The following is a 115,343-nucleotide window of genomic DNA, read 5'->3' as shown; positions in this document are numbered from 1 at the left end:
TTTTGGAGGAAGTTTAGTCATAACAGTTTTACTTGTACTTACGTCAGTTGAGTTATTTTTGGTATAAACAACGCCGTGAAATTATCACGGCGTTATCAAATGTTATTCATGATGAGGTTAATTCACAAGCTCGTTGAGTAAATCTTGGTGGGTATAGAACTCTGATTCCGCCGACTCTGTCAGGTAAGGTTCTACCATTGAGATCAGGCGTAATACACCAGAGCGAATCAGTTCGCTTTCGCTGTATTTATCATCTAACAATGTTTGATAATTAAGCCAGTTAAGGCTAACCAGTAGTAGGTTATCGGCTAACAATGGCAGGCTGTTGTTATCACACTTTAGTTTCCCTAAAATGATTAGCTGATCAAGCATGTCATTGCTCAGCTGGCGCAGCTTTAAGATCAACGTACGAATCTTTCGCTTAATTTGTGGGTTATGACCGTTTAGGTTATCAAGATTTCTGAACAGAAAGCGATAGTGGGTAAACAACGCCATTACTGTGTGCATAAAAGGCCAGTAGTCATCAAAATCTTTAACCTGGTTAGGGTAATTATTACTAATAGTGGTTAACGAGTTCTGCAGCTCGGTAATCAGAGTGGTAATGATCTCGTCTTTGCCTCGGAAATGGTAATATAGGTTTCCAGGGCTGATACCCATCTCTGAGGCAATAATCAGCGTACTGGTTTGCGCGATCCCTTCGCGGTTAAAAAGGTCTAGACTGACTGACAGAATCCGATCACGGGTTTTCATTATCCTTCCTTGTCTGACTGTTGCGGTGAAAGAAAAGTGTTTTTGCACTTAGTACCAAAGCCACATTGTGCGCTGGTAGCTAAGGTTCTGGTCTGTTTAATCTGTTCAATTCAGACAACACAGATCACTTCTGTTTTATTCAGCGAGCAGTTGCGGTAAGGCTTCGCGTAAAAAATCGTATTCCGCTTGCATTTGCTGCCTGATATCATCGCTTATAAATGATACTAGGGCGCTGCCAATAAATGGTAGTGATGAACTAATGGTGACAGCCACTTTGTTCTGAGTGGCTGGTCCGCTAGCCGGTTCACTGAATACCATCTGGCCACTGATCGCTGCGGGAACACCGACAATATCTACTTTCATCTCACACAAAATATTCCCGTCTTCCTGCCAGTACCATTTTTCACTTTGCTTTATGGTGTTATCGCTACCTAGAATGCTTTTTAGCATCCCTGGTACATTCGCAGGCATATCGCGCTGAGTTTCAACTAGGAAGCCATCGTCGGTTTCTTCAAGCCTGTTTATACGCACACTTTTTGCACCCAGGCTCAGGTACTTCTCAGTGATGAGTTCTTCTTCACTAAAAAAACGCAAAATGGTATCGAGATCTTCTAGGTAATCATGAATGACAGAAACTTGCATAATGTATCCTTACATGAGTTTTTCGCAAATGACACTTGGAAGTGCAATTTGATTATTAATAATATAGCTTCTACCGACAAAAAATGGTTAATGACTGCTTTGTAACAGCCCCAAAATACTGGTCGGACGACACTTCCACAGTGTGCATCTGGTAGCACAAAAGCTCAAAGTCGTTTTGATGAAAATTAGGAGTGGATCAATATTCCTCGTTGGAATTTTACGGTTTAGAGTAATTGCTCACAAAAAGTCCGGTTATGCTTGCAAGATATGGCGGTGCTGGTGTCAGGTTTGAGGTAAAGGATAGAAAAATCACATATGATTGCATTAATTGATTTTTTGCTTTCATGAAATTCAAAAGGATTGTTTTTTTGTGACGAGTGAATAAAGGGTTACTTGTTGTTTTGCTATCAATATAGATTTAAGCGATAAGGCTGGCATACAACAGGCCAGCGAGCAGGAGTGTGTTCTTTGGGACTCTAGGTTTGTTGACGGCAACAGATAAGCGTATGATCATTAAGTCACTTTTCAAGTGCTTATTCGGCAACCGCCTTGGTGTTCATAAGTTCTTGAAAGGAAGGATCAGATGCTTCCTTTTAGTGTGTGTTCAGCCGCCATCCCCTTAACATCCAGCACCAGATTTTCTAGACCGCTATAAACTTGGAAGCGATGGCCCTTAGCTCGCGCAATCATTGTGATACCAAGTTTTTTCGCTAAGTCGTAGCCCATTTGTGTGGCGCCTGAGCGGGATAATAAAACAGGGATCCCCATCTGCGCGACTTTAATCACCATTTCAGAGGTTAAACGCCCGGTGGTATAAAAGATTTTGTCAGCACCGGTTTCGCCCTTCATCCACATTTCACCGGCCAGGGTATCGACGGCATTGTGACGGCCGACATCTTCGACAAACGACAGAATATTGGTGTCTTTACATACCGCACAACCATGCACGGCACCAGCCGCTTTGTAGGTTTGGTTGTGATGGGTTAAAGACGCCAATAACCCATAGAGCTTAGACTGGTAAATAGTAGGTTGGGGCAGCGTAACGCCTTCTAACTTTTTCATTACGTCACCGAACATGGTACCTTGGCCACAGCCGGAGGTAACCGTTTTCTTACTCAGCTTCCTTTGCACATCATCGGTATTTTCGCCGGTGATCACTGCGGCCGAGTTGGTTTCCCAATCAATAATCAATGATTCAATGGCTTCGATATCTTCGATAAACCCTTGATTTTTTAAGTAGCCAAGAACCAGCGGTGAAGGGCGTTCACCCAGTGTCATCAGTGTCACCACTTCAATCCAGTTTAAATAGACAGTTAAAGGGTGCTCGCACGCAATTTCTTTGGCCATCATGTCACCGTATTCATCCATCACATCAACGGTGATTGTCTGATTAACAGATGAGTTTGTTTTTATGATTCTTGGCAATTTGGACATCAGAGATTCCCTGCGGGTATTTTATAATGTTAATTCAAGTCCCACATCCAGGGGGATGCTGGACTGTTTTTTAACTGAGTTGTCAAATTCTATGTTATTGGAAGAATTTCACCATAAAAAAACAGAACCGTCAGTATAATAAACAGAATTTGATTGCGATGTGCTGCCTTTTGATATCTAACGCACTATAACTTTATATATGTAATTCAAAATAAGAAACAATCCGCAAATTTTTATAAAACATCATTAACAATAAACCGTTCAGTAAGCAAAAGAGTCAGTTAAACAGTTCCGCTGAAAGGGGGGGAGTGACAATGGAACATGCTATTATGTCGATTGGTTTTTAACGCAAGTCTAAGACTATTGTCTAAGACCAAGGCGCTTAAAACCGGATAAAAACAGTGGTATAAATAGATGATAAAGATCACACGAGGACAGCACATATGCTTTTTCCCTACCGAAGTATTGTCATTTTAACGGGTGCGGGTATCTCTGCTGAATCTGGCATTCGAACGTTTCGTGATCAGGACGGATTGTGGGAAAGTCATCATATTGAAGATGTTGCGACGCCTGAAGGCTATCGTCGTGATCCTGCTCTGGTGCAGAATTTCTATAACCAACGTCGTCACCAACTAGAAAGTGGCACTGTTTCCCCTAATGCTGCACATTTTGCTCTGGCAAAGCTTGCCAAAGAGTTCAATGGAAAAGTGACTATCGTTACCCAGAATATCGATAACCTGCATGAAGTGGCAGGAAGCCAAAATGTTATTCACATGCATGGAGAGTTGCTGAAGGCACAGTGCAGCCAAACAGGCCAAAGTGTAGAGTGGGGAGGAGATCTTATGTTAGATGACCATTGCCACTGCTGCCAGATGCCCGCTCCGTTACGCCCAAATGTCGTCTGGTTTGGTGAAATGCCAATTGGAATGGGACGTATTCATGAAGCGTTATTGGATGCGGATCTGTTTATCTCTATCGGTACATCCGGTGCTGTTTATCCTGCTGCAGGTTTTGTCCATGAAGCGGCGATGCATGGTGCCCATACTATTGAATTAAATCTTGAGCCAAGCGAAGTCGAAAATGAGTTTGCTGAGAAGCGCTATGGCCCGGCATCGAAATTGGTACCTGAGTTTATAGATGAGATTTTAGGAATATCAGGTGCAGCGTGATCTAACCGAGGTTAAAGAGTTTATAAAAGGAGGCTCGACTTGAAACCTCCTTTTTTATAACGTCAAATCTTTATTATTGACCCGCTTTTAGCTTCTGGAAGTACTCTTCATAAATGGTGTTTGCAGTGCCAACACTGTCTTGCCATTCACCCGCATCTAATACTTCTTGTGACGGGAAAACATTCTTATCATTTACAAAGTCTGCCGGCAGCAGTTTCTTTGCACCGGCGACTGGCGTCGGATAACCAATTTCTACGGCTACTTTTGCTGCATTGTCCGGACGCAGCAGGAAGTCGATCATTTTATGAGCAGCGTCTGTATTCTTGGCCTTCGCTGGAATTGCCAGACTGTCCATCCAGAATATCGCACCTTCTTTTGGCCATACGATATCGACTTGTGCGCCTTCCTGACGCGCGGTGTACGCCGAGCCATTCCATAGCATACCCAGAGAAACTTCTCCGGCCATATACGGGTTAGCGGGGTAGTCCGAGTTAAATACCAATACATTTGGCATTAATGTCTTCAGCTCTTCATAGGCCGCTTTGATTTCTTCCGGCTTTTGGGTATTAGCTGAATAACCCAGCTTACGCAGTGCAATGTGGAAGAATTCACGAGCATCATCCATCATCATCAACTGGCCTTCCCATTTAGGATCCCAGAAATCACTCCAGCTGTTGATCTGGGTTTTATCCATCATATCGGTATTCACACCAATACCGGTAGCACCCCAGATATAAGGGATTGAGTAATCGTTATTTGGATCAAAAGGTTTGTTCAGATAGTTAGGATCAAGTTCTTTGAAATAAGAAAGTTTTGAGTGATCAACTTTTTGTAACATGCCCTCATCACGCATCTTAGATACATAATAAGTGGATGGAACAATCAGGTCATAACCTTCGCCGTGCGTTTTCAGCTTGGCATACATGGTTTCATTCGATTCATAAGTGGAATAGATGACTTTAATGCCCGTTTCTTTGGTGAACTGCTCCAATACTTCTGATGGAATATATTCAGACCAGTTATAGAAATAGAGTTCATTATCTGCGGCTACTGCCACGTTGGTGAACATTGCTGCTGCGCATACGCTACCGGCCACTAAAGAAGACCATTTTTTCATTGTTATTGCTCCTAACAAACTGGACGTTTCGATCCAAAGGTTGAGAGTTATCTCTAGCGAATATACCGAACGAAAATGCCAGTATTAAACCGCTACCCCTAATTGTACGAAAATAAATTATTAGCACATTAAGCTAATGAATTATTTCCGATTATTGTGCGGGAATTATAGCAGAAGAATACTATGATCACAGCAGGCGATATGCGGATGTGGGTGGTGTGCTTCATCCTTTAGGGGAGAGAAATAAAGGCGGAATAAAAATTAGGAGGTATTTCAATTTCTCTATTTGTCATACATAATAATTAGAAATACTGCACTAAACAACAGGTTGTACTTTCGCGTCCGCATGACCAGCAATTTATTACGGAGAAAAACGATGCGCCAGCTGATAAAGAATGCCACCGTAATTGATGGCAGAGGGTGTGCCGGGTTCAATGGCGATGTGTTAATTGACGACAAGGTGATCGCTAATGTTGCGCCTGTAATTACGGCAGAAGTCGATCAAATAATTGAGGCCGATGGCGCGTTTGTGACTCCGGGTTTTATTGATGTTCACAGCCATGCCGATCTGGCCGCTTTTCTGCCGCAAGGCTTCAGACCCAAAGTGCTGCAAGGGATAACCACTGAACTGATCGGTCTTTGCGGACTTGGTGTTGCTCCTGTGCCTGAAACTCTCCAGCCAGAATTGAGAAAACGACTGATCATCGGCAACCCCCCTGTTGATTGGAACTGGAACGACTTCCCGAGTTTCGGCGCTGCCCTGAAAAAACAGGGGATGGAAGTCAATCTGTCGTCCTTTCTGCCACATGGTTTATTGCGCTATCAGATTTGTGGTAACAGCAACATGCCGATGGATAAGAGACAACGCCGGCAACTGGCTCTGTTGGCTGATGAATCGCTGGCTGCCGGTGCCCGTGGTATTAGTTTGGGTTTGATCTATCATCCTGCGTTATTTAGTGACCGCAATGAGTTACTGACTGTCGCCCGGATTGCCGCCAAACATCACAAGCCGCTGGTTGTACATATGCGCAGTGAAAGTGATGAGATCCTGGAAGCTTTACAAGAGATGATCACATTGTCGCATCAAGCAGGATGCCAGCTTCATATTTCACATCTGAAATTAATTGGTCGTCGTAATGCCGGTAAACTGGATAAGTTACTGACACTTATCGAACAGCATGAGCTGACATTTGATCAGTATCCGTATCATTATGGCAGTACGACATTGTTTTCTGTCTTACCTCCGGCCCTTATTCGCACTTACGCACCTGATGCTTTAATGGGCGCACTGCAAACACCGGCTGTAAGAAAGCAACTTCGTGATTGGTTTGCAGAGCGGATTTTACCTCAGGCCGGTGAACCGTGGGATAATCTGCCTGCATTGTTAGGGTGGGGGAATATTCTGGTTTGTGAAGTTGAAACCCAGGCATCTCAGCAATGGTTGGGGCTGAATATTGCCCAGTGCGCACAGCAGACTGGGCAGCATCCTGTTGACTTCGTCCTTGATCTTCTTGTCAGAGAGCGGGGTAATGTTCGGATGATCGACTATTTTATGGATGAGGCGTTAGTTGAACAGATCTTTCAGCACCCGCGGGGAATGGTCGGCTCTGACACAATATTGGGAGGGAGGCTTCACCCTAGGGTCTGTGGTACTTTTCCGCGAATAATCCACGACTTTGTCAGACAGCGCCAATTGCTGTCTTTTGAGCAGGCAGTTCATAAAATGACGGCCTTGAGTGCAGAAACATTTTCACTCGACAAGCGCGGTAAAATAGCACCGGGCTACTATGCTGATATTGCCATGTTTGGCTCCGATTTCTGTGATCACGCGACCATTGAACAGCCGCAACAGTGTTCAACCGGATTACGTAATTTATGGGTCAACGGCTGCCGTAAAGTGGCGGAGGAGCAGTATTTGGAAACGTGTTCTGGCGAATTGCTACTGGCATAACAGGTAACGACGCCAATAAAAAAGGTAACCAACAAGCTATCTTAAAGAAAAGAGTTCACTAACAACTGATTTCAAAAAACAACGTGGTTACCTTAGTGGGATCATTTGATTGATGAAATTACTGGCCGGCCTTAAGCTCTAGGAAGTAATTTTCATAACGGATATTCATTTTGCCCACAGCATCTTGCCATTCACCACGATCAAGATCTTCTTGTGGTGGGAAAAGGGTAGGATCATCTTTGTATTTTTCGTTAGACGCTTTTACTGCCGTCAGGTAACCGGTATCTTCTGAAATCTTTGCGGCTACATCTGGGCGAAGCAAAAAATCGATCATTTTGTGTGCAGCATCAACGTTCTTCGCATTTTTAGCAATAGCAAGGCTGTCGACCCAGAAAATCCCGCCTTCTTTAGGCCAAATCAGCTTTATTGGCAGGCCTTCTTTTTGCGCTGCAGCCGCAGAACCATTCCAAAGCATACCTAAACCCACTTCGCCCGCTAGATACGGTGCGGCTGGGTTATCAGAGTTAAATACCAAGACGTTCGGCATTAGTTTTTTTAGTTCTTTGTAGGCTTCGTCAATCTGTTGAGGATCGGTGGTGTTACCTGAATAACCAAGCTTACGTAATGCAATATGGAAGACTTCTCGTGTATCGTCCATTAGCATAAGTTGGCCTTTAAGTTCAGGATTCCACAAGTCAGCCCAGCTGTTGAAGTCTGCAGGATCATACATATCCGTATTTACCGCCAGACCGGTCATCGCAATCACATGAGGGATAGAGTAGTCATTGCTAGGATCAAAAGGCTTGTCGAGATAATTCTTATCGAGCTCTTTAAAGTTCGTCAGTTTAGATTTATCGATTTGCTGTAACATGCCTTCATCACGCATTTTCGTAACAAAGTAAGTTGATGGCACGACTAGATCATAGCCTTCCGAATGTGTTTTCAACTTAGCATACATAGTCTCGTTCGACTCGTAAGTCGAATAAATCACTTTAATACCAGTTTCCTTCGTAAACTGTTCTCGTAGTTCCGTAGAAATATACGGTCCCCAGTTCATAAAGACTAATTCTTTGTCAGCTGCACTCACTGTATTTGTAAACATAGCGGCTGCACATGCTGCACCGGTCAGAAAAGCGAACCTTTTTTTCATTATTGTATCAACTCCAAAACCCCATTAGGGTGTTAAAAAAACAAGCGACTAATCAGAATAGCCACTTGCATTTATTTGGCTCAGGCCAAATTTAGATCGTGAGATCAGTTCTCCGAAGCACGAAAACTACTTTATCTTTTCCCGTGCAACTAGCTGCGAGCAGATGACCAAAAACAGGGAAACCACTAGCATTATAGTCGCTAATGCATTCACTTCCGGAGAAATGCCGACTTTAACCATTGAGTAAATTTTCAATGGCAGAATTTCGTAAGTCGGACCTGTTACAAATGAACTGACAATGACATCATCCAGTGACAGGGTAAAACTCAATAACCAACCCGCGGCTACCGCGGGTTTTGCTAAGGGCAAAATAATTTGCTTGAGAATGACCCACTCACTGGCACCCAGATCGCGAGCCGCTTCCAGCATCTTCACATCAAAGCCTTTGAGCCGACTATAAACGGTGACGACCACAAACGGCAGACAGAAGGTAATGTGGGACAGTAACAAGGTTAAGAATCCCAGCTCGGCTCCCAGCAATAAAAATAGCGCCAGCAGCGAAATCGCCATCACAATGTCAGGTGACATCATCACCACAAACAACATGCCATTTACGAATGTTTTACCACGGAATCGGTAACGGAATAAGGCAACGGCCGTTAGGCTACCGATAATCGCGGCAACGGTGGCTGAAAAAACCGCAATATTGATAGAATGCCACGCTGCTTGCATTAAGCCATCATTATTAATTAGATGCTCATACCATTTGGTGGTAAATCCTCCCCATTTCATACCAAATTTGCTGGCATTGAAGGAGTTCACGATCAAAATAATGATCGGTGTATATAGGAAGGCATACACCAAAGTCATAAAACTGAACTTAAATGCGCGTCCCATTATTCCAGCTCCACTTTACGGTTGAGTAATTTCCCTGCACGGTAATAGGCATACAGCATGACAGCCATAGCGACGGTTAACGCGATACTGGTTGCAGAACCAAAAGGCCAGTCACGGGCATTCAATACCTGACTCTTAATGACGTTACCAATAAGCAGATTCTTCGCCCCACCCAACAGATCAGAAACATAGAACATCCCTAATGCAGGAAGCAGTACCAGTAAACAGCCGGCAATAATACCAGGCATGGTTAACGGGAAGATCACTTTGATGAAGGTTTGAAATTTATTCGCACCCAGATCGCGTGCCGCTTCGATATAGGTATTGTCGAGTTTCTCTATCGCCGAATAAAGCGGCAGTACCATAAATGGCAACAAAATATAAACAAGACCAATCATTACCGCATATTCGGTGTACATAATGCGTATCGGTTTATCAATAATATCCAGGTAGAGCAGGGTATTATTAAAGATCCCCCGGGTACCCAGCATGATTTTCAAACCATAGGTACGGATCAATGAGTTGGTCCAGAATGGTACGATCACCAAAAACAGCATAAATGGCCGCCACTTCTCGGGCATTTTCGCAATAGCGTAAGCAAACGGATATCCAATCAGCAGGCACAAGAGCGTTGCGACAGCCGCCATATAGAACGAGTGCAACATGACCTTGGCGTACAACGGATCAAACAACCTTATGTAGTTATCAAACGTAAAGGTCATTTCTATCAGGTTTGCATCATCTCGGGTCAGGAAACTGGTTCCGATGATCATCAGGTTAGGCATAAATACAAACAGCACCAACCAACTGACGATGACCGTTATGATGATGTTTTGGAGATTAAGCTTCTTGTTCATCAGCCAATACCACTTCCCAGCTTTCTACCCAGGTAACTGCAACTTTCTGATCCATAGAGTGGTCGACATCAGGATCGTCTTCGTTGAAGAATTCGCTAACCATCACAGACTTGCCTGATTCCAGTTCAATAACCGAATCCAGCGTCATCCCTTTATAGGTCCGCTCGCGAACGTAGCCGATGATCCCCGCTGCTTGATCGCCATCATTGATTTCTTCCAGGCGGATATCTTCCGGACGTAGTAGCACTTTCACCTTGTCACCGGTATTAACCGGTAGTTTACAGTGAACCTGTGCTGAACGGCCTTCAATATCAGCCATAATACGCTTGTCATCTAAACGTTCTTGTACAATGGCGTCAAAGACATTGATTTCGCCGATGAAACGCGCAACAAACAGGTTGCTAGGCTCTTCGTAAATTTCACGGGGTGAGCCGTCTTGTTCAATATTGCCGTCACGCATAACGATAATGCGGTCAGACATCGACAAGGCTTCTTCCTGATCGTGAGTCACAAAAATAAACGTAATGCCAAGTTTGCGCTGAAGCTGTTTTAATTCGATCTGCATCTGTTTACGGAGTTTGTAATCAAGGGCAGATAAAGATTCATCCAGCAGCAATACTTTAGGTTTATTTACAACGGCACGGGCAATAGCAACACGTTGCTGCTGCCCACCAGACAGTTGATGAGGCCGACGAGAGGAGAACTTTTCAAGCTGCACCATACGTAGCGCTTCAGTTACCCGAGGTTCAATCTCAAGCTCTGCAACTTTTAGCATGCGCAAACCAAACGCGACATTCTCAAATACCGTCATGTGCGGAAACAGAGCATAACTCTGGAACACCGTATTAACATGTCGTTGTTCTGCAGGGATCTCGGTAACATCCTTGTTGGCAATAATAACCTGACCATCGTCAGCGTTCTCAAAACCAGCAATAAGGCGAAGTACAGTGGTTTTGCCACAACCGGAAGGGCCCAAGATCGTCAGAAACTCACCATCATTCACATTCAGATCAAGGCCTGCGATGATTTGTTTGCCATCAAAGCTCTTGCTCAGCCCATTGAGTTGGATCACTGGTTTTTTAGATGTTTTTGCAGCGTTCAATTCTACGTTATCTCCACCTGGGGTGTATGGTTAGGATCCCATTATCAATGGCTCATTTTAAGAGGCGAATAATAGTCTTCTAAAAGCGCAATAGAAAGTGTTTTTTTCCGTATTTTTTCTGTTGATGCAATACCTTGTATCACAGTAATACAACAGAAAATCAGGGTTATATCTGAGCGTAAAGTCAGCCATTTCAGAGTCAGGTAAAGGAATGATACTGCCGCCACATTATGGCACTCGGCTAAGTATGAAAGGCCTTCAGAAACAACCTAAGTCGACTAACAGATAAGAGGTCTGCATTAGAATATTTAGAAAAGCGGGACGGCCTGTTCAAATATCGTACGATTTGACGGCTTGTGAGCATTTTTTACAACAGCTTGATTTTTAAAAACGTCTAGCTAGCGTACAATAAGCGTTCCTCAGACAGAATGATATGTATATGAAAGACGCAATGAATAAAAGCTTCCACGTTGGCGGCTCGATTGAAAAAGCCTTAAAAGGAGATGTTGATCTTCAGGCGGTTGCTGTATTGCAAGAAGCCTGGAAAGTGACAGCAAGACACTTCTTATCCTTTCTTCCTGCCATTATCGGCCTTTTTCTTGCGCAAGCTGCGCTATTACTGGTTGGCTTGCAAGTGCAACTGGGTGATGCTGCTTTGTTTTTTGATGTCATTATCAGTGGTCAGGAAATGACGGCAGAACTCGTTCAGGCGGGTTATATGGCTAACTTCTGGTCGGATGTTTTAAGTGCACCACTGTTCGTTGGTGTGAGTCTCATGGCATTGAACCATGCCGTCGGATTGCCGACCAAACCAAGTCATTTAGTGAAAGGCTTTCCTTTTCTCCTGGTGTCTATCATTACCATGTTACTGACATCTTCAATCCAAGGGATCGGTAATGCAATTTTCCCTCTTATCGGGTTACTACTCTCTATGGGTTTTAGTATGGCGATTATTCTGGTTTGTGAAAAACGAGTCACGCCGCTGAGGGGGATACAGATTTCACTCATAGCAACATTGAAAAAATTAATGCCGATGACGGCAATTTATCTTGTTGTACTCGTCATGTTCTTTATTTCCTTTGCTACTGCGGGGTTAGGGTTGATTTGGACCATTCCATTCTTCTTTAATGTTAAGGGTATTATTTACCGAAACCTGTTTGGCATAACGTTGCAGGTGACCACTGCCAAGAAGGGGCATGATGATCACAATAAGCCAGATAAGAATGACAAGGTATTTACCGCGTGATATTGAAGAATAAAATTGCCTTGGTGTTTTTGATTTCCGCCCTGACAGCTTGCGGGGAGGCACCGTTTGGAAACATATCAGATTCAAGCAAAGATAAAGAGACTTCTTCTGAACCTGATTTTGCAGTGATTGAAGATGTTAATCAGAAAAAACAATCTTTTTTTGATCACTTACGACCAGCCGTCGTGCAGGAAAACAAACGGGTGAGTGAAGAACGTGATTTTCTGTTGAAGCTGAAGTCAAAGGCTGAGTCAGAAAAAGCGATCGACAGTAAACAGCTTGTTTATGCAACAAAGCTGGGCAACATGTACCAGTTGCCACTTAACAGTGACAGCGTCACAAATGACTGGCTTTCACTGATGTTGCTTCGTGTTGATGTGTTACCTGAAGAGTTAGTGCTAAGCCAGGCTGCGAATGAGTCAGCTTGGGGAACATCACGCTTTGCCGTTGATGGGAATAACTATTTTGGTCAGTGGTGCTACCGTGAGGGCTGCGGCTTAGTGCCGGCCTCTCGCACAGAAGGCTTTACCCATGAAGTCGCCGTGTTTGATTCGGCATATCAGTCTGTTAATGCTTATTTTATGAATTTAAATCGTAATAATGCTTATACTGAACTGCGTCAAATTCGCGCAGAGCAGCGTACTGCCGGACAAACAATCACTGGTACAAAGCTGGCTGAGGGCTTAAGCCGGTATTCTGAACGAGGTCATGAGTATATTGATGAAATTCAATCCATGATCAGACATAACAATAAGTATTGGAGCCAAGGATAAGGATGAAGTTGAGCCATTGGCTGTTAGCCGGCCTGTTTGCCACAAGCACTGTATATGCTCAAGACGCCAACGCCCAGAAGATTGATATTCGCTACAGTACGCTTCATAGTAAATTGAAGCAGAATGTAAAAGAAGGTCATGATGATGTGCGCATTGCACTGTTTCTTGTTAACCAAGCAAACGGGGAAGTCTGTAAGACCCGAAAGGCTTCGATGCGAAAAGAGAAGCATTATGAAGAGTTGGTGATACCCGAGAGCAATGAGTTAGTGGTTCCCGTTGATAAAAACCTTCGCCAGGCGAACCCTGATGTCACATTCGTAATTGATGACGGCATTACGTGTGATGTCTCGATGCAAGTTATTGCCAACCAAAATTTTGATACAAGCTTGAGCCAAAACGAGATCGCGCAACTGGTTCCTCAAATGAATAATATGCTTTCCGATCTTGGTGGCATGTTTGCATCTTGGTTTATGCCTGAAGCTGAAGGGGTCGTTGTACACTTTTCCGAATCTAAAGCCGTTATTAAATTAGCTGATTTATCCCAAGATGAAGTTTTACAATTCCCGCAACCAATCGTCAAAGTAACCCCCTGGATCCCTCAAGGTAGTTAACGCCTGATCTATCAAATTTATGCTCGAAAAAAAGCCTCTAACCATTACAGGTAAAGAGGCTTTGTTGTTCTGCCGTTAGGTGAAACGAGTAATTACTTTAGCTCTCAATATGATGCCGTACATTAGTGATGTGTTTTCAGTTCTGCAAAAGCCAAAGATGTTTTTTATGGTGAGAATTCCTTTCTATTCTGATTAATTGGTGGTTACCAGAACTTGATTAATTTCTGTTTTGATATTGTCTGATTGTGTACCGAAAATAGCCTGTAAATTATCGCCAATCACCAATACCTCTCTAGCTCCAAGTCGTTTAATGCCGTCAATGTCTGCTTGTTTGATATCATGTAATGTGACACGCAGACGGGTAATACAAGCATCAACATTTTTGATGTTAGATTTGCCACCGAGTGCAGAGATAAGGTTCTCAGCCAGTTCAGTTCCAATCTCAGTAATTTGGCTGAGATCTTCTTCATCGCTCTCTCGTCCGGGAGTCATCAGATTTAATTTGGCAATCAACAAGCGGAATACGGTGTAGTACATGATTGCCCAAAGTGGGCCAATAATGATGAACTGCCATGCATTTTGTGATAGTGGGTAATAGATTAAGAAATCGATAGCACCGTGTGCGAAGGTCACACTGTGATGGATGTCTAATGCGCTGACAAGAGCAAAACCAATACCGGTGAATATACAGTGAATGACGTAAAGAACTGGTGCGACGAACAGGAATGAAAACTCCATTGGCTCAGTGATACCGGTTAGCCAGGAAGTTAATGCCGCCGAAGCCATAATACCGCCAACCAGAGCGCGTTTTTCAGGCCGAGCTGAACGATAAATTGCCAAACCAATTGCAGGTAGTGCCCACATTGAGTACATGTAACCGCCAGCTAGATTACCTGCAGTAGGGTCGCCAGCAAGATAACGTTGTATTTCACCTTTGATCACCGCACCTGTTTCAGGATTTACATATTCGCCGACTTCAAAGAAGAAAGGAACATTCCAGATATGATGCAGGCCGAAAGGTATAAGTGAACGTTCAACAAAGCCATAAATACCGAAAGCAAGGGTTGGACTTTGATAAGCAGCCCAGTGTGAAAAAGTGTCAATTACATTACCGATGGGTGGCCAGATGTAGCTCATTATCACACCAAGTGCAATTGCACTGATCCCCGTAACAATGGGCACGAACCGTTTGCCTGCAAAAAAGCCTAAATATTCCGGTAAACGAATATTGTAGAAACGTTTGTACATCACCGATGCTATTGCACCGATGGCAATCCCGCCAAATACGCCGGTATTAATGGTTGGAATACCGATCACACTGGCAGTTTCGATACCATGTTGTTTTGCCATTACGCCCATCGTGGCGGTCAAGATGGCAAACCCTACAGTCGCGGCAAGACCAGCCACACCATCGTTATCACTTAAACCAAGTGCCACGCCAATTGCAAAAATGAGTGCAAGATTGCTGAATACGGCATCACCTGACATTGCCATAATGTCAGAAACGATTGTTGGTAACCATGAAAAATTAGCGGAACCTATACCGAGTAACAAACCTGCTATAGGTAATACGGCGACCGGTAGCATAAGCGACCGCCCGATTCTTTGTAGTAAACCAAAGGTAGAACTGATCATAATAAATTCCTTATTTGTGTGTACTCTCTTTCATTTACTACAATAAATTATTAATTCTTGTTCAAGGTTAATTAAGGTTATCTATTTGTAAGAGAATACTTACAAATAAATTAAAATCATTCTCGATTAATGAAGGGGAGCTGATAAAATGGCTTGAAGATAAAAGAGACAACACGTATAAATTCAAAGAATCTAGTTTATCGAGATGAAATAGTGAAGAATAAAACCATATTAGTGGTTGATGATAATGAAGAAATACGTGATGCGCTAAGCGAATACTTAGGGCGTTCAGGTTTTAATGTGCTGACGGCTGCCGATGGCGATGAAATGTGGCAGCACTTAAATAAGGAAGAACCTAGTTTAATTATTCTAGATATCATGTTGCCCGGTGATGATGGATTAACACTGTGCAGTAAAATACGACTCAAATCACATGTTCCTATTATTATGCTGACCGCTGTCTGTGATGAGACTGATCGTGTAGCAGGGCTTGAAATCGGTGCAGATGATTATATTACAAAAACGTTCAGCCCCAGAGAATTACTAGCCAGAATTAAAGCCTTACTTCGGCGTAGTCAATTTAGTTCAAATACGCCATTTAATCGAAAAATTGCATTTTTAGATTGGACCTTTGATACCGTAAAACGCCAACTTATTCATACCAATGGAAACGTCGTACAATTATCAGGAGCCGATTTTTCCGTCTTTAGCCTGCTGGTACAACATCCGAATAAATTATTTAGTCGCGATGAGATTGCACAGTGTATCTGGGGGAGAGATGTAGAACCTTTCGAACGCGGTATTGACGTCCAGATGAGTCGGTTGCGCAAACACCTGAAAGATGACGATCGTTCTCTTATTTTAACCGTTCGCAACAAAGGCTATATGCTTGCGTTAGACACATTAGACGAAGCATGAATGACTTTGAGCCTAAACGTGAATGGATGTTAAGTCATGAGATTTAGTTTTGTTCGTTCTATTTCTTTTCGTGTTGGTGCAACATTGCTGGTTATTATCGTTATAGCGGAGTTAGCCGCCGGTATTATTTGGTTTCAATCTAATGCCAGTAAAGAAGAGAAAAGTTTGCGTGATACTATGGTAAGTATCACAACCAGTGCTGTTGATACTTACAATTATTTTTACTCTTTACCTATAAAATATCGTCATTTAATTCTTAACCAACTCCGGGAGTTGGGTGGTACTCGCTTCTTTATTTCGATCAATAATCGTGAACTGCCAGTCAAACCACTTGATGGTATGGCTATAACTCGAAACCTGACAAAAGTGGCCAGTGATATCCTCCATCAAAAAGTGAATATCGCGAAGAGTATTCAAGTCGCAATGACGCGCCGTGATGATATGAGAATATTTAATTCAGGAATTAAGCTTGAAGAGTTACCAGAGGTTTGGGCCAAATATAGCCTTGCACTTGGCGAACTTGATCTTCCTATCATTGTGATACAGATAGAAATGTCAGACAAGGAATGGTTCTACGTTGCGGCAGTCTTACCGGTTCCTTTTTCTTCCCTTGAACCGACATTTATCGATAAACGACAAGCTTTCTTTTTAGGTATGACATCAATTATGCTGATGTTATGTACTGCCTGGATATTACAAAGAGAGATTCGCCCAATTAAGTCATTAGCTAAAGCGGCAACGCTAATGGGAGGGCAGTTTTCTGTACCAGAAGTCAAAGAAGAAGGCAGTAAAGAAACTCGAACCGCAGTGCATGCTTTCAATAAAATGAACCGTCGAGTACGGTCCTATATTCGAGATCGGGAAATGTTGTTTGGTGCCATATCTCACGATTTAAAAACACCATTGGCATGTTTAAAACTGCGAACGGAAATGTTGGATGATGAAGCAACAAAACAACGCTTTGAAAAGTTGCTTAATGAGTTTGACGTGATGTTAAACGGCGCATTGCAATGTATACGTGATACCAATATTCACGAAGAGCCCGAATGGATAGATGTAACGCAGTTATTGGACCATTGCCGAGACTACTATAATCGCAACCATCATTGCGTCACCATCCATAGTAGAAAACCACTAACATATTTAGGTAAACCGTTAGCAATAAAACGTTGTATTTACAATGTTGTCGATAATGCCGTGATGTATGGTAAAAAGGTTGATATAAGCATCAACGATAATGTCCAAATATTGCAGATTATCATTAGGGATTATGGCCCGGGAATTGATAAAAAATTGATTGAAAAAGTATTTGAACCTTACTTCAGGGCGCATCCACAAGATGAGTCAGGATCTGGGTTAGGCCTGACGATCGCACGGAGTATTGCAAGGAGTCATGGTGGAGACTTAAAGATTATGAATCATCCTGAAAAGGGGTTGGAAGTTCATTTGATATTTACGAGAGATTAATGAGATCGATTACTGTTCTAATGTTGCTTTTATTTACCTGTACTGCGCTTGCTGAACGTGAAGTCGAGTTTTTACATTGGTGGACATCAAAAGGTGAAGCTGCGGCATTTAATATCGTCAAAAAAGCGCTCAATGAAAAAGATATTAAGGTGGTTAGTTTTCCGGTTCAAGGCGGCGGAGGTGATAGGGCGATGTCCATTCTGCAGGCGCGAGCCATTGCGGGAAATCTGCCGGATATAGCACAATTGGAAGGGCGATCGCTTCAATCTTGGGCTGCATTGGGTTTTTTACAGTCACTCAATACAATTGCTGCAAAGCATGAATGGAATAAAACCTTGCTTCCCTTGGCACAAGAGATCCATCGATATCAAGATCACTATGTTGCTATCCCTATTACTATTCACCGACTCAATTGGATGTGGGTTAATCATGACATTTTGTCACAGTATCAATTATCGGTACCGACAACATGGGACCAAGCCATCACTGTTTTTCGTGAATTAAAAAGAAGAAATATTCCTCCTTTGGCGATGGGGAGCGAGCCATGGCAGGTTGTACAACTATTTGAAAATATAGCTTTTGGCTATGGAGGCGCTGAGTATTACAGAAAGGCGTTTATTGATTTGGAACCCAGTTACTTAAACAGTGAGATCACGGTTGAAGTATTAGATAAATTTCGGAAAATAAGCGAAATAGTGCTGCCAGATATGACTAGCATTGGATGGGATACAGCCACCAGAGAGTTATTGGATGGCAAGCGGGCATTTCAGATTTCGGGGGATTGGACCCTTGGTGAGTTGATTGCCCAAGGCGGATCGGTGCCTGAGAAAATAGGATGTTTCCCAACACCTGGAAAACATTCTGGATTCATTTATAACATGGATAGCTTTGCTATTTTTGATGGCCCCTTGCTTGATGATGATTCTTCTTATGCATTAGCGAAAACACTAGCAGAACCCGAATTTTTGCGCCAATTTAATCAAGTCAAGGGGTCTATCCCCGCCCGTAATGATATATTACTGGAAGGTTTTAATGCTTGCGCACTTCAATCACAGCAAGACTTTAATCTTGCAAGCCAACAAAATACCATGATTCCAAGCATTATTGATTCAATGGCCGTTAGTCCTTTGATTCAAAAAGCCGTATCCAGTGAATTATTTCGCTTTTTTAATGAGCCTTCCATGAAGGCAGAGCAAGTTATTTTGCATCTGCAAAGTATTCCCAAAAGCGGAATACTAATGGAGTAATTGACTGAGATAGTCTTGAAATTGGTTCCAGTCTCACCAAAAACTGACCCAACTCAAGCCATTTACTCTCCAATTGTTTGATACTGACGGTCAATTCTTAACGATTCTTCGTTTTGATGCTTTTCTTAAATATTCAACTAAAGAGTGGGACATGGACCAATTAATTGAGAGATTTTTACGCTACGTGAGCTTTGATACTCAATCTAACCCTTCAGTTGCCCATTGCCCGAGTACCAATGGGCAAACTGTACTTGCTGAGCAATTAAAGAAAGAACTTATTGAGCTTGGGCTGTGTAATGTTGAGCTGGACGAACATGGTTACTTAATGGCGCGTTTGCCATCTAATGTTGAACATGACGTACCGTGCATTGGTTTCATTGCTCATATGGATACCGCACCGGATGCATCGGGCAAAGAGGTAAAACCTCAGATCGTTGAAAACTATAAGGGTGGGGATATTGCTTTGGGAGCTGGTGATGAAGTGCTATCGCCAATTCAGTACCCGGACCTTAATAAGTTACACGGTCACAACATTATCACCACTGACGGTACAACCTTACTGGGTGCTGATAACAAAGCGGGAATAGCTGAAATCATCACGGCTATCGCATACCTGAAGGCCAATCCTGAAATTAAACATGGTGATATCAGCATCGGTTTTACGCCAGATGAAGAAATTGGTCGTGGTGCTAACTTATTTAATGTTGAAAAGTTCGGTGCACAATGGGCATATACCATTGATGGCGGTCCGGTAGGTGAGCTTGAATTCGAAAACTTCAATGCAACGTCGGCGGATGTCATTTGTCACGGTGTTAACGTTCACCCGGGCACAGCAAAAGATAAAATGGTAAACGCCATGAATATTGCCGCTCGGTTCCAATTGATGATGCCGGCAGATGAAACCCCCGAATGTACAGATGGCTACGAAGGTTTCTATCACCTGAAATCGATGGAATCTGCGGTGGCTAAGACCGAGCTGGGTTACATCATTCGAGATTTTGACCGTGAAGGTTTAGAGCGTCGTAAAGCCTTCATGCAGCAAAAAGTCGATGAGCTGAACAGCCAGTTAACCAAAGGGCGGGTAGAGCTTATCTTAGAAGACAGCTATTTCAATATGCGTGAAATGGTTGAACCACATCCACATGTTATTGAATTAGCAAAAGAAGCGATGATTGCTTGTGATGTGAAGCCAGATATTAAGCCGATTCGTGGCGGTACCGATGGTGCACGCTTGTCCTTCATGGGGTTGCCATGCCCAAATATCTTCACCGGTGGCTATAACTTCCACGGTATCCATGAGTTCATTACCATTGAAGGTATGGAGCAGGCGGTAAAGGTTATTGTGAAACTTGCAGAGAACACAGCAGTTAAATATCAATAAGTTATTTCTGTATTAGTACTTTTTTAGGTAAGTACGATATCTAAAAATACCGATCCGTTTTTTGATCGGTATTTTTTTGTTTATAACGTCAGCAAATAATCAATTGACCTCGTCAGTATTAATGGACTTTTTGATTGAAATTGTCTATAAATAGACAGTCAGGCAAATCAACGGAGAGGATAGCCATGAACACTTCAAAGGCCACTCACCACCAGCCACAACCAGAAGCCGGAAATACCGTTTTACCTGTGGTCTTCAATATTCTGGACAAATGGTCTTGTACCCAGGCACAGCAAATAGCCATGTTAGGTTTAACCAGCCGCTCAACCCTTAATAAATACCGGAGCCATCCGGAATCCGCCAAAGTCTCGAAAGATCTTCTTGAGCGTATGAGTTACATACTTAACATCCATAAATGCTTGCGCATCATGTTCACAGCAGAAGACAGCATTTATAACTGGGTACAGAAACCTAACTTCCATCCTTTTTTTGCAGGATCTTCCGCCATGGATGTGATGACTCAAGGGCGTGTGGTCGACCTTTATCAGGTGGCATCCCGCTTGAATGCATGGCGGGGCGGGCAGTCGTAGATGTCTTATCCGATTAAATCCTACGAAAATCAGCATTGTTATCGACTGATCCCTTCGAAATATCCACCAATTAACCTTTACGAAGATGTGTCTGATCCTGCACAGCTTGAAGCTATTTTTGCCGTTGAAGCGATCACTAATCCTCGTCTAGCTGAAGAAGTCGGCGACTTTTCGGGGATTGCCCCAGAAGATCGTTTAGTGGGTATTCCACACTGTAGCTTTGTTATGGCGGCGTTTACTCACATCAATCCTGATGGGGCCCGATTCAACACATCAGACTATGGTGCTTATTATGCCTCACCGGATGTAAACACTGCGATTAAAGAAACCGTGCACCATATAGAGCGGATAATGAGCTATACCAGCGAACCGGCGCAAGATATTCAAATGCGCTGTATTGATGCCTGGTTTACGGCTGAATTGACAGATTTGACTGGTAAAGAGTGTCTTGATTCACAGGTGTATCACCCGACAAATTATACCCACTCACAGGCCATTGCTGATAACGTAAAAAGTAAAAAAGGGGATGGTATTTTATATCAATCTATTCGTCATCAGGGCTATGATTGCTATGCGTTATTTAAACCTAACTTAGTGGATAAGGTTTGTCAGTCAAAACATTTTACTTATAAATGGAATGGCGGATCCGTTAACTCTGTACTTGAAATCAACCTAGTGTGAACGACTTGAAAAAAGCCGCTTAGCGGCTTTTTTTATGAACTGAATTTATACAGACGTTTTATTCCACACCGCAGAGACTCCCGGTTGATCCCCTTGGGTCCACCACTTCGCGGTGTATTCTTCGCCGTTAAACGTCACCTTATCGCCTTTGTTGTAAATGACGCTTGGTTGCCATATGGCCTCTCCGCCGCCAGACGACGCTTTTTCAACCGTTACCGTAATGGTATCGGAAGACGATTTACCGTTAGCCGTCACCGTTAACTGAAAGGTATAAGTCGCCGTTGTCAGATCTGTCACTGCAAAACTTGGCTTCACTGTATTGGCGTTTGTCAGTGTTACAGGGGTTCCCGAGACTTGCGACCAATTAAAGCTTAACGCATCTCCGTTTCTGTCATGAGATAACGCTCCAGTTAATTCGACAGATCCAATCGAGGTTACCTTGATATCAGCACCTGCGTATGCGACGGGAGCGACATCGCCGGCAGGTTTTTCTAAATACAGTGGTTTTTCAACACTTTCTGGCAAACACTTGTAGGTTGATTCCTGACCTTTAAAGGTACCGTTGCGGTCAAAGGCATCATATATACTGCCGTCTTTGTTACATAACTGACTCCACGGAGTATCAACCGGCAAGGCCAGCAAAATTGCATCCAGTACGTCACCAAACTGGTTGGCAAAGTCAATCACGCCATTTTGCTGGATATTACTGAACGCGATATAAGCACCATCCTGTGCCGCTTGAAGCTCCTCTTTGGTATAAAGCGGTGCTAAAGCATCAAGATAGGTAATAATTGTTTGCCAATCAATATTTGAAGTGTAGTAGCCAGGGTAGCCCGGGCCACTGGTATCAGCGACTTCTTTCAATGCCTTGGCTTTATACGGCACCTGATATAAGTAGTTGATACCAAAGCCACCAGAACCATCGCCAGTCAGATCGAAGCAAGAGTCGATGTTTGCTTTCTGCATACAGGCATCACGACGCTCCGGTTTTAGCGGGAACATCGCCAGACTCTCAGAGCTTAGCCCCCGGTTGTAACCAACAGAAATGATCTTGGTCAGTGCCTGTGGATCTTTAGCATCTTTGGCAAACAGGCCAAACTCCTGTGCCGAACGCGCCACGGTATAGTATGCGAAAATATTGTAGTAAGACGCGCCGATAGCACTCGGGACAAAACTGTTTTTGCCCGGTTCAGGTTTGAAAATCTGATTGTATAACGGTGATGTTTTTTCTGCCGGAGTGACAGCGTGATAGTCATCGGTCGGGTAAAGATCCTTATAAAAACGATTAGGGAACATCCGCATAAGCTCGCCATAGGCAGAATACATATGCCCCTCTAGCTGGAAGAAACCATCGTGTTTGGTTCGTCCGCCTCTCAAGGTGTTCCAAATCCCCCTAATGTCTGGCTGTGTTGCATCGACATCTTGGTATTTAGGCAGAATTGGGTAGGTGAAATAACCAGGAACATTGGCATAATCTGCGCCCATTCCGGCTTCTTGTAACGATTTAGCGGCATAGAGGTTGGCATCATGGTAAGGATCATCGATACCCGTGACATTTTTAAACAATGCCGCGGCATGTGCCATCGCCATGGCCCAGTGAGGGCGTTCATTAGGCAGTTGGAAAGAGTAAGGTGCCAGCCAGACCAGACGTTTTAGTTTTAAAATACGAATTTGCTGATCAACCACTTCCTGCCCCTGCGCTTTATACTGCTCGCTGACCTGATCAATCTCAGCCTGGGACAGTTCAAAATCCATCTGGCCGAGACGTATTTTTCCGGTCGGCATAAACAGTGCTGGATCTAACTGATAGGTATTAACCCCGATAATTTGTGCTGGCCAAGTATCAGAGGAAGGGAGCACCGCTTGTGCTTGCATACTACAAAGGCCGAGGACTGTTGCGGCCAAAATAGGCTTAACGTTGAGTCTTTCCATAATCTACACCTAATTAGAAAGTGATAAGGAGCCTCATTGCACAGAGGCTGGCGCAGAATTCAGTTTATTAATTAGGTAGGTAAGAAAACATAGTGTTAAGCAATGAGCTTCTGTTTTCTTGATCACATACATATTAAGTAGTCGGATCCGTATTATCTCTTGCTTAACTTTACGAGTGAGATCATCGGTGAGGGGTTCTCCGCTTGGTAGTGCGTCTATCGGAATATTAATCACAACAACAGAACAAGGACTGGAAGATCTGGCGTATGTCAAAGTTGTGCTTAGCAACTGTGCAGAGCTACCGCCAGATTGAAATTGGTAAAGACAACTAAGTGAAGGTTGATTAACAACCTCCACATGATGATTGAGGCGCGATTACTTCAGATAACGATCAATAAGGTGTTTTTTGAAGTATTCTGGATTCAGGCGCTCTCCTGTTGAATTAATCAGGATCTGATCTGTCGAGAGCGTACTCGCTTTCTTCCATACATGCTTATCTAGCCAGTTGAAAATCGGCGTCAGGTTTCGTTCGCGGATCAGGTTCTCGATGTTCATTTCTGTACGCATTGCTGCCATAAACTGCGCCGCATACATTGCGCCCAAGGTATACGACGGAAAATAGCCGAAGCTGCCGTCGGTCCAGTGGATATCTTGCATACAGCCATCGGTATAATTACCTTTGGTAGACAACCCAAGGTGTTCATTCATTTTTTTATCCCAAAGTTCGGGAATATCAGCAACCTCGATATTACCCTCAATCAAGTCACGCTCGATTTCATACCGTAATATGATATGGGCCGGGTAGGTGACTTCGTCAGCATCAACACGAATAAAATCAGGCTTAACACGGGTGCTGACAAGTGCAAGGTTGTCGCTTGTTAATGCCTTATCATCTGGGCGCATGAAAGCATCTTGAGCCAAAGGCGCCAGTAAACCAATAAAGGTCTCGTTGCGTGCCAACTGCATCTCAAAAAATAAACTTTGCGATTCGTGAAGGCCCATCGAACGGGCTTCACCCGCTGGTAAGTTGTGCCATTGAGCTGGAAGGCCTTGCTCATAACGGGCATGGCCCGTTTCATGAATAACGCCCATCAGCGCTGAGGTGAAATCTTCTTCATCATAGCGGGTTGTAATGCGAACATCGGTTGGAACACCGCCGCAAAATGGATGGACACTGACATCCAAACGGCCATGATTAAAATCGAAGCCCAGTTTATTCATCACTTCCAGGCTGATCTCTTTTTGAGCTTCAATTGGGAATGGGCCTTGAGGTGCGATCACCGTTTCAGTCGCCTGCTTCTCTTGTACTTGATGAATGAACGATGGTAACCATGATTTAAGATCAGCAAACAGTTGATCTAACTCTTTGGTCGTCATACCTGGCTCATAAAGATCAAGCAACGCGTCATAACGGCTTAACCCCGTCTCTTCTGAGCGTAGCTGAGCTTCTTTTCGCGCAAGTCTGACGACGGGTTCAAGGTTCTTACTAAAGTCATGCCAATTGTTTTCAGCACGTTGTGTCCGCCAGGCATGTTCACATTTTGACCCTGTCAGCGATTGTTCCTGAACCAAAGATTGTGGCAGTAGGTTGGCCATCTGCCAGCTGCGTTTCATCTCTTTCAGGCTAATCTGTTCTTCATCGGCAAGGGATTCGTGCTCTGCGAGATCAAACCAATCGGCTAATTGAGGTTCCGTGAGTAACTGGTGAGACAACACGGCCAATTCCGCCATGGCTTCTGAACGGGCTTCATTACCACCAGCGGGCATCATTGAAGCCTGGTCCCAACCACAGATAGCACCAAGGTGGCTTAAACGGGCATATTTTTTATAATGTTGTTCTAGTTTTTGATAGTAAGTCATCATCAGTCCTTGCGTAGACTTAAAAGCGTTAACCTCTAAGGATATCGATAAACGAAGAGATAAAAAATGCCTTTAGTAGTAAATGGTACATTATGATTATTATTCACGTTATGTATGACTAAAAAGTTGCCAGTGATGGGTGATTATATCGTTAGCGGTTTTTTATTCTGATTTTAATCGTGTAGAGGTCCATGAAAAAAAGTCATTGATGCTTTACTCAATGGTAGATATATAGATTTTTTGGCTCTGGGGCAGAGATTTATGCTGGCGCCTAAATACAACGAAGATGTTTAATTGAAATGGTTAAAGTCCGTTATCACAGGATCTGCCAAGTACTGAACTTACAGATTTTACAAACACTTACCGTGTGATGTAGGCAGGGAGGTTAAGGTGGCTTCCGGGTCTACACGATTAAAATCAGAATACTGATTTTACAGCGGAGATTTGCCCTCCGCTGGATATTCCGGATTAAATATTTGTCACATCAATAAACATCGATTCGTCAATATTCGAAGAGGAAACCTCTGCTTCTTTAAACTCGTATTCCGCTCTTTCTGTCGTACGATCCAATGGCAGCTCATTGAAATCGAATAAATTTCTGTCGGCTAACTGACTCGGACTGACGTTCTGAATGGATTTAAAGATGCTCTCAACACGACCTGGTGTTTTCTTGTCCCAGTCAATAAGCATTGCTTTGATATTTTGTCGTTGAAGATTTTCCTGAGAGCCACACAGGTTACATGGGATAATCGGGAATTCACGCTGCTCGGCGAAAGCGATTAAATCTTTTTCACGACAATAGGTTAGTGGGCGAATAACCACATTACGCTTGTCGTCAGAACGAAGCTTCGGCGGCATTGCTTTTAAGCGTGAACCATGGAACATATTAAGAAACATAGTTTCAACAATGTCGTCCATGTGGTGGCCAAGGGCAATCTTCGTTGCGCCGATCTTTTCAGCAAACGAGTACAACGTGCCTCTTCTTAAACGAGAGCAAAGGCCACACGTAGTTTTGCCTTCAGGGATTTTTTCTTTAACCACTGAATAGGTATCTTTATCAACGATATAATACGGGATACCAAGAGATTCAAAATATTTTGGCAAGATATGATCAGGAAACCCAGGTTGCTTTTGATCCAAGTTAACGGCAATAACGTCAAATTTGATAGGGGCCGCTTTTTGTAAGCTCAATAAAATATCAAGCATGGCAAAAGAATCTTTCCCGCCACTGATACATGCCATGACGACATCAGACTCTTCAATCATGTTGTAGTCAGTGATAGCATTGCCAACATTACGTCGAAGCTTTTTTTGCAGCTTATTGAACTCAAGGGTTTCTTTTCTTGTATCTTTTTGATTCATTCTCAAATCTCGTACTACCGTAATTAAAGTAGTGAACAGCTGATGGATTAGCGGGGGATTATAATGCTTTTTTACATTTTCTGGAAAGTTATCTTCAAATCCAGTTAAGAAGGCGCATCAAGGATGTATGTTTGGTTAAGAACCGTTCGGTAATTTTATCGATTTCTGTTTCGAGCAAGACCTCAAAAAATAGGTTTCATAATCACTTACTGTGATAAGTATGTATAATTTCAGCCATTCTTATCGTTAACCTGCGATATGACAAAGGAAAGAAGATGAAGAAAACGAATCTTGGGTTGATACTTGCAACAGCAGCACTAGCTATGACCGGCTGTACTGCCAATCAAGCTTCACAAGTCGGTATGCGTAGCAGTACGGTAACGAAAACCGCTCAGCAGATGTCGAATTTGGAAATATGTGAAACGTACGCGTATGGTCGGAGTACAACGCAGACACGGGTAGCAATTGCCAGTGAGTGGACACGTCGCGGGCTTAACCATAAATATTGCGATGAAATTGTCAACGAGCTCTATATCACTGCGTGGACTAAATGACTGACAGAGAACAAAGATAAAATTAAGCAAAAAGATCCAACCAAGCCCGTGCCGTTACCCGCCATACCGGTTGATTAAAGCCCATAGTAGCAACGCATTGTGTTAGTCACATGCCGATAGCGGTAAAAGAAAACGCCTCTGAATCAGAAGCGTTTTTGTGAGAGCGCGAAATAGAGCATTGAGAGTCGTTACATTAATCGATATTTGGCGCTAACGGACTAACGTACCCTTCAGGTTTTAGCGCCAGTAAATCACAATTTAAGCTATCAATTGTATGCTCAGCGGTGTTGCCAATAAATACAGCAGATAAGCCTGTGCGTCCTGTTGTCCCCAGGATCACTAATTCAGCATCTAACTCTTTTGCCACTTTGGGAATGACATCTTCAGGCAACCCCTCAACAACATGGGTCTGCTCTTCAGCAATACTATGTTTATGGCGTAATGCTTTCATCGATATTAAATGATGGCCGCGAACCGCATCACTGTATGAGGCGGGGTCAAATTCAGGCAACTCTATGGTGATATTAACGGGCGTTGCCGGATAGGCGTTTAACAGATTGACTTCTGCCCCTAAAATATCGGCAATACACTGCGCTTCACTTACAATCGCATCGTTGAGAGCATCATGCGTTTCACTTTCAGCGGCGAGGTTCACACATGCAAGTATTTTCCCATTATCTGGCCAGCTGTGATCTTTCACCATTAATACAGGGCAGGGGCATTTACGTAATAAATGCCAATCCGTTGGCGTGAAAATAACAGAGCCAATTTTGTCATGCTCATGAGTTGCTTTAATCAACAAGTCATGATGGTTGCTGAAAACTTCGGCTATGATGGCTTCATATGGACGGTTGTGCCAGACAACCAGAACGTCGATATCATTCCCTTCTTTCTGATACGGACGAATAATATCTTTTAACCATTCCTCACGCTGAACCACCACGCCGCGGCGCATTGCCTGGCGTTCCTCAGCAGAAAGCATAGAAGTCATTTCATAAGAAAAATCGTAGATAGCAAGAAAGACGGTAATTTTCACCCCGGAAGACTTGCTGGCAAGATGAACGGCACGAGATAAAGCCGGTTGATGGTCCTGAGTTTGATCGACAACAACAAGAATATTATTATATTTTTTCATAACAGCCCCCTGACACAACATGTGTTGGTATCAATACTAATCAGACATAGAGCTCTGATTTAACGCAAGACTTACCCGATTAGTATATTAACTGTAACGTATAGAAGAGATTAAGTGGAGTGCATATACCGATAAATATAAAAAAAGTGATACATCTCTAATGGATGTATCACTTTTTTTTTGCAAACAGATAAAACAGACAATTACGTGTTCTTTTTACTGACACCAGCAAGACGAGAAAGCTCATCGTGATCAATGATAGTAATGTATTTTCCCTTAACACTTAGCATATCGGACTTTTGAAAACGGCCTAATAAACGGCTGATGGTTTCTACCGTCAAACCAAGGTAATTACCGATATCACCACGGGTCATTGTCAGACGGAACTCACGAGGAGAAAAACCGCGCTGAGAAAATCGTAGCGAAAGGTTGTACAGGAATGCAGCTAAACGTTCTTCGGCATTTTTCTTTGAAAGCAAAAGTATCATTTCCTGATCACCTTTGATCTCATTGCTCATCAGTCGCATGATTTGCTGACGAAGTTTCGGCATTTTTCCAGATAAGTCATCAAGGGTCTCAAATGGAATTTCACATACCATCGACGTTTCAAGCGACTGGGCAAAACTGGGGTGCATCATTTCATTGATGGCATCAAAACCAACAAGATCACCGGCAAGGTGGAATGCAGTGATCTGCTCATCACCTTGTTCTGTAATCGTGTAGCTCTTGATTGTGCCAGAACGAATCGCATAAAGAGCTTTAAGTTCATCGCCCGCTTTAAAAAGCTCCTGGCCCTTTTGGATCGGCTTTTTGCGCTCAATAATGTGATCTAATTGATCTAACTCAGACTCATTCAGTGTGAATGGGATACACAACTGACTAATACTGCAATCCTGGCAGTGGATAGCACACCCACCTAACTGGACACGTTTGGTTGTAAGTTTGTCTGAAATCATAATCCTGCTAACCAATTTGATGTAGGTCAATATTTTAACATATTATGAAGCATTATTACGAGTATTAAAAAACCTCACAATAATTGTTTGATTGCAATGTAACCAGTATGGATGCCATAAGTCAGTAACAGTAAGGCACTTGCACGTTTGAAAAATAAATTTCTCAATAACCGCTTCAACTGTTCGGCAACTGAGCCCACAAGAAGCATTGCAGGAAGCGTGCCTAAACCAAATGCCAGCATAACACTTGCCCCGCCAAAGGCACTGCCAGATACGGCTGCCCAGCTCAGTGTTGAGTAAACTAATCCGCATGGTAACCAGCCCCAAAGCAAGCCAAAAGGCAGGGCAGACAGCGGGGACTTTAACGGTAATAATGATTTCGCTGTCGGTGAAATAAAGCGCCAGAAAAATTGCCCGACATGTTCAATTTTGGTTAATCCTTGCCACCACTGCCCCAAATACAGCGCAAGGCAGATCATCATAATAGCTGCAAATATGCGTAGTGAGATCAGAGCCGTCGCATAACCGCTATAAGCTGCCATCCCCGCGAAAGCGCCACCAATAATTGCACCGGCAATAGCATAAGAGATCAATCGGCCAAAATTATAACAGACAAGGTAAAGCCAGCGGTTATGCCGTTTTTTCTCTGCCATATGTTGGCCCGGCATGCCTAAGGTAAGTGCCGCGGCCACACCGCCGCACATACCGAAACAATGTCCGGCCCCCATCAGGCCAATGATAAAGGCTGCATAGAAGTCGATGTTCACGACGGCGTGCCTGTATCATTTGTTTTCGTTATGCGATCGTCTGCCTTATGGTCTGATGTCTGATCTTGCACCGTCGATTTTGCATCGGGTTCATTTTCATCAAACAGAATATTATAGCCCTGACGCTCCAGATCTTCGAACTGTTCGGACTTTACTGCCCATAAGAAGATCGCAACAGCAATGCAGACAAACACAATGGCAATCGGTATTAAGATATAAAGACTAGCCATTTTCTTTTAATAACCTTAAAGAATTTGATACAACAATGATTGAGCTGGCTGACATGCCAACCACCGCAATGTAAGGAGCAACAAAACCTGCAACCGCCAGCGGTAGAATAACGAGGTTATACCCCAAGGCCCAAAGCAGGTTTTCACGGATGATTTTTTTGGTGCGCAAAGCCAGCTGTCGTGCGCGCAAAATTCGTGAGAGCTGATCCCCTAACAGCACCATATCTGCCGATGATTTCGCAACATCTGTACCACCGCCCATGGCGACAGACAGGTGGGCACCGGCCAGCACGGGTGCATCATTGACACCATCACCAATCATAAGGGCGACATCAGTTGTCTCAAGGCTACGCAAATAAGCAAGTTTTCCTTCTGGTGTGACACCTGACACGAGCTTATTGACTTGGAGTTTGTCTGCAACAGCCTGGGCGCTGATAGAATTGTCACCCGTTAACATCGTGACTTGAATGCCGGCAGTCTGAAATTGCTGAACGAGCTCTGCACTATCATGACGAATTGGATCGTCTAATTTGAATGCAGCCACCAATTGGCGATCGCATGACATCCAGACCTGGTAGCTATTATCCGCACTATTTATCAGTACTTCAGCGTTAGGATTATGTTCCAGTACAAACGGAAGTTGGCCAATCCGCCATTCCTGACGGTTACGCTGGCCTTTCAAACCGCAACCAATCACATTTTCAACAGACTCAAAGTCATATCGGAAATCTTCGTCTTCGATAGATCGGCCACGGTAAGCAGCAAATGCCTTGGCAATAGGGTGGTTGGCAAATTGTTCCAGCTCTGCAGCAAAAGACAGCGCCTGTAGCTGGGTAAAATGACCGAATAGCTGAGTATCAACAAGGCGAACATTGCCTTCCGTTAGAGTGCCTGTTTTATCAATGACTAACTGGTTAACCTTGCACAGTGTTTCGAGCACGTGACCACGGCGAAGCAGAATGCCCAAACGCCCTAAACTTGACGTCGAGCATGTTAATGCCGTTGGGGTGGCGAGTGATAAGGCGCAAGGACAGGTCGCAACCAAAACCGCCAGGGTGATCCAAAGCGCATCGTCGGGTCGGTGTTGATGCCAGTACAGCCATGTACCCGCCGCAATAATCAAGATCCCAGCGACGAAGTAACGTGCCACGACATCGGCCAGAACGGCCACCTTCGGCTTCGACATCTGTGCTTCATCTTGCAGGCGGACAATGTTGGAAATCAACGAATTCTGACGGTCCTGCATGACTTTAAGCGTAATGTTACCTTCACCATTAATGGTTCCGGCAAAGATTTGTTCACCGACCCGGCGCGGGACCGGCATCGGTTCCCCGGTCAACATGGATTCATCAATGGTTGTTTCACCCTGTAAAATCTCACCATCGGCAGGCACGCTTTCACCTGGAAGAATAGTGACAACGTCACCGACTTTCAATGTTTTCGCCGCAACCTGAGAGCCATTTTTCAGCGTGGCCATTGCAGGAACTAATTTCAATAAGTTTGCACTGGCTGCTGCAGCATGGCGGCGGGCGCGCATTTCAAGAAAACGGCCAAGCAAGAGAAAGAAGGTAAACATCGAGATGGACTCGAAGAAGACTTCGCCTTTCTCCATCACGGTGGCATATAAACTGGCGACGTAGGCAAACAATAACGCAATCGAGACAGGAACATCCATGCCCAGGGTTCGGGCTTTTATATTACGCCAGGCATTGAGATAAAAAGGTAGGGCAGAATAGAGCAGTACTGGTGTGGCAAAAATTAAACTGACCCAACGAAGGTAGTTTCTGAATTCGGTATCTAAATCACCGAACACTTCAAAATATAAAGCAACCGCGAGCATCATGACCTGCATGGTCGCAATACCGGCAACACCTAAGCGATAAAGGTATTGCTTCATGGCATTGTGATATTGCTGCTCTTGAGCATCAGCTTCAAAAGGTGCGGCTTTGTAACCCAGTTGATGAATGGCAGAAAGAAGATGACTGAGTTTGGCTTTTGCAGGATCCCATTTTAGTAAGGCCCGGTGAGTCGTGGTATTGACCCGAATTGAAACGACCCCTGATTCACGCATTAACTGCTTTTCGATGAGCCAGGCACATGCCGCACATGAAACACCGTCAAGGGAGAGGGAGACCTCTTTACTGTTTTCGACATCACGAACAAATTCCTGCTGAACTTCTTCATGATCATACAGTAATAACGATTTTAGTTTTTGCGGAACTAACTCGGCTTTTTCCGCCGGCGCGGTACGGTACTCATAATAAGAGGTCAGCCCGCTTTCAACGATGGTTGTTGCGACAGCTTGACACCCGGGACAACACATATCACGCGTTTTGCCCAGGATCTCAACTTCATAGTGGCAATCCTGCGGAACAGGATCACCGCAATGATAACAGTCAATAATTCTGTTTGTATCTGTTGTCATTCCTTGATCTGCCCGTACAACGAAATCGGGTCGGACGTTGGTAAGTTAACACGACCTTGCAACATCCAATCGCCATCAAATGGTTCAAGCTCAACAAACCAAGGGCCCTGCAGAGGCTCTGGGGCGTTAAAGCGATAAGTTCCTTTCAGATCGGCACTGACCATCTGGGTGAAATCATTATTGGCCAGCGTACGGTGGGTAAAGGTAACACGCAAGTTTGGATAGGCTGCGAGATCACCTTTATCAAAATTCAATACGATACTGTTTTCATCAACATTAACCGAAGCTTTCAGCTTTAATGCATCAGAGACTCGCAGGCGAGAAAGATCGACATTAATGGCTTTGCCTTCCTTGTAATAATCTTCTGCAACAAGATCGACCTGGTTTTGGGAAAAGATATAGACAGCGGTAAGGCTGTAGATTACCGACGTTGCAGGAATAGCAATAACGAACCAAGGCCAAAACTGCTTATACCATGGCTTTTGCATGATGATTACCTTTGAAGAATAGAGGGTATTAGCCCCTGAAAATAACAGGGGCCAAGTATTATGTCTCAGTTATTATTGCTAATTTCATCATTAACATGTAACTGATTATTAAAAGTAAATACTACTTGTCGGTATCGTTAGTCAAGTTCCATACATAGGCAGAAATGAGTTGAATTTTATCTTCATCCAATACACCGTTCCATGCTGGCATCACGCCTTGACGACCATGCATAACCGTCGCTTCAACCGCGCGACGAGAACCGCCATACAGCCAAGTGCTATCCGTTAAGTCAGGGGCACCAAATGCAGGGTTACCTTTACCATCTGTACCGTGGCAGGCTGCACAAACAACGAAGCGTTGTTTACCCGCGGCTGCCTCTTTGGCATTCACTTTTCGACCAGACAGGCTAAGTACATAACTAGTGACTTCTTTAGCCCCGTCTTTACCCAGCACATCTCCCCAGGCCGGCATCACTCCAATACGACCATTCATGATGGTTGTTTTGATCGTTTCAGCCTCACCGCCATATAACCAGGCATCGTCGGTTAGGTTAGGGAAGCCCGCTTGGCCACGAGCATCAGAACCATGGCATTGCGAACAGTTCTGAATAAACAGACGCTGGCCAACTTTAATTGCTTCTGAATTACCGGCAATCTCCGTAATAGGAAGCAGGGTGTTACCTGACTCGTCGTATGCCAGAGTTTTAAATGTTTCACCGAATTTTGCTTCAGCTTCATCCAACTCTTTTGCATATTGATCCAAGCGCTTGTCTTGTTGGGCGCTAGCGACAGATACGCGAGACTCTTCAATAGAACGAACGGTCTGATCTGAACTTTGCCAACCTAAAAAGCCTTTGTAATTACCTAATCCCGGATAAAGGAATAAATAAAGCACACTGAAGACTAACGTGGCCCAAAACATGTAGGACCACCATTTAGGCAGTGGGTTATTGATTTCACGAATACCGTCGTATTCGTGCCCCATATCTTCGCCTTCTTCAACACCCATGGTATCTTTGCTACACCAGTAAAGCAGGCCAGCAATAGCAACCAGGCTGCCAATAGTGATGACGCTAATCCATAGACTCCAAAACGTAGTCATGCTTCCTGACTCCTGTCATTCTCACGCGTAATCAAATCTTTATCTTCATCTGCAAACACCAAATTTGCAGCTTCATTAAAGTCAGATTTGCGGCGCTTACTGTATGCCCAAAAGAAAACACCAATGAAGCTGATGAACAACACAACAGTCCAAACACTATGAATGGTTATAATATCCATGTGGTATCTCCTTATTTCATCGCGTGACCAAGTGACTGAAGGTAAGCAATAACAGCATCCATTTCAGTCTTGCCTTTCACGTCTTCGCTGGCATTAGCAACTTGCTCTTCAGTGTACGGAACACCAAAAGTATCTCGGAAAAGAGCAAGCTTTTTAGACGTGAGTTTTCCATCAAGCTCATTTTCTTCCAACCAAGGGAAGCCAGGCATATTTGACTCAGGTACAACAGCGCGAGGATCACGCAAATGCACACGGTGCCAGTCATCAGAGTATCGGTCGCCAACGCGAGCTAAGTCAGGGCCAGTACGTTTCGAGCCCCAAAGGAACGGGTGTTCCCATACACTTTCACCGGCAACGGAGTAGTGACCATAGCGTTCTGTTTCAGAACGGAAAGGACGAATCATCTGACTGTGACAAACGTTACAGCCTTCACGGATATAAATGTCACGACCTTCCATTTCTAACGCCGTATAAGGGCGCAGATTTTCAACCGGCTCTGTCGTCTGCTCCTGATAAATAAGCGGTGTAATTTCTACCAGCGCACCAAAACTGATGGCGATAACAATAAGGATCGCCAGGAGGCCGACATTCTTTTCTACAATTTCATGACGATTGCTCATCTGTCGAACTCCTTATGCTGGTTGTTCTGTTGCTTGCAGGCTTTCTTTCGGCGCAGAAATGGTCTTATAGGCGTTGTACGCCATTAGGAACATGCCACTCAGGAAGATGAAACCACCAACAAAACGAACAAAGTAGAACGGATAGGACGCTTGTAGAGACTCTACGAAGCTATATGTCAGGGTGCCGTCTGTATTGACCGCACGCCACATCAGGCCCTGCATAACACCGGAAATCCACATTGCTACGATATACAGAACCGTACCAATCGTTGCCAGCCAGAAGTGAACGTTGATCAGTTTTACTGAGTACATACGACCTTGGCCAAACAATTTAGGGATCAGGTGATAAATAGAACCGATAGAAACCATTGCAACCCAACCTAACGCACCAGAGTGAACATGACCGATGGTCCAGTCAGTATAGTGAGAAAGAGCGTTGACCGTCTTAATCGCCATCATCGGGCCTTCGAAGGTAGACATACCGTAGAAAGACAATGAAACCACTAAGAAACGGAGGATTGGATCATAACGCAGCTTATGCCAGGCCCCGGAAAGCGTCATGATACCGTTGATCATGCCGCCCCATGATGGCGCAAACAGAACCAGCGACATCACCATACCTAGCGACTGAGTCCAGTCAGGCAGGGCAGTATAATGAAGGTGGTGAGGACCAGCCCAGATATACAACGAAATCAGTGCCCAGAAGTGCACAACAGATAGACGGTATGAGTAAACAGGACGACCGGCTTGCTTAGGAACAAAATAGTACATCATGCCTAAGAAGCCCGCTGTAAGTAAGAAACCTACCGCGTTGTGCCCGTACCACCACTGGACCATCGCATCCACGGCTCCTGAATAAACCGAATAGGATTTAGTCATAGAGACGGGGATAGCCAGACTATTCACAATGTGAAGTACTGCTACCGTTAAAATAAAGGCACCGAAGAACCAGTTCGCAACATAAATGTGCGAGGTCTTTCTTTTGATCATGGTACCGAAAAAGACAATGGCATAGGCTACCCATACAGCTGTAATGGCGATATCAATCGGCCATTCCAGCTCTGCGTATTCTTTACCAGAGGTCCAGCCCATCGGCAGTGAGATTGCCGCGGAAAGGATAACTGCTTGCCAGCCCCAGAAGGTGAACGCTGCTAACTTCCCACCGAATAGTCTTGTTTGACAAGTACGCTGAACTACGTAATAAGACGTAGCAAATAACGCACTGGTACCGAATGCGAAGATCACTGCATTAGTATGCAATGGACGCAGACGGCTGTATGTCAACCAAGGGGTATCGAAGTTTAGCGCTGGCCACACCAGCTGAGCGGCAATTAATACACCAACGCCCATACCGACAATTCCCCATAGTATGGTGACTAAGGTAAATTGACGTACGACCGTATAGTTGTAGCTTTCTTCAAGCTGCTTTACTTCGCTCATATTGCATGCTTCCACTTTGAATTTTTTAACTACACTCTTACTTTCCTTGTGCGAACAACGAGTTGTCGCAATGCCACCCAAAGCTTGTTAAATGTCTTGTTGCTTTTTCAAACAACTCAACAATCAAATTGCTATTTTATTGTAAAAGTGGCATTTTCAATGCCAATAATACTTCACTTAACAACTGAATGACAGCGTAATGCCCACACGTCATTTACGGTTAAGCAACATTTATTTGAAAACTTTGACACCTGTAACACGGGAAGTATGGAAAAATGGCAGCAGAAAAACTAACAAAAGCCCGATTAATTCAAATCATATTTTTAATGACAGTTTTAATGGCGGCATTTGTATGGAGAACAATTACATATAATGACTCGAAACCAGCAGATGACAAGGCTACTCAATGTCAGGTTAAAGCTGGAACGTGTGTATTCGAAGAGGAACAACAAGAGCTGGAGATCATCTTATCGCCTTCGCCCGCTGTCGCGGAATCCCCCCTGATCGTACAAATCGGTAACGTAAATGTTAAGCCGACGGCCACCGTTGAAGGTATTGATATGTTTATGGGGACGATACCGGTCATTTTTGAACAAAAAGGGGACGTTTGGTTGGGACATTTTAGTGTTCCGGCTTGTGTTCACCCTAAAATGGACTGGCGGATGAATCTGGAGCAGGGCGGTAAAAAGGTTATTGTGAAATTTACCGTGATAAAATAATTTAAAGTTGAGACGCTGGCAGCACCAATCTATATGACATTAAGGCGTGGCAAACTACGCCTTAATGTCATCTGTTTTTATGGGGCATAAAACATCTTCTTCGTCATCCCGCCATCCAGGGTGAAATTTTGCCCGGTGATAAATCCAGATTGTTCACTGAGCAAAAACGTTACCATAGAAGCGACATCATCAACATGGCCAACTCGTCCTGTTAAGTGTTGCTGTTCATCAACAGAGCGTAATGTTTTATCTGCTGTATTGATCCAGCCCGGAGAGATGCAATTAACCCGGATATCAGGCCCTAAACTGTTTGCTAAGGCATGCGTCAATGCAACCAGTCCTCCTTTGGATGCGCTGTAGGCTTCTGTATTCGGTTCAGACTGTTGTGCGCGAGTTGAGCTAATATTAACCACCGCACCTTTTGACTCTCTCAGTAACGGTAGGCAAAGTTTGGTTAACATTACAGGCGCAGTTAAGTTAACTTGCAGCACCCGGTTCCAATCATAAATATCTAATAGATCTAAAGGAGAATTATAAGGATTGGCTATTGCAGCGTTATTGACCAGCCCATCTAATTGACCAAACTGCGAACCAATTTCGCTAATCACCGCAGCAAGTTCTGATTCAACGGTAACATCCGCACACCGAAATCGAATCCGAGGCTCTTCTGCAACCAATTCAAATCCGGCTTCTTCATTCATGTCAATCGCGATGACAATCGCATTAGTCTTAACGAGTGTTTTGCAAATACCCTTGCCAATACCGTTCGCACCACCCGTCACCAAAATTACTTTACTCGTCATTGATTCCCTTCAGTTTTCGACAGTTTGCTCTGATATTATTCATTAGCGGCTAATAAACATCAGACTTTAGTCATAAAATGAGATTACTTACTGATTGCTGAGTGAAAAGTGTCTATTATGGAAAAAAGTGATAATTAACAGTAAATCAATATGGATATAGCAACCAGTTTCTCTGCCTTTCATTTATCCGAACATGCTATTTCAGATGCTATCAGCAAGCTGGATCTGAAAATAGCGAACCCCAAGCTGGTATTAGTCTATTTTTCAGAACATTATGATGAGAGTCTGCTTCAGACAAGCCTGCAGCAAGCCTATCCTCACGCACAGATATTAGGGTGTTCGTCTTGTCAGGGAGTTATGACCGATGAAGGCTATAACCGTGGCGAAGGTATTGCACTATGGGCAATAAATGACAACACCGGTGCATTTGGCACCGCCATTGTCTCAACCAATCAAGCTCCCTTCGACATAGCTCGCCAAGCGGTATTACGCGCAATTGAAAATAGCGGCCGACCCGGCGAACTTCCGGCCTTAATTTTACTGCATGCAACGCCAGGAAACGAAGAAGACATTATCAAGGGGATAGAACATGAGCTTGGTCCCTCGGTTCCTATTATCGGGGGCAGTGCTGCTGATGATTTTGCACAAGGGAACTGGAAGTTATTTACTCATGAGCAAAGCACCCAAAATGGCGTAGGTTTATGTGTGTTTTATCCTTCCTGCCAAGTGAGCTATTCGTTTCATTCTGGTTATGCCTCTACCGGCATGTCAGCCATAGTGACTCGTGTCGAAGGGCGGGAAATTATTGAACTGGATAACCAACCCGCCATTAAAATGTATCAGAACTGGCTGGATAAAAACGCAAACACTGACAATACCGAGAGCATTATTAGCGAAAGTAGCTTAAGCACTTTAAGTCCCTTAGGGCGAGTGGCGGGAAAAGTACATGATTTACCCTATTTTAAACTCGCTCATCCGAGAACAGTCACGAAAAGAGGGGGGATTGAGCTGTTTGCTACGGTCGAGGAAGGCGAACGAGTCTATTTGATGGCAGGCACTGAAGAACGCCTGGTTACCAGAGCGGGTAGGGTCATTGATTCGGCTAATGACCTCAATAACAGTCGGGAGTTAGATCCCATAGGCGGGATCACCATATACTGTGCCGGTTGCATGTTAAAAGTACAACATAGAATGCATCAAGTCGCCCATTATGTGAATCGGGCCATGCATGCAGCTCCTTTTGTCTGCCCATTCACATTTGGTGAACAAGGGCAATTTATTGGTGGCGAGAATGCGCATGGCAATTTAATGATCTCAGCTGTTTTATTTCATAGGGATTAATAAATGCCAAGTTTTGAATCAGAGAAACTACAAGAGACATTACTTGATTTATTGCGGAGTCAGGATAGAGAAAAGCAATTAAGGGATGAAAATTCAGCGATTCTTGCCGGGATCTCCGCCATGGCGGGTGCTAACAATAAACGACAGGTATTTAATAGTTTATTGTCCGTACTACGAAAGTACATTGATTTCGAGCATGCACTGGTTCTTACCCGAGATGATGAAAATTCACAGCTACAAGAACTGGTAACGACTTGCCCGGTTTTTGAATCCAGTGTCTGGACGGTAGAAAACACTTTTTCCCGTTGCCTGAATGGTGAGAGTGTGGCGTTGTTTTCACCAAAAAATGTTAATGAATTTAAACCATTGAGTTCGGAGATGCTTAATGACTGTCAGTCAGCTTTAATGACAGGGGTCAAAGTAAGCACAGGGGACGCATTACTCCTTCTTTTCCATTCTGAGCGAAGTCAATTTACACCGCACTGCCGCCGAGTATTGGACCGTTTTCGTCCTTTGCTTGAGCGTGCAATTATTGATATTGATTATCGAGAACGTCTTCAATCACTTGTCACGGCCCGAACGCAAGAACTGACTCATAGCCAGCTACGATTCAAAGATTTTGCGAAAACGGTCGGTGATTGGTTTTGGGAAATTGATACCGATTATCAATTTACCTATATATCAGCTCCTCAGATAGCAAACCATATCATTGATGAAAATAGCATTTTTGAAATATTTGGCGAGCAATTAGAATTACGGGCCCAGCTAGTACAAAAATTAGAGACAAAAGAAGCTTTCGAAGATTTAGAATGGCAATTACCCGAACATGAAGGGGGATTGTGGGTGAGTTTGAGTGGTACCCCGTATTTCAATAAACAAGGAAAACTCATTGGCTATCGGGGAACAGCCAAAGACATTACCCATCGCAAACAACGTTTGTTTGAACTACAGCAAGCGCGAAAACAAGCTGAATCTGCCAGCAAGGCCAAATCAGAGTTTCTGGCCATGATGAGCCATGAGATCCGAACACCATTGAATGCAGTATTAGGTTTGATGGACACATTATCTGACTCAGGTCTCAACCATGAGCAGGTAGGATGGGTGAACCAGATGGATCAATCTGCTCAACTGCTTCTTACGATCATCAATGATATTTTAGATTTGTCACGAATTGAGTCTGGTAATTTTGAATTATTTAGTGCTGAGATGTGTCTTGCCGACTGTATTAATCTTGTTATGAATCAATTGCGAGAGCAAGCGACTAGGAAAGGCATCGCTCTAACGTCAGACATAGATCCATCTGTACCTATTAGTATGCTTTGCGATAAAAACCGACTGGCACAGGTCATGTTCAATCTGATTGGCAATGCGATCAAGTTCACCAACTCGGGCTCTGTTCGAGTCGTCGTTAAAACTATTGATGAACAAGTTGAAATTGCGGTGAGCGATACCGGTATAGGCATTGCGGCCAAAGCTCAGAAGACTCTGTTTAATCCGTTTATTCAAGCCGATGGCAGCATTACTCGACGCTATGGCGGTACAGGATTGGGGCTCGCAATTAGCCAGCATCTGATTAATAAAATGAACGGAAAAATATCGCTCTGCAGCACGTTAAACGTAGGGAGCTGCTTCACCGTTTCAATTCCAATTATACCTGTCAAAGAAACAACGATTAAAGAGTTATCACAGCAGTCATCAGCGTCAGAACGATCGCTTAATATTTTGCTTGCTGAAGATAGTAATACCAATCAACTTGTCGCCAAGCTCATGCTTGAAAAGCGCGGCCACCGAGTACAAATCGCAAATAACGGTGACGAAGCAGTTAGAGTATTACAAAATGAACATGAGCAGTTTGATATTGTCTTAATGGACATTTCAATGCCAGTACTGGATGGATTACAAGCCACAAGATTGTTACGCGAAAAAGACATTCAGATACCAATAATCGCGTTAACGGCTAATGCGATGCAATCAGATAAAGACCAATGCGAAAAAGCGGGCATGGATGATTTCTTAGCCAAGCCGATACGCTCAGCCGAACTCAACGAGATACTCAGTAAATACCAGATGCTGGCTTAAATCTTCTGTTCCCAAACCATTTTGCATCACGGATGCCTAAGCACAGATCTGGATCTGGCAAATGTTATGACAGTTTTCAGCTCGGTAATTAGTAACGAACTTGAAGATCGAGGCAAACTGACCATTTGCAGAAGAGCTTAAAGTAAGTGTTAATTACCTATTTTATGGTAAATACAATTATGTTCAATGAAGTTATAGTAGACACACAATATCCATTTTTCCAATGAGTTTTGGGGGTTTATAAGTTGTTGATATAACAGAGCAGGCTCCTTACTCATGAAGTTATGGTTCCCCGAGAATCATTTAACATAATATACATAATGCGCACTAAGAGTGTAGCCACAAAGCTAAAGTGTCTCTTTTCTGCAAAGTGAAAATGTCCTGTTTTTCCTACGGTGATCAGTATCTATCTGGTCGATGTGAGATTAACAAACGATGTTGGTAACTATGAATGACAAAGAGATTTTACGCCTGAATGCTATCCGAGATGTTTGTGATAAACGAATCCGACGAGCAGATGCTCCACATATTCTATCGCTGAGTGTTCGACAAGTTCAGCGACTGATTACTCGCTTTCGCAAGCTTGGGGCTGTTGGTATTACTCATCAGCGCCGTGGCTTACCATCTTCGAATAAAATTAATGAAGATGTTCAGCTTAGCTGCCTCGATATAATACACAAACAATATTTTGATTTTGGCCCATGAAAAACTCACTGAATGCCACGGAATTAAAATCTCTCTGGAAACCCTGCGTCAATGGATGATCGCTAACGGCCTGTGGGTTCCGCACACCAAACGTAAGCCACGTGTCTATCAGCCTCGCCATCGCCGTGATTGTTTGGGTGAACTGATCCAAATCGACGGCTCTCACCACGACTGGTTTGAAGGTCTCAGCTCGAAATGCTGCCTGCTGGTTTACATTGACGATGCCACGGGCCGTTTGATGAACCTTCGTTTCAGTGAAACCGAATCCGCCTTCGACTACATGGTTGCAACGCGTGAATATATTGAACAGCACGGTAAACCAATGGCTTTTTACAGCGATCGCCATACTGTCTTTCATGTCAGCAAGCGCGATGCTCAGACTGAGCGACTGACCCAGTTTGGACGTGTGCTCAATGACCTTAATATCGAACTAATCTGCGCCAACAGTTCACAGGCCAAAGGTCGCGTTGAACGTGCGAACAAAACGTTACAGGATCGCTTAGTCAAAGAAATGCGCCTTCAGGGTATTGATACGATTGAGCAAACGAATACCTGGCTCCCCGACTTCATTGCTGACTTTAACCGGCGGTTTGCTAAACCGGCCTGTTATCCCAAAGACATGCATCGCACCGTCAGAGCTGGACGATGTCTTTGCCTGGCACGAAGTACGTAAGCTATCGAAATCACTGACTTTTCAGTACGACAAGGTTCTCTACCTGATTGATCCTACTGAAGAAAACAGCCGACTGGCACAAGAGGCGGTAAAAGTGTTGGATTATCCCGATGGTACGATTGCAATCCAGTACGGCCACCGAAAACTCGGTTTTAAAGTCTTTGATAAATTGGCGAAGATTGACCAAGGCAGTATTGTTGATCACAAGCGACTAGGCGCCGTGGAGCAACAAGGCAAAAGCGAGCGCAGTAAAAGAATGCCAAAGCGCACGGCGCAACAACGAGTCCAACAGCAACTCCGCACTATTAACCCGGTTTTAATACACCCTGAAGACTTCAAACCCAGCACCAAGAAAGGCTGACTTCCCTACTCTACAACCAGTTTCTGAGCAGGATGAACTACCTTAAAAGGAGACATTTGTTTGATAAGTATCACGCCCTTAAACGTATGTACGAGCTGGACTATGTGCCGGTGCGATCCAATGTAGTGACGCCGTTGCGGTTCCCCGTGGTGGTCACCGGGTTAAAGCAATACAAAGTGACACAGTCACCAAAAAGAAAAAGAAAGCCTACCGTAAGGCTCAGGCCAAGAAAGCCAAGCGACTTCCCTAGCCTCTGGGCATGAAAAAACCGCGATTTCGGGTTTTTAACCAAAAATGCAAATGCCGAGTGTAATGCGTCACCATGATACTTTTGTTAGGCATTTGACTCCAAGTGTTTGAAAAGACGATGTAACTCCCAACTTTCCAATTGTTCGCCATCTTCGTCGATAACCATTTCTTTGTATAAAAACCCATTCTTTCGAACGACATTCAACGAAGCCACATTGCTTGAAGAGATCAAAGCCACAACAGTATTAATAACACCAGAATCAAATGCAATCTGACTGAGTATTTTCACAGCAGCAGTAGCGCCACCTAAACCTTGGGCATTTAGTGCCACGTTATAGCCGATTTCAACACGATTACTATTAGGCTCACCTTTAAAACCACAACAACCAATAATTTGACTACTTTTTTGGATGAAATATGGAAGAGCCCAAATTTTATCCATCGCTTTATCACAATATTTGATCGAACGAACCAAGACATGCCCAGGAGGAATCGCCCCCTCTAAGCACAGAAAATTTTGAGGTTTCTCATCCAACTTAATAAGCTTATCAAGCTGAATTGGATTTAATTGTATGAGATTCATATTTTCCTATGCCTAACATTATATTCAATGATTTGGTTTCGTGTCTCGACATAACAAGATAAATAATCCATCTAATTGATAACTTTCACTTACATCATATTATTCCTTTTGGCATTTATAATCAATGACCTACAGTGGCATCGCACTGCCTAGAAGAATCAAACCTGTTTTGGTGCTTTTCTAATAATCCCTTAAGTCGCTAAAAGTTGTATGCAATACCCACCGACATCATAGAAACGTCTTCTGCGGCATCAAGTTCGTATAGTTCATATTCAGCTCGTATTGAGACTGGATTTATATTGTATGCCGCACCAATACCAAATAGTGGGCCGTTTCTGGTGCCAACCTCATTGATTAACGTTAAAATTTCCGAGTCGCCAACAGTATCCGTTTCATGAAACCCTACTTTACCGAAAAGTTCAAAATGTTCAGCCACAGGTAAAATCCCTAAGACAGAAACCCCATAAGTAGAGCTGGTATATCTCAAATCACTAATTTCAAGCAATAACTTACCTAAGTCAGCATAAAACACTTCAGCTGCAAAGTTCTCATGAAAACGAAAACCGACGAATAACTTAAAACCAGTATCCGTATCATTGAAAGAACCCCCCTCACTTTCTCTAAGTGTTTTTTCTTCTGATGATACATCAAGCTTTGTATTACCCAATGAGCCACCGATGTATCCTTTCTTTGGGTTATCTACCTGAACTGTGGCGTTAACATAGTGGGATTCAGCGCTTGCTAGAGCAGAAGCGAATACGGCGATAATACTTAATCCAATCAGAGTTCGTTTCATTTTCAATCTTCCTTGCTGTATGAAGTACACCTAGGTTCTTACATTGAGTTCTGTATCTCGGGGGGTGGTTCCCATCATGTCCTTTTGTGTGTAAACCAGTGTCTGGTATTTCTTAAGGTCTAGTTTTCTTTCGTAAAAGTGACGCGGTCACTCAAGAGAAAGATAAGGCTTGCCTAAAGTTTAGACTAAGAAAACCAAGCAACTTCCCTATCCTTTAGATATGGAAAGTCCGCGATTGCAGCTTTGTAACCCAAGTTCCCTAGCGTTACGTGTCGCATCACGTCATTTATATTGATTTAATTTTATTGGCAAGAATATGTGCTAGGTGCTAATGTTTTTAGGGTGATCAGTTGCATATTCGTGAAAATTTCTGTGGGGTGATGATGAGTTCAGTTAATAAGTCTTTTAATCAAGCTGACGGTTTACGTTCTCTGATGAAAAGACAAGAGTGTAAAGAGAACGTTAAGGCTCAGCAAAGTAAGATACGGCTTGCTATCGTTACCGGTCAGTATCAAGAAGTCGATCCTTTGATGAATTTATTGGAGCAAGCACAATTAGAACTAGAATCTACTTATTTTCAATAACATCTGTAAAGCAATTAAATACTAAATGCGAAGGTAGTTAAAAATCCGGAATCAAGTCATTGATTCCGGATTTTTTTAGCCAGGTAGGAGCATTCAACTGAACCTTAACTTATCTCTAATGCATCCACTGGACGATTTTTACGTTACAGGGTTATGATTTTGATCACCGATATACTCTGGCCTGACATTAGTTATCCACTGATTCTGTGGATTAAAATAGCTAATTGAACGTTGTGCGTTCTCTTAACAAGTCGGCCCTGTAACGAGTACCAGCTATTCAATCCAACATTGAAAATTGAAAGCATCGTAGCCGTTTGTAAAGAACTCCGGCCAAAGAAGTGAACGAGTGATGTAACACATTGGTTTTAATTATTAATATCGCTAACGAGTGGATACATCTGTGCAATAATTATATTGATCACAACTGAAGTATGCCGCCTGAAGCAGCTGTAAATAGGTCATTTATCAAATAAACATAACGTACTAAGGAAAGTTTATGACAACCTTAAGTCGCGCTATAAAAAATTGGTTGTTTGACCGCAACAGTCTGATTTTTATTGCTGATGCCATACTGTTTGTAGTTATGTTAAACACTTTGCCATTTGAAGCCAATGTTGTAGTTGGTCTCAGTCTGCTAACCTTTATTGCCATACTTTGGTTAACAGAAGCCATTCACGTTAGTATCACAGCCATTTTAGTTCCCTTTCTGGCTGTAGGACTGGGAGTATTTAAAACACCTGAGGCTCTCGGCAACTTCGCTAATCCGATCATTTTCCTTTTTCTTGGTGGCTTTTCGCTGGCGTCAGCGATGCATCGCCAAGATCTAGATAAAGCAATCGCCGATAAAGTATTGCTGATAGCCAAAGGTCATATGGCCATAACACCTATGTCTTTGTACTGCTTGGAATAGCATATTGCGCCAGTATCGGCGGTATTGCCACTATCGTTGGCAGCCCTCCAAACGCCATTGCGGCAGCTGAAGTGGGGTTGAGTTTTACTCAATGGATGGCACTGGGTTTGCCTCTCACACTCGTTCTACTCCCCCTGACGGTTGGCCTGCTCTATTTGATGCTAAAGCCAAACCTGGAGCATACGTTTGAAATAACCCACGAGCCAGTCAAGTGGGACAATGCCAAACTCACCACTTTGGTTATCTTCGCCGTAACTGTCTCCATGTGGGTTTTTAGTACTCCCCTGAACGCTTACCTTGGCGGTTTTAGTCAGTTTGACAGTCTCGTGGCTCTGTTTGCTATTGTGATGTTGGGTTTTGCTCGGGTGGTTGAATGGAAAGATATTGAGAGATCAACCGACTGGGGCGTCTTACTGCTGTTTGGAGGCGGGATCTGTCTGAGTAATGTACTCAAGGAAACTGGCGCAAGTGCCTTTCTGGCCCACAGTCTGAGTGGGTTCCTCGAACAAGCCGGTCTGTTCTTCACTCTTGTCATTGTGGTTGCTTTCGTGGTTTTCCTGACAGAATTTGCCAGTAACACCGCAAGTGCCGCTCTGCTGGTACCTATATTCGCCTCTATAGCTGAAGTGCTGGGCGTATCACCAGTGATCCTATCGGTGTTGATCGGTATTGCCGCATCATGTGCATTTATGTTGCCTGTTGCAACCCCACCCAATGCTATCGTGTTTGGTTCTGGCCATATCAAACAGCGCGAGATGATGAAAGTCGGTGTTGTTCTTAACATTGCCTGTATTGTCGTGCTCTCTATGTTTGCCTGGCTGTTCTGGCAATAGCAGAATAAGACCAGTATTTTTCTGCTTCTTTGATATCTCTGAAAAAACGTACTTCCATAAAATGGCCGGAAGCCCCTATTATTTTCAGGAAGTTTCGTCACAGGGTCACGTAATATAAAAGTCTTGCCCTGAATTCCGATGACCAAGACTTTATTACAGGGTAACAAAGCAAAGATCGCACTTTTTATTTTATTAGACTTAGTACTTTTTATATAAATAATGGCTCGTTTAATCATCTAAACAAATTTTGTTTTATTTAGTTTCAGACTATAAAGTTATAGTGCGTTAGGATGTTAAAAATACTTATTTTAATACACCTCGATATCTCATCTTACCCTTTATGATTGAATGATAATCTCGAGCCATCAAAAATAAGTTGGGCCAATAACTGTTTCGCTCTGTGCTGTCCTTGACTGTCAAACATCACCCCGCAATTTTTCAATGCGCCATTTTTTTGCATGCTACGTACAATACCGGTTAGTTGATAATGTTGTGGAGTGCTTGGATTTTTTACCGTAATGGTGATCTCGTCATCGGCATCAAATGTTGGGCCATTAAGGCCAAATTGAAAGCAACACCCTTTTACCGAAAGATCTTTGAAATCCACCAGCAGATTACGATTCACAATTGGTATATGACCCTGTAACTTAACCTCATAGCGAGGCTCACTTCGCAACTGCATTAAAGACATTACCTGGGGGATCTTTAATAATAATAAGCCAATCGGTTTATTGATAACATATGCTACCGTGCTTTTAAAATTAACGATTGCCCCTTCGCCCCTGTCAGATATTGCCTTTACTGTTATCCAAAAACCTTCGCAAAAATAGTCATCTAAATCATGCGGGGTTAACTTCGGCAGCACAAACACAAGATGTTCTGTACCATCGGAACCGATGAATGTTGTCTCGCACCTAAACAACCGTCCCAGGGGAGTTTTCACACTGATCGTGACAAGACTGCCATGATTGATCATTTCTACCCCACGGATCCCTCGAACCGTTTGTTCTCGCTTTTTAGATAAGAGTCGTTGTTTTAAGTCATTTCCATTCTGAGTCAAGGGCATCCTACCGGTCTGGCACTTTCTTTAGTATATTGATTAATAAGATATTTTAATATAAATGTGTCTTTTATGAAATAGTCGATTAGGAATATAGTTTTATAATAAGGTTTCATTTCAGGTCATATTTTGGTGCTATCGAGTTATTGAGCTCAGTTAAAAATGCAATCACTTTTATTAATCGTATCGGATGCGATCCCGGACAAATGCAATCTTTTGATTTTCAATTAGAAGTTTAAACGTTAAAATGCTTCTTTATTAGCAATTCATAGGCGGTATGATGGCAATCACCATCAGGGATCTAGATCCGCATTATTTTATGATCGAAGATCTTAAAGCATTAACCAATAGCAATGTTACGACCAAGGCTTTAATTAAAGGGGGTTACTTAGCGGTTGATTTAGGTAAGCAATATGAAGCAGAGAAAGAGCGTAGAATTAAAGCGGAAGAAGAGTTGGAACAGCTCAAACAAATGATTGCTAACTACCTGGCCAGCCAAAACGCCCTGCACAACGCCATCAAATAATCGAGGCAAAACCTGAAACTCTTAATGCTGAGTGGTTGCTAGTATTAAGAATTTCAGGGAATAACAAATCAATAGACAACCTAGATAACCACCAGCTCATCAAATCCTGTTTTGCCATCAGGTTCGCGTGAAAATGTCAGGGTGTTATAACTGACTAAACAAATTTCAGCCGTATATGAGACCGGACATCCCTCTACCAAATGACCACCAAAGACCTGACCGGCTTTGTCTGCAACAGAGATATGCAAATGGACATGCTCTGGGGTTAACGTTCCAGAGAGCGTTAGAATTTCTAAAGGCCCGTTTAAAGATAAGGTTTTCGTCTCATCAGCAAGCCTTATCTGCGCTTCTGACAAGCAACCGACACCGGTAAGCAATGAACCGGCTTTAATCGAATGGGCTTTGACATAGGCAAGAACGGAAGATTTAAGATCGTTCCCTTCTGTTAAACGAAATGCGTGGGGTTGAATCATAGAATAAGGCCACTTTTAGATATTCGAATGGGGATAAAAATCGGCTATCAAAAAAGGCTTCATAAAGAAGCCATTTCGATCAGAAAGGAGTGTCAGGCACGCCGGCCTTGCTTTTTATTCGAACCGGAATGCGGAAAGATATTATGAATGCGCTGTTTAATCTTGCTGGGTACCGATTTTGAGTAGACCAATTTCGTTGTATAACGGTTTTTATAAACTTTGACTTGCCCCGAAAACGGGTATTTGTGCGCAATGTCTTTACACCCTATCAGAAAGCCATTCGGTATGTTTCCTTTTGAATGGATAAGCTCACCATTATCAAACTTCAATACTATTACCGGACGATCTTTAAACACAAGAAAGGCCACCGCAATGGCTAGTAAAATGACATATTCCATCCATTAACTCCTAATTGTGTATGTTTTTTTAAGCGTATATCAAATCGAGAATTTTATCTGCGAACCCGATAGCTCTGTGATGCAAGGCAATCTTTAATCGAGAGGGTCAAAATCAGGTGCATCGAAATCTAACAGTTCATGCAAATCTTTACGAATATCCAAGACTTTTTTACTGACCGTTTCCGTGCGACTACTCTCACTCAACAAAAACTCAATAGTGTCGGATAATGTCGAATCTAATTCTCTCGACTTTTCAGCCAGTTTTTCCCAAACGCGGAAGTCAAGATCGATAGACTTTTTACGCGTATGTACCTGCTCGGCGTTGAAATGCCGCTTACGTTTGGCGCGTATGGCCTGCTTGAGCTTTTTATCAAGCTCGGGCGACATATGCTTACTAATCCACTCAATGACTTTAGTGGGGTCATGCTCAATAGTAAGCAGTATCTGAATAGCGGCTTCCGCCTCACTCGTATCGATATAACGAGTGACTTTATCGCCTTCTTTCCATTTCTTGACCAGATAAGTCCATTTCCAACCGGCTTCGAGGTTTTCAAGCTGCTGATATTTCATATACGTGAGTTATTCTCAAAAAGTCTACACTTAGTAGTGACAGTGTAACTGTTGGCACATAAAAGCTCAATTACCTTTATGATATTTAACTGATTGTTTTATCTAAGGCTAAATATCGTCAATATCTGCCTATTATGAAGCCATTGATTCCTTTATACTGCAGTCCTTTTCACAGTAACGAAAGAAAGCACAAGTCTATGCAGCAAGAATCCTGGCGTACAATGACCCCAGATTACTCAAAGTATCAAGCTATTCTGGAAGGTTATGATAATCTGCCATTTGCCCCTACAGGTACTTTGCAAGACCGTCTTAGCGATGCCGTACGCCGGTTCACCGCTGTTGAACTACAGCCCCGTGTTCTACGTATCACCGCGCCCGATAACAAAGTTTATCGCGACTACGTGATCGAACTGTTGGCAAAATATGACGCAATAAATCAAAAAATTAAATATCAGCAAGATGATTCTGAGAGTCAAATCAATAACCAGAATCAGAATAATGAATCTTCGATCATCATTGCTGGTGAAAATGTAACAGAGCTGACTCTTTTTGGTGCCGTCTATCCCCCATCTGAAGACGGTAAAATCAGCAAAGCGCAAGTTAAGCATGGTTTGCTTCATCAAGCGAATGGTGGCTATTTGGTTCTTTCCGTTACCAGCATTTTGGGTAACCCGACATTGTGGCCACGCCTAAAAAGCGTCTTAATGAATGGTTCGCTTGAATGGCAGCCTGCTTCTCATAAAACGCTCTATCCTATTCCGCCAGCTGAAAGCCTGAACGTGAAGTTGGTCTTGATCGGCGATCGTTACTTGATGGCTGAACTTGAAAATGCAGAACCCGATATTACATCCGGCTTTTCTATGTACGGTGAATTCGAGCAAGATCTGCTGCTGAGTGATGAAACCTTACCACTTTACCTTTCTTACGTTAAAGATCTGGTTCACAAGGCGAAGCTGCCCGATTTGGCTGACAGCGACGCCCTGGCCGCTCTATTAAGAACAGGTGCCCGTTATGCCGAAGATAAAAGCCGCGTTCCTCTGTGCCCTCTGTGGCATCAGAGTTTGCTATCGGAAGCATCGATTGAATCTCAGGGCGATAGAATTACCGTAACCCATTTTAACGCAGCGATGAAGGCCCGTGATTACCGCGAATCATATTTGCCAGAACGCGCTATTGAAGATATCCACCTGGGTCAGGTTGTTATAGCGTGTCAGGGGGAAGAGATTGGTCAGGTCAACGGCCTGACGGTTGTCGATGTTCCCGGACATCCCAAAGCCTATGGTGAGCCAGCCCGAATTTCTTGTGTAGTCCACTTTGGTGAAGGCGACATTTCGGATGTTGAGCGCAAAGCCGAGCTGGGTGGTAATCTTCACGCCAAAGGGATGATGATTATGCAGGCATTTGTCAGTGCCGCGCTCAATCTGGATCATGCATTGCCCTTTACCGCCTCAATTGTCTTTGAACAATCTTATTGTGAAGTCGACGGTGACAGTGCCTCGCTGGCAGAACTGTGTTCATTGGTCTCTGCACTTTCTATGCAGCCAATTAATCAACAAATTGCTGTTACGGGCGCGGTTGACCAATTTGGCCGTGTTCAGGCTGTAGGCGGCCTTAATGAGAAGGTTGAAGGTTTCTATAAGGTATGTGTACATCGCGGCCTGACCGGCCATCAGGGTGTCATTTTACCGAAAACAAATTTAGGAAACCTTTGCCTGAATGATGAAGTTATCGAGGCAATCAAGTCCGGAAAATTCCATATCTGGGCGGTTGAAAGCGTTGATGACGCTATTCCATTGCTAACAGGCAAGGCATTCAAAGGCGACGAGCTGGATACTGATACTATACTTGCTAAAATTGCTGAACGTATTGATGTGTTTCATCATGGCGATGTCATCAATGAAGTCAGTTGGTTAACGATTATTCGCAACTGGTTTGTCCAGCACTGATCCGAGTTGTTTAGCTTACACGTGTAAGCTAAATTGCTCCTATAATTTCTTAGAGCAGTACGAATTCTGATGAAACGCAATTCTTATGAACGTGAAGACCTAGTTGCATGTGGTAATGGAGAGCTTCATGGCCCTGCATTCCCTTCTCTACCATCTGACAACATGCTGATGATGGACAGAATTTTAGAAATCACGGATGACGGCGGTGAGTATGGCAAAGGCTTTATTCATGCCGAGCTCGATATCAACCCTGATCTATGGTTCTTTGACTGCCATTTCAAAGGTGACCCGGTTATGCCTGGTTGTCTTGGTCTTGATGCAATGTGGCAACTTGTTGGTTTCTTCCTTGGCTGGCATGGCGGTGAAGGCAAAGGCCGTGCGCTTGGTGTAGGTGAAGTGAAGTTCACTGGCCAAGTTCTGCCGACCGCAAAGAAAGTGACCTATGAAATTAATCTAAAGCGTGTGATTAACCGCAAGTTAGTCATGGGTGTTGCTGACGGTCGTGTACTGGTAGACGGCAAAGAAATCTATGTCGCTAAAGATTTAAAAGTAGGTCTGTTCACTGACACTGCTAGCTTCTAAGTCTCTCAGACTAAATGACAGTTAAAAGGTCGCATTTTGCGGCCTTTTTTGCATTTAAGGATAACCAAGACCACGATAGACTATCAATGCAAGGCGGTAAATTTTGAAATGTATTGAAAACCAGAAGGGAAATTTAAAAAGCCCCTTCTCCTCAAAGGGGCTAAATAAGGGTTCTATGAGAAAGGGTTATTTGAGGCCTGTCTGAATTTCCTCTCTTGCGTCTCGCCAACCACCAAGCCAATTAGTACGGGCATCCAGAGATTGATATGGACAAGCTTCACTTGAGCGACCATTTTTCCCAGCCTGATAACCACGAGCTTGTGCACGTTCTAAACGATCCCGCTTTTGTCTCTTCATAGTTAGATCCTTATCTTTAGCTATTTTCTTTCATTACAGTTTCATAATGATGGAGTTTTTGTGACTCCAGATATAAGAATTAGCGATCTACCCCGTTTGATCAACCCCAAAAACAACTCAGGCTCACAATTTGTGAGCCTGAGTAAAAAATAAACTATTTTAACAAAAATTTATTTTCTTCTTCTGAAACCAATCCAGCCGAGCATTGTCAAAGCGAATAGACCTAGCGATGCGCCAGAACGTTCGACAGATGAGGTTTTTTCAGGACGTGCCTCAATCTTACCTGCTGGGATCGGAACCAGTTTCACAGCGACCAGTTTTTCATCACCGCTACACTGCGATTCATTCGATAAGTCCTGATAACCACCAGCACACATCAGTGCCGTCGCCGAAATCACCCCCGCATCGTTAATACCGGTCGCCTGGGCAATCCGGAACTGGTTCGCTACATCATCTCCACTTACTGCACCATCATTGGTCAGATCATCCAGCATCCACGCCTTGGTTGCTTTTAAAACAGTACTTATTTTATTGTTATTACCGTCCGTATAAGTAATATCACCACCAGCCATGTAGGTGAAGCCACGCTGGCGACGGAACTTGCCGTCGACCTGATTGGCAGTTTCGGAATCGACCCAGCCTACAATCTGATCATGGTTGTTGATAGCGCTTGGAAAGCCGTTGTAGCCTTTAAAGAAAATATCGCCATTCACTGAAGCGTCGATAAACGTCGTTTGATTCGTGCTGTTGTCATAAATAAAGATACGTTCAGGGTACGAACGGTTCTCGGAACGAGTGTTCTTGGCGACCCCGATAACCTTGTTATTTTTATTGATATCAGTCGCTACGGAATAGTTGAACTGGCGATCGCCGCCGCTCTCAACCTCCGTACCAGGGATGAATTTACTCTCCCAGCCACCGGTCACGGAATCCGTCTTCGGCGTAAATACCGTTGCACGTGGCGCATAGTAATCACTGTCTTGGTAAATGGTCGAAAAACCAACCGCGACAGGTTTAGAGTCAATGACTTCTACCGCCCGGGCGCCCGCTTGCGCTGAGCGATCGTTATTATCAGGATCTTCTGGGGTTAAAGACGTCTTATTGATGACGTTACCCGTTACAACACCTGATGTAGTCGGTGTAACAGTCCAAAACATTGCATCATTTGCAAATACAGAGAACTGGCATTCGTACGTCGAGTAAAGCGTACTGGAACTAGTAGAAAATTCTGATGCACATTTCGCTAAAGTGTTAGATGAAACACTTTTGCCAATATCGACATCGCTAGCATCAGGTAGTTTATCGGCATCATTTAAGTTACTTGGTGCAAATGAACCGCTGCCGACAACTAATAGTTGACCTGCTGGATATTCAACGGCATCCCAAGCAAGGGTTTGGCCCATCTTATCGACAAGTGCTTTCTCAGCTGTAGTGCCCGTTGAAGCGGTTGCTGGTGCCAATTCAATATTTGCTGATGATGTGGTAACAAAGCCGCGTTTCGCAAACTCACGCACATAGCGATCACCACTTTTAAAGTAAGATGAACTTGCAATACCGTATTGATAGTCGCCAGTAATACCGTTGACTACAGCGTTAGAACTGTAAGCAATACGTGTACCCAAATCAGTTACACTTTGATCAGCACTTGGTGATGATGCAAAAGTATCAATCACTGAGCCTTCAACTAATGGATAAGCATTGGCAAAATATCCACGAGACCAAGCTGCTTGTTCTCGTTGAAGGCCACCAAAACCGGAGCGATCGTTAACATCGTCACGGTTATAGTTCTTACCGTAGTATTGTGCCTGAGCCCATGTGTCACAGGTATTAGAGCCTAAATTAGCGTTACAGTAGCTTAAAAGAGATAAATAATCGTTCACACGCTGGTAGTTATCCGTCAGAAACGGGAATTCATCCCTGTAATTCGTCCCGTCGGTACCGAAGCGGCTTTCACCAAAAACTTTATAGTTAGTTGCGTTACACGTACCACCATCAGCAAAGCAGTTTTCACCAGTTGCCGACTCTGTAATACCCTGCCCATAAACCTCAAATGTATCAGCCGTATTTTGTCCGAAATACTCTTGAGTACCGACAGCACTGTCAGCATCAACTTCCACTACTTGATAAACAGCTGCATTGGCCTGTGTCGCACCGGCGATCAGCATCGCCAGTGTAGAAAGCTTTAACGTCTTATGTTGCATTATAATTCCTTCTGCATCACTTCCAGCTCTTCCCAGCGTTCAAATGCATGCTCAAACTCTTCTTCTACCACGGCTAAACGTGACAGTGTCGCTTGAGTATCATTCTTCACATCCTGAAAGAATGCAGGATCGTTTATCTGTTCCTGCAGCTGAGCAATTTCATTTTCCAAATCTTCAATTTTTTGCGGCAGGCTTTCCAGTTCTTTCTGGAATTTATACGACAACTTCTTGGTTGAAGCCGGTCGGGTTACCTCACGCTGCTTGTTCTCTTCTTTCTTTTTAGATTCTGCGATTTGCGTCGCCAGTTCGTTTGCTTCTTTTTGTTTCAAAAGGACAGCTGCAGAATTTGCGCGTTGTGCCTGAGCATCATGATAACCACCTACATACTCGTCGACGACACCATTACCTTCGAAAATCCAGCTTGTTGTCACAGTATTATCAACAAATTGGCGATCGTGACTTACTAACAGCAAAGTACCCTGATAGTTGGCAAGAATTTCTTCTAAAAGTTCCAATGTTTCGATATCTAAATCGTTAGTTGGTTCATCGAGGATCAATAAATTATTAGGTTTTAAGAACAACTTCGCTAATAACAGTCGGTTTTTCTCACCGCCTGATAAGGCTTTTACCGGCGTACGGGCACGGCGAGGATGGAACAAGAAATCTTGTAAGTAACCTAAGGCGTGACGAGTGACACCATTAACGGTCACTTCTTGCTTACCGTCAGCCAGGTTGTCCATCACGGTTTTTTCAGGATCCAGCACTTCGCGGTATTGGTCGAAATATGCCGCATCAATTTTGGTCCCGCAATGGAAATACCCTGATGTCGGCGTCAACTTCTCTAGCATCAGTTTTAATAGCGTACTCTTACCACAACCATTAGGACCAATCAGGGCGATACGGTCACCACGCATTACCGTAAAGCTAAAGTCGTTGATAATTGGCGTGTCACCGTAACTATATGAGATATGCTCAGCTTCAAATACAATCTTACCGGAGCGTTTCGCTTCCTGTAGCTGCATATCAGCCTTACCCATCACTTCACGGCGTTCACTGCGTTCATTACGTAACTTTTTAAGCGCGCGTACCCGGCCTTCGTTACGAGTACGTCGAGCTTTGATCCCCTGGCGGATCCACACTTCTTCCTGGGCGAGTTTCTTATCAAACTCGGCATTTTGTTCCGCTTCTACCCGTAGCATCTCTTCTTTGCTTTCAAGATACAGTTCGTAGTCGCCAGGGAAAGACGCCAGTTGGCCACGATCTAAATCGAGAATGCGCGTCGCCATCGAGCGAATGAAGGCACGGTCGTGAGAAATAAAGATAATTGAGCCGCGGAAACTCTTCAGGAAGCCTTCTAACCATTCAATGGTCGACACATCCAAGTGGTTGGTCGGCTCATCTAATAATAAAATATCAGGGTCACAAACCAGTGCGCGCGCCAGAGCGGCCTTACGCTGCCAACCACCAGACAGATCAGCTAAGAGTGTGTGAGGATCCAGGTGAAGCGTCTCTAATACAGAAGCGATTTGCGTGTCAAACTGCCATGCATTGGCATGATCAATCTTCTCTTGGGCACGGGTCAGCTTATTTAGGTTTGATTCACTCGGATCAACCGCAATCAAGTCCAGTAAATGATGGTACTCACGCAGTACCTTGCCGACTTCTGCCAACCCTTCAGCAACATAATCAAACACGTTACCTTCAGCATTACGCGGTGGATCCTGCTCAAGACGTGATATTTTCAGTTCAGTCTGGCGCTGAATGCTGCCGTCATCGAGCAAGACATCACCAGAGATAACCTTCATTAACGTCGATTTACCTGCGCCGTTACGACCGACCAGACAAACACGCTCATTCGGCTGCAGAACAAACTCCGCTTTATCGAGTAAAGCGTGGTCGCCATACGCAAGTTGTGCGTTACTAATATTAATTAATGCCATTACTGTTTAACCATGCTGCAAGTTCAGCCGCATCAAACGGCCAACCAAGTTCTGAAATTGAATGTTGATTTTCTATTGAAGAGACAGAGATAGAAACAACGGGAATAGTGACGCCGTAACGTAAAAAGAGCGCATCATCAAAAGCAATATCGACCACTTTGACGCGCTCGTGTACGCCTGCCTCTGTAAGCAGGCGATAAGCCTGCTCGCAGAGATGACATCCTTGTGTGCTATACAGCGTAATTAGCACTTAAGCTTCCTTATGGGTAATGATCCAGCAGTTATGGATATGCTTGTTTTTGGCAAAATCCATCGGAAGCGTTTTGTCAGAAATATTCTGGGCTTTCAGGCCAAGTTCTTCTAACTTCTCCAGATCCATCTTAAATTGGCGCTTATTGTTAGAAAAGACAATCTGCCCTTGTGGACGTAGCATGCGCTTTAGGTTTTCCAACAACATGACGTGGTCACGTTGAACATCGAAAGTCTGCTTCATACGCTTAGAATTCGAGAACGTCGGCGGATCGATAAAGATCAGATCAAACGTATCATCGACTTCCTGCAGCCACTGCAAGCAATCAGCCTGAACGAATTCATGCTCTTGCCCTACCTGCCCATTCAGCTCCATGTTCTCTTGAGCCCAGCGCAAATAAGTATTGGACATATCAACCGTGGTTGTTGACTTGGCACCACCACAAGCGGCATGAACCGTTGCTGATCCGGTATAAGCAAACAAGTTCAGGAAGTCTTTGCCTTTTGCCATTTCACCCAGCTTACGACGGGTAATACGGTGATCAAGGAATAAGCCCGTATCAAGGTAATCGTACAGGTTTACTTTCAGATCAACACCGTACTCATTCACTGTCATGTGACGTTCTGCACTGGATAGCTTCTGGTATTGATTCTTACCCTTTTGCCGCTCACGAACTTTTAAAATAACCTTGTTATTATCAACACCCGTGACTTCAATCGTAGCACGCAGTACATCCATAATACGGCGACGAGCGATTTCTTCCGGAACCGTCTTCGGTGCAGCGTACTCTTGAATGATCAAGTAATCTTTATACTTATCAATAGCGGCATTGTAGTTAGGCAGATCAGCGTCATAAATGCGGTAACATTCGACCCCTTCTTTCTTCGCCCACTTACCTAGCTTCGCAATGTTCTTTTTCAGGCGGTTGGCAAAATCTGGTGCAACTTGTTCTTGCTCGATTTTGCCTTCTTGCTCGCCCTCGACCTGCTTTACGCCACCACCGGTGATCAAATAGGTTTTAAGCACACAGTCGAGCGCACCGTTATTCAGTTTGAACTGCTTGTCAGCACGCATGCGTAAGCAGCTTAATAGCTCATTCGAACCTGAATAGATTGCCGCAGTCGAACCGGTAAAAGCCAGCTTTAAGCGATTACCAAATTCGGTGTAAAGTGAAATCAGCTCAGGCGTAGTTCCTAAACGCTCACCATATGGAGGGTTACACAGCACCACTCCGGCTTCAAAGCCCTCTGGGCTCACAAGCTGTGTCACATCGCCGTATTCGAAATTAATCAGATCTTTCACGCCAGCCCGGCCAGCATTATCGCGAGCAATGGTTAATACACGGCGATCCATCTCACGGCCAAAGAACTTAGTCTCAACTTTTGCCGGACCGCGACGTGCTTTTACTGACGCTTCTGCGTGGATTTCCAACCATGATTCTTTGTCAAAATCTTTAATCGATTCAAAACCCCAGCGCTTACGCTTTAAGCCCGGTGCAATATCGGCAGCTATCATGGCCGCTTCAATAAGCAAGGTACCAGAACCACACATTGGATCTAATAACGGCTTCTCTGGCGTCCAGCCGCTTTTCATGACCAGTGCCGCGGCATGAGTTTCACGCAATGGCGCTTTACCCGCTTCGGTACGATAGCCGCGCTGGTGCAGGCCACTACCTGCCATATCAAGACCAAGGACACCTTTCTCACCAGATAAACGCATGTGAATACGCAGATCCGGACGTTCACGATCGATATTCGGACGACGCATGTCAGCTTTGGTGAAACGGTCGACGATGGCATCCTTTACCTTCATAGCACCGTATTGGCTATTGCGAATTTCACGGTTAGTACCGTTGAAATCGACAATAATGCGCGTGTCACTACCAAAGTAGTCCGGCCAGTGAATAGCTGTCGCCCCCAGATACAAGTCCATGTCGTCACGGACATTAAACTCACTGAGGACCTGAATGATACGAGATGATATGCGGGTCCATAGACAGCAGCGATAAGCCGTAGCCTGCTCGGCCTTAAAACGGACACCAGCATGAGCAACCTGGATGTCTTGAGCACCAAGTTGTACTAATTCTTCTGCAAGGAGGTTCTCAAGACCTCGAGAGGTAATAGCTAGATATTGATTCATGGAATTCTTTTCACACTTAAGTTGGCGAGAATTATAACCGAAAACCGAGTAAATACCTCTTTCTTCACAAACTTGATGGCAACATTTAGCTAAAAAAACAGCAATTTTCGACCTCAGATGATTCAATCAAAGCTTTACCGCTATTTCAGCCTTGAATCGCACCATCAACCAACCACCAAAAACCACGCCATCGGTAACAACCATCCGGAAAATTATGAACTGTCGCACAGTATTTCAGCAGTAAGCCGAGAACAAAAACACCGTTTCCATGCGTGGACAATAATAACACCAACTCTCAAGAACTTCCGTAAAAGTGTGTGCTCACACACGAAATAAGCACTGTTTCCATACAGAAACAAACGCTTAAGCTATTGATTTTGATGGGTTCGAACATACAAAAAAGACCATAACTAAAAGGAAATGTAGTTACTAATGGTAATTACTTACTGTCGCTATATCCCTTTCAATCCAGCTTAGTCACTCTTAATCATAATACTTTCCCATCTGGAAACTATTGCGAAAAAAGAAATGGTCCATTGTAATTAACTTTCACGAAAGGGAGGAAATGAGGAAATGTTTCTTCTGGTCGCCAATATTACGAGGCAAGAAATGCGGTTTTTCGCGACTGTTTTTGTGAAAATACACAAAAAAGGAGCACAAAAAAATAATATTATTTAGGATATTTTTGAGGGAAATCACTTATTTTGTTCATATTTTCATCAGAGTGCTGACTCGAACCAAACCATCGCAGCCTGTCATTTTTCTATGATAAGTAGAATAAGCTGGTGTTTTCCTGACAGATCCCTAAAAAACCCGGCTGCAAGCAGCTTTGATTCCATCCGAGAGCCTCTCTGAATGACAAGATATAATGACGTTGGTAAGACGGCGATCTGGGTACTCATAGTAAGCTCAAGATGTTTTTGCTAGAAAAGCAAAAATAAAAGGCTATCGGATCTATGGGTCATTGGGACTTAAATAGGAATTAGGAGTGATGCAGAAGGATAGTAAATACGGGGGTAAAGGCCCTGCTTGTTCGGGGATTTTAGATCATTGATACGCGGGTCGCTAACCGACCATGGCCAAATTAAGCGAGTCTGCTGAGGTCTCTTGTTCGTAGTGCTCGATACGGTCGTTCATCACCTTAATTGTGTCGCAAAACGCCATCTGTTTGGTGTTTGATAAGGCTAATGGCTCAATCTCTGTCATCATACAAAGGCTTGCTGTACCACAATTTTCTATGACAAGGAATTTGGCCGTACCAAGAGAAGTCTGTAAAGTCACAATATCTCCGTTGACGGGTTCACACCCTTCCGGCCTGGCTTCAAAAAACCAGCTTTTAGGCATCATCGGCTTATGGAAACGACTTGCAGCAACGGCGTTAAGGGCCAGCTCTGCTTTGCGTGGTACAGAAATGTCGAGGTGGGAAATGCTTTCTTTATATGTCTGAAATACTGTCGCATCATCGACGGTAAATACGCACTGATCATACGCGCAGGGAATAAGGTTCTTAGTCGGAATTGAAACGCGAAAAACCATATCGCCCCCCAGATCTAGCATCAGGGAGTCATCCTTATGGTCGTAATACCACTTCCATGAGTCATTAGGTTTTAGCACGTAAACTCTCCAAAATCAGTCCGTTATATTGTTATCAAACGATATGGAAAAAACTTTAGGAGAATTTTACTGCTCTGATTACAAAAGAAAAGGGGAAATAAATCCCCCTTATTGGTGTTTGCTTAATGTTTCTTTGACAAGATATGGTTAAATATTAATCACAATATCTTTAACCAATTTTGGCCCGTGGTAAATGAAGCCTGTATAAATCTGAACGAGCTTAGCACCAGCTAACATTTTTTCGCGAGCAGAAACTGCAGAGTCAATCCCGCCGACCCCGATAATAGGAAGCGCACCATTAAGCGCTTGAGCAAGGCTGCGAATAACTTCAGTACTTCGATTCTGAAGTGGACGGCCACTCAACCCCCCTGCTTCATCACAATGAGGCATACCTTGTATCAGGGCACGGTCAAGCGTGGTGTTCGTCGCGATGACGCCATCAATCTCATTACGGATCAAAGCATCTGCTATTTGCACTATCTCATGATCCTCAAGATCCGGCGCGATCTTCAATGCCAACGGCACATACTTATCATGCTTCTTAGCTAACTCTGTTTGTTTCTGCTTTAATTGACCAAGAAGATCATCCAGTGCTTCACCGTACTGCAGTGAGCGAAGATCCGGCGTGTTCGGTGAAGATACATTAACCGCAATATAACCGGCGTGTTCATAAACTTTATCCATGCAGATTAAGTAATCTTCTACGCCCTTTTCAATCGGTGTATCTTTATTCTTCCCAATATTAATACCAATGACACCGTCATATTTGGCTTTTTTCACATTTTCAACCAAGTTATCAACACCTAAGTTATTGAAGCCAAATCGGTTGATAATCCCTTCGGCGGGAATAACCCGGAAAAGACGAGGTTTGTCATTTCCCGGTTGAGGGCGAGGCGTGACTGTGCCGACTTCAACAAAACCAAAACCCATCGCGCCGAATGCATCAATACATTCACCGTTTTTGTCCAGGCCTGCAGCCAGTCCTACCGGATTTTTGAATGTGATACCCATGACTTCAACAGGATGATCGGGAACGTGTTGACGGTAGAAAAGATCAAGTGGAGTGCCGGTAAAGCGAGAAAAGTTCTGAATAGCAAGATCATGTGCTTTTTCTGCGTCTAGCTGGAAAATAGCGGATCGTGCGAGGCGGTAAATCATTGTACCTCCTTAAAAAAGCCCCGTATAAACGGGTTGACATTATTCACAGGTTTACCTTTTAACGCAAACGATTTCGGCAATAATGATTATGCAATAACAGAAAGGCCACTATATCCGAAGACATAATGGCCTTTTAAACACAAAACTACTGATTACATCTCATGGTAATAGTATAGCTATTTGCTACACATTCGAACGGCAATTCAAGTTAAGCAGCATCAATTCACGCAATGCGACTGAGAATTTCGCAAACTCATGAGTTTTACCCACTTTGAATTCGGCTAACACGCTATTCCAACGATGAATCACAGCCTGATTCATATCAAGCCAGCTATCAATACTCAGCTCCGGTTCTTGCGCCTCTTGAGAACTGGTAATGACCGCAGATGTCAGATGACGTTGCTGCCAATCAAGATCTTCGCGGAAAGATGCACGTGCTAATGCCTGCCAATGATTCTCTACAGGCTGGTTGTGTATCTGCTTTAAGAACCAGTGCAATGACAGCTTAGCTCCTACGACAAAATAGACTCTGGCGATATAATCAATCTCTTTACCCAACTCATTCGCAATCTGCGCAATATCCATTGCTGAAAACAAGCTGGTCAGGCGGGCAATACTATGAGCCAGACTTTCTGGTGCCCCCTGTTGAATCATCAACTCGGCTTGCTCGTTATGCTCTTCCACCTCTTCCGTTACAAGGTAACGCTCTAGGTTGGCATCCAGTGTTTTCACTACAGGTCGATAAAAGTCAATTTGCTGTTCAATACCCATTGCCCGATTACGGTTGCGCAAGATCCAACGAGTCGCACGACGTAACATACGACGGCAGCGATATATCATCTCATACTGCACTTCTGCCGGACTCACATTATCAAGTTCGCGGATCTGGTCAAAGACTCTTTCAAAATTAAAGACTTGACGGCCAATGGTATAAGCGGCAGATATTTCAACTATGGTTGCCCCAGTCTCATCCTGCAGACGAGTGACAAAATTACACCCCATTTCATTCGACATCTGGTTAGCCAGCGCAGTCGCAATCAACTCTTGTTTCAGCGGATGCTGATCCATCTGCAGACGGTATTTTTCCTGTAACTCTTTCGGGAAATAACCCGGCAACAAGCGGCTATGGTAAGGATCATTAGCGATCTCATCGCTGACTAGATCCTCTTTGAGGACCATCTTGCCGTATGCCACGAGTACCGCGAGCTCAGGGCGAGTTAGCCCCATGCCCGATTTTTCTCGCTTTGCCAGCGTATCATCATCGGGTAGGTATTCAAGCGCACGATCAAGTTTTCCTGCACGCTCTAGCTGATGGATAAAGCGAATTTGCTCTTTCAGTAACTGTGCCTGTTGCTGTTGAGTCACTGAAATAGATTCACTCTGGCAGTAAGCATTATCAAGAACAATCTCGCCGACTTCATCTTCCATACGTGCCAGCAGCTCATTACGTTGTTTGTAGGTCAAGTCACCGGATGCCACCAGGCTATTGAGCAAGATCTTAATGTTTACTTCATTATCAGAACAGTCAACACCGCCGACATTATCAACAAAATCGGTGTTAACCCTCCCTCCTTTCTTGGCAAACTCAACTCGGCCAAGCTGGGTCATCCCCAAGTTTCCACCTTCACCGACAATTTTGGTACGTAGCTCGCCGCCATTAATACGAAGCCCATCGTTAGCGCGGTCACCTACATCGGTATGAGTTTCACTTTGTGCTTTCACATACGTACCGATACCGCCATTCCAAAGTAAATCCACTTCCATTTGTAAAATCAGGCGGATCAGTTCGTTCGGTGTCAGGCTCTGCTTACGCGTACCCAGCAATTTCTGGATCTGTGGTGTCAGTTTGATCGACTTGCTGCGGCGCGAAAAGATCCCGCCCCCTTCCGAGATCAGGCCTTGATCATAATCCTCCCAACTGGATCGTGGCAGGTTAAACAGACGATCTCGTTCTTGCCAGCTTGATGCGGCATCTGGGTTTGGATCCAGAAAGATGTGCATATGGTTAAACGCAGCAACCAGGCGGGTATGTTTTGACAATAACATACCATTACCAAATACATCACCGGCCATGTCGCCGATCCCTACGCAGGTAAAGTCTGTCGTCTGGCAGTCTATCCCCAGCTCACGGAAATGACGCTTAACTGATTCCCAGCCACCTTTCGCGGTGATCCCCATTTTCTTATGGTCGTAACCATTTGAGCCACCAGAGGCAAATGCATCACCTAACCAGAAGTTATATTCATCCGATACTGAGTTTGCTAAATCTGAGAATGTTGCGGTTCCTTTATCGGCAGCCACAACCAGATATGGATCGTCTTCATCATGGCGAACAACATTTGCTGGTGGCACAAGAACACCATCACGAATGTTATCGGTCACATCCAACAAGGCACAGATGAAACGCTTATAGCAGCGTTGCCCTTCAGCCAAAATTTCATCTCGTGCTGTCATTTGTGGCTGACGTTTGCAGACGAAACCACCCTTCGCTCCCACAGGAACAATAACCGTATTCTTAACTTGCTGTGCTTTAACTAGCCCCAGAATTTCAGTCCGGAAATCTTCCTGACGATCAGACCAGCGTAAGCCACCACGGGCCACTTTACCGCCTCGCAAGTGAACACCTTCTATATCCGGTGCATACACAAAGATCTCGAAAAACGGTACCGGTGCTGGAATCTCAGGAATTTCAGACGGGCGCAGTTTCAGTGACAGCCATGGCTTCGCACTGCCTTGATCATCCACTTGATAATAGTTAGTCCGTTGGGTGGCGAGGATCATCTCCATATAGCGTCGGATGATCCTGTCATCATCAAGACTTTCCACGTGATCCAGTTTTTTATGCAGTTTTTTAATTAGATCCTGCTCGGCTTTCTCTGAATGATGATTTTTTGGATCGAAACGGAAGATAAAAAGTTTAACCAGATCGCGGGCGAGATCGCTATGGCTAGACAAGGTTTCTTCAATATACTGCTGACTAAACGGGAAACCGACTTGGCGCATATAGCGCGCATAGCTTCGTACAACGGTAATTTCACGCCCGGTTAACCCAGCACAAAGTACTAAGCGGTTGAAACCATCACTTTCGAGGCTGCCATGCCAGATAGCAGAAAAGGCTTCTTGAAAACGATCCCGTGCCTCGCTGAGATCTATCCCTGTACAGGCATTGTGAAACATTGAAAAATCAAGGATCCAGAAAACTGTACCATTCGCGGTAACCACTTGATACGGAGACTCGCCAATCACTCGCAATCCTAAGTTTTCCAACATAGGCATCACGTCCGATAAGTGAATCGGCTCATCGCGATGAAACAACTTTAACTTCACAAAACGTGAATCATTGGCTTCTTCCTGAGGACGGTAGAAAAGCATCCCTAGTTTATTGTCTTCGCTCAGGCTTTCAAGTTGCTCAATATCTGCAACAGCAGACCCGGGTAACATCTGTTCTTTATATGACCGAGGGAATGCGCGCGAATAGTTCTTCGCTAATGGGATGCCATTACTTTCACCAAAGTTGGCTACTAATGAGTTACTTAAACGATCTTCCCAAGATGCTGCCGCTTCAACCAAATTATGTTCGATAGCCTTCACATCCACATCATAATTATTATTTTTAACCCGCACGATATAATGCGTTCTTGCGAGTGAATCTTCGGAAAAGAAAGTCGTGAATTCAACAGGCTGATCAGAACCAAAGTAGTCTTTAAGAATGGCCTGCGTTTTAGTTCGTAATTCAGTGTTATAACGCTCTTTTGTTACATACACCATGCAAGAGAAGAATCGACCAAACGGATCACGTCGAACAAAAAGACGTAATAAGTCGCGATCTTGCATTCGTACGACACCGCAGCCAACATCCAGCATTTCTTTCTCATTTGCCTGGATCAACTCATCGCGAGGATATGTTTCAAGCAGGTTGTTTAGTGCTTTCCAGGAATGTGAACCGGGGGAATACCCACTCGCATCCAGAATTCTCGCTACTCGGTTTCGAATAAGCGGGATATTCATCGCGGTCTGGTGATAAGCGGTCGATGCATAAAGACCGATAAAGCGATGCTCACCAATCACATTTCCTTTTTTATCAAAGCGCTTAATACCGACATAATCGACATATGCAGGGCGATGAATTTTAGACTTGGTATTACTCTTGGTTAAAATAAGAAGTTCATGCTTACGCGCTTCAAAACGGGCTGATTCGGGAAGTTCTGATAATAACAGACTATGGACTTTGTCTGCCTTACCAAGGAGCCCTAAACCAGGCTCATTTGTTGGCCGTAGTTCAAAGTCACCTTCAATAGCGATTAAATCGTATTGGTGATACCCCATAAATGTAAAATTATGGCGATTTAGCCAGTCAATAAATTCGATGGCTTCATCACGATGCTCATCATCAACAGGCAAATCTGTGGTTTTTAGTTCATCCGCAATTTCCTCCATTTTTGTTTTCATGGCCTGCCAGTCAGTCACCACCAAATCTACATCATGAAGCACATTTTCTAGTTCTTCTTTTAGTGCTTGCATTTGTGCTTTGTCGGTAAGGCGGTCTACTTCGATATGGAACAGTGTCTGATAATCACCTTCATTACCACACGCTTCAATAATGTCCCCTTGTTTATTTCGTTTAAAGAAGTAAGGGCCGTTAAACATCAGGTGGCTGGTAATATCCATGCGATTGAGTGTCATACGAACAGAATCTACCAAGAACGGACGGTCTGGCATGACAATCTCAACAACCGTGTGGGTGGATTGCCAACCGTAGCGGCTAAGTGTCGGGTTATAAACACGTATTGAAATTTGATCAGGTTTGTTTTGCATTAGATGGTGCCACAAACTCAATACGGCACCATATAAATCAGATTCATTTCGTTGAAGCAGATCGTCATCAGCTAATTGCCCTAACAGTCGTTGAGCGAAAATTTCTACTAATGACTGCTGAGGAACTTCAATCTTATCCTGGATTAAGCCATACACTTTCTCAAGCAGTACCGGCACTATCGGATCGGGGGCGGTCATAGCGAGTGCTCCATCATTATTATGTTTTATAAATCTAGTATAGGGGGTTTGAACGCTTTAGCGTGATAGCTATTGTAGGGGGTTTTGTTGCAAACTAGTTACGTTAATTGCGTTGTTAAGATAAGAATAAATCGAATATGTGACTAAGGTAAAGATTTTTGATAGTTGTTCTATCTGCTAATAGTCAGAATGATGGTTAACAAGTAATCAGCAAAGTAAAATGATGTTAACCAACGACTCGAGCATTATATTTACGTATCTCTGACTTTTCCCCCTGCCTTTATTATGCAACCCTTTCGATAGTTTCAATTTTATTCCGGCTGTCTACGCGCACACGGAAATAGCCCTTTACCCCCAACTGAGTCAAAAAGGGGCGAAAGCGCGAGGCGGGAAGCTGCAGCTTCAGACCATTCTCTGTCACCACGATTACGGTACTGGCTGCACCTGAATAATGATTAAGAAATGATTGATAGGTGATGTTGAGTGAGAATGTGTAGGTTGTCATAGGAATACGGTTATTGAGAGTGGCGAGTCGCTAGATCAAGAAGTGCATTTCTCGATACTCTTAACTAGAAACTCGAAAATAAATAGAGCCTCTCATTTAGAGACTCTATCAGTCATCGTGCAGATATTACTGTTCTAGTGCTTTCTGCACTTTCTCGAACAGATCTTTTGCCAGATTATCCAGCTTTGCCAATTTTTCCAGCTCTGTACGCATCAATACCTGACGCGGCGCGTCATATTGGCGATACTTCAGAAATGGTTCAATCAAACGAGAAGCCACTTGCGGGTTGCTGGTGTTCAGCTCTGTCAGAATTTCCGACAAGAACTGGTAACCACTACCATCTTTAGCATGGAAACGAACAGGGTTATTCGCGCAAAAACTTGCCACCAGGCTGCGAGTACGGTTAGGGTTCTTCAAATCAAACGCTGGATGCGTCATGGTTTGACGAACTTTCTCAAGCGAGTTCTCAACCGGGTTTTTACCTTGCAGGATAAACCACTTATCCATTACCAGACCATCATGCGTCCATTTGTCACTGAAATCAGTCATTTGTGATTCGCGACATACCAGTTCAGCATTATTCGCCGCTGACATCGCCGCCATCGTATCAGTCATGTTATCAGAGTGGTTATATTGCTCTGTCACTAACTGATTACCTGCTTCAGTGAAAGCCAGATAACCTAAACAACAGTTACGCAATGCGCGTTTGGCCATCGCTTCATGAGAGTTACTGTATTCAGCTTGCGCTAATAAATGGTAGATAGCGGTAAACTCATCTTCCATTTCAGTCGCTAAGATCTTCTCGATCTGACCGACTACGGTATGAATCGCATCGACGTCCACCGTTTTGTACCAGCCAGCTATCTCGTTCTCACTTGGCAATGTCAACATCTCTGCAATAAATGCCGGATCCAGTTTCTCATCCAGTAATGCACCGCGGAACGCATCCACCACAGAAGCTGGAAAATCAACATCTTCGCCTTTCTGGATTCGTTCAACATTATTACGGATGTATTTAGCCAGTAGTATCTGGCCTGCATCCCAACGGGCAAATTCATTACGTGCATAGACCATCAAAAAGACCAGCTCTTGATCTGAATAGTCATATTCCAGAATAACCGGGGCAGAAAATTCGCGTATCAGTGAGATTACAGGCTTTTCATTAACGTCTGTAAATTCAAAAACCTGCTCACTTTCCGTGATATCCAGCACGTTTTTAATTACCTTCCCGTTACACTGTAACTCAATGACATTACCCTGGCTATCATACAACTCAATATCAAGCGGAATATGCAGTGGCAGTTTCTCTTCCTGTCCAGCTATGGCGGGGGTTTGCTGCTGAACAGTGACACGGTAACACTTTTGTTCTGCGTTATAGTCTGTCGTTACTTTAACAACGGGTGTACCCGATTGACTGTACCATCGACGGAACTGTGTTAAATCAATACCCGACGCATCTTCCATTGCCTGTACAAAATCATCACACGTTGCAGCGGTTCCATCGTGACGCTCAAAGTACAACTTCATACCTGCCTGAAATTTATCTTCGCCAAGTAAGGTATGCATCATGCGAATCACTTCACTACCCTTTTCATACACGGTCAGAGTATAGAAATTATTCATCTCAATCACTTTTTCCGGACGGATTGGATGAGACATCGGGCCACGATCTTCAGCAAACTGCGGACCACGAACAATACGGACATTATTGATACGATTAACGGCGCGAGAACCCAGATCTGATGAGAATTCTTGATCGCGGAATACTGTTAAACCCTCTTTCAGACTTAACTGGAACCAGTCACGACACGTTACTCGGTTACCCGTCCAGTTATGGAAATATTCGTGACCAATGACCGCTTCAATACCCTGGTAATCTGTATCCGTCGCGGTCTTTGAATTAGCCAGTACGAACTTCGAGTTGAAAACATTCAGACCTTTGTTTTCCATTGCCCCCATGTTGAAAAAATCAACGGCAACAATCATATAAATATCAAGGTCGTATTCTAGACCAAAACGTTCTTCATCCCACTTCATCGAATTAATCAACGATGTCATGGCATAATCAGCGCGATCAAGATTTCCTCTATCAACAAAGATCTCCAGTTCAACGTTACGGCCGCTCATCGTGATGTATTTGTCACGCAATACATCGAAATCACCGGCAACAAGAGCAAACAGGTAGCTCGGTTTCGGAAATGGGTCTTGCCATTGTACCCAATGGCGGCCATTGCCCAGATCACCAGAATCAACGCGGTTACCATTGCTCAGTAGGTAAGGAAATTCTGCTTTGTCAGCAATGACTTTAGTTGTAAAGCGAGCCAGTACATCCGGGCGATCAAGATAGAAAGTAATACGACGGAAGCCTTCGGCCTCACACTGGGTACAGAACCCACCACCCGACTTGTATAATCCTTCCAGCAGCGTGTTTGCTTCAGGGTTGATTTGCGTTTCGATGGTCAATTCAAATTCAGCAGGTAGCCCACGCAAAGTCAGTGATGCTTCAGCTTCGTCATAATCTGACCATGCCTTGCCATTCACTTCTATACGTACCAGATTCAGACCATCACCATCGAGCACTAGTTCGGCTTCAGCCTCGGCCAGGCGTTTGACCTGACTGACGGCAACAACATGAGTATCAGCATCATGAAGATCAAACTCAAGTGCAATATCGGTAATAGTGTAATCAGGAGCGCGATAGTCGGCTCTGTATTTAGCTGTTGGTTGTGTGACTGTAGATTGCTCTGCTGTAGACTGTTCTGCCATTGTTTCTGTTCCTTTGTTATCCGCCAGAGCAAGGTATGCCCATCATAAACGGCTGAAAACGAGACTCGTATTATTCTGGCTTTTCAGCCATCAAACAAGAATTTATATCATATTGTGAACAATCTTGTTGCTTTAAAGATTTGTATAATGTGTTTAGCCTATATTTTTTTGCTGATTTGAATGATTTAAGCCAAATTAGACCGAAAATAATGTAAACTTTCCGGATTGCGAAAAACAACAGCACTAGATATGAATAACACAGGACACATTGGGGTTATCGACTCCCTGCTTGATACCGATGCATATAAGCTGCATATGCAGCAAGCGATTTTCCATCAATACCCGAATATAGAGGCGGTTGCGGAGTTTCATTGCCGAAGCCAAGAAGACCTCCGTCCTTACTGCAAAGAAATTAAAGCGCAAATTGCACAAGTTTCAGCATTAGCCTTCTCTGCCGAAGAACTGGAATATTTATCAACGCTTTCTTTCTTCCAGCGTGACTATCTTGACTACTTGAAAACCTTCTCGCTAAACAGCGCGCAGGTAGAAGTTGACGATTCAGGTGATCAATTAGCCATTAAAATCACAGGGAAATGGATTGACATTATACTCTGGGAAGTGCCTCTGCTGGCTATCATCTGTGAAATACGCGCAACTCAACGCTATCCGCAAGCAACAGCTGCTGATGCTATTGGTCAGTTAAAAACAAAAATTGAGCGTTTTTACCAAAATGCTCAAGCTTCACATAACGAAGACGCGGTAGATTTGAGCCAATTTTCATTGGTTGATTTTGGTACTCGTCGTCGTTTTTCAAAAGACGTGCATCATCAGGTTGTCGACTATTTAATCGCTAATATGCCTGAATTTAAAGGCACTTCTAACTATCATTTAGCCCGTACTCGTGGTCTGACACCCTTTGGCACCCAGGCGCATGAATGGTTCCAGGCGCACCAGCAGTTAGCCGGTGAACTGGCAGATTCACAACAACTGGCACTGAATCGCTGGATTCAGGAATACCCAGATTCGTTAGGTATTGCCCTCACCGACTGCATCAATATGGATGCTTTCTTGCGTGATTTCGATCTCCGCTTATCAAAACGTTTTGTCGGCCTGCGTCATGATAGTGCTGATCCAATATCTTGGGGCGAAAAAGCAATCCAGCATTATAAATCGCTCGGAATTGATCCAAAAACCAAAACGCTGATTTTCTCTGATAATTTAAACTTGGACAAAGCGCTGAATATTTACAAGCACTTTGTCCATCGTATCAATGTCAGCTTTGGTATTGGTACACAGTTAACCTGTGATTTACCCGGCACCGACACACTGAATATCGTATTAAAACTGACAGAATGTGAAGGCCGACCAGTGGCAAAAATTTCGGATGAGCCAGCTAAAAGTATATGTCGCGATGAAGCTTATCTAAACCAGCTTCGTCGGGCCTTCAAAATTTCGCATCATAGTTCGACGTGTCTGTAATTACTGTTAAAAAGGCTTATCTGGGATAAGCCTTTTTAACTTCAATAACTTTAATTATAACGTCTCGATTATTCTCTTTGAAAAGTGGCTTCCATACCAAACTGTTTATTGGTTAATATAAGCGTGTCTGTTCCCAAAAGAAATTGACTCTCTTGTTGACCATCTTCATATATTAAAACAATATGGTCACCTTCTAGATAATAAATACCGCGGTGTTCTTTTTTCTTTCCCTCTGAATTAGAAACTTCAGCTGAAAATAAAAAATCAGGTCGTAGTGAAATAGATAGCTGCTCTATCCCTTCATCGACATCTTTTCCAGATATATTAGAAGAGCGCCATTCGCCAGGCAAATTATCAGGTGCTAATTTAGTAAACCTTGCTCCATCCAAAATAAATTGATTGTAACTCAGCATATAACTGTGTTGCTGTTCATCTTGCCCTTTTGCCAAGAAGTTGATATTAGTTTCATCAATGTCGTACTTGCCGTCCCACTCATCAACCGTGCCATCGACTCTCAGTAAACGAATTACAAAATTATAAGATGACTTAAATTTTATGTTCATGGCGCGATAGTTCGCCCCTTCACTTTCGACGCCTTTCTCTGTCGTACTGAACCAATACCAGTCACCGAGAAGTAAGGGGTAGTCAAACTCAGTAAGATCATCTGCAAACAAATGGCTACTAAAGGTGCTTAAGTAAAGTGTAATCGCAACCAGTAGAGACTTATACATAGCATTGCTCCCGAGACAACACACAAGATCCTATATAAACCCTAGTCTGCAATGCTTTATTTTGCATTAAAAGATGACTTCAATCACAAGTTGAAATGCAATTGTCTCAAGAATAATACCAATCAGCATAGCTAACTGACTGATACAAAAAAACGGCATCTTGAAAAGATGCCGTTTTTTATTTATATATCAAATCAAAGAATTAACTTTGTGCTTTGACTAAATCCGCTGTAATTGCTACTGCTTCATTAAGATAAGCATCTGGTGATTCATAATCTTTAGGCACATCTTCTAGAGAAGCAAAAGACTTCTTGCCTAACGCTTTTTGGCGCTTGTTCAAACGCGTCAAGCGATCACGATCATTTTTCTCCTGCTCAGCAATGCGCTGTTTCTCACTCAATGAGATCTGGTTAATATCTTTTTCAACTTTATACTTTTCAATATCGTCAAGAATAAAGCGGAATTCCAGATCACTGGTGATACGTTTATCATGCTTGGCTTTCAAAGGAGGCAGAACTGCTGAATAATTATACACTTTCTGATAACTAGCAGGTTTAATGCTATCCCATGGTAATGCATTGTCTTCAACACTCTCTCCTGTTTCAGCAGGATCAATTGCCGTCGGGAAAGCAATATCAGGCACGACACCTAAATTCTGAGTACTACCGCCATTGATTCGATAGAACTTTTGAATGGTATATTGCACATGACCTAAAGGTTGATCAAACAGATCGTAAATATGATTCAGTGAACGGTGCTGCTGAACAGTGCCTTTACCGAAAGACTGCTCGCCTAGCACAATAGCACGGCCATAATCCTGCATTGCGGCAGCAAAAATTTCAGATGCCGATGCACTATATCGATTGATAAGCACTGTTAATGGGCTATCAAAATAGACCCGGTTATCGGAATCGCCATTTACTTTGACACGACCATAGCTATCACGAACCTGAACAACGGGACCACTATTAATGAACAGGCCGGTTAATGCGGTCGCTTCCGTTAACGCACCACCGCCATTGTTACGTAAATCAATAACAATACCGTCGACCTGATCTTCATTCAGCTTGGCGATCTCTTTTTTCGTATCTTCAGATAAGCCTACATAGAAACTAGGTACTTCAATAACACCTATCTTTTTACCTTGAGCTTTCTTCACAGACGATTTTGCCGCCCTGTCTTCCAGACGGATCTTGTCACGAACAATAGTTACATCGTAACTTTTTTGGTTTGTGCCTTCAGGCAAGATCTGAAGCTTAACTTTACTGCCTTTAGGACCTTTGATTAATTGGACGACATCATCAAGACGCCAGCCCACAACATCAACCACATCTTCGCCATCTTGTGCAACACCGACAATTCGATCACCAGCAGCCAATTTTTTAGACGCTGACGCTGGACCACCAGCAACCAAGGAACGAATAACAGTATACTCATCAACCACTTGAAGTACTGCACCAATTCCTTCCAAAGACAAATTCATCTCTGCCTGGAATTGTTCAGCATTTCGTGGTGACAAATAGCTCGTATGCGGATCAACTTCACGGGAAAATGCATTCATGTAAATTTGAAATACATCTTCGTTGTGGGTCTGAGTTAAGCGCTTTAACGCATTGTTATAGCGTTTAGCCAATGTTTCTTTTATTTCGCTCCACTCTTTGCCCGTTAACTTCAGATTCAGCGCATCATACTTAACACGCTGACGCCAGATCTCATTTAATTCATTGCGATCTTTTGCCCAGGCAAGTTCAGAGCGGTCAATAACAAAATTATCCGGTTGATCGAAGGTAATTTCGTTATCAAGCAAGCTTAACGCATACTGATAGCGGTCAAATCGACGCTGTAGCAATTTATTAAAAATATCAAAAGCACCGGTGGTATCTCCTCTTTTGAGTTGATCATCCAGCTCGGTTTGCCATTTTTCAAATTGCTTAATATCAGCTGAGGTCAGAAAGCTCTTATTAAAGTCCAACATTTCGATATAACGATCAAAAATGTCGGCAGAAAATTGATCATCAAGAGAGAATTGCTTGTAATGCGACCGTGTATACCGCGAAGCTATCCTTTTGCTTGCTGTTGCATGCTGCTTTTCAGGGGCGAGCTGCGGCAAGTCACTTAATGAATATTTAGCCTCTAGGGCTTGCGCTGAAGCTGCCAGCATCATGCCGGCAGAGATCAGTGAGAAACGGAATCGACAGTTCATGCGTCGAGCATTCTCCTTTACGAACGCAGGTGCTCCATTTTTACAACCATGGTTAAACCGTTGGTCAAACGAACACGCACATCGTCCTTATTAATTTCAACGATAGTAGCCGGCATGTTCCCGTTACCCATGTTGACACGAACGTCGTTGCCAACTTTCACTTCATCAGCAGTAAGAGCACGGGTAGTTTCAGCAGGCTTTTTATTTAGCTTAGTCGTATTTGGCTTCGTCTTCCTAGGTTTAAGCGTTTTTGTGCGATTATTATCCGCTTTTGCTTCACCTTCTTTATTCGCTGCAGCTTTCGCGACTGCCTGCTCTTTACGACGAGCACGAACTTTAGCTTTACTTTCTTCCAGTGCTTTTTGTGCGTGGTCAACGTGTTCTTGCTCTAACACACCACATTCATTGCCATCTAGGTCAACACGGCTTACACCGGCTTTTACGCCATGAAGGTAACGCCAGGAAGAGGTATATTGACGTAAAGCTGTACGCAATTGTGTTTTACTGATTTTAGGGTCTTCATTCAAACGCTCTGCGAGATCTTGGAAGATACCAATCTTAAGTGGCTTCGCTTCACCTTCAATAGTAAAACATTTTGGGAAACGCTCAGCAATGTATGCAATAACTTCTTTACTGTTCGTTAACTTTTCAGAGTTTTCCATGGAGTTTCCTGACATCAAACGAGGTAACCTCGCTGTTAGTACTGTGATCAAAAAGAAATAGTGTCGCTATTATAGTTACCTAACGCTGAAAAACCACCGAAAGCATACAATTAGAGTCTTTTTTGTAGTTCTTCAACAAAAGAAACCAAACCATCTTCATCATTTTGGTCAAATCTTGATACAGTCGGGCTATCAATATCCAATACGCCAAACAGTTCGCCTTTCACCGTGAGGGGGATAACGATTTCAGAATTACTTACCGCATCGCAGGCAATATGACCTTCAAACTGATGTACATCGCTGACACGCTGTACTCTGTTTTCGGCTATCGCGCTGCCACAAACGCCGCGCCCTACGGGTATACGCACGCACGCAGGCTTGCCCTGGAACGGACCGAGTACTAACTGATCATCTTTTAATAAATAGAAACCAGCCCAGTTAATATCTTCTAACTCCATGTAGAGTAACGCACTAATATTAGAGATATTAGCAATAACATCTGGTTCTCCGTCGATCAGAGCGATAGCCTGTTGAGTCAATCTATTATAAAAAGCGTTTTTATTTTCCATGGCTTACTCCAGATATTTATTGTCATTTATTGTCATTTATTGCCGTTAAACTACCAAACTCAACCAGTAATAGGAACCATTATCACCGTGAAAGGTCCTTCAAGTCAGATGATTAACTGGTCTTGGCTTTTAAAGCAGGCTAAACACCATCAACCAAGACTGGTTGTCGCGAATATTATTGCTCTCATTGCGGCATTGATCAGCGTACCCATTCCATTACTTATGCCTCTGATGGTTGATGAGATATTGCTTAACAAACCGGCAGGCGGCGTTAAGTTTCTGAGTATATTACTGCCAGATTCGCTTCATCAACCCGCCAGCTATATCCTGTTAGTGCTTGTGCTCGTCGTATTGATGCGAATTTCCAGTCAAGCTTTGAATATACTGCAAAGTCGTCAGTTTACGCTGGTTGCAAAAGACATTACTTATCACATTCGCAAGCACCTGATCGATAAACTCGGCCGCATCAGTATGCGTCAGTACGAAGAACGCGGCAGTGGTGGTATTACGTCGCATCTCATTACCGACGTCGAAACAATCGATAAATTCGTTGGCGATACCCTAAGTCGCTTTCTGATTGGCTTACTCACCGTGATCGGTACCGCAGCTATTTTGCTTTGGCTTAACTGGCAACTTGGTTTGTTCATTCTTTTAATGAACCCCCTCGTTGTTTATGCATCACGCATGATGGGCAATCGGGTTAAAAACCTTAAAAAGAAAGAGAATCAGGCTTTTGAAAAGTTCCAGCAACGCTTAGTAGAAACATTAGATGGCCTGTACCAGCTTCGGGCTGCTAATCGAGAGCGTGAATTTCTTACCCAGCTAAAATCCAATGCCAGTGATATTCGCCACAATGCCGATCAATACGCATGGCAATCAGAAGCAGCCGGTCGTCTGTCATTTCTTCTTTTTCTCTTGGGCTTTGAACTGTTCCGTGCTGCTGCAATGCTGATGGTTCTTTTCAGCGATCTGACCATCGGGCAAATGTTCGCTGTTTTTGGCTATCTGTGGTTTATGCTGGGCCCGGTACAGGAATTACTTGGTCTTCAGTTTGCCTGGTACAGTGCCAAAGCGGCAATGCAACGCTTGAATGGCCTGATGGCACTTGAGGAAGAAGTGCGCCCTGTACCAACAGAGAACCCATTCCGGCAAGGCGAAGCTCTGACTATTGAGATCAGAAAACTCCATTTCGCCTATGATGAAGATAAAGAAGTATTAAGAGGACTGAACTTAACCATTCCGGCCGGTAAACGTATTGCTTTGGTGGGCTCGTCTGGCGGCGGGAAATCAACCCTTATTCACCTGTTGCTGGGCATCTATCAAAAAGATCACGGGGATATATATGTCAATGGCTATCCGATTGAAAGTGTCGGGTATGAACCCTTACGTGACAGAATGGCTGTTGTTTTGCAGCACCCCGTTTTATTTAATGATACTTTGAGGCACAACCTGACATTAGGTGCTGACTTTGATGATGAGCAACTTTGGCAAGCACTTGAGATTGCCCAGCTTTCCGACGTTACACAGCGCCTGACCCATGGCCTAGAGACCGTAATTGGCCGCCAGGGTATCCGCTTGTCAGGCGGACAGCGTCAGCGATTGGCCATCGCAAGAATGATCCTTACCAACCCGGAATTTGTCATTCTCGACGAAGCAACCTCTGCATTAGATACCGCGACTGAAGCTGCGTTACATACAGCTTTAAACCAGTTTTTATCTGACAAAACAACCTTAATAGTTGCCCACCGTTTATCTGCGGTTAAGCAAGCTGATCTAATATACGTGCTCGAAGATGGCCAGGTTAGCCAGACCGGTACGCATTCTCAGCTGGTCAACGAAAAAGGGCTTTATCAAACATTATATGGTCCCGTCCAGTCGTCTGAGCCTTCATTAACAGCGCCTGAATAGCAACTAGCGGTAGCCAGAATGACCACAAAATAATATAGTGTTTATTTATAACAACTTATAAAACTTAACAGTCAGAATAGTGATGATTTTTGTGCGTAATAAGGGATTGAACTAACATGTCTACAGCTCGACGTTGCCCTGGCTGTGACCTGCCTATTATGCCTCAAGTCGCTCCGCGTGGCCTGAGTGCGTATTGCCCCCGCTGTAAAACACGTCTTTATCGCGGTGGTGAATGCCACTTCAATGGTGAGCTGGCGATTGCATTAGCCTGTTTAATCCTTTTCATTCCTGCACATATCTTCCCGCTTATTACAATCCGCCTGTTTGGCGTGATGATCCCGGCGACCCTCCCGTCAGGTACCCTGACTTTAGCTCCGGATTTTCCAGCGGTAGCTGCTCTTATTCTTTTCTGCAGCTCGATTGCCCCTTTACTGGTGAGTCTGTCCGTTTTTAGTGCTCAACTGGGGTTAAGGTTAAAGCATTTTCGCTTATTCAAATCTTCGTTGTGGATCATCAAACACTTAAAGAGCTGGGCAATGTTCGATGTTTTCCTGGTCAGTTTGGCGATTGCATGTTTCAAAGTACAAGAAATAGCAGATATTTATGTTGGGCCGGGCCTGTATTGTCTGGTGATCCTGCAAGTTCTCATGTCGTTGCTGATCACCCGCGTGAGCCTCAATCGCTACTGGGAAGCCTGGCAGCCAGAAACCGACCATAAAGCCAATGAACTTGAAGCGCACTGCCATTCATGCCATTTGACTCAGGCCAATGCTACGCACTGTAAACGTTGCGGTAATTCGCTACACATACGTCTGCCTCATTCAATACAGAAAACCTGGGCCTACCTGATTGCGGCAGCTGTATTTATTTTTCCTGCCAACCTTTACCCTATTTCAATATTCTTCAATAACGGCAAGCGGGTTGAAGACACCATTTTTTCAGGCGTCGCATCGCTAATTAAAGATGACATGGCTGGTATCGCCATTATCATCTTCGTCGCCAGTATTGTTGTACCGGTGGCAAAAATACTCGGGCTGACGTACATCCTGCTGAGTATCCAATTTAAACGCCGCGTTTATCATCTTAGTCGTATGAAAATTTTCCGCATCATACAGTGGATCGGGAAATGGTCTGTAATGGACTTATTTGTCATTTCGCTTATGGTCGCTCTGATCGATCGTGGACAAATTTTAGATTTTACACCTGGCCCCGGAGCCATCGCTTTCGCCGTTGTGGTGGTGTTAACGATGCTGGCGGCTGAAAGCTTAGATTCTCGTCTGATATGGGACAACTATGAACAACGGACAAAATAACCAACAACCAGAACCGGTAGATATTCGTCGCGACCTAGGGCTTTCACCGCTTTGGTTACTGCCGCTGCTCGCCCTCGTTCTGGCTGGCTGGCTCATATTTCAAGCGGTGAACGAGGCAGGAGAACGCATACAAATCCACTTTAGCGATGCCGCCGGTTTAATTGCGGGCAGAACAACCATCCGTTATCAGGGGCTGGAAGTCGGGATTGTTCGTGACGTGAATCTGTCGGAAGATCTCCACAGTATTTATGTTGAAGCAGATATCTACCCAGAGGCTGTACAAACGCTGAAAGATGGTACTCGCTTCTGGTTGGTCAAACCTAAAGCTTCAATTACCGGCATTTCCGGTCTTGATGCATTGGTTTCTGGTAACTATATCGCTCTGCAGCCCGGGGAAGGTGATTTTAGGGCAAAATTTACGGCATTAGATACTCAGCCCTCTGACACGACACTGGGCGATGGCCTGACCGTTCAGCTTCGCTCCCCCGATCTGGGCTCAATCAGTATAGGATCACAGGTATTCTATAAGAAGATCCCTGTCGGCGAAGTCTATAACTACACTCTCAGTAATGACAAAAAGAACGTGCTTATCGATGTGTTGATTCAGCCTCAATATACTGATCTGGTGACCAACAAGAGCCGTTTCTGGAACGTCAGTGGTATGAGTGCCAACATTGGTTTCAATGGTGTTGATGTTCAGTTTGAAAGCCTTTCGGCGATGATTTCCGGTGCTATCGCTTTTGACTCTCCCGATGAAGGTTTGCCGATTGAAACCAACCACTTATTCCGCTTATATCCTGATCTGAATACCGCGGGTCGAGGTATTGCGATTACCATCGAATTACCCGACGATAATAACATCAGTACCAGCGGTGCCCCTATCATTTACCGCGGCCTGCAAATTGGGCAGATCTCTGATTTACGTTTAGATAAAGAGCGCAATAAAGTTATTGCTCATGCTGCAATTGAACCAAGTATGAGTGATTTACTTACCGCAGGTTCGAGCATGCTGCTTGAAGAAGCGGCTGTCTCCTTAACTGGTCTGAAGAATATCAGTAACTTAATCCGCGGCAACTTCCTCACCCTGATCCCGGGAGAAGGCGAACCATCTCGAAAATTCAAAGCGATCACACAAGACAGTCTACAAGAGAAACAGCCCGGTATCGCTACATTCTCACTGTTTGCGGATAACAGCTTTGGCATTAAACGAGGCGCACAAATCAAACATCGCGGCCTCGATGTTGGCCGAGTGAAAAAAGTCTCGTTTGACGGTGATCGAGTACGTTTTGATGTGATCGTGCAGCCGGAATACACTGCCCTGGTTCGATCAAATAGCCGCTTCTATATTGATGGTGGTATTGAAGCGAATATCAGCGCACAAGGTCTTGATGTATCACTGCCACCAGCCGACCAACTGATCAGTAATGGCATCAGCTTTACCTCCTCAGGTAAACAGCAAATCCAGACCACTTATCCTTTATATAAAAATAGACGTTTGGCTCAGCTTGCAGCTGATCACCAGAAAGGCTTTGCTAACTTCACCCTCTTTGCCGATGAACTGCCACCTGTTTCAGAAGGCAGTCCTCTTCTTTACCGTAACTTACCGGTGGGTGAAGTGGCTGGGTATGCCCTTACACGTGACGGTGTCACTATTTCGATTGAGATAGAGAATAAATACCGTCACCTGATCTCGAAAAATACCGTCTTCTGGAATCGTTCCGGGGTTGAAGTTGAAGCCAGCTTAACTGGGGTAAAAGTCAAAGCTGACCCGATCAGCACTTTATTAAAAGGCGGCATTGCTTTTGACGATCTGCCAGGCGTCGCCAACAAAGCAGGTGCGCGTTATAAATTGTATCCTAGCCTCAGTAAAGCCCAGAACTTTGGTTTATTAGTAACCCTAACAGCCAGCGATGCCCGTGCGATATCAGAGAACACCGACATCCGTTATCAAGGAATAAACATCGGCAGTGTGGTGGCGATTGAACCTGACTTCAAGACTGGCAATGTCAACATCAAAACCCGGTTGTTCCCCAAGTATGCTGACGTGGTGGCAAAATCCGGCAGCTACTTCTGGGCGGTGAAGCCTAAGCTGAGCTTAACCGGCTCGAAGAATTTAGATTCGTTACTCAGTACCTACATTGCAGTTGCACCTGGTGGCGGTCATTATTCCCAAACCTTTAAATTGGGTTCAGCCGAATTGGTTAAGTCTGGTTTGACGTTTATCTTAGAAAGCGAAAACCGTAATTCAATCAGTGAAGGAACGCCTCTGCTTTACCGTGATATTCAAGTTGGCCAGGTCATTAAAGTCTCACTGGGTGAACTGGCTGATCGCGTGATGATTGACGTTCAGATTGAACAAAATTATAGCCACCTGATCCGTACTGATACAGTGTTCTGGAATGCCTCTGGACTTGATGTAACGATTGGTTTAACCGGAGCCAACATTCAAACCGGAACCGTTGATAGTATGCTGCGAGGCGGGATTGCCTTTGCAACACCTGAAAAACAGCCACTATCGCCGCGAGCTAAAGCTAACCGCCACTTCTTGCTTTATAAAGATGCGAAACCGGAATGGAAAACCTGGCGTACAGCGATACCAAGTAACTAAATCAACAGGTCCGGTATAGCACTAAAAAGGAGCACATTGTTGCTCCTTTTTACTGTCTGTTAGTCACGCACTTTCATCCACCATATCAACGGTGAGAGATCGATTAATGATGAAGATTGTTATAGACTCTCGCTCCATTGCTAGTTAAACGAGATACTCCCTTGCACCCTAACATCTATATTCCTGACGCGTTTATTGAACAGATCCGCAAAATCATGCCAGATCACTTGAGCATGGATGACTTCATTGCGTCTTGCAAAACCCCTTTGCGTCGTAGTATTCGTGTCAATACGTTGAAAATCAGTGTGGCCGATTTTCTTGAACGTGTGGCCGACAAAAACTGGACCTTAACGCCTGTACCCTGGTGTGAAACTGGTTTTTGGATTGAGCGTGAAGATGAGGAATCCGTATCTCTTGGCAATACCGCGGAACATATGGCGGGGCTGTTTTATATCCAGGAAGCCAGCTCCATGATGCCGGTTACCGCCTTGATAAAAGACAATGATGCCCTCGATTGTGTCTTAGATATGGCATCTGCACCGGGATCTAAAACGACTCAAATTGCCTGTGCCATGCAAAATCGCGGGGCGCTGGTCGCCAATGAACTAGCCGCAAGTCGCATTAAGGTGCTGCATTCAAATCTTCTGCGCTGCGGTGTTTACAACGTTGCCCTGACCCACTTTGACGGTTGTGTGTTTGGCGGCTGGGCCCCCGAGTCATTTGATTCCATCTTATTAGACGCACCTTGTTCCGGCGAGGGGGCCATTCGTAAAGACGACGATGCAATGGCTAACTGGAGTCTGGAATCTATTGAAGACATCGCAGCCATTCAGCGCAAACTGATTGAAAGCGCATTCCAGGCATTAAAACCCGGTGGCGTTATGGTTTATTCAACGTGCACCCTGAACTTGAGTGAGAACCAAAACATTTGTCATCACTTGAAAGACCTTTTTGATGACGCCGTTGAGTTTGAGCCATTAAACGATCTGTTTGACGGCGCCAATCAGGTATGTACAGAAGAAGGGTTCTTGCATGTTTATCCGCAAATTTTCGACAGCGAAGGTTTCTTTGTTGCACGGATCCGCAAGCATGCTTCGGTTGAATCACCACAAGTGAAAAAGCGCTTAGGTAAATTCCCGTTTAATCCGGCATCAAGCCAAGATACGCAGGCCATCGCTAACGATCTTGAGGCCACTCTGGATATCACGTTGCCATCAGATAGCCAAATATGGCTGCGTGATAATGAAGTATGGTTGTTCCCTTCTCAGCTTCGTCCGTTGCTCACTGAGATAAGATTCCAGCGCATGGGCATCAAATTGGCAGAACAGCACAAAAAAGGCTATCGCTGGCAACACGAAGCCATCATGGCCTTAGCGAAGGGGGATGAAAAAATATCTATTGCCCTTACAGCTGAACAAGCTAAAGAGTGGTTTATGGGCCGAGATATTCGCCCGGAACAGATATCAGGCAAGGGAGAGATCATTGTAACTTATCGCGATTACCCTATTGGTATCGGGAAGTGGGTCAGCAATCGAATCAAAAATGGCCTGCCGCGAGAGCTGGTAAGAGATACCAATTTATTTGATATTTAACTATTAATACTTCTTATTAGTAATACTGGCAAATTATGCTGTTTGAACTAACATTGATAGTGTAATTGATCTCCATTTACTAACCAGTTAGCGCAAGGCTCTCACGAGCCATTCCCCTAAGCCCGAAACAGGAGTCGTTTCGGGCTATTTTTTCCTTCCCCTGCCATTCACTCACAAACTATCGCACTCATAAACCATCACATTCAACTCATTGATTCATTATAAAATAAACCACACCAATCTTAATTCGATTTTATCGAACAAGTTACACAATTTTTTCCGCTATCTTCATCACATCAAGCTTCTTATAGTTGGTACCAAAGCAAATGCTCCCCAATACCGATTAAGGAACACATTATGTCTAACGTACTGGTACTAAAATCAAGCATCCTAGGTGAATACTCTCAATCAAATGGCCTAATTGACCACTTAATTGCTTCATGGGGCGATAACGTCAGCTCTGTTGTTGAACGTGATTTGGCTGTAAACCCAGTCCCCGTATTAGATGGTGAAATTGCCGGTGCATTACGTGGTGGCGATAATCTTAACCAACACCAGCAACAAGCAGTCGTACTTTCTGATCAATTGATTGAAGAGCTAAAGAACAGCGATACCGTTGTGATTGCTGCACCTATGTACAATTTCTCTGTTCCGACTCAGCTAAAAAACTGGTTTGATATTATTGCACGTGCAGGCGTAACCTTCAGATATACTGAAAATGGCCCTGTCGGCTTAATTGAAGGTAAAAAAGTGATTGTCATTACCACGCGTGGTGGTATACACAAAAACGGTCCAACCGATCTGATGGTGCCATATCTGAAAACTATTCTAGGTTTTCTCGGGATGACAGATGTAGACGTGATCTATAGTGAAGCGCTGGCTATGGGAGATGAAATGGCCGCTAAAGGTATTTCTGAAGCTAAATCAGCCATTGCACAACTAACCGCCTAACATTCCAATACCATGGTTTTTACTGCTATCCAGACGCTTATTTAGTACATTGCCTTACCTGTTTTCATCTGACAGGTAAGGGCTTTTTATACACATCCACCTCATTCAGTAGCCGTTCAAATTACAGGTAGTGAATGGAACAACAATAAGGTAGTTTACTAACTGGCGCTAAAAATCAAACTGCAGGTAAATCGTATTATAGTTACTGCCACCTTTGATACGGCCAAACTGAGATGCACTCTCAAAAATGGCAGAACGATGATGCAAGCTGTAACCAAGCCATACCCCATTCATTGATTTTTGATTTAACAAGTCACCCACGTTGACATCAAATGAAAAATCCAGATAATTCAGAAGATTACTTGGTTCGTATTCTTTTCGATCCATCTCAATTTGTTCAATATAGCTAATATGATTGATATACGATAAACCTTCGGCCACCCCAAATCGCCACTCCACCGGCCAGTTAAAGGTATAATACGCTTTAATCGCAACGACATATTCCTGCGAAGAGCTCTGAACCTCAGAACTCCAATGCCATACAAAGCCAGGGGTTAAATAAATATCTAACGGCAGACCGAACAGTTCATCCGTTAACGGATGCCCGTAAAAAACAGATGTCAGCTTATTATCATATTCATCTTTAACTCGATTGCCTGAAAAGATTTCGCCAATATTAGACGGCGTCGCCCAACCATGTGCCAATCGCCAGTAAGATTTCTGAATTAGCGATGACTTCTTCGGCCTGCTGTCGTCACGAAAGAAACCAAACCCGGCATAGAGTTCGCCTTGCCAGTCAGTATCAATCGTCACGGCATGACGCACATTCCTGTCGAAGTGTGTGGCATACGCCCCACCAAGCAAATAGAGATTCTCAGCGACATGATATCGAGCATTAGCCCCCAGCTTTAAAGATATTCCGCTATCAATCGTCTCTTGGTTCAGACCATAGTAGTAGCTGTTGTAATCCGATTCTTTCCAAATCAGCGATGCTTTAGGATGAACTAGCCAGTTGCCATTCTTGTATCGCCCCCCCACCGTAGCAACGGAGTGAAACCTCAGATCAGGATCGAACATGAAATCCAGTTCGCTATACAGGCTATCATCAAGCTGAAACTTAAGCTGAAGACCACCATCCCCGCTGTCGCCGCCTATCTGATTTTGATATGAGGAGGGAATATCAATAAAGTGCATGCGCAGTAGTGCATTGACTTCCCAGTCATCCTGTCGGTAAAGATGTAAACCGCCTTCGGTCCCGTTAATGAAAAAACGCTCCCCTCTGTAAAACATCATCGGAACAAAGGTCGTTACGGTATTGTCTTCAAGGTCAGAATTTACTGCGTAAGGAATTTCCGCATGCCGGATCACCGCCGCAATTCCCCAGTCTTGCTCTTCTGATCTCTGTTGTCGCAACTCTTCAACAGAAATGGAACCACTGACTATTTCATTATTTTCTGAAAGTGGTTGTTCAGCAAGAGCAAGACCCTCGCTTGGTTTTGCCAGCGCCAGTGAAGGTAACAATAAAACAAAACAGGCCCAGATCTTTAACAAAAGACTACCTCTGCAATACAAAAATATTTAGCTAAAGAGTAACCATAGCTGCAATTATTTATAGTTCGTGACTGTAAAAAAAGGGAAAAAAAAGCCCGAACACTATCGGGCTTTGTTTCTGTCGTAAGCAATAAATCATCAAATAATCATTGAATACCGTAAAAAGAGTTGATAACTACTTAGCAGCAATCTCGGCTTTCTTCAGTTCTTTTACGTTCTTACTCACTTCACGACGCTCTTTCGACAGCTCAGCGCTGATGATGATGTGATCATCGACACGATCTTCGTAATCACCCTTCATATTTTCGACGATCTCGAGAATCGCTTCCTGAGTCATTTCAGGTCGAATGTAATCTAGAAGGTTTTCAAGCAGCTCTACACGTTTACGGTTATCACGGATCTTACGATCGTTATCCAGAATTTCACGCTTCAGCTTATTCTTACGACGAGTCTGTCGTACTAGATCTAAGATATTGCTCATATATTGTCCTTTTATGAATCTATAAAATCTTAATCGGTTCGTTATAACAGAAAGTCATGTACAACCTCAAGTCACAGATAGAATCCTCTCCATTTATCTATGGTTCATTGATTTCGTTCAATGAAATTCAGACGCCTGGAGCCATGGTCGATAAGTATATCTTTTGTTAACCCTGTAAAGGGTTACACCTATCTGCGTGAATGTCATCACAAATTTATCACCTCAATATTTGCAAATAGCATATCAATGCCTACTCTTTTTATAGCCCAGTAGTTGTTTGACATAAATGCAGCAATGTGAACACCGAAAGCTTCGTGTAACAGTTCTTAATCTAAGAAAGTTGTCCTGAAGATGTTGAAGTTTCAATTGTCACCATAAGTTAAATTGTTATTGGCTATAACGTATTGATGTAGAGAATCCAGGAGACAACATGTCTAAAGCAACAGGTACCGTTAAGTGGTTTAATGAAGAAAAAGGTTTCGGTTTCATCACTCAGGATAACGGCGGTGCTGATGTATTCGTTCATTTTCGCGCTATCACTGGTGACGGCTTTAAAACACTGGCTGAAGGCGACAAAGTTACATATGAAACGGAGCAAGGTCCTAAAGGCTTACAAGCTGCTAATGTAGAAAAAATGTAGTCCTATGTTAGATTTGCTAAAAAGGGCTGTTCGGCCCTTTTTTATGACCTGACAATACTAACCCAACCTTTTATTGTTCGGTCGGATTTTCGTTAACCTACTCTAATTATTATATTTTACTGACTCCAGTATGCTACTTTCATCACAATTCTTTATTATGGTTATTTGATTTTCAGTCTAATGTCTTGCCCTCAAAATAGCGCTGTGGCTTAATAGTTTTGCCCTGTAATGCAGCCCTATTTATGCAGCAAATTGAAATTGAAAAAGAAAACTTCGTTACACCACTTGGTCAAAGTGTCGTTGTCCTGAAGCTTCATTCTTCTTTTGTCCATAAGTAATACATTATTTTGGCTTAAGTACGCGTAGTGCGTGATTTTAAATACAAATTTCAGGAGACATGTTATGTCTAAAACAACTGGTACTGTTAAGTGGTTTAACGACGAGAAAGGTTTTGGCTTCATCACTCAAGATAACGGCGGTGCTGACGTATTCGTTCACTTCCGCGCTATCGCTGGTGACGGCTTCAAATCTCTTGCAGAAGGCCAAAAAGTATCTTTCGACGTTGAACAAGGTCAGAAAGGTCCTCAAGCTGCAAACGTTGAGCGTATCTAATTCGCTTTTAAGTTTGTAAGATTGACAAAGGGTATCTTAGGATGCCCTTTTTTTGTTTTTTTACTTTCAACGAATCTATTCTCAACAACTCGAATTCACCCATCTTATACTTAAGGTAACTTGGGTATATTACATAGCCTCCAAGAATAGCTCTCCACCTCCCCTATTTGCTCTTTCTTCAGCGTGTCATCTACACTCTCGGGGGCGCCTCTATTTCTAATTGTGCAAGAGTGATACAAAACGAAGTGTCCTTTTGTAGCTCGACGTTAGAGATTTTGCGCATAACTAATGGAGAAGTGATTATGGCTGAATTACAGGCTCGCTTGCTTAACGGTGAAACCAAGACCCTTAACAACGATATAATAGCTGACCTACGTGGCCGGGTGCGCGGACAAATCGTGCTGCCTGACGACTCCGATTATGATGAGATTCGCCAGATATGGAACGCGATGATCGACCGACGCCCGGCACTCATCGTCCGCTGCTCCGGTACGGCCGATGTGATACATGCAATACAGTTTGCCCGGCAATATCAGTTACTCACATCGATCCGTGGAGCTGGCCACAATATCGCAGGTAAGTCCCTTTGCGAAGGCGCATTCTTGATTGATCTGAGCACAATGCGATCCGTCCAGGTTGACCCAGTTTCACGTGTCGCTATTGTCGGGCCCGGGGCGACACTCGGCGATGTAGATCACGAAACCCAAGCCTATGGTTTGGCAGTTCCCGTCGGGATTAATTCAACTACCGGCATAGCAGGGCTGACCCTCGGTGGAGGCTTCGGTTGGCTAAGTCGAACACACGGCCTGACGATCGACAACCTTATCGCTATCGAAGTGGTTACCGCTGCAGGTGAGCGGCTGAGGTGTGATACAAAAAATCACGCTGATCTGTTTTGGGCCTCATGCGGAGGCGGCGGAAACTTTGGTGTTGTGACATCATTCGAGTTCAGACTGCACCCTGTTGGTCCCGAAGTGATGGCCGGGCCGATCATTTTTCCTTTTGAACAAGCCAGGTCAGTTCTGCATTCATACCGCGAATTCTGTGCCAACTGCCCCGAAGAGTTAACTGTATGGGCAGTAATACGCAATGCGCCTCCGTTACCATTTCTTTCCCCAGAGGTTCACGGCACCCGGGTATTGATCCTGGTTGCTCTCTACACCGGTGCGATGGATGCAGGAGAAAAAGCATTGGCTCCGTTACGTAAGCTGGGCCAACCCATCGCGGATGGTTTTGGACCGCATCCCTTTGTTGGATTTCAGCAAGCTTTCGACCCGCTATTGACTCCCGGGGCTCGTAATTACTGGAAGTCACACAACTTCACCGAGCTGAGCGATGGATTAATCGATAAGTTAGTTGAGTATGGAGACAATCTTCCTAGCTCTGAGACGGAGATCTTCGTTGCACAAATGGGAGGTGCAACCAACCGTGTTGCGCCAGACACCAGCGCTTATCCGCACCGTGACGTCGCCTTCATTATGAACGTACATGCGCGTTGGGAGGCTGTGGATCAAGACGACACTTGTGTTACATGGGCGCGTGAATTCTACGAAGCAACCAAGCCATTAGCGACTGGCGGCGTATACGTTAACTTCATCAGTGAAGATGAAGATCGAGTTCAGGGCGCATACGGTACGAATTACAATCGACTGGCGAAAGTGAAGGCAAAATACGACCCAGACAATTTTTTCCGACTGAACCAGAACATCACACCAAGCTGATTGCTGTTCCTTGTCCAACCAAAGAAAGCACCATCCCCTCAGCTCAAAATAATTTAATTGATCCGCCCTTTTCAGGCGGATCATAGCTAGGTGGATATATACCCATTCGTTGATAAGCTAAGCACCTACCTGACACAATACTGATCTTCCAATCGGCTAACCCCTAGCCCATTCATTTTTTTCACCTGAATCTGTACCGGGATCCGCTCTTTCATTGCCTCAATGTGGCTGATCACACCAATCATTTTTCCTGAAGCATTCAAGCTATCAAGGGCATCAAGGGCGGTGTCTAAGGTTTCGCTGTCTAAAGTACCAAACCCTTCATCAAGAAACAGAGAGTCAATGCTGGTCTTGTGGCTGACCAAATCAGACAATGCCAACGCTAAGGCAAGACTGACCAGAAAGCTTTCACCGCCAGAGAGCGTCTTGGTATCTCGCACGGTATCCCCCTGCCAGGTATCAAGTACCTGAAGCTCTAGCGCTTCGCTTTGTTTGCGTTGCAGTAAATAACGACCGTGTAAGCGATCAAGCTGTCGGTTTGCCAGATAAACCAAATGATCAAGCGTTAACCCTTGGGCAAAGCGACGGAACTTGTCACCTTTTTGCGATCCAATCAATGCATGCAAATACGCAATATCGTCGTATTTTTCTTGCCACTGTTCAATCTGTGCAAACAGCGACTTCTGGTTGCTGCGGCGCTGACTATCATCATCAAGGCTGCGTTTAATTTCACCCTGTCGGTGGGTGATCTCTCTCAGCGTCGCGCTAATGGTAGCTAGCTGTTCGGCCACTTGTTCTAAGGGGGTTTGCGCCAATTGTTGCTGCTCTGGTTTAGCATGCAGATCAGCGTAAGCTTCTTCTGCCTGCTCTTTCAGAACCTGAGTTCGCGCTAACTGCTCGTGGATCTGTTGCTTTAAGCTAACCAGACGTGCACGCTCATCTTCCGCTAACAAGGCGGCCTCAAAAGCCTGATGTGTCGCAAACGGGCTAGAGGCCAGTTGTGCCTGCCACTTGTGCTGTTGCGTTTGCGCATCCTCAGCAAGAGCGCGATGATTTTTTTCAGCTGCACTATATTGCCCCGTCAGATTTTGCAGCTCCTGATCCGCCAGCTGATGCGCGGTTTGTGCTTGCTGATACTCACTGTCACTGCGTTGCGTCAACTGCTGCGCCTTATGACGCTCATCCGTTACCGATTTTTCACCAAACAGTTCGAATCTGAGCTGCTGTTTATCATTCAATTGTGTTGTTACGCTCTGCTGCTGTGACGACAGGTCTTGCAACTGCTTACCGAGCTCTTGCTGTTTTTCAACCAGGTTCGTCGTTTCAATCTCCAGGGCCTTCAATGCTTCCTGGCATGACTGATGCTGTTTTTCTGCCTGCTGCCAGCTTGCCGCCGCTTGTTGCTTTTGCCCTAACCAGCTTTCAATCTGATCGGGCTCTGGCAACGTAAGATCTAAATCAGCCAGCTGCGCTTTTAACTTATCATCAAGTGCTTGCCCTTCCTGACCGAGTTGCTCCAATTCAGTACTGACTTGCGCTGCCTCCTTGTTAAGGCTTTCACTTTGCTGAGTATTTAATGCAATCTGATGTTTCACCTCGTATTCAGCCTGCTTTGCACTGACGACGGCTTGTTGAGCAGTCACTTTCTGCAGATTCAGCTGTTTCAGCCGCTCAAGCTGTGCAGATAATCTTCCCTGTTGTGATTGAACGGTATCAAGGTAAGTCGATAGCGGTTCCTGCTCGGTAATTGCCAAATCTATTTGCAATGATTCGCTGAGCTGTTGCCACTTTTGCCGCAGCTCGGTTTTTTCTTCCGTGAGCTGTTCTAGTCGCCGGGCCAATTCGTTCAACTCTACCAGCTCTTTATTAAGCAACTCTTTGAGCTGACTGGCGCGTTGTTCGATCGTGTCTAACTCAGTTACAACCTGCTGGCGACGTTGCTCGGTCTCCGATATATTTAAGGCTTGATAACTTTCCACCAATGGGTGCTCTTTCGAACCACACAACGGGCAAGGGTTATTCGGTTGCAGCTTAGCGCGCTCTTCGGTTAAATCTGTAATGCGCTTTTCCTGTTCGATCAGCTTATCGAGATCTTTGAGGTGCGATCGCTTGTCTTTATACTGCCCGCGCAGGGTGTCAATCTGCTTATCCAACTGTTGGCTGGTCGCGGTTAATTCTGTCTGCCTTGCTAAGCGTTGTTCTTGTTCGCGATGACACTTTTGAGCTTGTTGTGCCAGCGTCTGCAACTCTAGCCGCAGCCCGTGTTGCTCTGCCAATAAGCGGTGTTGCTGTTCTATTTTACTTTCATCGCTGCCTTTTAAGGCTTGAGACACTGCTTGTTCGACAGAAATTAATTCAGCATTACTCTGCTCAACCTGCTGCGTTTTACTGGCTAATGTTTGTTGATACTGCTGCTGAGTCACCACCAGCTGGGTGGTCTCTTTATCAATTCGGGCACAGCGTTGCTCAAGCTCGGTTTTACCTTTGGTCAACTGTCCCAGGCGGGTAAACTGCGCTTGCCAGAGTGGCAGTTGTTCGGCCAAGGCCGCATCGTTGCTGTGCAGCTGAAGATACGACGCCACTTCAGTAAGTTTCGTTTTATGTTGCTGTGTCTCCACTTCACGCAGTTGTAACTGCTCAGCCTCCTGCTGACTTTGTTCTTCCTGAGCCTGTTGCTGAGCCTGGAGCTTGGTTAGTTCATCAGAGCTTTGTTTACATTCAGCATCTAGCGGAACAATTTTATCATTCAGTAAAGTATCCAGCTGCTGCTGAGCCTGCTTGGCTTGCGAGAACCGGTCACTGGCCTGTTTATACTGCTGTTTTGCCTGTTCCGCTTTTTCACTCGCTTGCTGTAATGCCAGTGTTAACCGTTCTATTTCACCTTTGGCCCGGGCTGCTTTTTCCGTCGCTGCCTGATGCAAGGTAAATTGAGCGCGCATTTTTTCTGCCGGCTCACTTTGCGCTAAGCGCTCTAACGCTGCTTGTTCTTGCTGTTGCCGCAACCGGGCCTGACTTAAATTACTTTGCGCCAGTTCAACCGCTTTTGTCGCAGCAATGACCTTTTCCCACCACTGTTGGTGGGCTTGTAACTGCCGCTGTGTTTTCTCTGCATCTTGTTCCTGACCCGACAATTGAATTTGTTGCTCTAACAGCGCTTCCAGCTGTTCTGCGGTCAACAATTCGACCCCATCGGCTTTCGCTTTCAGTCGTGCCAGTTCGTTTCTGGTGGTAGTGAAATGCTCGTGAACCTTTTCTGAAATTAAGCCATACACTTCAGTACCGGTAAGCTCTTCCAGCAACTCAGCACGATCGTTGGCATCCGCATTCAAAAATGCGGCAAACTGACCTTGGGAAAGCAGCATAGATTTGGTGAACCGCGCAAAATCCAACCCGCTGAATGATTCGATCAATTGGGCTTTTTTCTTCACTTGCGAAGCGAGTATTTTACCGTCATCGATTGTGGCCAGTTCGACTTTGGCTTCTTGTAAGTTGCCATCGATCTTATCCCGTGAGCGGCGCTGGCTCCAAAATGCCCGATACCCCTTTCCTTTGACTTCAAATTCCACTTCAGCCAGACAATCCGTGGTGCCACGTGTCATCAATTCATTCGTGGCTTTTGAAATATTATTCAGTCTTGGCGTACGGTGATAGAGAGCAAGACAGATCGCATCTAAAATAGTAGTTTTACCTGCACCGGTGGGGCCGGTGATCGCAAACAAACCATTGTCAGAAAAAGGCGTCTGGGTAAAATCAATTTTCCACTCACCTTTCAGCGAGTTGATATTCTTAAAACGTAAACTCAGAATTTTCATGCTTTACCTTCTAGATCACTGGCGGGTTCAGTCACTTCTTCCACAATGTCACAAAAAGTCTGACGAATACGTGTAATACGCTGCTGATCTTGTTCAGTATCAAACTGCTCTTGAGCTAACCGTCGTTCAAATACATCCAGAGGAGTTAACTCGGCTAACATTTCTTTTTCCTCACGTTCAATCTGAGTTTGTCGATTGGTGCGTGAGCGGCGCAGCTGTAACACTTCCACATTCAACTCTGCTGTCATCGCCTGAATGCGTTGCTGCAGATCGTTCAGGTAATCCTGGGTCTCAACTTCAATGTAGAGCCAAATCGGCAACTCCCCATCGTAGCCTGCCAATGTATTCAATTGCGTTTCAATGCTATCCAGATCGCCTTTAATCACCTGCATAGGCTGAAACAGAGGGATTTCCAAAGCATCCAACTTAGCCAGTTTCCCGTCAGTGAATTCAGCCACCAGCACCTGTTTCTGACTGCCCAATTCATCAAAGCTAAGCGGGATCGGCGAACCGCAGTAGCGAATATGATCTGATTTTGCAACGACTTGTGGGCGGTGAATATGACCTAACGCGATATAGTCGGCCGGTGGAAATGCACTGGCCGGAAAGGCTTCTAGCGTACCAATATAAATATCCCGTACCGAATCTGAGCTTTTCACTCCCATCGCCGTTAAATGGCCGGTGGCGATAATAGGCAGGGGCTGACTAAACTCACTTCTTTTTTTAACAGCACGTTGATAAAGCTCTTGATAATGCTCACTGATGGCTTTTCCTAATGCTTGCTGTTTCTCGGCTCCGCTCTCTCCGGCCTGACTGCTCATTACATCTCGCGGGCGAATGAAGGGAATGGCACACAGCACGGCCCCGGCTTCACCTTGCTGGTTATTAAGCACCACAATTTGCTCATCGAGATCGGACTGAACTTTGGCGATAACCTGGGTGTTTAAATACGCCAGCAGCCCTTTGGATTCATCTAAGGTTGAAACCGAATCATGGTTGCCACCTAGCACAACTAACTGACAACCAAGCTTGTTCATTTCAACCACAAAGCGATTATACAGCTCACGGGCATAACTGGGTGGCGCACCGGTATCAAACACGTCGCCGGCAATAATGACGGCATCTATCTGGTGTTGAACAATTTGTTCTAATAGCCATGTAATAAAGCCATGATGCTCAGCCGCCCGGCTTTTGGTAATAAAATGCTGGCCAAGGTGCCAATCAGATGTGTGCAAAATTCGCATATTGGAGTGCTCTAGAATCAAATAATAACGCTTGCTACGAGTAGCAATATTATATTGCCCTTAGCAAGCTATAGCTGTGACATTGAATTTAACCAGTCGATGTTTAAAACCCGTTCACAAGTCCGGGTTTACAGCTGATGATGTTAATGCATGATAGTTTACACGTTTATTCTGGTTTTCATGACGATAAATTAAGCGTTTGACACCATCCTATGTGCTTTCCACGGGCAATCGCGGGTAAACTAGGCACACCTCTCGTTATGTGGATTTCTGCGCCTGTGCTGTTACCGATTGATCCTATTAAACCGGTTTTTCTCGACCTGCTTACCCAACACCACCTTGTGGTAGAAGCAGAAACGGGATCAGGCAAGTCAACGCGTCTGCCCTTATGGGCTGCAGAGCAAGGCCGTGTATTAGTGATCCAGCCTCGCCGGATTGCCTGTACCTCGTTAGCAGAATTTCTGGCTGACCAGGCTTGCGAAAAAATAGGTCAGAGTATCGGTTATGCGATTCGGTTTGACTCTCACTTCGATGATCAGACAAAAGTTGTTTTTGTTACTCCGGGCGTCGCTCTGCGTTGGATGAGCGAAGGTCAGCTGGCCAGCTTCGATATCATCATTATCGATGAAATGCATCTGCGCCGATGGGATACCGATTTGTTGATGGCACTGCTAAAACAGCACAATACCCACCGTTTAGTTGCCACTTCTGCCACACTGGACAGCCAACGTCTGGCGGATTATATGGGCGCTAAACCGATCAGAGCCGAAGGCCGGTGTTTTCCTGTCGCCGTCGAGCATCAGGCCAGCGATCCCCGCCATAGCCCTGATAGTCGTCATCTCGACAGTAAAATCAGAACAGCCGTTGACGATATTTTTGCGCGAATAGAAGGTGATATTCTCGTTTTCCTGCCGGGACGCAAAGAAATCAGCCAATGCATGAACAGTCTCAGCCATCTAGATGCTGAGGTCATTCCGCTTCATGCATCGGTCTCTGATACCGATCGGCACCGGGCGCTAAATGAAAGTGATCATCGAAGAATTATTCTGGCAACGAATGTCGCGGAGACATCCCTGACGATCCCCGGTGTGACCGTGATCATAGATTCAGGTCTTGAGCGACGCACTCATCAGCGTAATGGCCGGACCGTGCTGGGTCTGCATGCAATTTCACGCGCCAGTGCAGAACAGCGTAAAGGCCGCGCCGGGCGAATTGTCCCGGGCTTATGTATTCGCCTGTACGGCAGTGCCGCCCCGCTGGAGCTTCTGACCCCACCCGAGCTGCACCGCGAAGAACTGGTTGAGCCGATGCTGGCCTCAGCCTGTTGTGGCTATCGACTCAATGATTTGGCTTTTCTCGACCCGTTACCCGAAAAAACTCTGAGCCAGGCATTCGTAAAGCTGCGTCAGATGCAGGCCATTGATAACAAAGGTAAGATCACTGAACACGGAAAGCGCATCTATCCCTTACCCATTGATTCACTGTTTGCTCACCTGATCACGGCCATGCCGGATAAGGCAAGCCAGGAGGCCATGGTCGATCTGGCTGCAGCCCTTTCTATTCCCCAGCGCTTATACCAACCGCCTAAAAACGAACAAGCACTGGATCAGCTTCAGCAATGGGAAAAGCACCATTGTGACGCAACCACATTGATCAAGCTTATCCGTTATGAAACACCCGATTTTCTTCACGTCGATGATGATTTGCTTGCCGAAGCACGCATGATGGCCGCCCAGATCCGCTCAGCCATGATGTTGCCTCAGCTCAGTGTTGCTACTGCCATTAAACGTGACGGCTGGCTTAATGCCGTTATGCAAGCTGCGCCGGAACTGGTTTTTGTCAGACGAGAGAAACGTCGCCAGGCATTAGCAAACGGTATCAGCGAAGCCACGGTAGGACGTGACAGCCGATATAGTGACAGCGCTGAAGCGGCAGTCATTTTTGATCAATACAGCATGCCGGGCAGAGGCGTAAAACAAACACTGTCATTAGGCACCTGCATCGCACCGGTAAAACTCAACCAACTTATAGAGCTCGATTTTGGGGAGTTAGAACTGGCAGAAAGCCAGATCGTTGATGGCCAATGTCTGTCGGTCATGAAACGGCGTTATGCTGGCCGGGTGATTGAGGTAAAGAAGCAAGAGCCTGCAGGCAAGGTAGTGAGTCAGACTATCGTTGAAATGATCCTCAATAATAAGCTGCTGAATGGATTAGCGGAAAAGATAAATCATGAAATATCGCAATGGAACCTCTATTTAACATTAGGGCGTAATGTACAGCGAATGTCTGAACGTTCAGAGCCCGCAGAATTAATCAGCTGGCTAACCGAGCAGATTGATGCCCTGGGGATTGAGTCTGTCGATGATATTATGCTTTTTCACAATGATGATTTTGTCTTTGCGGGTATTCCTGAATGGGAAACCGCTAACTTTAATGCTGAGTTTCCCCGTAAACTCACGCTTGCCGAGCTAAACCTGACCGTGGAATATGATGTTGCACGAAAACGGGTTTATGTTGTTTACGCCAGCGGTAATCGTAAAAATGATCCGAAACGCTGGGAACTGCCACGCTGGCCTGGGTGGAAAGTTCAATATAAAAAAGCCAGCCGGGTTATCAATGTAAAATAAGACACAGTGCTTATTTTATCCTCACCAGATAGCAACGTTAAAATACACAATTATTTTTTACCTTTTAAGCATACTAAGCTGGGAATCAAGCACAAACAGCATAATCTTTTTATCTCCTAGAGAGTGAAGGCTACTAAGATCTACATTAAATGTTGAAAAACATGATCACTTTCTCGAAAATATTCATTTTCCCCTTTGAATTAAGCGCTTTGACGGTCTAGGATTAGCGCCTCAAATGGAAATATCGCCCTTATTTCCATTTTCTCTTCTAAGACGAAAACAGAGTCTATTGCATGAACAAAAATAAAAGACCTTTATATATTCCCTATGCAGGCCCCGCTCTGCTTGAAACACCTCTGCTAAACAAAGGTAGTGCATTCTCTGTTGAAGAACGTATGTTCTTTAACCTGGAAGGTCTTCTTCCTGAAGCGATTGAAACGATAGAAGAACAAACCGATCGTGCCTATCAGCAATACCAAAAATTTGATAATGATATTGATAAGCACATCTACCTTCGTAACATCCAGGATACTAATGAAACTCTGTTCTATCGCCTGGTAGAAAATCATATCACTGAAATGATGCCTATCATCTATACCCCTACAGTGGGTGCGGCCTGTGAAAACTTCTCGAATATTTATCGCCGTGGCCGTGGTTTGTTCATTTCATATCCAAACCGTGACCGTATCGAAGATATGCTGAACAACGCTTCACGCCATAACGTCAAAGTTATTGTGGTGACAGACGGTGAACGCATTCTTGGTCTGGGTGATCAGGGCATCGGCGGCATGGGCATTCCAATTGGTAAGCTCTCTCTGTATACCGCTTGTGGTGGTATAAGCCCGGCTTACACCTTGCCAGTGGTACTGGATGTAGGTACAAATAACCCTCAACGTCTATCTGATCCGATGTACATGGGCTGGCGTCATCCGCGTATTACCGGCAAGGAATACGAGAACTTTGTTGATGAGTTTATTCAGGCGGTAAAACATCGCTGGCCTGATGCCTTGATCCAGTTTGAAGACTTTGCTCAGAAAAATGCGATGCCAGTACTTGAGCGATACAAAGATAAAGTGTGCTGCTTCAACGATGATATTCAGGGTACAGCCGCTGTGACTGTGGGATCTTTGCTTGCAGCCTGTAAAGCGGCAGGCAGTAAGTTGTCTGAACAACGCATTACTTTTCTTGGTGCTGGCTCTGCCGGTTGTGGTATTGCCGAAGCAATTATTGCGCAGATGGTGTCGGAAGGTATTTCTGAACAGCAGGCCCGTAGCCAAGTTTACATGGTTGACCGCTGGGGTCTGCTGATCGACGATATGCCAAATCTGCTCAACTTCCAACAGCGTCTGGTACAGAAACGCCATGCACTAACGGAGTGGGATACTCAAGATAACAACGTCTCACTGCTGGATGTAATGCGTAATGCTAAACCAACCGTCCTGATTGGTGTTTCTGGCGTTCCGGGGCTATTCAGCGAAGACGTCATTCGTGAAATGCATAAACATTGTGAACGTCCAATCGTGTTCCCATTGTCGAACCCAACCAGCCGTGTTGAAGCAACACCTGCCGATATCATCCGCTGGACAGATGGAAAAGCATTGGTTGCAACAGGTTCTCCATTTGATCCCGTGCTCCACAATGGTAAGACATTCCCTATTGCACAGTGCAACAATAGCTATATTTTCCCAGGTATTGGCTTGGGCGTACTTGCCGTTGGTGCTCGTCGTGTAACGGATGAAATGCTGATGGAAAGCAGTCGAGCTTTGGCTGAATGCTCACCGCTAGCCATTAATGGCCATGGTGCCCTTCTTCCTCCACTGGAGGATATTCAGATAGTCTCTCGTAAAATCGCTTTTGCCGTTGCCAAGAAAGCCGTTGAACAGCGTAAAGCGCCCAAAAATACCGATGAGCGAATCATAGAAAAGATCGATGAAAACTTCTGGCAGTCAGACTACCGCCGTTATAAACGTACTGCGTTCTAATTCAGTTGCATAGTCAAAGCCCGCGCTACCCCGCGGGCTTTGGTTACGACTTGGGCTGTCTTTTTTCCTTCATTGGAAATCGAGTAGCCTAAAGTACCATTACACTTCAATAGCAAAGCCGCCTTGTAGGACGGCGCTATTTATTAAGAAAAAGTTTAAATTAAACTATTTTCCAAGGTCCCCACTGACCGCTTAACTCTGGGTCATCGCCCTGTGTCCAGGACTTAGCTTCGTAGGTCACACCATTAACGACAACCTGTTCCCCCTTGTTATAGACTGTGTTTGCCTTCCAGGCATTAGGCTCTGTTGGTTCAGTTGGTAAGTCAATTTTCTCGACGACACGCACTTCTGGCCAATTGGCATGAGAACCATAGAAGTTGGTTACACATTTCTCGTAATCACCAGGAACCAGAGCTGAGTAAGCCGTTTGGAAACCAACCAGTTCACATTCAAACGACGCGCCACCTGGGCGGTCAGAGTAATTTTTCCAGTTGCCATCCCAGTTGGTATATAGCACGTCTGTTGCACCATTCAGATTCAGGCTGCCATATGGCGTTTGCTGCCAGCAGGTGTTTTCCTCATCCAACTCAACCGGAATATTGTAGTGAGCAGCTAAGCCTTCCCAGTAACGAATACGGTTAACAGGTTGGCCTTTATCTTTGTTTTGCTCACCACATTCGATGCCACCGTTGATCACATTAATGGTGGTACCAAAACCGTAGCCTATACCAGCATCCTTTTCACGCTGTGAAGGGGTCCATGTACGGTCAATCACATGCAGCATCGCGGGCTTAGGCGCTTGCGGCGTAAGGAAAAACCAGATTGCAGAGGCAAGGTTCAGCCATGAATCAGCAACCAAGCCAGGGCTATTCAACAGCACAGAGGCATCGCCATCGTACATCACTTCTGAGAAAGCGCCGTAGTTGAAGTGATAAGACAATTGCTTGGCGCCGCGACCAAAGTAACCTTGCCCAGCAGCACATGGCCAGCGTTTATTCTGCCAATCATCTTGTCCACAACCTGTGGTATAACCTTCCTGGCCTTCAGACCAGCCCATTTCACGCACGTGTACCAGAGCTTGCTGCCATTCTTCAAGGCCAAGTGGGTTATCCCAAATGTTTTCTTTAGTAATGTGGCCACCAGTCTCTTGTGAGAAATGGGCAAATGCAGTAATGATCGATTTTTTACAGATTGCATCTGATTGACTTTTACGATCGTCGGTATATTCACCACAGAATGCAGGGAACTTACCAATAGCGCGCAAGAAGCGAGTATAAGTATACTCAGGCGCTTTTTCTTTTGCCATTTGGGTCAAAAAGTCCCATTGTTCTGGTGGGAAAACTTTTTCTACCCGTTTAACGTTCTCTGGATTGCTAGCCGCTTTTGGCTCAATGGCCTCAACGATGATATTTGGACGCGTTTCAAGCGCTTTTGCCCAGACGGCGTACATTGGGTTAGCAGTTTGCGCGTCTTCGGCAGCTTTCAGCTCAACACGCGAAACAATGTAACCGGTAGGATTTTGTGGATCGGGTTGTGGATTCATTGCAAAACTGTTCGCTGCAATGCCACAACCGATAAGTGTCGACAGTAGTCTTAGCTTAAACATATGAGAAACTCCGTGTAGGTGTATGTTCTTTTTATTACTGCATATCTTTCAGAGGCCTAAAACCTGTTAATACTGCGCTTTGAACAGCCTTTTTATCATAAGAAGAGATAACCCAAAGGCATTCGGCAAGCCATGGAATATGACTTTCCATTGCAGTTTTAATGTTTATTGGCGAGTAGAGTAATTACTAATCATTAATTTGTATGACTTTATTCACTAACTGGCCTGTGGTGTCACTATAAAATGAGCGGTTGAGTTTCCCAAGACTAGATTTGTGCTGAATTCTCTTCATGGATTGTAATTTTTAGAGTTTAATTGCTCCTTCTATCAATTATTGTGGCATTTAGTCGACAAACTCTTCAATGGGCTCATAATTTTCGATGGAAACTCTGATATCTGGTATGAATACTTGTTTTCATATATGCGATGCATTTCAAACATGTTAAAACGGATCACATTGGAGTCTTCCTAGAGCGAGAGGGCTGATTTATTGCCGATATGTTTCTTGCAGACAAAAAAGGCTATTATCTTATTAATCATGCGTCGGTCTTCTAGAGTACTAGCCGGGTATCCGGGCGATATTACCCCAGTTGCTCCATGATGTAGCCAGTAATAGACAAATATTATATAATTCAAAAAAATTAGGAATAACAGTACATTATCAATTGATTAAGGTAGTGTTACCTTCTCGGTTATAGATTAGGATGATTATGAAACTGCTCCCTTCACTACGTATTTTTGCAGTTTTCTGTATCGTTTTATTGGCGATGACTTTAGTCATTGATCGGTGGGTTTCAGCTCAAACATCTGATCGTATATTTAGTGATACCTCACTGATCCCCGCTCGCTCTATCGGGCTTGTCTTAGGTACAAGCAAGTATATTGCCAGGTCTCTGAACCCATACTACACCTACCGTATGACTGCAGCTCTGGAGCTATATGAGCAAAGAAAAATTAGCGTTTTTTTGTTAAGCGGCGACAATGCTCATCGTTCATATAACGAGCCTTGGACAATGAAAAGAGACTTGTTGAAAGCCGGTATTCCAGAGCAGGATATTGTGTTGGATTACGCAGGTTTCAGGACACTTGATTCAATTGTCAGGGCCAAAACCATCTTTGATGCAGATCACTTCTTGATCATTTCTCAGAAATTTCACTGTGAGCGGGCGTTATTCATTGCCCAAAGCAATAACATCGATGCCATTTGTCTGGCCGCCCCTGAACCGAAAGGTATTGCCGGATTTAAAATACGTCTGCGAGAAGTGCTGGCAAGAGTTAAAGCGGTCATTGATCTCTACATCTTAGATGTTAAGCCGCGCTTTCTTGGCCCTAAAGAACCAATTGAAACATTGCAGTTAGAACTTGAAGGACCGGAACCAATAAATTAACAAGTATCTCAGATACTTAATACCTCTCGGAATATTTACCGATTAATATCAAATCAAAGTTAAAAAACAGCCAATAAGTAATTATATTGGCTGCTTTTATATCAAAAGGTTTAAATAATATTCATAATTAGAATATTAAAAGTAGAAATAAACAATTACTCATGCATTAGCACACTCTAATTTATCTTCATTATCTGAAAATTTTTTTAGAAATTTTTCTCGTACTTCTTTGATATGTGCCTGTACATCAGCACGTACTCGCTGACGCGTTAGGGCATCCTTAGAACTCATAATAACCTAGCCTTCTGTATAATCCGTTAATTTGATGTTTTTTATATATATTCCATCAATAACATATTACAAAAAGAACTTAGTTCATATCCATCAGTATTATTATGAAAAACAAACTTATGCGATGTTTGTCACGCTCTGTATATTGCTGTTGCCGCCTTTATAACCAGTGTTTTATTGGTAAATATTAAAGCGATATTATGTAACAATTTATTTCTTTACTATTAAAAAAATCAATATAAAAACGTTGTCATTAACCAATATAAATAGTCAGCATGAAATAATAAGAAGGGACAATCTAATAATATCTTTAAGAATAAAAAGCCTGTCTAAGTTGATAATTCTTTATGAAACCCTACGTTGATGAGGCATCAGACGGGTAGGTTTCCACACATTATTGCATAACCGCCTCACAGTTTTTACAACCGACACCTCCCAAGGGAAACAAATTGGCATCACGGCGTTAACATTAAAAGTATAACGTGTAACATTCATGCCGACGATAACGTTGTGGTGCGTTTTATACACTGCATAAAACCATTGAAAGGAAAGTATATGACAGCCTTAACCCTGACACTCAAAAAGTGGCTACTTAATAGAAATAGCATGATATTCCTGGCTGATATTATGTTGTTTGCCGTTCTGCTAAACACCCTGCCTTTTGATGAGAATGTTGTCATCGGCCTGAGTATTTTGGCCTTTGTTGCTGTCTTATGGTTGACTGAAGCGGTACACGTCAGTATCACTGCGGTCATCGTTCCCTTATTGGCGGTCGGTTTTGGAATATTCCAAACTCCGCAAGCACTAAGTAACTTTGCCAATCCCATTATCTTTTTGTTCTTAGGCGGCTTTGCTTTAGCTGCGGCGCTACATAAGCAGGAGCTTGACAAAGCGATTGCTGACAAAGTACTGCTTATCGCCAAAGGAAGGATGTCGGTTGCCGTATTCATGCTTTTTGGCGTAACTGCAGGCCTTTCGATGTGGATCAGCAACACTGCAACCACTGCGATGATGCTACCTCTTGTGTTAGGTATTCTAAATAAAGTCAATGCCAAGAGTGAGCGTAGCACCTATGTGTTCGTACTTTTAGGTATTGCTTATTGCGCAAGTATTGGGGGGATAGCAACCGTTGTTGGTAGCCCACCAAATGCGATAGCGGCTGCAGAAGTTGGCTTAAGTTTTACTGAATGGATGGCATTTGGTGTTCCCGTTGCACTTATTCTGCTTCCTATCACTGTTGCCTTATTGTATGCCATCGTAAAGCCAAATTTAAAACATACTTTCGAACTTGATCACAAACCAGTTCAGTGGGATAACGGCAAGCTAATAACCCTGGCTATATTTTCCTTAACTGTTTTTCTGTGGATTTTCAGCAAGCCCGTTAATGCATTTCTGGGAGGATTTAGTAAATTTGATACCTTAGTCGCTCTTCTTGCTCTTGTTCTTCTCGGTGTGTCCCGTGTTGTCTCATGGAAAGATATTGAAAAATCGACTGACTGGGGTGTATTGCTGTTATTCGGTGGTGGTATCTGTCTGAGTAATATTCTAAAAGCAACTGGCACCAGTGTATTTCTGGCTCACAGTCTGAGCGGGTTCCTTGAACAGGCAGGCTTGTTCTTCACTATCTTAGTGGTTGTCGGTTTTGTGGTGTTCTTGACTGAGTTCGCAAGCAACACCGCAAGTGCAGCTCTGCTTGTGCCAGTATTTGCCACAGTAGCAGAAGCTCTCGGGGTATCACCAGTGATCCTGTCAGCTCTGATAGCCATCGCCGCTTCTTGTGCATTCATGCTACCGGTGGCAACGCCACCTAACGCTATCGTCTTTAGTTCCGGCCACATTAAACAGAGCGAGATGATGAGAGTCGGTATTTACCTCAACATTGCCTGTATTACTGCACTGACACTGTTTGCCTGGATGTTCTGGTAAGCACTAGGGAAATCGAGTAATAATGTCCTGCGTTTTTTACTTAGGTGGCCATCTCGGCCACCTTTTTATCTTATGTCAATAATCTTTATTGTACCTGCTACCTGAACATCACGATGAAAATACCCACTTAAATAATTTCATCTGCAGGATAACGAACACCTATAATTTCACGGGCTCGGGTAATGATCGCACTGACAATTTGTGTTCTTACCAATCCGAGATGCATAGTTTGCTTCAGTGTAATTAATCGCGCAAACTCCTCCGCTTCATAAACCATGGTATTATCACCCTGATTTTGTGACAACGTCACTGGCGGCTCACCTGTTCGATACAGTTCAACGGCTCTGCAATCAGAAATACCTTGTACCAGCAATGTACCCTGCTCACCTTGCAGCTCGCTTGGAACATATCCATTACTGACTTTAGAATGAGTAATAACAGCATCAAAGTCATTGTAATGAAGTACTAAAGTGCCGTGGGCATCAACACCTGAGTGAAGCATGACTCCCTGAGCAGTAAAACTATTTGGCTCACCAAATAAGGCGATGGCAGCACTTAACGGGTAGATACCAATATCCATTAATGACCCGTTTGAAAATTCGGGATTAAATGTATTGGGATTTTCGCCATTCAGGAACCGGAGATAGCGGGATGAATACTGGCAGTAGGTGAAATGCACTTTCCTCAGCTTACCCAGCTTAGGCAGCGCTTCGCGGATCACATTAAAATTCGGGTTATAGCTTGTTTTTAATGCTTCAAATAACACAACCCCTTTTTCTTGTGCCAATGAAATCAGGTTTTCAACTTCACGAATATTCGAGGCTAGCGGCTTTTCTCCGATAACATGCTTACCGTGTTCAATAAATAACTTCGCTTGCGAGGCATGAAGAGAGTTAGGGCTTGCGATGTATACTGCGTCAACAGTGTCACTGGCTGCCATCTCTTCCAGACTATCAAAGCTATTTTGTACATTGTGCTTGGCAGCAAACTCTTCTGCTCGATCTAACTGGCGGGAGAACACTGCCGTTAGCTGCAGCTTTTGAGAGGCGTGAGCCCCTTCTATGAATTTGTCGGTAATCCAGTTGGTACCAATTACACCAAAACGTATCATCATAATCCTTTGCGCTTTTATTTTATTTATCGCCATTATCCACGAAAAAACACTCAATAATCGAGAATTAAATACGTTGGAATTATTGCGAGCCTGAACATTGCACTAAAGCCTGCATGGAGTAGTATACCCAGCAGAGCTCAGCCGCTCGACTGGTCTCACCTCTCAAATGACACACTAGTGATTCTGACAGGCTTATGAAGGATCACTGGTCCATGATTAATAGTGAAGAGAATATAATGTATTACGCTGAAATCACTGGCTGGGGGAAATGTCTACCTCCGGCCGTTTTAACAAATGACGAACTAAGTACTTTTGTCGACACCTCTGATGAATGGATTCAAACCCGTACCGGTATTGAATCTCGCCATATCAGCCATGTCAACACCTCGAAACTTGCCGAAATTGCCGGGGCCCGGGCTTTAGCCGCTGCTGGAATTGAGGCTGACGAGCTTGATCTTATTATTGTCGCAACCTGTTCACCAGATACATTGATCCCTAATATTGCCTCAAAGGTTCAACTTGACCTTGGTGCAAGCAGAGCCGCAGCCTTCGATATGAATGCAGCTTGTACTGGCTTTCTCTATGGTCTTGAGACTGCCACCCGTATGATTCAGGCGGGTAACTACCAACATGCTTTGGTCATCGGTGCTGAACGTTTATCGTGGTATTTAGACTGGAGCAAACGCGACACCGCCGTGTTGTTTGGTGATGGTGCGGGCGCCGTAGTATTAAGTAAAAGTGAAAAACCGGTTGGCGTACTACAAGCACAATTAGGTTGTGATCCTAAAGGGCGAGATGTCTTAGCCATTCCTGAATTTGGTACGGCAATGGACCGTTTTAATCCTGACGCCGGGCATTTTGATTTCCACTTTGTCGGCCGGGATATTTTCCGCCGTGCGGTGAGGGGCATGGGAACCGCAGCCAATACCGTACTTGACCGCGCCCAGCTTAACAGCAGTGATATTGACGTCGTTATTCCACATCAGGCAAATAAGCGTATTATCGAAGCCCTATGCGAACACGCTAAGATCCCGCTTGATAAGGCATTTATTAACATCCATAAATATGGCAATACCTCTGCAGCAACGGTGCCTATTGCACTTTGTGAAGCCGTCGAAGAAGGCCGTATCAAACCAAATAGCAAGATATTATCCGCAGCATTTGGGGCCGGGCTTACCTGGGGGGCCACAGTGATTCAATGGGGAGAACGGACTACACCAGTCCATCAATCCGACATTGAATTACCGGCATGTGAACAATCGGCCAGAGATTTACTGAAAAACGCCATTGAGCACTGCATCACTCTAAAAGAAGTATAATCCGCGTCTGCCATTCGATTAGAAAAGCCAGTAAAACTGGCTTCTCTTCTACTCGCTTTTTAAAACAGATCAGGCAACCTCAACCCGGTTTCTTCCCCGCTGTTTGGCCCGATAAAGTGCCGCATCAGCTCTGGCTATTAAAGATTCAATATTTTCGTCGCCCAGTTCGGCAACACCAGCGCTACAGGTGATTACTCTTCCTTCTGCCCATTGATACGATTCAACAATCGAACGGATTAATTGGCTAAGTTCTACCGCACCAGCCAGCGTTGTGGTCGGACAAAAAATAATAAATTCTTCACCTCCCCACCGCACAAATACGTCAGATTTACGAATTCGCTTAGAGATCAATTCAGCAAATAATTTAAGCGTTTCGTCGCCTTTCTGATGTCCGAAAGAATCATTAATGACTTTAAAGTGGTCGATATCCAGATAAATCATTGAAAATGGTTGATCGTTCCTTGTCGAATATTCAATGATCTGCACTAGCCACTCATTGATACCGTTTCGATTTCTAACACCCGTTAACATATCATTGTAAGCAAGATCTTCAAAAATTTGACTTTTCTCGTATAGATTTCGATTGGCATGATGCAACATTGAAGCTCTTTCTTCAGTCGCCACCAAATGACGACGTAATTGCCATTGTTCGATACATAAGAATACAATCGCAACACTGACCCACAAAACAACGAGAAACCTCATCAGGTGTGATTCTGAAATCCATTCACCATAAAAAACCAGCTTGTTGAGCTTGATCGTGTATGTGGCTTCTCTTACGTTACTGCCCGTTGCAATTTCAATGAATGTGATGTTATTAAATTGGGCACCAGACTTTTCTATTGGCACCTCATATTCAGCAATCCACCATGATAAAACCTGAAATGCCTTCAGCGGAATAACCGACAAGCCAGATTGTTGACCTGGTGCATACTCAATCGCATTGAACTTTAACGAAACCGGATCACTTATCTTTGAGTAAGAAGGATCATAATTTCTAAGATAAACCCGAATCCGTTCATTTTCTATCGGGCTATCGTAATCAACATTAATACCGATTGAATGATACTTCTGAAGATCTATCCCTTCATTAGTTTCTGATAAAACAATCGCTATTTCGCAAAATGGCCATTGAGCCGTATTCTTAATCTGACAAGTGAGCGTTGATGACTGATCATTAAAATACAGTTCAGACTGCGTCGTTCCTCCTTGGCTAGTATCGTCCACAATCTTAAAAGAGACATTTTGTGGCGAAATCACCAACTCTTTTTCAGCCCCGCCCAGCCAGTGCCACAGAGAAGCCGCAACAGTAAAAAGAATAAGAATGAATGTTGCCAAACGAAAGTACCGTGTAAGCACCACTTCTTCTCTCTCCCTAAGAATCACTAAAAAAATCCATTTCTGCTGTAAATCCGGACTAAACCGGATTCAGATAAATTAGCGCAGCCGACGACCACGGTTCTTATGGATTTTACTTTTTGCTTTGGCCCTGCGCTTCTCTAATATTGAGCTGCGGCGATTATCCATTGGAGCCTGCGTAGGATCAGGTTCATAACCTTCTAACCACTCCTGAGGTAGTCGGTTATCGAGCAGTTCTTCAATCGCTCTCAGCGCCCACTCTTCATCATGGCTCATCAGTGAAATAGCACGCCCGGTCAAACCGGCACGGCCCGTTCGACCGATACGATGAACATAGTCCTCTGCTTTAAAAGGCATATCATAATTAACCACAAAGCCAAGCTGTTCAATATCAAGGCCTCTGGCTGCAACATCTGTCGCAACTAACGCCCTGATCTTTCCGTCTTTGAATTCTGATAACGCACGCTGTCTGGCACCCTGGCTCTTATCGCCGTTAATTGAAACCGCTTTAATGCCATCTAAAGAGAGCTCTTTTGCCAGCGCATCTGAACCTTGCTTTGTTTTGGTAAAAATCAGCACCTGATGCCAGTTTCTGGCTCCGATCAAGTGTGACAGTAATTCACGTTTGCGGTGCTTATCGACCGGGTACACTATTTGCTCAACACTCTCGGCAGCACTGTTAGCCGGCGTTACCTCAATCAATTTGGGCTCGTTCAGGATCGCGTATGCAAGCGTCTTAACGTGTTTTGAGAACGTTGCAGAGAAAAACAATGTCTGACGCTGCGCTGGCATCCGCTTCATAATACGTTTTATGTCTACAAGAAAGCCCATGTCCAACATGCGATCGGCTTCATCAAGGACTAAACACTCAACACGGGACAGATCAACCGTACCGACAAAAGCGTGATCCAATAGGCGGCCCGGAGTGGCAATCAGAATATCAACTCCCGCCTTCAGGGACTTAACCTGAACCCCCATACTGGTACCACCGTAAGCAACGGCCACTTTTACCGGGACATTCTTGCTATAAGAAACCACGCTATCATAGACTTGCTGTGCTAATTCACGGGTTGGTGTTAGAACCAAGGCCCGAATAGCATTGGCTTTTTTTTCTGGATTATCCGTTGCCAGCAAGCGATCCAATATGGGTAACGCAAATGCAGCCGTTTTGCCGGTTCCTGTTTGTGCGCCGGCCATAATGTCATGCCCTTCCAACACTTGTGGTATGGCTTGCTGCTGAACGGGCGTTGGCGTATTAAAACCTAGCTCAGTGACGGCATCGACTAACTGGCTATTTAGCCCTAATGCTTGAAATGACATTATGTTTTCCTACAAATAAAACGGTAAAGAGAGCGGATTTTAGCAGATCTGTTTTGACCTATCACATTTAATGCTAATAATATGATGATAAATTTCAGACGCAAAAAAAGCACCGTTGCGGTGCTTTTTATCAGTGAAGTAATGATGATACCAATTGGTTACTTCTCAATATTGAGGAAGGCAGCTCCGCGAACACCGCCCGCATCACCGTGTTTTGCTTTAACAATCTTAGGTACACGCGCAACAGAGAGCAGATGTTTGGGTATACGCTTAGGGAGTTCTTCGTAAAGAAGCTCAAAGTTGGATAAACCGCCACCTAAAACAACAGCATGCGGGTCTAAACAGGTAAACAGGTTGGCAAAACAAATTGCCAGTAATTCCAGAAAGCGTTCAACATGCTCGACAGCTTTTTCTTCACCTTCAGCATGAAGCCTGATGATCTCAATCGCTTTCAGCTTTTCGCCATAATAGTGAGCATACAACTGCTCAAAACCACGACCAGATAAGTAGTTATCGATACAACCTTTATTATCACAACCACAGCTAAATAACGGGGCCTTTTCACCTAAGTGAAACCAGGCATCAATCGGCATACGCGTATGGCCCAGTTCGCCAGCGACATGGTTCATGCCCGAGAACACTTTGCCATCAAACACTAAGCCGCCACCAAATCCCGTGCCCAGAATCAAACCTAATACTGATTTTTCATCTTGCATCGATTCGTCCCATGCTTCAGAAAGCGCGAAACAATTTGCATCATTATCAATAGACACGCTACGACCGAGTTTCGCTTCTAGATCTTTACGTAAAAAGCGCCCTTTGGCAGCAGGAATGTTCGAGGTTAATACCGAACCATCACGAGCATCTTCCATACCCGGAATACCGATACCGACAAACCCTTCGCAACTAAATTCCAGATCAGCTTTTTGAATGATACCAACAATAGTATCAACCAATTGATCGTAGTCATCACCCGGTGTTGCTACACGCTCTGTTGCTACACGCTCAAGTTTTTCATTAAATGCACCAAATTCAATCTTGGTTCCGCCTACATCAAAGCCGTAGTACATCTTTCACTCCCTAAAAATAAAACCTTTGATTCAAAAATTCATCGTCGCTGTTCACTGCAACTATTTCGTTCAAAAACAAAAAAAAAGTGTTATTGAACGAAATAGCAGAAAGTTTTTAGCTTACAAAACTGAAAAAATTATCCACACTTCTACGCCTACAGACTGTGATCAATAGCTAATTTAGTGTGCGATTTTACCGCAGTCGCTCGCGTTTGCTGAAAGAAACAGCGAAATATTACATCCAGAGCTGTGTGGTACTCATTATCAGGGGGTATTTTTAGCAAAGAAATCCATTTCTTTATACCCAGTAACTTTAACGCTTTATTGGTTCACGCCGCGGGGGATTCAAGGTTTGTTACCAACTTATTTTTCAGCATGCTAATTGCTGAGTCATCGGGCAATAGTCGGTTCATTTTACCTGTCATGTAGTTTTCACGGAACACATCAAACCATAGATCAAGGATTTCCGCATTATCGCTTTCACCAAACAAGTCAATGATGCGGGCTGCAACCTCAGCCGTACCCAGCTGATTCTCTTTTGACGCTTCTCTTACCTTGTAGCGAGAAGGTTTTTCCGGATTAATCGACAGCACCGGAAATCGATCCAGATACGGACTTTTACGAAACATTTTCTTTGCCTCGGCCCAGCTGCCATCAAGCATGATAAATAACGGACGTTTGTTCTTGTCCAGATCAATGTGCGTTGCTACTCGCTCAGGTGTGGCATATTCCGCCGGAAAAACCACATAAGGTTGCCACTGCGGATCATTGAGCAGCGCTAACATTGCCTGATTAGGCTCAGTACGAGACCAAATATAAGCAAACGTATCTTCAAACAGATCCGCAATGAGTCGTCCGGTATTACTCGGTTTTAGGATCTCGTCATCAAACATCACCAACAAAAATGCCGCATCAGATGACACTGCTGGTTTTTCACTACAGATGCAGAGATGGGTACGTAGCATACAAAGGCGGCAACGCTCTACTTTGCAGCCTCGTGCTCGAAATGGTCGGGTTGAACGAGCCAGTCGTTCTTCATATAAATCATGTACAGCGTGAATGCGCATAGCGGCTCATTATCTAAAACAAAACGCCTGCATTTTACTGGCGCGTGATTTTGTTGCAATCAAAAGTCACATTCTGTAAGAAAATAATACGACATAAATATCCCCATGCGACTGCAAGATGCATCACTCCCAAAAGCCGGGTTTTGAGGCGCTTGGGCATAATAGCCATCATATTTATCAGAACTATTTCCAAACGACAGCAACAAAAAAGACGACCTAAGCCGTCTGTATCACTGATATTAAGTTCCGATAAATTAGTCGTGCAGACCGATGGCACTATCAAACAGGTTTTTCACCAAACCAATATAGTCTTCTAAGAAGGCAATCTGTTCGTTCGTCGGACATCGACGCCATGCGCCGGCTAATACTTCACTCAGATCGTCCACCACCGCATCCGCTTCTCGCATCAGCATAAAGCGAAAGTCGGATTCTAAGTCAGGGTTTTGAGCAAACACGGCCATTAAATTTGTTGCAATCATATCGGTCACAACATCTTCAACGGTATCTGCAGATACATCAGAACTCACCCTCTCAAACAGCGAAAGGTGCTCAGTAAAATACTCAATCAGCGCGTGATAACCTTCAGATTCAACAACCATAATGATTCGTTCATAATTATTATAATTTTATCAATTGTAAGGCTAATGATTAGAATTACAATGCCTTAATGCACGGAATTTGCGATTAGGCGGTATCTTTTTTTTGATTGGAAATCGGCTCATAGAGCGTGGTTTGATTACGTCCAGACTGCTTCGACTGATATAACGCCTGATCGGCTTGTTCCAGCCACTCTTCATAACTACCCAGGTCAGGGTACCACTCGCACACACCTAAGCTGATCGTTACGTTAATACTTCTTACGTCAACCGAAACCCTGGCTTGTTCAACCCGCTGACGAAGACGTTCGGTAAAGTACAGTCCCATCTCTGCCGTCGTGCCAGGCAAGATGATCCCAAACTCTTCACCGCCATAACGCCCTGAGATATCACTCTGGCGTTTCGTTCTTCTCAATATACTGGATATGATACGAATAACACCGTCGCCCGCGATATGGCCGTAGGTATCATTAACTCTTTTAAAATGGTCAATATCAAGCATCACCAAGGTCGATGGGATCTGGGTCTGGCAACAACGCTCGAACTCCTCGGCAAGGCAGCCTTCCCAATGCCCACGGTTAAACAGTTGAGTAAGGCGATCTGTCATACTCAAATGGGTCAATTGCTTATTTGATTCACGAAGATGGGTTTTATTTTTAGCAATATCAGATACATCGGTTACCGCCAGACAAATATGGGACATGTCTCCGCTGAGTGACTTCAGTGGGGTAAGTGTCATGTTTTGATACATGATCTCAGAACCACCGGATACCGGGCTGAAGTTAGAAAAGTTGAAAATTGACGGTCGATCTTCCCATGATGTAAATGAGCGCATTCTGAGCTTGAACGTCGATTCAATCTTGTTTTTCAGCCACTCTTCGGGTAAGTCGTTCACCGTATCAAAAAGATTCTGTCCCATAATACGTTCAGAGGATATGCCACTATAAGCCTGCATAAACGTGTTCCACGCTAATACCGTGTAGTTTTTGTCTAAAATAACCACCCCTGCATCAATATTATCCATCACCTGCATGGTAAGGTGAAAATCTGCTAACGTGATTTGATTCAATGTAATGTATCCATAATTTTGATTATGACTTGGGTTGAGCCACTATCCATTAAAAACAACACATCACATTCGAGATCTAACGATTCAGCGTGATAGGTATACTCTACGGTGAAGAGATCAGAAGTGACATTATCAGTTTTATTCCATACCATATATTCTTCGAGAACAATAGGTTGGCGAACTGAAAAGGGGATATTCATTTGCTCAGAAAGTGCAACAAGAAACGATGACACCATTAAATTTGCTATATCGATTACAATTTCATTCTTGTGCTCATCCATCTGACTAAAACCTAAACGTTCACCAAAAACGCCTATGTCTTTACCTCGTAAACTCACCAGCGCTTCACCGTGAATCCCCCCTCCAACAAAGCGCTGTGCAATCGCAATCGAATTACCGTTGTTCTTTATATCCGTAATCGCCATTGCCAACTCCCCTGCCCCCATATGGGCAACATTGGGTAATGGCATCTTAATAAATTCCCCTAAGTGATCCGAAATGATCGCGGCTCCGCGCCCTAAAGCCACGTTAGCAACTTCTTTAAAGATACTTATATAATCAAGATGTTTCTCGGAAAAATGTACGGGTAGAGCCGCCGAACGGGCTGTAATGCCAAGTTCTTCAAGTAACCTTGTGAATTGTTCAGGGGCAAACGGTTTTGCCAAGAAATGATCAGCGCCAAGTTCGATACAACGATCAATCGCCTGTTTTTGCACATCCGCGGATAAGATTATAATTTTCGTATCATAATCACGGACAGGCAGTGATCTCAGTACTTCAAATCCGTCCATTACTGGCATCGTCAGATCTAAAAACATCACATCAATATTATGCTGACTCAAACACTCAAGCCCCGCCTTACCGTCTTCGGCATAATGCAGGTTCAATCCGTCGTCTTCAGGTAACCAACGTAAAATTGCTTTGTGCACTAATGCTGAGTCATCACAGATGAGTATATTCTTTGTAATTATCACTAGCCGAGTGCGCCTCTGGGGATCAGATCGTAAAGCTCTTATAATAATCGATTGCACTATCATTCATAACCACTACGTATGAAAATTATTGAATAAGTGACGTGGGTCTGCTTTTCCTGCTCTCGGTATTATGAATTTTTTAAATCCATGATGAAACATGATGTTTTTCATTCACTTTGAAATATCTATATCCATCAATTCAGTAAAAGCACTGCTTCAATACATCGCACCAGTACCTGTAAACCGAAGAACGCAGCATATTACTTCATCGTTATAAAACAATAAGAATCGATGTGAAATTGCGGTTATCAAGCTTAAGCAGATGTAATACACTCTGCTTGCTCATACATAATAATTAATAGGAAAACCCTTAATGAAAGTCATCCGCTGGTCCTTAGGACGCCTGATCTTACTTTTGAATTTTATTTTTTCTCCAACATCCATGAAGCGGAAAAATGAAGAACAAGAAACCGTCAACCAAGCCGTATCAAAGCTTAAGTTATACCAATTTGCGGCTTGCCCGTTTTGCGTAAAAGTCCGTCGAACAGCGAAACGTCTGAATCTGCCATTGGAAGCTCGTGACGCAAAAGTTTCGCCATGGGAGCAAGAACTGCTTAACGAGGGTGGTAAACGTAAAGTACCTTGCCTGCGTATTGAAAAAGCAAACGGTGATGTCCAGTGGATGTATGAATCCAATGACATCATTACATATTTAGAAAATCGCTTTGCCTAGCGCTCATCAGATCACGTCTGATA

General features: G+C 44.1%; 88 protein-coding genes and 4 pseudogenes. 36 read left to right on the top strand and 56 right to left on the bottom strand.

Annotated features, from left to right (window positions below; translation table 11 throughout):
* Positions 1-117: 117 nt before the first annotated feature.
* From AC2204_RS05650 to fdhD, 3 genes are all read right to left on the bottom strand, one after another.
* Entirely contained in the window at positions 118-750 is a 633-nt protein-coding gene (locus tag AC2204_RS05650; RefSeq protein WP_318924504.1) for a TetR/AcrR family transcriptional regulator, read from the bottom strand.
* 135 nt (positions 751-885) lie between these two features.
* Positions 886-1,392 (bottom strand): DUF2505 domain-containing protein, encoded by a 507-nt coding sequence (locus AC2204_RS05645; RefSeq protein WP_318924503.1) that lies wholly within the window; start codon positions 1,390-1,392, stop codon positions 886-888.
* 579 nt (positions 1,393-1,971) lie between these two features.
* Complete coding sequence (gene fdhD / locus AC2204_RS05640) at positions 1,972-2,826, bottom strand: formate dehydrogenase accessory sulfurtransferase FdhD (protein ID WP_318924502.1); 855 nt, start codon at positions 2,824-2,826, stop codon at positions 1,972-1,974.
* A 443-nt stretch (positions 2,827-3,269) separates the two neighbouring features.
* On the opposite strand from fdhD, the gene cobB reads away from it, so the two are divergent.
* Entirely contained in the window at positions 3,270-3,995 is a 726-nt protein-coding gene (gene cobB, locus AC2204_RS05635) for a Sir2 family NAD+-dependent deacetylase (protein ID WP_318924501.1), read from the top strand.
* A 73-nt stretch (positions 3,996-4,068) separates the two neighbouring features.
* On the opposite strand, the gene AC2204_RS05630 is transcribed toward cobB, so the two are convergent.
* Positions 4,069-5,112, bottom strand: a complete 1,044-nt coding sequence (locus AC2204_RS05630) for an extracellular solute-binding protein (protein ID WP_318924500.1) — start codon at positions 5,110-5,112, stop codon at positions 4,069-4,071.
* Between the two features lie 376 nt (positions 5,113-5,488).
* Here AC2204_RS05630 and AC2204_RS05625 point away from each other — a divergent pair, with 376 nt between their 5' ends.
* Positions 5,489-7,063 carry an N-acyl-D-amino-acid deacylase family protein gene (locus tag AC2204_RS05625; RefSeq protein ID WP_318924498.1) on the top strand — a complete coding sequence of 525 codons (1,575 nt, stop codon included), beginning with the start codon at positions 5,489-5,491 and terminating at the stop codon, positions 7,061-7,063.
* 118 nt (positions 7,064-7,181) lie between these two features.
* Here the strand turns inward: AC2204_RS05625 and AC2204_RS05620 are convergent, their stop codons facing one another.
* From AC2204_RS05620 to potA, 4 genes are all read right to left on the bottom strand, one after another.
* Positions 7,182-8,213 (bottom strand): extracellular solute-binding protein, encoded by a 1,032-nt coding sequence (locus tag AC2204_RS05620; RefSeq protein ID WP_318924497.1) that lies wholly within the window; start codon positions 8,211-8,213, stop codon positions 7,182-7,184.
* A 126-nt stretch (positions 8,214-8,339) separates the two neighbouring features.
* The gene (gene potC / locus AC2204_RS05615) at positions 8,340-9,110 is read right to left on the bottom strand and encodes a spermidine/putrescine ABC transporter permease PotC (RefSeq protein WP_318924496.1); all 771 of its coding nucleotides are present in this window, start codon (positions 9,108-9,110) and stop codon (positions 8,340-8,342) included.
* Positions 9,110-9,967 carry a spermidine/putrescine ABC transporter permease PotB gene (gene potB, locus AC2204_RS05610; protein WP_318924495.1) on the bottom strand — a complete coding sequence of 286 codons (858 nt, stop codon included), beginning with the start codon at positions 9,965-9,967 and terminating at the stop codon, positions 9,110-9,112. The genes potC and potB overlap by 1 nt, the downstream gene beginning before the upstream one ends.
* The gene (potA, locus tag AC2204_RS05605; protein ID WP_318924494.1) at positions 9,951-11,069 is read right to left on the bottom strand and encodes a spermidine/putrescine ABC transporter ATP-binding protein PotA; all 1,119 of its coding nucleotides are present in this window, start codon (positions 11,067-11,069) and stop codon (positions 9,951-9,953) included. Before potA ends, potB begins: the two co-directional genes overlap by 17 nt.
* A gap of 439 nt (positions 11,070-11,508) precedes the next feature.
* Between potA and AC2204_RS05600 the strand changes: the two genes are divergently transcribed.
* The 3 genes from AC2204_RS05600 to AC2204_RS05590 are packed head-to-tail and all read left to right on the top strand — an operon-like array spanning position 11,509 to position 13,699.
* Positions 11,509-12,315 (top strand): DUF2189 domain-containing protein, encoded by an 807-nt coding sequence (locus AC2204_RS05600; RefSeq protein WP_318924493.1) that lies wholly within the window; start codon positions 11,509-11,511, stop codon positions 12,313-12,315.
* Positions 12,312-13,088, top strand: a complete 777-nt coding sequence (locus tag AC2204_RS05595; RefSeq protein WP_318924492.1) for a glucosaminidase domain-containing protein — start codon at positions 12,312-12,314, stop codon at positions 13,086-13,088. Before AC2204_RS05600 ends, AC2204_RS05595 begins: the two co-directional genes overlap by 4 nt.
* A gap of 2 nt (positions 13,089-13,090) precedes the next feature.
* Positions 13,091-13,699 carry a DUF2987 domain-containing protein gene (locus tag AC2204_RS05590; protein WP_318924491.1) on the top strand — a complete coding sequence of 203 codons (609 nt, stop codon included), beginning with the start codon at positions 13,091-13,093 and terminating at the stop codon, positions 13,697-13,699.
* 192 nt (positions 13,700-13,891) lie between these two features.
* Here the strand turns inward: AC2204_RS05590 and ptsG are convergent, their stop codons facing one another.
* Complete coding sequence (ptsG, locus tag AC2204_RS05585) at positions 13,892-15,334, bottom strand: glucose-specific PTS transporter subunit IIBC (protein WP_318924490.1); 1,443 nt, start codon at positions 15,332-15,334, stop codon at positions 13,892-13,894.
* A gap of 213 nt (positions 15,335-15,547) precedes the next feature.
* Between ptsG and AC2204_RS05580 the strand changes: the two genes are divergently transcribed.
* The 6 genes from AC2204_RS05580 to AC2204_RS05555 all read left to right on the top strand — a co-directional run bounded on the left by AC2204_RS05580 (position 15,548) and on the right by AC2204_RS05555 (position 21,618).
* Complete coding sequence (locus AC2204_RS05580; RefSeq protein ID WP_318924489.1) at positions 15,548-16,252, top strand: response regulator transcription factor; 705 nt, start codon at positions 15,548-15,550, stop codon at positions 16,250-16,252.
* A gap of 36 nt (positions 16,253-16,288) precedes the next feature.
* Positions 16,289-17,719, top strand: coding sequence for an ATP-binding protein (locus AC2204_RS05575; protein WP_318924488.1), 1,431 nt, complete (start codon positions 16,289-16,291; stop codon positions 17,717-17,719).
* Positions 17,719-18,966: an ABC transporter substrate-binding protein gene (locus AC2204_RS05570; RefSeq protein ID WP_318924487.1), complete on the top strand. Its 1,248-nt coding sequence runs from the start codon at positions 17,719-17,721 to the stop codon at positions 18,964-18,966. The genes AC2204_RS05575 and AC2204_RS05570 overlap by 1 nt, the downstream gene beginning before the upstream one ends.
* A 151-nt stretch (positions 18,967-19,117) precedes the next feature.
* Complete coding sequence (gene pepT, locus AC2204_RS05565; RefSeq protein WP_318924486.1) at positions 19,118-20,347, top strand: peptidase T; 1,230 nt, start codon at positions 19,118-19,120, stop codon at positions 20,345-20,347.
* Between the two features lie 185 nt (positions 20,348-20,532).
* Positions 20,533-20,937 carry an MbcA/ParS/Xre antitoxin family protein gene (locus tag AC2204_RS05560; protein ID WP_318924485.1) on the top strand — a complete coding sequence of 135 codons (405 nt, stop codon included), beginning with the start codon at positions 20,533-20,535 and terminating at the stop codon, positions 20,935-20,937.
* Positions 20,938-21,618, top strand: a complete 681-nt coding sequence (locus AC2204_RS05555) for an RES family NAD+ phosphorylase (protein WP_318924484.1) — start codon at positions 20,938-20,940, stop codon at positions 21,616-21,618.
* Positions 21,619-21,663: 45 nt separating this feature from the next.
* Here AC2204_RS05555 and AC2204_RS05550 read toward each other — a convergent pair whose 3' ends face one another.
* The 3 genes from AC2204_RS05550 to ttcA all read right to left on the bottom strand — a co-directional run bounded on the left by AC2204_RS05550 (position 21,664) and on the right by ttcA (position 26,772).
* Positions 21,664-23,550, bottom strand: coding sequence for a PKD domain-containing protein (locus tag AC2204_RS05550; protein WP_318924483.1), 1,887 nt, complete (start codon positions 23,548-23,550; stop codon positions 21,664-21,666).
* A 375-nt stretch (positions 23,551-23,925) separates the two neighbouring features.
* On the bottom strand, positions 23,926-25,410 hold the full coding sequence (locus AC2204_RS05545; RefSeq protein ID WP_318924482.1) for a carboxypeptidase M32: 1,485 nt from the start codon (positions 25,408-25,410) through the stop codon (positions 23,926-23,928).
* Between the two features lie 468 nt (positions 25,411-25,878).
* On the bottom strand, positions 25,879-26,772 hold the full coding sequence (ttcA, locus tag AC2204_RS05540) for a tRNA 2-thiocytidine(32) synthetase TtcA (protein ID WP_318924481.1): 894 nt from the start codon (positions 26,770-26,772) through the stop codon (positions 25,879-25,881).
* A gap of 275 nt (positions 26,773-27,047) precedes the next feature.
* Between ttcA and AC2204_RS05535 the strand changes: the two genes are divergently transcribed.
* Complete coding sequence (locus AC2204_RS05535) at positions 27,048-27,326, top strand: hypothetical protein (RefSeq protein ID WP_318924480.1); 279 nt, start codon at positions 27,048-27,050, stop codon at positions 27,324-27,326.
* Between the two features lie 193 nt (positions 27,327-27,519).
* On the opposite strand, the gene uspE is transcribed toward AC2204_RS05535, so the two are convergent.
* The 10 genes from uspE to ccoN form a co-directional block, all read right to left on the bottom strand.
* Positions 27,520-28,461: a universal stress protein UspE gene (uspE, locus tag AC2204_RS05530; RefSeq protein ID WP_318924479.1), complete on the bottom strand. Its 942-nt coding sequence runs from the start codon at positions 28,459-28,461 to the stop codon at positions 27,520-27,522.
* 203 nt (positions 28,462-28,664) lie between these two features.
* Positions 28,665-29,417, bottom strand: coding sequence for a fumarate/nitrate reduction transcriptional regulator Fnr (fnr, locus tag AC2204_RS05525; RefSeq protein ID WP_318924478.1), 753 nt, complete (start codon positions 29,415-29,417; stop codon positions 28,665-28,667).
* 74 nt (positions 29,418-29,491) lie between these two features.
* A complete protein-coding gene (locus AC2204_RS05520) occupies positions 29,492-30,184 on the bottom strand; it encodes a sulfite exporter TauE/SafE family protein (protein ID WP_318924477.1) in 693 nt (230 codons plus the stop codon).
* A complete protein-coding gene (gene ccoS, locus AC2204_RS05515) occupies positions 30,181-30,414 on the bottom strand; it encodes a cbb3-type cytochrome oxidase assembly protein CcoS (protein ID WP_318924476.1) in 234 nt (77 codons plus the stop codon). Before ccoS ends, AC2204_RS05520 begins: the two co-directional genes overlap by 4 nt.
* Positions 30,407-32,839, bottom strand: a complete 2,433-nt coding sequence (locus AC2204_RS05510) for a heavy metal translocating P-type ATPase (protein WP_318924475.1) — start codon at positions 32,837-32,839, stop codon at positions 30,407-30,409. Before AC2204_RS05510 ends, ccoS begins: the two co-directional genes overlap by 8 nt.
* A complete protein-coding gene (locus tag AC2204_RS05505) occupies positions 32,836-33,327 on the bottom strand; it encodes a FixH family protein (RefSeq protein ID WP_318924474.1) in 492 nt (163 codons plus the stop codon). Before AC2204_RS05505 ends, AC2204_RS05510 begins: the two co-directional genes overlap by 4 nt.
* Positions 33,328-33,448: 121 nt before the next feature.
* Positions 33,449-34,429, bottom strand: coding sequence for a cytochrome-c oxidase, cbb3-type subunit III (ccoP, locus tag AC2204_RS05500; protein WP_318924473.1), 981 nt, complete (start codon positions 34,427-34,429; stop codon positions 33,449-33,451).
* Positions 34,426-34,608: a cbb3-type cytochrome oxidase subunit 3 gene (locus AC2204_RS05495; protein ID WP_318924472.1), complete on the bottom strand. Its 183-nt coding sequence runs from the start codon at positions 34,606-34,608 to the stop codon at positions 34,426-34,428. The genes ccoP and AC2204_RS05495 overlap by 4 nt, the downstream gene beginning before the upstream one ends.
* Positions 34,609-34,619: 11 nt before the next feature.
* The gene (gene ccoO / locus AC2204_RS05490; protein ID WP_318924471.1) at positions 34,620-35,228 is read right to left on the bottom strand and encodes a cytochrome-c oxidase, cbb3-type subunit II; all 609 of its coding nucleotides are present in this window, start codon (positions 35,226-35,228) and stop codon (positions 34,620-34,622) included.
* A 12-nt stretch (positions 35,229-35,240) separates the two neighbouring features.
* Positions 35,241-36,668 (bottom strand): cytochrome-c oxidase, cbb3-type subunit I, encoded by a 1,428-nt coding sequence (ccoN, locus tag AC2204_RS05485; RefSeq protein ID WP_318924470.1) that lies wholly within the window; start codon positions 36,666-36,668, stop codon positions 35,241-35,243.
* 275 nt (positions 36,669-36,943) lie between these two features.
* On the opposite strand from ccoN, the gene AC2204_RS05480 reads away from it, so the two are divergent.
* Positions 36,944-37,387 carry a hypothetical protein gene (locus tag AC2204_RS05480; RefSeq protein WP_318924469.1) on the top strand — a complete coding sequence of 148 codons (444 nt, stop codon included), beginning with the start codon at positions 36,944-36,946 and terminating at the stop codon, positions 37,385-37,387.
* 77 nt (positions 37,388-37,464) lie between these two features.
* On the opposite strand, the gene AC2204_RS05475 is transcribed toward AC2204_RS05480, so the two are convergent.
* Positions 37,465-38,190, bottom strand: a complete 726-nt coding sequence (locus AC2204_RS05475; protein ID WP_318924468.1) for an SDR family oxidoreductase — start codon at positions 38,188-38,190, stop codon at positions 37,465-37,467.
* Positions 38,191-38,340: 150 nt separating this feature from the next.
* Between AC2204_RS05475 and AC2204_RS05470 the strand changes: the two genes are divergently transcribed.
* The 3 genes and pseudogenes from AC2204_RS05470 (at position 38,341) to AC2204_RS05460 (ending at position 43,349) form a co-directional block, all read left to right on the top strand.
* The gene (locus AC2204_RS05470) at positions 38,341-39,531 is read left to right on the top strand and encodes an FIST signal transduction protein (RefSeq protein ID WP_318924467.1); all 1,191 of its coding nucleotides are present in this window, start codon (positions 38,341-38,343) and stop codon (positions 39,529-39,531) included.
* Positions 39,532-39,534: 3 nt separating this feature from the next.
* Positions 39,535-41,610, top strand: a complete 2,076-nt coding sequence (locus tag AC2204_RS05465; protein WP_318924466.1) for a response regulator — start codon at positions 39,535-39,537, stop codon at positions 41,608-41,610.
* A 447-nt stretch (positions 41,611-42,057) separates the two neighbouring features.
* Positions 42,058-43,349: pseudogene (locus tag AC2204_RS05460) on the top strand (ISNCY family transposase).
* A gap of 334 nt (positions 43,350-43,683) precedes the next feature.
* On the opposite strand, the gene AC2204_RS05455 reads toward AC2204_RS05460, so the two are convergent.
* Positions 43,684-44,181: a GNAT family N-acetyltransferase gene (locus AC2204_RS05455; protein ID WP_318924465.1), complete on the bottom strand. Its 498-nt coding sequence runs from the start codon at positions 44,179-44,181 to the stop codon at positions 43,684-43,686.
* A 199-nt stretch (positions 44,182-44,380) separates the two neighbouring features.
* Positions 44,381-44,977, bottom strand: coding sequence for an outer membrane beta-barrel protein (locus AC2204_RS05450; RefSeq protein ID WP_318924464.1), 597 nt, complete (start codon positions 44,975-44,977; stop codon positions 44,381-44,383).
* A gap of 350 nt (positions 44,978-45,327) precedes the next feature.
* On the opposite strand from AC2204_RS05450, the gene AC2204_RS05445 reads away from it, so the two are divergent.
* Both AC2204_RS05445 and AC2204_RS05440 read left to right on the top strand, forming a co-directional pair.
* On the top strand, positions 45,328-45,561 hold the full coding sequence (locus tag AC2204_RS05445) for a hypothetical protein (RefSeq protein ID WP_318924463.1): 234 nt from the start codon (positions 45,328-45,330) through the stop codon (positions 45,559-45,561).
* 496 nt (positions 45,562-46,057) lie between these two features.
* Positions 46,058-47,304, top strand: a pseudogene (locus AC2204_RS05440) (DASS family sodium-coupled anion symporter).
* Between the two features lie 331 nt (positions 47,305-47,635).
* On the opposite strand, the gene AC2204_RS05435 reads toward AC2204_RS05440, so the two are convergent.
* On the bottom strand, positions 47,636-48,364 hold the full coding sequence (locus AC2204_RS05435; RefSeq protein WP_318924462.1) for a PilZ domain-containing protein: 729 nt from the start codon (positions 48,362-48,364) through the stop codon (positions 47,636-47,638).
* A gap of 280 nt (positions 48,365-48,644) precedes the next feature.
* On the opposite strand from AC2204_RS05435, the gene AC2204_RS05430 reads away from it, so the two are divergent.
* Positions 48,645-48,890, top strand: a complete 246-nt coding sequence (locus AC2204_RS05430) for a hypothetical protein (protein ID WP_318924461.1) — start codon at positions 48,645-48,647, stop codon at positions 48,888-48,890.
* A gap of 80 nt (positions 48,891-48,970) precedes the next feature.
* On the opposite strand, the gene AC2204_RS05425 is transcribed toward AC2204_RS05430, so the two are convergent.
* The 3 genes from AC2204_RS05425 to matP all read right to left on the bottom strand — a co-directional run bounded on the left by AC2204_RS05425 (position 48,971) and on the right by matP (position 50,331).
* Positions 48,971-49,363 (bottom strand): PPC domain-containing DNA-binding protein, encoded by a 393-nt coding sequence (locus tag AC2204_RS05425; RefSeq protein ID WP_318924460.1) that lies wholly within the window; start codon positions 49,361-49,363, stop codon positions 48,971-48,973.
* 92 nt (positions 49,364-49,455) lie between these two features.
* Complete coding sequence (locus tag AC2204_RS05420) at positions 49,456-49,761, bottom strand: DUF3634 family protein (protein ID WP_318924459.1); 306 nt, start codon at positions 49,759-49,761, stop codon at positions 49,456-49,458.
* A gap of 93 nt (positions 49,762-49,854) precedes the next feature.
* Entirely contained in the window at positions 49,855-50,331 is a 477-nt protein-coding gene (gene matP, locus AC2204_RS05415) for a macrodomain Ter protein MatP (protein WP_318924458.1), read from the bottom strand.
* Between the two features lie 197 nt (positions 50,332-50,528).
* Between matP and AC2204_RS05410 the strand changes: the two genes are divergently transcribed.
* Together AC2204_RS05410 and fabA are read left to right on the top strand one after the other, a co-directional pair.
* Positions 50,529-52,277, top strand: a complete 1,749-nt coding sequence (locus AC2204_RS05410; RefSeq protein ID WP_318924457.1) for a Lon protease family protein — start codon at positions 50,529-50,531, stop codon at positions 52,275-52,277.
* A gap of 63 nt (positions 52,278-52,340) precedes the next feature.
* Positions 52,341-52,859: a bifunctional 3-hydroxydecanoyl-ACP dehydratase/trans-2-decenoyl-ACP isomerase gene (gene fabA, locus AC2204_RS05405; protein ID WP_318924558.1), complete on the top strand. Its 519-nt coding sequence runs from the start codon at positions 52,341-52,343 to the stop codon at positions 52,857-52,859.
* 186 nt (positions 52,860-53,045) lie between these two features.
* On the opposite strand, the gene rmf is transcribed toward fabA, so the two are convergent.
* From rmf to pepN, 10 genes are all read right to left on the bottom strand, one after another.
* A complete protein-coding gene (rmf, locus tag AC2204_RS05400) occupies positions 53,046-53,216 on the bottom strand; it encodes a ribosome modulation factor (protein ID WP_107282664.1) in 171 nt (56 codons plus the stop codon).
* 170 nt (positions 53,217-53,386) lie between these two features.
* A complete protein-coding gene (locus AC2204_RS05395) occupies positions 53,387-55,417 on the bottom strand; it encodes a DUF3466 family protein (protein ID WP_318924456.1) in 2,031 nt (676 codons plus the stop codon).
* Entirely contained in the window at positions 55,417-57,357 is a 1,941-nt protein-coding gene (gene uup / locus AC2204_RS05390) for an ATP-binding cassette ATPase Uup (RefSeq protein ID WP_318924455.1), read from the bottom strand. Before uup ends, AC2204_RS05395 begins: the two co-directional genes overlap by 1 nt.
* Complete coding sequence (locus AC2204_RS05385) at positions 57,344-57,607, bottom strand: glutaredoxin family protein (RefSeq protein ID WP_318924454.1); 264 nt, start codon at positions 57,605-57,607, stop codon at positions 57,344-57,346. The genes uup and AC2204_RS05385 overlap by 14 nt, the downstream gene beginning before the upstream one ends.
* Positions 57,608-59,746, bottom strand: coding sequence for a bifunctional 23S rRNA (guanine(2069)-N(7))-methyltransferase RlmK/23S rRNA (guanine(2445)-N(2))-methyltransferase RlmL (rlmKL, locus tag AC2204_RS05380; RefSeq protein ID WP_318924453.1), 2,139 nt, complete (start codon positions 59,744-59,746; stop codon positions 57,608-57,610).
* A gap of 1,065 nt (positions 59,747-60,811) precedes the next feature.
* Complete coding sequence (locus AC2204_RS05375; RefSeq protein ID WP_318924452.1) at positions 60,812-61,360, bottom strand: cell division protein ZapC; 549 nt, start codon at positions 61,358-61,360, stop codon at positions 60,812-60,814.
* A gap of 147 nt (positions 61,361-61,507) precedes the next feature.
* Complete coding sequence (gene pyrD, locus AC2204_RS05370; protein WP_318924451.1) at positions 61,508-62,518, bottom strand: quinone-dependent dihydroorotate dehydrogenase; 1,011 nt, start codon at positions 62,516-62,518, stop codon at positions 61,508-61,510.
* A gap of 183 nt (positions 62,519-62,701) precedes the next feature.
* Positions 62,702-67,531 carry an NAD-glutamate dehydrogenase gene (locus AC2204_RS05365; RefSeq protein ID WP_318924450.1) on the bottom strand — a complete coding sequence of 1,610 codons (4,830 nt, stop codon included), beginning with the start codon at positions 67,529-67,531 and terminating at the stop codon, positions 62,702-62,704.
* A 283-nt stretch (positions 67,532-67,814) separates the two neighbouring features.
* Entirely contained in the window at positions 67,815-68,036 is a 222-nt protein-coding gene (locus tag AC2204_RS05360) for a DUF2835 domain-containing protein (RefSeq protein WP_318924449.1), read from the bottom strand.
* Between the two features lie 126 nt (positions 68,037-68,162).
* Positions 68,163-70,802 (bottom strand): aminopeptidase N, encoded by a 2,640-nt coding sequence (gene pepN, locus AC2204_RS05355; protein ID WP_318924448.1) that lies wholly within the window; start codon positions 70,800-70,802, stop codon positions 68,163-68,165.
* A gap of 249 nt (positions 70,803-71,051) precedes the next feature.
* Here pepN and pncB point away from each other — a divergent pair, with 249 nt between their 5' ends.
* On the top strand, positions 71,052-72,281 hold the full coding sequence (gene pncB, locus AC2204_RS05350; protein ID WP_318924447.1) for a nicotinate phosphoribosyltransferase: 1,230 nt from the start codon (positions 71,052-71,054) through the stop codon (positions 72,279-72,281).
* A gap of 68 nt (positions 72,282-72,349) precedes the next feature.
* On the opposite strand, the gene AC2204_RS05345 is transcribed toward pncB, so the two are convergent.
* The 4 genes from AC2204_RS05345 to AC2204_RS05330 form a co-directional block, all read right to left on the bottom strand.
* The gene (locus AC2204_RS05345; protein WP_318924446.1) at positions 72,350-73,012 is read right to left on the bottom strand and encodes a lipocalin family protein; all 663 of its coding nucleotides are present in this window, start codon (positions 73,010-73,012) and stop codon (positions 72,350-72,352) included.
* 202 nt (positions 73,013-73,214) lie between these two features.
* Complete coding sequence (prc, locus tag AC2204_RS05340; protein WP_318924445.1) at positions 73,215-75,215, bottom strand: carboxy terminal-processing peptidase; 2,001 nt, start codon at positions 75,213-75,215, stop codon at positions 73,215-73,217.
* 17 nt (positions 75,216-75,232) lie between these two features.
* Entirely contained in the window at positions 75,233-75,877 is a 645-nt protein-coding gene (proQ, locus tag AC2204_RS05335) for an RNA chaperone ProQ (RefSeq protein WP_318924444.1), read from the bottom strand.
* A 110-nt stretch (positions 75,878-75,987) separates the two neighbouring features.
* Positions 75,988-76,446 carry a GAF domain-containing protein gene (locus AC2204_RS05330; protein WP_318924443.1) on the bottom strand — a complete coding sequence of 153 codons (459 nt, stop codon included), beginning with the start codon at positions 76,444-76,446 and terminating at the stop codon, positions 75,988-75,990.
* A gap of 108 nt (positions 76,447-76,554) precedes the next feature.
* On the opposite strand from AC2204_RS05330, the pseudogene AC2204_RS05325 reads away from it, so the two are divergent.
* The 5 genes and pseudogenes from AC2204_RS05325 to AC2204_RS05305 form a co-directional block, all read left to right on the top strand.
* Positions 76,555-78,048, top strand: a pseudogene (locus AC2204_RS05325) (ABC transporter ATP-binding protein); the annotation flags it as partial.
* A 422-nt stretch (positions 78,049-78,470) separates the two neighbouring features.
* A complete protein-coding gene (locus AC2204_RS05320) occupies positions 78,471-79,667 on the top strand; it encodes a paraquat-inducible protein A (RefSeq protein ID WP_318924442.1) in 1,197 nt (398 codons plus the stop codon).
* Positions 79,648-82,275, top strand: a complete 2,628-nt coding sequence (locus AC2204_RS05315) for a PqiB family protein (RefSeq protein ID WP_318924441.1) — start codon at positions 79,648-79,650, stop codon at positions 82,273-82,275. The genes AC2204_RS05320 and AC2204_RS05315 overlap by 20 nt, the downstream gene beginning before the upstream one ends.
* 161 nt (positions 82,276-82,436) lie before the next feature.
* Positions 82,437-83,867: a 16S rRNA (cytosine(1407)-C(5))-methyltransferase RsmF gene (rsmF, locus tag AC2204_RS05310; protein WP_318924440.1), complete on the top strand. Its 1,431-nt coding sequence runs from the start codon at positions 82,437-82,439 to the stop codon at positions 83,865-83,867.
* A 357-nt stretch (positions 83,868-84,224) separates the two neighbouring features.
* Entirely contained in the window at positions 84,225-84,818 is a 594-nt protein-coding gene (locus AC2204_RS05305; RefSeq protein ID WP_318924439.1) for an FMN-dependent NADH-azoreductase, read from the top strand.
* A 168-nt stretch (positions 84,819-84,986) separates the two neighbouring features.
* Here the strand turns inward: AC2204_RS05305 and AC2204_RS05300 are convergent, their stop codons facing one another.
* Both AC2204_RS05300 and AC2204_RS05295 read right to left on the bottom strand, forming a co-directional pair.
* Positions 84,987-86,261, bottom strand: a complete 1,275-nt coding sequence (locus AC2204_RS05300) for a MipA/OmpV family protein (protein WP_413466680.1) — start codon at positions 86,259-86,261, stop codon at positions 84,987-84,989.
* A gap of 283 nt (positions 86,262-86,544) precedes the next feature.
* Positions 86,545-86,850: a DUF496 family protein gene (locus AC2204_RS05295; protein WP_107282683.1), complete on the bottom strand. Its 306-nt coding sequence runs from the start codon at positions 86,848-86,850 to the stop codon at positions 86,545-86,547.
* A gap of 430 nt (positions 86,851-87,280) precedes the next feature.
* On the opposite strand from AC2204_RS05295, the gene cspE (AC2204_RS05290) reads away from it, so the two are divergent.
* From cspE (AC2204_RS05290) to AC2204_RS05280, 3 genes are all read left to right on the top strand, one after another.
* On the top strand, positions 87,281-87,490 hold the full coding sequence (cspE, locus tag AC2204_RS05290) for a transcription antiterminator/RNA stability regulator CspE (protein ID WP_107282684.1): 210 nt from the start codon (positions 87,281-87,283) through the stop codon (positions 87,488-87,490).
* 402 nt (positions 87,491-87,892) lie between these two features.
* The gene (cspE, locus tag AC2204_RS05285) at positions 87,893-88,102 is read left to right on the top strand and encodes a transcription antiterminator/RNA stability regulator CspE (RefSeq protein WP_107282685.1); all 210 of its coding nucleotides are present in this window, start codon (positions 87,893-87,895) and stop codon (positions 88,100-88,102) included.
* Positions 88,103-88,377: 275 nt separating this feature from the next.
* Positions 88,378-89,823 carry an FAD-binding oxidoreductase gene (locus AC2204_RS05280; protein ID WP_318924437.1) on the top strand — a complete coding sequence of 482 codons (1,446 nt, stop codon included), beginning with the start codon at positions 88,378-88,380 and terminating at the stop codon, positions 89,821-89,823.
* Positions 89,824-89,948: 125 nt separating this feature from the next.
* Here AC2204_RS05280 and AC2204_RS05275 read toward each other — a convergent pair whose 3' ends face one another.
* Positions 89,949-93,635: an SbcC/MukB-like Walker B domain-containing protein gene (locus AC2204_RS05275; RefSeq protein WP_318924436.1), complete on the bottom strand. Its 3,687-nt coding sequence runs from the start codon at positions 93,633-93,635 to the stop codon at positions 89,949-89,951.
* Positions 93,632-94,879, bottom strand: a complete 1,248-nt coding sequence (sbcD, locus tag AC2204_RS05270) for an exonuclease subunit SbcD (protein WP_318924435.1) — start codon at positions 94,877-94,879, stop codon at positions 93,632-93,634. The genes AC2204_RS05275 and sbcD overlap by 4 nt, the downstream gene beginning before the upstream one ends.
* A gap of 260 nt (positions 94,880-95,139) precedes the next feature.
* Between sbcD and AC2204_RS05265 the strand changes: the two genes are divergently transcribed.
* Both AC2204_RS05265 and AC2204_RS05260 read left to right on the top strand, forming a co-directional pair.
* Positions 95,140-97,506: a helicase-related protein gene (locus AC2204_RS05265; protein ID WP_318924434.1), complete on the top strand. Its 2,367-nt coding sequence runs from the start codon at positions 95,140-95,142 to the stop codon at positions 97,504-97,506.
* A 293-nt stretch (positions 97,507-97,799) separates the two neighbouring features.
* Entirely contained in the window at positions 97,800-99,488 is a 1,689-nt protein-coding gene (locus AC2204_RS05260; protein ID WP_318924433.1) for an NAD-dependent malic enzyme, read from the top strand.
* A 163-nt stretch (positions 99,489-99,651) separates the two neighbouring features.
* Here AC2204_RS05260 and AC2204_RS05255 read toward each other — a convergent pair.
* Positions 99,652-101,094 (bottom strand): annotated as a pseudogene (locus AC2204_RS05255) (chitinase); the annotation flags it as partial.
* A gap of 710 nt (positions 101,095-101,804) precedes the next feature.
* Between AC2204_RS05255 and AC2204_RS05250 the strand changes: the two are divergent.
* Entirely contained in the window at positions 101,805-102,482 is a 678-nt protein-coding gene (locus tag AC2204_RS05250; protein WP_318924432.1) for a SanA/YdcF family protein, read from the top strand.
* A gap of 846 nt (positions 102,483-103,328) precedes the next feature.
* Entirely contained in the window at positions 103,329-104,699 is a 1,371-nt protein-coding gene (locus AC2204_RS05245; protein ID WP_318924431.1) for an SLC13 family permease, read from the top strand.
* A 127-nt stretch (positions 104,700-104,826) separates the two neighbouring features.
* On the opposite strand, the gene AC2204_RS05240 is transcribed toward AC2204_RS05245, so the two are convergent.
* A complete protein-coding gene (locus AC2204_RS05240; protein WP_318924556.1) occupies positions 104,827-105,810 on the bottom strand; it encodes a Gfo/Idh/MocA family protein in 984 nt (327 codons plus the stop codon).
* Between the two features lie 239 nt (positions 105,811-106,049).
* Here AC2204_RS05240 and AC2204_RS05235 point away from each other — a divergent pair, with 239 nt between their 5' ends.
* Positions 106,050-107,132 (top strand): ketoacyl-ACP synthase III, encoded by a 1,083-nt coding sequence (locus AC2204_RS05235; protein ID WP_318924555.1) that lies wholly within the window; start codon positions 106,050-106,052, stop codon positions 107,130-107,132.
* Positions 107,133-107,201: 69 nt separating this feature from the next.
* On the opposite strand, the gene AC2204_RS05230 is transcribed toward AC2204_RS05235, so the two are convergent.
* From AC2204_RS05230 to AC2204_RS05200, 7 genes are all read right to left on the bottom strand, one after another.
* Complete coding sequence (locus AC2204_RS05230) at positions 107,202-108,470, bottom strand: GGDEF domain-containing protein (protein ID WP_318924430.1); 1,269 nt, start codon at positions 108,468-108,470, stop codon at positions 107,202-107,204.
* Positions 108,471-108,569: 99 nt separating this feature from the next.
* On the bottom strand, positions 108,570-109,811 hold the full coding sequence (locus AC2204_RS05225) for a DEAD/DEAH box helicase (protein WP_318924429.1): 1,242 nt from the start codon (positions 109,809-109,811) through the stop codon (positions 108,570-108,572).
* A 158-nt stretch (positions 109,812-109,969) separates the two neighbouring features.
* Complete coding sequence (nagK, locus tag AC2204_RS05220) at positions 109,970-110,881, bottom strand: N-acetylglucosamine kinase (RefSeq protein ID WP_318924428.1); 912 nt, start codon at positions 110,879-110,881, stop codon at positions 109,970-109,972.
* 329 nt (positions 110,882-111,210) lie between these two features.
* On the bottom strand, positions 111,211-111,948 hold the full coding sequence (locus AC2204_RS05215) for a tRNA-uridine aminocarboxypropyltransferase (protein ID WP_318924427.1): 738 nt from the start codon (positions 111,946-111,948) through the stop codon (positions 111,211-111,213).
* Positions 111,949-112,202: 254 nt separating this feature from the next.
* Positions 112,203-112,547 (bottom strand): DUF3802 family protein, encoded by a 345-nt coding sequence (locus AC2204_RS05210; protein WP_318924426.1) that lies wholly within the window; start codon positions 112,545-112,547, stop codon positions 112,203-112,205.
* A gap of 85 nt (positions 112,548-112,632) precedes the next feature.
* Positions 112,633-113,613 carry a GGDEF domain-containing protein gene (locus AC2204_RS05205; protein WP_318924425.1) on the bottom strand — a complete coding sequence of 327 codons (981 nt, stop codon included), beginning with the start codon at positions 113,611-113,613 and terminating at the stop codon, positions 112,633-112,635.
* Positions 113,610-114,542 (bottom strand): response regulator, encoded by a 933-nt coding sequence (locus AC2204_RS05200; protein WP_413466676.1) that lies wholly within the window; start codon positions 114,540-114,542, stop codon positions 113,610-113,612. Before AC2204_RS05200 ends, AC2204_RS05205 begins: the two co-directional genes overlap by 4 nt.
* A 418-nt stretch (positions 114,543-114,960) precedes the next feature.
* On the opposite strand from AC2204_RS05200, the gene AC2204_RS05195 reads away from it, so the two are divergent.
* Positions 114,961-115,320, top strand: a complete 360-nt coding sequence (locus tag AC2204_RS05195) for a glutathione S-transferase N-terminal domain-containing protein (protein ID WP_318924424.1) — start codon at positions 114,961-114,963, stop codon at positions 115,318-115,320.
* Positions 115,321-115,343: the final 23 nt, after the last annotated feature.

This window comes from Photobacterium sp., from assembly GCF_057456235.1.
This window is presented reverse-complemented; position numbering and strand designations above follow the sequence as displayed.

What these genes read in the sequence shown, in the direction of transcription:
- AC2204_RS05650 (WP_318924504.1), bottom strand. Translation starts at nt 750, where the DNA reads ATGAAAACCCGTGATCGGATTCTGTCAGTCAGTCTAGACCTTTTTAAC.
- AC2204_RS05645 (WP_318924503.1), bottom strand. Translation starts at nt 1,392, where the DNA reads ATGCAAGTTTCTGTCATTCATGATTACCTAGAAGATCTCGATACCATT.
- fdhD (WP_318924502.1), bottom strand. Translation starts at nt 2,826, where the DNA reads ATGTCCAAATTGCCAAGAATCATAAAAACAAACTCATCTGTTAATCAG.
- cobB (WP_318924501.1), top strand. Translation starts at nt 3,270, where the DNA reads ATGCTTTTTCCCTACCGAAGTATTGTCATTTTAACGGGTGCGGGTATC.
- AC2204_RS05630 (WP_318924500.1), bottom strand. Translation starts at nt 5,112, where the DNA reads ATGAAAAAATGGTCTTCTTTAGTGGCCGGTAGCGTATGCGCAGCAGCA.
- AC2204_RS05625 (WP_318924498.1), top strand. Translation starts at nt 5,489, where the DNA reads ATGCGCCAGCTGATAAAGAATGCCACCGTAATTGATGGCAGAGGGTGT.
- AC2204_RS05620 (WP_318924497.1), bottom strand. Translation starts at nt 8,213, where the DNA reads ATGAAAAAAAGGTTCGCTTTTCTGACCGGTGCAGCATGTGCAGCCGCT.
- potC (WP_318924496.1), bottom strand. Translation starts at nt 9,110, where the DNA reads ATGGGACGCGCATTTAAGTTCAGTTTTATGACTTTGGTGTATGCCTTC.
- potB (WP_318924495.1), bottom strand. Translation starts at nt 9,967, where the DNA reads ATGAACAAGAAGCTTAATCTCCAAAACATCATCATAACGGTCATCGTC.
- AC2204_RS05600 (WP_318924493.1), top strand. Translation starts at nt 11,509, where the DNA reads ATGAAAGACGCAATGAATAAAAGCTTCCACGTTGGCGGCTCGATTGAA.
- AC2204_RS05590 (WP_318924491.1), top strand. Translation starts at nt 13,091, where the DNA reads ATGAAGTTGAGCCATTGGCTGTTAGCCGGCCTGTTTGCCACAAGCACT.
- ptsG (WP_318924490.1), bottom strand. Translation starts at nt 15,334, where the DNA reads ATGATCAGTTCTACCTTTGGTTTACTACAAAGAATCGGGCGGTCGCTT.
- AC2204_RS05575 (WP_318924488.1), top strand. Translation starts at nt 16,289, where the DNA reads ATGAGATTTAGTTTTGTTCGTTCTATTTCTTTTCGTGTTGGTGCAACA.
- AC2204_RS05570 (WP_318924487.1), top strand. Translation starts at nt 17,719, where the DNA reads ATGAGATCGATTACTGTTCTAATGTTGCTTTTATTTACCTGTACTGCG.
- pepT (WP_318924486.1), top strand. Translation starts at nt 19,118, where the DNA reads ATGGACCAATTAATTGAGAGATTTTTACGCTACGTGAGCTTTGATACT.
- AC2204_RS05560 (WP_318924485.1), top strand. Translation starts at nt 20,533, where the DNA reads ATGAACACTTCAAAGGCCACTCACCACCAGCCACAACCAGAAGCCGGA.
- AC2204_RS05555 (WP_318924484.1), top strand. Translation starts at nt 20,938, where the DNA reads ATGTCTTATCCGATTAAATCCTACGAAAATCAGCATTGTTATCGACTG.
- AC2204_RS05550 (WP_318924483.1), bottom strand. Translation starts at nt 23,550, where the DNA reads ATGGAAAGACTCAACGTTAAGCCTATTTTGGCCGCAACAGTCCTCGGC.
- AC2204_RS05545 (WP_318924482.1), bottom strand. Translation starts at nt 25,410, where the DNA reads ATGACTTACTATCAAAAACTAGAACAACATTATAAAAAATATGCCCGT.
- ttcA (WP_318924481.1), bottom strand. Translation starts at nt 26,772, where the DNA reads ATGAATCAAAAAGATACAAGAAAAGAAACCCTTGAGTTCAATAAGCTG.
- AC2204_RS05535 (WP_318924480.1), top strand. Translation starts at nt 27,048, where the DNA reads ATGAAGAAAACGAATCTTGGGTTGATACTTGCAACAGCAGCACTAGCT.
- uspE (WP_318924479.1), bottom strand. Translation starts at nt 28,461, where the DNA reads ATGAAAAAATATAATAATATTCTTGTTGTTGTCGATCAAACTCAGGAC.
- fnr (WP_318924478.1), bottom strand. Translation starts at nt 29,417, where the DNA reads ATGATTTCAGACAAACTTACAACCAAACGTGTCCAGTTAGGTGGGTGT.
- ccoS (WP_318924476.1), bottom strand. Translation starts at nt 30,414, where the DNA reads ATGGCTAGTCTTTATATCTTAATACCGATTGCCATTGTGTTTGTCTGC.
- AC2204_RS05510 (WP_318924475.1), bottom strand. Translation starts at nt 32,839, where the DNA reads ATGACAACAGATACAAACAGAATTATTGACTGTTATCATTGCGGTGAT.
- AC2204_RS05505 (WP_318924474.1), bottom strand. Translation starts at nt 33,327, where the DNA reads ATGCAAAAGCCATGGTATAAGCAGTTTTGGCCTTGGTTCGTTATTGCT.
- ccoP (WP_318924473.1), bottom strand. Translation starts at nt 34,429, where the DNA reads ATGACTACGTTTTGGAGTCTATGGATTAGCGTCATCACTATTGGCAGC.
- AC2204_RS05495 (WP_318924472.1), bottom strand. Translation starts at nt 34,608, where the DNA reads ATGGATATTATAACCATTCATAGTGTTTGGACTGTTGTGTTGTTCATC.
- ccoO (WP_318924471.1), bottom strand. Translation starts at nt 35,228, where the DNA reads ATGAGCAATCGTCATGAAATTGTAGAAAAGAATGTCGGCCTCCTGGCG.
- ccoN (WP_318924470.1), bottom strand. Translation starts at nt 36,668, where the DNA reads ATGAGCGAAGTAAAGCAGCTTGAAGAAAGCTACAACTATACGGTCGTA.
- AC2204_RS05480 (WP_318924469.1), top strand. Translation starts at nt 36,944, where the DNA reads ATGGCAGCAGAAAAACTAACAAAAGCCCGATTAATTCAAATCATATTT.
- AC2204_RS05475 (WP_318924468.1), bottom strand. Translation starts at nt 38,190, where the DNA reads ATGACGAGTAAAGTAATTTTGGTGACGGGTGGTGCGAACGGTATTGGC.
- AC2204_RS05470 (WP_318924467.1), top strand. Translation starts at nt 38,341, where the DNA reads ATGGATATAGCAACCAGTTTCTCTGCCTTTCATTTATCCGAACATGCT.
- AC2204_RS05465 (WP_318924466.1), top strand. Translation starts at nt 39,535, where the DNA reads ATGCCAAGTTTTGAATCAGAGAAACTACAAGAGACATTACTTGATTTA.
- AC2204_RS05455 (WP_318924465.1), bottom strand. Translation starts at nt 44,181, where the DNA reads ATGAATCTCATACAATTAAATCCAATTCAGCTTGATAAGCTTATTAAG.
- AC2204_RS05450 (WP_318924464.1), bottom strand. Translation starts at nt 44,977, where the DNA reads ATGAAACGAACTCTGATTGGATTAAGTATTATCGCCGTATTCGCTTCT.
- AC2204_RS05430 (WP_318924461.1), top strand. Translation starts at nt 48,645, where the DNA reads ATGGCAATCACCATCAGGGATCTAGATCCGCATTATTTTATGATCGAA.
- AC2204_RS05425 (WP_318924460.1), bottom strand. Translation starts at nt 49,363, where the DNA reads ATGATTCAACCCCACGCATTTCGTTTAACAGAAGGGAACGATCTTAAA.
- AC2204_RS05420 (WP_318924459.1), bottom strand. Translation starts at nt 49,761, where the DNA reads ATGGAATATGTCATTTTACTAGCCATTGCGGTGGCCTTTCTTGTGTTT.
- matP (WP_318924458.1), bottom strand. Translation starts at nt 50,331, where the DNA reads ATGAAATATCAGCAGCTTGAAAACCTCGAAGCCGGTTGGAAATGGACT.
- AC2204_RS05410 (WP_318924457.1), top strand. Translation starts at nt 50,529, where the DNA reads ATGCAGCAAGAATCCTGGCGTACAATGACCCCAGATTACTCAAAGTAT.
- rmf (WP_107282664.1), bottom strand. Translation starts at nt 53,216, where the DNA reads ATGAAGAGACAAAAGCGGGATCGTTTAGAACGTGCACAAGCTCGTGGT.
- AC2204_RS05395 (WP_318924456.1), bottom strand. Translation starts at nt 55,417, where the DNA reads ATGCAACATAAGACGTTAAAGCTTTCTACACTGGCGATGCTGATCGCC.
- uup (WP_318924455.1), bottom strand. Translation starts at nt 57,357, where the DNA reads ATGGCATTAATTAATATTAGTAACGCACAACTTGCGTATGGCGACCAC.
- rlmKL (WP_318924453.1), bottom strand. Translation starts at nt 59,746, where the DNA reads ATGAATCAATATCTAGCTATTACCTCTCGAGGTCTTGAGAACCTCCTT.
- pyrD (WP_318924451.1), bottom strand. Translation starts at nt 62,518, where the DNA reads ATGATTTACCGCCTCGCACGATCCGCTATTTTCCAGCTAGACGCAGAA.
- AC2204_RS05365 (WP_318924450.1), bottom strand. Translation starts at nt 67,531, where the DNA reads ATGACCGCCCCCGATCCGATAGTGCCGGTACTGCTTGAGAAAGTGTAT.
- AC2204_RS05360 (WP_318924449.1), bottom strand. Translation starts at nt 68,036, where the DNA reads ATGACAACCTACACATTCTCACTCAACATCACCTATCAATCATTTCTT.
- pepN (WP_318924448.1), bottom strand. Translation starts at nt 70,802, where the DNA reads ATGGCAGAACAGTCTACAGCAGAGCAATCTACAGTCACACAACCAACA.
- pncB (WP_318924447.1), top strand. Translation starts at nt 71,052, where the DNA reads ATGAATAACACAGGACACATTGGGGTTATCGACTCCCTGCTTGATACC.
- AC2204_RS05345 (WP_318924446.1), bottom strand. Translation starts at nt 73,012, where the DNA reads ATGTATAAGTCTCTACTGGTTGCGATTACACTTTACTTAAGCACCTTT.
- prc (WP_318924445.1), bottom strand. Translation starts at nt 75,215, where the DNA reads ATGAACTGTCGATTCCGTTTCTCACTGATCTCTGCCGGCATGATGCTG.
- proQ (WP_318924444.1), bottom strand. Translation starts at nt 75,877, where the DNA reads ATGGAAAACTCTGAAAAGTTAACGAACAGTAAAGAAGTTATTGCATAC.
- AC2204_RS05330 (WP_318924443.1), bottom strand. Translation starts at nt 76,446, where the DNA reads ATGGAAAATAAAAACGCTTTTTATAATAGATTGACTCAACAGGCTATC.
- AC2204_RS05320 (WP_318924442.1), top strand. Translation starts at nt 78,471, where the DNA reads ATGTCTACAGCTCGACGTTGCCCTGGCTGTGACCTGCCTATTATGCCT.
- AC2204_RS05315 (WP_318924441.1), top strand. Translation starts at nt 79,648, where the DNA reads ATGAACAACGGACAAAATAACCAACAACCAGAACCGGTAGATATTCGT.
- AC2204_RS05305 (WP_318924439.1), top strand. Translation starts at nt 84,225, where the DNA reads ATGTCTAACGTACTGGTACTAAAATCAAGCATCCTAGGTGAATACTCT.
- AC2204_RS05295 (WP_107282683.1), bottom strand. Translation starts at nt 86,850, where the DNA reads ATGAGCAATATCTTAGATCTAGTACGACAGACTCGTCGTAAGAATAAG.
- cspE (WP_107282684.1), top strand. Translation starts at nt 87,281, where the DNA reads ATGTCTAAAGCAACAGGTACCGTTAAGTGGTTTAATGAAGAAAAAGGT.
- cspE (WP_107282685.1), top strand. Translation starts at nt 87,893, where the DNA reads ATGTCTAAAACAACTGGTACTGTTAAGTGGTTTAACGACGAGAAAGGT.
- AC2204_RS05275 (WP_318924436.1), bottom strand. Translation starts at nt 93,635, where the DNA reads ATGAAAATTCTGAGTTTACGTTTTAAGAATATCAACTCGCTGAAAGGT.
- sbcD (WP_318924435.1), bottom strand. Translation starts at nt 94,879, where the DNA reads ATGCGAATTTTGCACACATCTGATTGGCACCTTGGCCAGCATTTTATT.
- AC2204_RS05265 (WP_318924434.1), top strand. Translation starts at nt 95,140, where the DNA reads ATGTGGATTTCTGCGCCTGTGCTGTTACCGATTGATCCTATTAAACCG.
- AC2204_RS05260 (WP_318924433.1), top strand. Translation starts at nt 97,800, where the DNA reads ATGAACAAAAATAAAAGACCTTTATATATTCCCTATGCAGGCCCCGCT.
- AC2204_RS05250 (WP_318924432.1), top strand. Translation starts at nt 101,805, where the DNA reads ATGAAACTGCTCCCTTCACTACGTATTTTTGCAGTTTTCTGTATCGTT.
- AC2204_RS05245 (WP_318924431.1), top strand. Translation starts at nt 103,329, where the DNA reads ATGACAGCCTTAACCCTGACACTCAAAAAGTGGCTACTTAATAGAAAT.
- AC2204_RS05240 (WP_318924556.1), bottom strand. Translation starts at nt 105,810, where the DNA reads ATGATACGTTTTGGTGTAATTGGTACCAACTGGATTACCGACAAATTC.
- AC2204_RS05235 (WP_318924555.1), top strand. Translation starts at nt 106,050, where the DNA reads ATGTATTACGCTGAAATCACTGGCTGGGGGAAATGTCTACCTCCGGCC.
- AC2204_RS05225 (WP_318924429.1), bottom strand. Translation starts at nt 109,811, where the DNA reads ATGTCATTTCAAGCATTAGGGCTAAATAGCCAGTTAGTCGATGCCGTC.
- nagK (WP_318924428.1), bottom strand. Translation starts at nt 110,881, where the DNA reads ATGTACTACGGCTTTGATGTAGGCGGAACCAAGATTGAATTTGGTGCA.
- AC2204_RS05215 (WP_318924427.1), bottom strand. Translation starts at nt 111,948, where the DNA reads ATGCGCATTCACGCTGTACATGATTTATATGAAGAACGACTGGCTCGT.
- AC2204_RS05210 (WP_318924426.1), bottom strand. Translation starts at nt 112,547, where the DNA reads ATGGTTGTTGAATCTGAAGGTTATCACGCGCTGATTGAGTATTTTACT.
- AC2204_RS05195 (WP_318924424.1), top strand. Translation starts at nt 114,961, where the DNA reads ATGAAAGTCATCCGCTGGTCCTTAGGACGCCTGATCTTACTTTTGAAT.